The 115,343-nt window shown below is 43.8% G+C and carries 92 protein-coding genes and 2 tRNA genes (1 of these 94 cut by a window edge); 56 read left to right on the top strand and 38 right to left on the bottom strand.

Annotation, left to right across the window (positions count from 1 at the left end; genetic code table 11):
• The first annotated feature begins 449 nt into the window (after positions 1–449).
• From ACHUFI_RS06975 to luxS, 9 genes are all read left to right on the top strand, one after another.
• Positions 450–707 (top strand): oxaloacetate decarboxylase subunit gamma, encoded by a 258-nt coding sequence (locus tag ACHUFI_RS06975; RefSeq protein WP_394247621.1) that lies wholly within the window; start codon positions 450–452, stop codon positions 705–707.
• Between the two features lie 31 nt (positions 708–738).
• A complete protein-coding gene (gene oadA, locus ACHUFI_RS06980) occupies positions 739–2,517 on the top strand; it encodes a sodium-extruding oxaloacetate decarboxylase subunit alpha (protein ID WP_394247622.1) in 1,779 nt (592 codons plus the stop codon).
• A gap of 9 nt (positions 2,518–2,526) precedes the next feature.
• Positions 2,527–3,657 carry a sodium ion-translocating decarboxylase subunit beta gene (locus tag ACHUFI_RS06985; RefSeq protein WP_004741882.1) on the top strand — a complete coding sequence of 377 codons (1,131 nt, stop codon included), beginning with the start codon at positions 2,527–2,529 and terminating at the stop codon, positions 3,655–3,657.
• A gap of 152 nt (positions 3,658–3,809) precedes the next feature.
• The gene (locus tag ACHUFI_RS06990; protein ID WP_394247623.1) at positions 3,810–4,763 is read left to right on the top strand and encodes an NADP-dependent oxidoreductase; all 954 of its coding nucleotides are present in this window, start codon (positions 3,810–3,812) and stop codon (positions 4,761–4,763) included.
• 6 nt (positions 4,764–4,769) lie between these two features.
• A complete protein-coding gene (locus ACHUFI_RS06995) occupies positions 4,770–5,231 on the top strand; it encodes a YqaA family protein (RefSeq protein ID WP_394247624.1) in 462 nt (153 codons plus the stop codon).
• Positions 5,232–5,241: 10 nt separating this feature from the next.
• Positions 5,242–8,100: a M16 family metallopeptidase gene (locus ACHUFI_RS07000; RefSeq protein ID WP_394247625.1), complete on the top strand. Its 2,859-nt coding sequence runs from the start codon at positions 5,242–5,244 to the stop codon at positions 8,098–8,100.
• A gap of 103 nt (positions 8,101–8,203) precedes the next feature.
• Entirely contained in the window at positions 8,204–9,772 is a 1,569-nt protein-coding gene (gene gshA, locus ACHUFI_RS07005) for a glutamate--cysteine ligase (RefSeq protein WP_394247626.1), read from the top strand.
• A complete protein-coding gene (locus ACHUFI_RS07010) occupies positions 9,765–10,385 on the top strand; it encodes a transglycosylase SLT domain-containing protein (protein ID WP_394248082.1) in 621 nt (206 codons plus the stop codon). The genes gshA and ACHUFI_RS07010 overlap by 8 nt, the downstream gene beginning before the upstream one ends.
• Positions 10,386–10,409: 24 nt before the next feature.
• Positions 10,410–10,928, top strand: a complete 519-nt coding sequence (gene luxS, locus ACHUFI_RS07015; protein WP_394247627.1) for an S-ribosylhomocysteine lyase — start codon at positions 10,410–10,412, stop codon at positions 10,926–10,928.
• 70 nt (positions 10,929–10,998) lie between these two features.
• Here luxS and ACHUFI_RS07020 read toward each other — a convergent pair whose 3' ends face one another.
• Positions 10,999–12,267 carry an HlyC/CorC family transporter gene (locus tag ACHUFI_RS07020; RefSeq protein WP_394247628.1) on the bottom strand — a complete coding sequence of 423 codons (1,269 nt, stop codon included), beginning with the start codon at positions 12,265–12,267 and terminating at the stop codon, positions 10,999–11,001.
• A 129-nt stretch (positions 12,268–12,396) separates the two neighbouring features.
• The gene (locus ACHUFI_RS07025) at positions 12,397–13,191 is read right to left on the bottom strand and encodes a cytochrome C assembly family protein (protein ID WP_394247629.1); all 795 of its coding nucleotides are present in this window, start codon (positions 13,189–13,191) and stop codon (positions 12,397–12,399) included.
• 201 nt (positions 13,192–13,392) lie between these two features.
• On the opposite strand from ACHUFI_RS07025, the gene ffh reads away from it, so the two are divergent.
• The 5 genes from ffh (at position 13,393) to rplS (ending at position 17,007) form a co-directional block, all read left to right on the top strand.
• Positions 13,393–14,784 carry a signal recognition particle protein gene (ffh, locus tag ACHUFI_RS07030; RefSeq protein WP_394247630.1) on the top strand — a complete coding sequence of 464 codons (1,392 nt, stop codon included), beginning with the start codon at positions 13,393–13,395 and terminating at the stop codon, positions 14,782–14,784.
• Between the two features lie 208 nt (positions 14,785–14,992).
• A complete protein-coding gene (gene rpsP / locus ACHUFI_RS07035) occupies positions 14,993–15,241 on the top strand; it encodes a 30S ribosomal protein S16 (protein WP_004410028.1) in 249 nt (82 codons plus the stop codon).
• A 29-nt stretch (positions 15,242–15,270) separates the two neighbouring features.
• Positions 15,271–15,825, top strand: a complete 555-nt coding sequence (gene rimM, locus ACHUFI_RS07040) for a ribosome maturation factor RimM (RefSeq protein ID WP_394247631.1) — start codon at positions 15,271–15,273, stop codon at positions 15,823–15,825.
• Between the two features lie 27 nt (positions 15,826–15,852).
• Positions 15,853–16,611, top strand: coding sequence for a tRNA (guanosine(37)-N1)-methyltransferase TrmD (trmD, locus tag ACHUFI_RS07045; protein WP_394247632.1), 759 nt, complete (start codon positions 15,853–15,855; stop codon positions 16,609–16,611).
• Between the two features lie 42 nt (positions 16,612–16,653).
• Positions 16,654–17,007 (top strand): 50S ribosomal protein L19, encoded by a 354-nt coding sequence (gene rplS / locus ACHUFI_RS07050; RefSeq protein WP_032549758.1) that lies wholly within the window; start codon positions 16,654–16,656, stop codon positions 17,005–17,007.
• 135 nt (positions 17,008–17,142) lie between these two features.
• On the opposite strand, the gene yacG is transcribed toward rplS, so the two are convergent.
• From yacG to nadC, 8 genes are all read right to left on the bottom strand, one after another.
• Positions 17,143–17,340: a DNA gyrase inhibitor YacG gene (yacG, locus tag ACHUFI_RS07055; RefSeq protein WP_137355396.1), complete on the bottom strand. Its 198-nt coding sequence runs from the start codon at positions 17,338–17,340 to the stop codon at positions 17,143–17,145.
• A 34-nt stretch (positions 17,341–17,374) separates the two neighbouring features.
• Positions 17,375–18,115 (bottom strand): cell division protein ZapD, encoded by a 741-nt coding sequence (zapD, locus tag ACHUFI_RS07060; protein WP_394247633.1) that lies wholly within the window; start codon positions 18,113–18,115, stop codon positions 17,375–17,377.
• Positions 18,116–18,147: 32 nt separating this feature from the next.
• Complete coding sequence (coaE, locus tag ACHUFI_RS07065) at positions 18,148–18,756, bottom strand: dephospho-CoA kinase (RefSeq protein ID WP_394247634.1); 609 nt, start codon at positions 18,754–18,756, stop codon at positions 18,148–18,150.
• Position 18,757: 1 nt separating this feature from the next.
• Positions 18,758–19,627 (bottom strand): prepilin peptidase, encoded by an 870-nt coding sequence (locus ACHUFI_RS07070; protein WP_394247635.1) that lies wholly within the window; start codon positions 19,625–19,627, stop codon positions 18,758–18,760.
• Between the two features lie 59 nt (positions 19,628–19,686).
• Entirely contained in the window at positions 19,687–20,913 is a 1,227-nt protein-coding gene (locus ACHUFI_RS07075; protein ID WP_394247636.1) for a type II secretion system F family protein, read from the bottom strand.
• A 28-nt stretch (positions 20,914–20,941) separates the two neighbouring features.
• Complete coding sequence (gene pilB, locus ACHUFI_RS07080; RefSeq protein WP_394247637.1) at positions 20,942–22,627, bottom strand: type IV-A pilus assembly ATPase PilB; 1,686 nt, start codon at positions 22,625–22,627, stop codon at positions 20,942–20,944.
• Between the two features lie 4 nt (positions 22,628–22,631).
• Positions 22,632–23,078 (bottom strand): pilin, encoded by a 447-nt coding sequence (locus tag ACHUFI_RS07085; protein WP_394247638.1) that lies wholly within the window; start codon positions 23,076–23,078, stop codon positions 22,632–22,634.
• 249 nt (positions 23,079–23,327) lie between these two features.
• The gene (nadC, locus tag ACHUFI_RS07090; RefSeq protein ID WP_394247639.1) at positions 23,328–24,218 is read right to left on the bottom strand and encodes a carboxylating nicotinate-nucleotide diphosphorylase; all 891 of its coding nucleotides are present in this window, start codon (positions 24,216–24,218) and stop codon (positions 23,328–23,330) included.
• Positions 24,219–24,349: 131 nt separating this feature from the next.
• On the opposite strand from nadC, the gene ampD reads away from it, so the two are divergent.
• The 5 genes from ampD to lpdA all read left to right on the top strand — a co-directional run bounded on the left by ampD (position 24,350) and on the right by lpdA (position 32,408).
• Entirely contained in the window at positions 24,350–24,901 is a 552-nt protein-coding gene (ampD, locus tag ACHUFI_RS07095; RefSeq protein ID WP_394247640.1) for a 1,6-anhydro-N-acetylmuramyl-L-alanine amidase AmpD, read from the top strand.
• A gap of 432 nt (positions 24,902–25,333) precedes the next feature.
• A complete protein-coding gene (gene pdhR / locus ACHUFI_RS07100) occupies positions 25,334–26,101 on the top strand; it encodes a pyruvate dehydrogenase complex transcriptional repressor PdhR (RefSeq protein WP_394247641.1) in 768 nt (255 codons plus the stop codon).
• Between the two features lie 54 nt (positions 26,102–26,155).
• On the top strand, positions 26,156–28,819 hold the full coding sequence (aceE, locus tag ACHUFI_RS07105; RefSeq protein ID WP_394247642.1) for a pyruvate dehydrogenase (acetyl-transferring), homodimeric type: 2,664 nt from the start codon (positions 26,156–26,158) through the stop codon (positions 28,817–28,819).
• A gap of 26 nt (positions 28,820–28,845) precedes the next feature.
• Positions 28,846–30,738 carry a pyruvate dehydrogenase complex dihydrolipoyllysine-residue acetyltransferase gene (gene aceF, locus ACHUFI_RS07110; RefSeq protein ID WP_394247643.1) on the top strand — a complete coding sequence of 631 codons (1,893 nt, stop codon included), beginning with the start codon at positions 28,846–28,848 and terminating at the stop codon, positions 30,736–30,738.
• Between the two features lie 239 nt (positions 30,739–30,977).
• Complete coding sequence (gene lpdA / locus ACHUFI_RS07115) at positions 30,978–32,408, top strand: dihydrolipoyl dehydrogenase (protein ID WP_394247644.1); 1,431 nt, start codon at positions 30,978–30,980, stop codon at positions 32,406–32,408.
• Positions 32,409–32,491: 83 nt separating this feature from the next.
• Here lpdA and ACHUFI_RS07120 read toward each other — a convergent pair whose 3' ends face one another.
• On the bottom strand, positions 32,492–33,097 hold the full coding sequence (locus ACHUFI_RS07120; RefSeq protein ID WP_394247645.1) for a LuxR/HapR/OpaR family quorum-sensing transcriptional regulator: 606 nt from the start codon (positions 33,095–33,097) through the stop codon (positions 32,492–32,494).
• Between the two features lie 331 nt (positions 33,098–33,428).
• On the opposite strand from ACHUFI_RS07120, the gene hpt reads away from it, so the two are divergent.
• Positions 33,429–33,959, top strand: a complete 531-nt coding sequence (gene hpt, locus ACHUFI_RS07125) for a hypoxanthine phosphoribosyltransferase (protein ID WP_394247646.1) — start codon at positions 33,429–33,431, stop codon at positions 33,957–33,959.
• A 78-nt stretch (positions 33,960–34,037) separates the two neighbouring features.
• On the opposite strand, the gene can is transcribed toward hpt, so the two are convergent.
• Positions 34,038–34,706, bottom strand: coding sequence for a carbonate dehydratase (can, locus tag ACHUFI_RS07130; protein ID WP_394247647.1), 669 nt, complete (start codon positions 34,704–34,706; stop codon positions 34,038–34,040).
• Between the two features lie 413 nt (positions 34,707–35,119).
• On the opposite strand from can, the gene ACHUFI_RS07135 reads away from it, so the two are divergent.
• The 3 genes from ACHUFI_RS07135 to ACHUFI_RS07145 all read left to right on the top strand — a co-directional run bounded on the left by ACHUFI_RS07135 (position 35,120) and on the right by ACHUFI_RS07145 (position 38,710).
• On the top strand, positions 35,120–36,790 hold the full coding sequence (locus ACHUFI_RS07135) for a SulP family inorganic anion transporter (protein WP_394247648.1): 1,671 nt from the start codon (positions 35,120–35,122) through the stop codon (positions 36,788–36,790).
• 230 nt (positions 36,791–37,020) lie between these two features.
• Positions 37,021–37,938: an ABC transporter ATP-binding protein gene (locus tag ACHUFI_RS07140; RefSeq protein WP_394247649.1), complete on the top strand. Its 918-nt coding sequence runs from the start codon at positions 37,021–37,023 to the stop codon at positions 37,936–37,938.
• A gap of 1 nt (position 37,939) precedes the next feature.
• Positions 37,940–38,710 (top strand): ABC transporter permease, encoded by a 771-nt coding sequence (locus ACHUFI_RS07145; protein ID WP_394247650.1) that lies wholly within the window; start codon positions 37,940–37,942, stop codon positions 38,708–38,710.
• Positions 38,711–38,774: 64 nt separating this feature from the next.
• Here ACHUFI_RS07145 and panC read toward each other — a convergent pair whose 3' ends face one another.
• From panC to sfsA, 7 genes are all read right to left on the bottom strand, one after another.
• Positions 38,775–39,665 (bottom strand): pantoate--beta-alanine ligase, encoded by an 891-nt coding sequence (panC, locus tag ACHUFI_RS07150; RefSeq protein ID WP_394247651.1) that lies wholly within the window; start codon positions 39,663–39,665, stop codon positions 38,775–38,777.
• A gap of 8 nt (positions 39,666–39,673) precedes the next feature.
• Positions 39,674–40,468 carry a 3-methyl-2-oxobutanoate hydroxymethyltransferase gene (gene panB / locus ACHUFI_RS07155; protein WP_394247652.1) on the bottom strand — a complete coding sequence of 265 codons (795 nt, stop codon included), beginning with the start codon at positions 40,466–40,468 and terminating at the stop codon, positions 39,674–39,676.
• 22 nt (positions 40,469–40,490) lie between these two features.
• Positions 40,491–40,976 carry a 2-amino-4-hydroxy-6-hydroxymethyldihydropteridine diphosphokinase gene (gene folK / locus ACHUFI_RS07160; RefSeq protein WP_394247654.1) on the bottom strand — a complete coding sequence of 162 codons (486 nt, stop codon included), beginning with the start codon at positions 40,974–40,976 and terminating at the stop codon, positions 40,491–40,493.
• Entirely contained in the window at positions 40,973–42,328 is a 1,356-nt protein-coding gene (pcnB, locus tag ACHUFI_RS07165; RefSeq protein WP_394247656.1) for a polynucleotide adenylyltransferase PcnB, read from the bottom strand. Before pcnB ends, folK begins: the two co-directional genes overlap by 4 nt.
• Before the next feature lie 86 nt (positions 42,329–42,414).
• Positions 42,415–43,305, bottom strand: coding sequence for a tRNA glutamyl-Q(34) synthetase GluQRS (gluQRS, locus tag ACHUFI_RS07170; RefSeq protein ID WP_394247658.1), 891 nt, complete (start codon positions 43,303–43,305; stop codon positions 42,415–42,417).
• Positions 43,306–43,413: 108 nt separating this feature from the next.
• On the bottom strand, positions 43,414–43,860 hold the full coding sequence (gene dksA, locus ACHUFI_RS07175; RefSeq protein WP_137355419.1) for an RNA polymerase-binding protein DksA: 447 nt from the start codon (positions 43,858–43,860) through the stop codon (positions 43,414–43,416).
• A gap of 135 nt (positions 43,861–43,995) precedes the next feature.
• Positions 43,996–44,712 (bottom strand): DNA/RNA nuclease SfsA, encoded by a 717-nt coding sequence (gene sfsA / locus ACHUFI_RS07180; protein WP_394247660.1) that lies wholly within the window; start codon positions 44,710–44,712, stop codon positions 43,996–43,998.
• A gap of 82 nt (positions 44,713–44,794) precedes the next feature.
• Here sfsA and hrpB point away from each other — a divergent pair, with 82 nt between their 5' ends.
• The 10 genes from hrpB (at position 44,795) to ACHUFI_RS07230 (ending at position 61,126) form a co-directional block, all read left to right on the top strand.
• Positions 44,795–47,233 (top strand): ATP-dependent helicase HrpB, encoded by a 2,439-nt coding sequence (gene hrpB, locus ACHUFI_RS07185; protein ID WP_394248084.1) that lies wholly within the window; start codon positions 44,795–44,797, stop codon positions 47,231–47,233.
• The gene (mrcB, locus tag ACHUFI_RS07190) at positions 47,233–49,635 is read left to right on the top strand and encodes a penicillin-binding protein 1B (RefSeq protein WP_394247662.1); all 2,403 of its coding nucleotides are present in this window, start codon (positions 47,233–47,235) and stop codon (positions 49,633–49,635) included. Before hrpB ends, mrcB begins: the two co-directional genes overlap by 1 nt.
• 38 nt (positions 49,636–49,673) lie before the next feature.
• Complete coding sequence (locus ACHUFI_RS07195) at positions 49,674–52,013, top strand: patatin-like phospholipase family protein (protein WP_394247664.1); 2,340 nt, start codon at positions 49,674–49,676, stop codon at positions 52,011–52,013.
• 278 nt (positions 52,014–52,291) lie between these two features.
• The gene (gene acnB / locus ACHUFI_RS07200) at positions 52,292–54,880 is read left to right on the top strand and encodes a bifunctional aconitate hydratase 2/2-methylisocitrate dehydratase (RefSeq protein WP_394247666.1); all 2,589 of its coding nucleotides are present in this window, start codon (positions 52,292–52,294) and stop codon (positions 54,878–54,880) included.
• Positions 54,881–55,026: 146 nt separating this feature from the next.
• A complete protein-coding gene (locus ACHUFI_RS07205; protein ID WP_394247668.1) occupies positions 55,027–55,395 on the top strand; it encodes a YacL family protein in 369 nt (122 codons plus the stop codon).
• Positions 55,396–55,607: 212 nt separating this feature from the next.
• Positions 55,608–55,946 carry a P-II family nitrogen regulator gene (locus tag ACHUFI_RS07210; RefSeq protein ID WP_394247670.1) on the top strand — a complete coding sequence of 113 codons (339 nt, stop codon included), beginning with the start codon at positions 55,608–55,610 and terminating at the stop codon, positions 55,944–55,946.
• A 26-nt stretch (positions 55,947–55,972) separates the two neighbouring features.
• Positions 55,973–57,202 (top strand): ammonium transporter, encoded by a 1,230-nt coding sequence (locus ACHUFI_RS07215; protein WP_394247672.1) that lies wholly within the window; start codon positions 55,973–55,975, stop codon positions 57,200–57,202.
• A 152-nt stretch (positions 57,203–57,354) separates the two neighbouring features.
• Positions 57,355–58,371: a Fe(3+) ABC transporter substrate-binding protein gene (locus ACHUFI_RS07220; RefSeq protein ID WP_394247674.1), complete on the top strand. Its 1,017-nt coding sequence runs from the start codon at positions 57,355–57,357 to the stop codon at positions 58,369–58,371.
• Positions 58,372–58,472: 101 nt separating this feature from the next.
• Positions 58,473–60,098 carry an ABC transporter permease gene (locus ACHUFI_RS07225; protein WP_394247676.1) on the top strand — a complete coding sequence of 542 codons (1,626 nt, stop codon included), beginning with the start codon at positions 58,473–58,475 and terminating at the stop codon, positions 60,096–60,098.
• Positions 60,098–61,126, top strand: a complete 1,029-nt coding sequence (locus tag ACHUFI_RS07230) for an ABC transporter ATP-binding protein (RefSeq protein ID WP_394247678.1) — start codon at positions 60,098–60,100, stop codon at positions 61,124–61,126. The genes ACHUFI_RS07225 and ACHUFI_RS07230 overlap by 1 nt, the downstream gene beginning before the upstream one ends.
• 98 nt (positions 61,127–61,224) lie before the next feature.
• Here ACHUFI_RS07230 and ACHUFI_RS07235 read toward each other — a convergent pair whose 3' ends face one another.
• The 14 genes from ACHUFI_RS07235 to hemL all read right to left on the bottom strand — a co-directional run bounded on the left by ACHUFI_RS07235 (position 61,225) and on the right by hemL (position 83,770).
• Entirely contained in the window at positions 61,225–62,637 is a 1,413-nt protein-coding gene (locus tag ACHUFI_RS07235) for a phosphoglucomutase/phosphomannomutase family protein (RefSeq protein WP_394247680.1), read from the bottom strand.
• 65 nt (positions 62,638–62,702) lie between these two features.
• Positions 62,703–65,108: a glycoside hydrolase family 94 protein gene (locus ACHUFI_RS07240; RefSeq protein ID WP_394247682.1), complete on the bottom strand. Its 2,406-nt coding sequence runs from the start codon at positions 65,106–65,108 to the stop codon at positions 62,703–62,705.
• A gap of 100 nt (positions 65,109–65,208) precedes the next feature.
• Entirely contained in the window at positions 65,209–67,128 is a 1,920-nt protein-coding gene (locus ACHUFI_RS07245; protein WP_394247684.1) for a beta-N-acetylhexosaminidase, read from the bottom strand.
• Between the two features lie 20 nt (positions 67,129–67,148).
• A complete protein-coding gene (locus ACHUFI_RS07250) occupies positions 67,149–68,027 on the bottom strand; it encodes a glucosamine kinase nucleotide-binding domain-containing protein (protein ID WP_394247686.1) in 879 nt (292 codons plus the stop codon).
• Entirely contained in the window at positions 68,024–69,751 is a 1,728-nt protein-coding gene (locus tag ACHUFI_RS07255) for a glycoside hydrolase family 9 protein (RefSeq protein WP_394247688.1), read from the bottom strand. The genes ACHUFI_RS07250 and ACHUFI_RS07255 overlap by 4 nt, the downstream gene beginning before the upstream one ends.
• Before the next feature lie 95 nt (positions 69,752–69,846).
• Positions 69,847–70,842, bottom strand: coding sequence for an ABC transporter ATP-binding protein (locus ACHUFI_RS07260; RefSeq protein WP_394247689.1), 996 nt, complete (start codon positions 70,840–70,842; stop codon positions 69,847–69,849).
• A gap of 56 nt (positions 70,843–70,898) precedes the next feature.
• Positions 70,899–71,882, bottom strand: a complete 984-nt coding sequence (locus tag ACHUFI_RS07265; RefSeq protein ID WP_394247691.1) for an ABC transporter ATP-binding protein — start codon at positions 71,880–71,882, stop codon at positions 70,899–70,901.
• 2 nt (positions 71,883–71,884) lie between these two features.
• Positions 71,885–72,910: an ABC transporter permease gene (locus ACHUFI_RS07270; RefSeq protein WP_394247693.1), complete on the bottom strand. Its 1,026-nt coding sequence runs from the start codon at positions 72,908–72,910 to the stop codon at positions 71,885–71,887.
• Positions 72,911–72,912: 2 nt separating this feature from the next.
• Positions 72,913–73,899 (bottom strand): ABC transporter permease, encoded by a 987-nt coding sequence (locus ACHUFI_RS07275; protein WP_394247695.1) that lies wholly within the window; start codon positions 73,897–73,899, stop codon positions 72,913–72,915.
• A 169-nt stretch (positions 73,900–74,068) separates the two neighbouring features.
• On the bottom strand, positions 74,069–75,751 hold the full coding sequence (locus tag ACHUFI_RS07280) for an ABC transporter substrate-binding protein (protein ID WP_394247697.1): 1,683 nt from the start codon (positions 75,749–75,751) through the stop codon (positions 74,069–74,071).
• A 697-nt stretch (positions 75,752–76,448) separates the two neighbouring features.
• Positions 76,449–79,838, bottom strand: a complete 3,390-nt coding sequence (locus ACHUFI_RS07285) for an ATP-binding protein (protein ID WP_394247699.1) — start codon at positions 79,836–79,838, stop codon at positions 76,449–76,451.
• A gap of 219 nt (positions 79,839–80,057) precedes the next feature.
• The gene (gene rsmC / locus ACHUFI_RS07290) at positions 80,058–81,080 is read right to left on the bottom strand and encodes a 16S rRNA (guanine(1207)-N(2))-methyltransferase RsmC (protein WP_394247701.1); all 1,023 of its coding nucleotides are present in this window, start codon (positions 81,078–81,080) and stop codon (positions 80,058–80,060) included.
• A gap of 73 nt (positions 81,081–81,153) precedes the next feature.
• Complete coding sequence (locus tag ACHUFI_RS07295; protein ID WP_394247703.1) at positions 81,154–82,239, bottom strand: AI-2E family transporter; 1,086 nt, start codon at positions 82,237–82,239, stop codon at positions 81,154–81,156.
• A 238-nt stretch (positions 82,240–82,477) separates the two neighbouring features.
• Positions 82,478–83,770, bottom strand: a complete 1,293-nt coding sequence (hemL, locus tag ACHUFI_RS07300) for a glutamate-1-semialdehyde 2,1-aminomutase (protein ID WP_137355442.1) — start codon at positions 83,768–83,770, stop codon at positions 82,478–82,480.
• Between the two features lie 296 nt (positions 83,771–84,066).
• Between hemL and erpA the strand changes: the two genes are divergently transcribed.
• The 3 genes from erpA (at position 84,067) to ACHUFI_RS07315 (ending at position 88,847) form a co-directional block, all read left to right on the top strand.
• The gene (gene erpA, locus ACHUFI_RS07305) at positions 84,067–84,408 is read left to right on the top strand and encodes an iron-sulfur cluster insertion protein ErpA (RefSeq protein WP_394247705.1); all 342 of its coding nucleotides are present in this window, start codon (positions 84,067–84,069) and stop codon (positions 84,406–84,408) included.
• 237 nt (positions 84,409–84,645) lie between these two features.
• Positions 84,646–85,749: an efflux RND transporter periplasmic adaptor subunit gene (locus ACHUFI_RS07310; protein WP_394247707.1), complete on the top strand. Its 1,104-nt coding sequence runs from the start codon at positions 84,646–84,648 to the stop codon at positions 85,747–85,749.
• An 8-nt stretch (positions 85,750–85,757) separates the two neighbouring features.
• Positions 85,758–88,847 (top strand): efflux RND transporter permease subunit, encoded by a 3,090-nt coding sequence (locus ACHUFI_RS07315; protein ID WP_394247709.1) that lies wholly within the window; start codon positions 85,758–85,760, stop codon positions 88,845–88,847.
• Between the two features lie 52 nt (positions 88,848–88,899).
• On the opposite strand, the gene ACHUFI_RS07320 is transcribed toward ACHUFI_RS07315, so the two are convergent.
• Positions 88,900–90,189 (bottom strand): peptidoglycan DD-metalloendopeptidase family protein, encoded by a 1,290-nt coding sequence (locus ACHUFI_RS07320; protein ID WP_394247711.1) that lies wholly within the window; start codon positions 90,187–90,189, stop codon positions 88,900–88,902.
• Positions 90,190–90,318: 129 nt separating this feature from the next.
• On the opposite strand from ACHUFI_RS07320, the gene tyrS reads away from it, so the two are divergent.
• Together tyrS and ACHUFI_RS07330 are read left to right on the top strand one after the other, a co-directional pair.
• The gene (gene tyrS, locus ACHUFI_RS07325) at positions 90,319–91,506 is read left to right on the top strand and encodes a tyrosine--tRNA ligase (protein WP_394247713.1); all 1,188 of its coding nucleotides are present in this window, start codon (positions 90,319–90,321) and stop codon (positions 91,504–91,506) included.
• 416 nt (positions 91,507–91,922) lie between these two features.
• On the top strand, positions 91,923–92,768 hold the full coding sequence (locus ACHUFI_RS07330; protein ID WP_394247715.1) for a magnesium transporter: 846 nt from the start codon (positions 91,923–91,925) through the stop codon (positions 92,766–92,768).
• 21 nt (positions 92,769–92,789) lie between these two features.
• On the opposite strand, the gene dacB is transcribed toward ACHUFI_RS07330, so the two are convergent.
• Entirely contained in the window at positions 92,790–94,196 is a 1,407-nt protein-coding gene (dacB, locus tag ACHUFI_RS07335) for a serine-type D-Ala-D-Ala carboxypeptidase (RefSeq protein ID WP_394247717.1), read from the bottom strand.
• A gap of 95 nt (positions 94,197–94,291) precedes the next feature.
• The gene (locus ACHUFI_RS07340) at positions 94,292–95,314 is read right to left on the bottom strand and encodes a porin (protein ID WP_394247719.1); all 1,023 of its coding nucleotides are present in this window, start codon (positions 95,312–95,314) and stop codon (positions 94,292–94,294) included.
• A 538-nt stretch (positions 95,315–95,852) separates the two neighbouring features.
• Between ACHUFI_RS07340 and greA the strand changes: the two genes are divergently transcribed.
• A complete protein-coding gene (greA, locus tag ACHUFI_RS07345; protein WP_394247721.1) occupies positions 95,853–96,326 on the top strand; it encodes a transcription elongation factor GreA in 474 nt (157 codons plus the stop codon).
• A gap of 77 nt (positions 96,327–96,403) precedes the next feature.
• Here the strand turns inward: greA and yhbY are convergent, their stop codons facing one another.
• Positions 96,404–96,700 carry a ribosome assembly RNA-binding protein YhbY gene (gene yhbY, locus ACHUFI_RS07350; RefSeq protein ID WP_394247723.1) on the bottom strand — a complete coding sequence of 99 codons (297 nt, stop codon included), beginning with the start codon at positions 96,698–96,700 and terminating at the stop codon, positions 96,404–96,406.
• Positions 96,701–96,828: 128 nt separating this feature from the next.
• Between yhbY and rlmE the strand changes: the two genes are divergently transcribed.
• The 17 genes from rlmE (at position 96,829) to ACHUFI_RS07435 (ending at position 114,892) form a co-directional block, all read left to right on the top strand.
• The gene (gene rlmE / locus ACHUFI_RS07355) at positions 96,829–97,458 is read left to right on the top strand and encodes a 23S rRNA (uridine(2552)-2'-O)-methyltransferase RlmE (RefSeq protein WP_394247725.1); all 630 of its coding nucleotides are present in this window, start codon (positions 96,829–96,831) and stop codon (positions 97,456–97,458) included.
• 106 nt (positions 97,459–97,564) lie between these two features.
• On the top strand, positions 97,565–99,520 hold the full coding sequence (gene ftsH / locus ACHUFI_RS07360) for an ATP-dependent zinc metalloprotease FtsH (protein ID WP_394247727.1): 1,956 nt from the start codon (positions 97,565–97,567) through the stop codon (positions 99,518–99,520).
• Between the two features lie 81 nt (positions 99,521–99,601).
• Positions 99,602–100,432: a dihydropteroate synthase gene (folP, locus tag ACHUFI_RS07365; RefSeq protein ID WP_394247729.1), complete on the top strand. Its 831-nt coding sequence runs from the start codon at positions 99,602–99,604 to the stop codon at positions 100,430–100,432.
• Between the two features lie 29 nt (positions 100,433–100,461).
• Positions 100,462–101,802 (top strand): phosphoglucosamine mutase, encoded by a 1,341-nt coding sequence (glmM, locus tag ACHUFI_RS07370; protein WP_394247731.1) that lies wholly within the window; start codon positions 100,462–100,464, stop codon positions 101,800–101,802.
• Between the two features lie 251 nt (positions 101,803–102,053).
• Positions 102,054–102,386, top strand: coding sequence for a preprotein translocase subunit SecG (secG, locus tag ACHUFI_RS07375; protein ID WP_394247733.1), 333 nt, complete (start codon positions 102,054–102,056; stop codon positions 102,384–102,386).
• 19 nt (positions 102,387–102,405) lie between these two features.
• Positions 102,406–102,489: transfer RNA gene (locus tag ACHUFI_RS07380), tRNA-Leu, on the top strand.
• Between the two features lie 52 nt (positions 102,490–102,541).
• A tRNA-Met gene (locus ACHUFI_RS07385) sits at positions 102,542–102,618 on the top strand.
• Between the two features lie 224 nt (positions 102,619–102,842).
• Positions 102,843–103,298 carry a ribosome maturation factor RimP gene (gene rimP, locus ACHUFI_RS07390; protein WP_137355459.1) on the top strand — a complete coding sequence of 152 codons (456 nt, stop codon included), beginning with the start codon at positions 102,843–102,845 and terminating at the stop codon, positions 103,296–103,298.
• 35 nt (positions 103,299–103,333) lie between these two features.
• Positions 103,334–104,821, top strand: a complete 1,488-nt coding sequence (gene nusA, locus ACHUFI_RS07395; RefSeq protein ID WP_394247735.1) for a transcription termination factor NusA — start codon at positions 103,334–103,336, stop codon at positions 104,819–104,821.
• A 20-nt stretch (positions 104,822–104,841) separates the two neighbouring features.
• Positions 104,842–107,532 (top strand): translation initiation factor IF-2, encoded by a 2,691-nt coding sequence (gene infB, locus ACHUFI_RS07400; RefSeq protein ID WP_394247738.1) that lies wholly within the window; start codon positions 104,842–104,844, stop codon positions 107,530–107,532.
• A 115-nt stretch (positions 107,533–107,647) separates the two neighbouring features.
• On the top strand, positions 107,648–108,061 hold the full coding sequence (gene rbfA / locus ACHUFI_RS07405) for a 30S ribosome-binding factor RbfA (RefSeq protein ID WP_137355462.1): 414 nt from the start codon (positions 107,648–107,650) through the stop codon (positions 108,059–108,061).
• The gene (gene truB / locus ACHUFI_RS07410) at positions 108,061–109,014 is read left to right on the top strand and encodes a tRNA pseudouridine(55) synthase TruB (protein WP_137355463.1); all 954 of its coding nucleotides are present in this window, start codon (positions 108,061–108,063) and stop codon (positions 109,012–109,014) included. The genes rbfA and truB overlap by 1 nt, the downstream gene beginning before the upstream one ends.
• A gap of 187 nt (positions 109,015–109,201) precedes the next feature.
• Entirely contained in the window at positions 109,202–109,471 is a 270-nt protein-coding gene (gene rpsO / locus ACHUFI_RS07415; protein WP_004728948.1) for a 30S ribosomal protein S15, read from the top strand.
• 351 nt (positions 109,472–109,822) lie between these two features.
• A complete protein-coding gene (pnp, locus tag ACHUFI_RS07420) occupies positions 109,823–111,943 on the top strand; it encodes a polyribonucleotide nucleotidyltransferase (protein WP_394247741.1) in 2,121 nt (706 codons plus the stop codon).
• 127 nt (positions 111,944–112,070) lie between these two features.
• Positions 112,071–112,982 carry a lipoprotein NlpI gene (gene nlpI, locus ACHUFI_RS07425; RefSeq protein WP_394247743.1) on the top strand — a complete coding sequence of 304 codons (912 nt, stop codon included), beginning with the start codon at positions 112,071–112,073 and terminating at the stop codon, positions 112,980–112,982.
• Between the two features lie 110 nt (positions 112,983–113,092).
• Positions 113,093–113,500 carry a MarR family winged helix-turn-helix transcriptional regulator gene (locus tag ACHUFI_RS07430; RefSeq protein ID WP_394247745.1) on the top strand — a complete coding sequence of 136 codons (408 nt, stop codon included), beginning with the start codon at positions 113,093–113,095 and terminating at the stop codon, positions 113,498–113,500.
• A 54-nt stretch (positions 113,501–113,554) separates the two neighbouring features.
• Positions 113,555–114,892 carry an MATE family efflux transporter gene (locus ACHUFI_RS07435; RefSeq protein WP_394247747.1) on the top strand — a complete coding sequence of 446 codons (1,338 nt, stop codon included), beginning with the start codon at positions 113,555–113,557 and terminating at the stop codon, positions 114,890–114,892.
• A 33-nt stretch (positions 114,893–114,925) separates the two neighbouring features.
• On the opposite strand, the gene ACHUFI_RS07440 is transcribed toward ACHUFI_RS07435, so the two are convergent.
• Positions 114,926–115,343, bottom strand: partial view of a U32 family peptidase gene (locus ACHUFI_RS07440; RefSeq protein WP_394248086.1) — the final stretch only. The gene runs 461 nt beyond the window's last position; the window shows 418 of its 879 coding nt (coding positions 462–879); its start codon lies off the right edge, out of view; the stop codon is at positions 114,926–114,928.

Below are 115,343 nucleotides of genomic sequence, written 5' to 3' on the forward strand. Positions count from 1 at the left end.
GTCCTTAGCTCAGCTGGATAGAGTACCTGGCTACGAACCAGGCGGTCGGAGGTTCGAATCCTCCAGGACGCGCCACTTTTATTAAGAAAACCTCGTTTCGGCGAGGTTTTTTTATGTCTGTAGGTTTTTTTGTTACAAAATTGTTAAGTGTAATGTTGTGCAACTTATTGATTTTACAGCCCTCCTGACTTTCTGTGTTTGTTTATCCCATTCTCAATTTAATTCTTTTCCTAACGTCAAATTATGACTAGTTAATGTGGCTATAAAACGTATATTTAACAGAGTTATGTGATCTGAGTGGCGAAAAAGTAACCTAAAACGTGTTTTATCTATAGCTGAGCCTTAAACAAAATTGACAAAGTTTTACCAATCGAGATAATCCATGGGTCGGGATCATAATTCGCTGAAATCCTGCACACATTGTCAGGATGACAAAGAAAGGAAGCAAAATGGAAAATATTGGAAGCCTGCTAGGAGATGCGGCAACCCTGATGCTAACGGGGATGTCTGTTGTCTTTATATTCCTAACTATTCTAGTTTATCTCGTTCGGTTAATGTCAAAACTGGTACCAGAAGAAGTACCTGAGCCGATCGCAGCACCTAAAAAAAATCAAAAAATACAATCAACCCCTTCTGCTGTTAGTCCACAGGTAGTGGCAGCAATTTCGGCGGCGGTAAATCAATATCGCGCGTCTACTGCTAAGTAGCATTTGAAAGGATTAAAAGGAGTTAATGAGCATGTCTAAACCACTAGCTATCACAGACGTGGTACTTCGTGACGCACACCAGTCACTATTTGCTACTCGTATGCGTATCGAAGATATGCTGCCAATTGCGGCAGAACTGGATAAAGTCGGTTATTGGTCACTAGAGACTTGGGGCGGCGCGACGTTTGATTCGTGTATTCGTTTTCTTGGAGAAGATCCATGGGAGCGCTTGCGTGAGCTGAAAAAAGCGATGCCAAATACACCAATGCAGATGCTACTGCGTGGTCAAAACCTGTTGGGTTACCGTCACTACGCGGATGATGTAGTCGAAAAGTTTGTTGAACGTGCCCATAAAAATGGGATGGACGTATTCCGTATATTTGATGCGATGAATGACGTACGTAACTTTGAAAAAGCGGTGAAAGCAACGATTGACGTTGGCGGACACGCTCAAGGTACCTTGTCTTACACAACTAGCCCTGTTCACAACTCTGATACTTGGGTTGATTTGGCTAAGCGCCTAGAGGACCTAGGTTGTCATTCACTATGTATCAAAGATATGTCTGGCTTATTAAAGCCTTATGAAGCAGAAGAGCTGATTACACGCATTAAAGCGTCGTGTGATGTTCCTTTAGCGCTGCATAGCCACGCAACAACGGGTCTTTCTACAGCGACAGCAGTTAAAGCGGTTGAAGCAGGTATCGATATTCTAGATACGGCTATCTCTTCAATGAGCTGTACTTACGGACACACACCAACAGAAACGGTTGTGGCGATGCTAGAGGGTACAGAGCGTGATACTAATCTTAAGCTGGATCAGATTGAGCCAATCGCTTCTTACTTCCGCGAAGTACGCAAAAAGTACGCAAAATGGGAAGGTCAACTAAAAGGCGTCGATTCGCGCATCTTGATTGCTCAGGTTCCTGGCGGCATGTTGACTAACATGGAAGGTCAACTGAAAGAGCAAGGTGCAGCTGATCGTATGGATGAGGTACTTGAAGAGATCCCACGCGTACGTAAAGAGCTTGGTTACATTCCTTTGGTTACACCAACTTCTCAAATTGTCGGTACTCAAGCGGTTATTAACGTGCTTACAGGTGAGCGCTATAAGAGCATCACCAAAGAAACTGCAGGTCTATTGAAAGGCGAATACGGTCAAGCTCCAGCTGAAGTGGACGCTGAACTGCAAGCGAAGGTACTGGATGGTGCGGAAGCGATCACTTGTCGCCCAGCTGACCTACTGAAGTCTGAAATGGATGAGCTAACGACTGATTTGCTAGAAAAAGCGAAAGCAGAAGGCATCTCTCTAGCTGAAGATACGGTTGATGACGTACTGACTTACGCACTGTTCCCACAAGTAGGCCTTAAGTTCCTTAAGAACCGTCGTAACCCTGAAGCGTTTGAACCTGCTCCAACGGCTGAAGCAGCGGTTCCTGCAGCACCAGCTCCTGTATCTGGTGGCATCGAGAGCTACAGCGTGAAGGTTGACGGCCAAGTTTATGATGTTGAAGTAGGCCCACAAGGTCAATTGACATCGGTAGCGCCATCGGCAAAACCAGCTCAAGCGGTACAAGCGGCGCAGGTAGCGGCGTCTGATGCTGAAGCGGTTCCAGCTCCACTTGCGGGTAACATCTTTAAAGTGAACGTTCAGGCAGGCGCTGAAGTGGCTGAAGGTGATGTTCTACTTATCCTGGAAGCGATGAAGATGGAAACGGAAGTTCGTGCTGCACGTGGTGGTATCGTTCAAGAGCTGAATGTTAAAGAAGGCGATGCAGTTACTGTAGGCGCTCCACTACTAAGCTTAGCGTAAGGGAGTACCATGGAAGGATTGATGACCTTATGGTCTGAAACAGGGATTGCTAACTTCGAGTTCGGCCAGATTTGTATGATGCTGGTCGGTTGCTTGTTGTTGTTTTTGGCAATCCGTAAAGGATTTGAACCCTTGCTGCTTTTACCAATTGGTTTTGGTGCCGTATTAGCAAACATTCCAAATGCCGGATTTACCGATCCGGGCGGTTTGCTTTACTACGTTTACTACATTGGTATTGAAACGGGGATCTTCCCACTGCTGATCTTTATGGGTGTTGGTGCAATGACGGACTTCGGTGCGTTGATAGCTAACCCTAAAACGCTGTGGTTAGGTGCAGCTGCTCAGTTCGGTATTTTCGCAACACTATTTGGTGCGATCTTGCTGAACTATATTCCAGGTATGGAATTTACGATGGCAGATGCTTCTTCTATCGCGATCATTGGTGGTGCAGATGGCCCAACCGCGATCTTCTTAGCGAGTAAGCTTTCTCCTGATCTTTTAGGTGCGATTGCAGTTGCAGCATACAGCTACATGGCTTTGGTACCTATCATTCAGCCGCCGATCATGAAGGCATTAACGTCTCCAGAAGAGCGAAAAATTAAGATGGCTCAGCTGCGTCACGTAAGCAAAGGTGAGAAAATCCTTTTCCCACTTGCTGTGTTACTGATGACGATCTTGTTCCTACCTTCAGCAACACCACTGGTGGGTATGTTCTGTTTAGGTAACTTAATGCGTGAAGCGGGCGTGGTTGACCGTTTATCGAAAACGGCGCAAAACGAACTGATCAACGTAGTGACTATCTTCCTTGGCTTAGGTGTAGGTTCTAAGCTTCAAGCAGATACTTTCCTGAACCTTGAAACGCTAGGTATTTTGGGTCTAGGTGCGGTGGCATTCAGTATCGGTACTGCGGGTGGTGTGTTGATGGCGAAGCTGTTAAACCGTTTCTCGAAAGAGGATATCAACCCACTGATTGGTGCTGCTGGTGTATCAGCGGTTCCGATGGCAGCTCGTGTTGTGAATAAGGTTGGTCTTGAGGCAAACCCTCAGAACTTCTTGCTGATGCACGCAATGGGACCGAACGTAGCAGGTGTACTAGGCAGTGCAGTTGCGGCCGGTATTCTATTAGCGCTAGTCGGATAATTCGGTAAATCAGAGTGTTTGACCGAGATAGCACAAGGTTAATTGAGCGTTAATTTGCGATTCGCGTGTTAACTTATTCAGACAAAATGGTTTATAGTCAAAGGGATGCTTTCGCATCCCTTTCTTTTTGGGGCAATTAAGGAATTATTGAAATGGAAAATAAGCAAATAGCAATAACAGAATTTGGAGATGTCGGTGTGCTGGCAATTCAATCGAGCCAGATGCCGGAGCCTAAAGTTGGTGAAGTTCTTGTTAAAGTCGCGTTTTCCGGAGTGAATCCTATTGATGTCAAAACTCGTGCTGGTCTTGGGTGGGCTGCTGCGCAAAACAAAGATAACTTACCTTGGGTTCCTGGTTACGACATATCGGGGCAAGTCGTTCGTTGCGGAGAAGAGGCTGAACGTTTTTCTGTGGGAGAAAATGTTGCCGGGTTCGTTGGATTCCCATTGCAAGGTGGAGGCTATAGCCAATATATTTGTGTTTCTGAAGCAGCGCTCAGCTCTGTGCCTGATGCGGTCATGCTCGAAGCGGCAGCAGCTCTGCCGTTAGCGGGGCAAACTGCCGCGCAAGCTATCAATAAATCTGGCTTAAAAGAAGGGGAACGAGTACTTATTCTGGCAGGTTCCGGTGGTGTAGGGCATTTAGCCGTACAAATTGCTGTTGCTGCGAAAGCGGAAGTATTTACAACTTGTAGTGAAGACAATCTTGATTATATGGCGACGTTAGGGGCTCATGCGATTAACTACCACTTCGCTCCTGCGTCTGAACGAGTCTCGGATGTAGATGTCTTGATTGATCTAGTGGGTGGAGACACCGCACTAGATGCGCTTAAGTGCCTAAAAGATGAAGCTCGCGTAATTACTGTTCCAACATTAAGTGCTGAATTGATTTGTGAAAAAGCGAAATTGTTAGGTTTTGAAGCGAGCGGAATGCTCGTTGAGCCTAACCCTGCCCAGCTCGATACAATGCTCTATATGGTGAGTGTTGGGATTTTGAAAACTGAAATTCAACAAGTTTTTTCAATGTCTGAAGTGAAAGACGCACATACTCAAATCGAAACTGGTCACACGCGAGGCAAGGTACTACTTAAGATGCAAGAAGGTTGATATGCAGTGCTAGAGTCGTTTAACACACTATTCGAAACGATAGCGTATTGGTTTTCTGATTCAGCACTATGGGTGCTGTTTATAAGTGGTTTCCTTAGCGCTACTCTTTTACCCGGAGGCTCAGAGGCTGGCTTGATTGCCACTTTGAGCCTCAATCAGTTTTCCGTGATGTCAGTGATAGTGGTGGCTACGCTTGGGAATACCTTGGGCGGTCTCACTAACTACTGGCTAGGTTTATGGCTCCCAAATCGAACTCAATCTGAGAAACACGGTCATAAAGCCATGGCATGGCTAAATAAATACGGCTATTGGACTTTGCTGTTCAGTTGGTTGCCGGTGATCGGTGATCCTCTTTGCCTTGCTGCTGGATGGCTTCGAATGAAGTTTGTTCCTTGCCTCATTTTAATCACTATCGGTAAAGCGCTTCGCTATAGCTTATTAGCTGCACTGTATTTCGGTTTTTTTTAAAGGAGAACCTATGAAAAAGGTTGTACTAGGTACGTTTTCTCTTATCGCCTTATATGGCTGCTCTTACAACGTCCCTGTTTCTGTTCCTTTCTTTTCTTCACTTCCTGAAGGCGTCACTTTAGTTGAAGAGGTCGAAGCAACTTCAGGAAAGGTTGTTATTCCTTACTCAAAGTATCAGCTTGAAAACGGACTGACGGTAATTTTGTCTCCGGATGACTCTGACCCACTAGTTCATGTTGATGTTACCTATCATGTAGGTTCTGCTCGAGAAGAAATTGGTAAGTCAGGCTTTGCTCACTTTTTTGAACACATGATGTTCCAAGGTTCAGAAAATGTTGGAGATCAGGAACATTTTAAGATCATTACTGAAGCTGGTGGCACGTTAAACGGCACGACCAATCGTGACCGCACCAATTACTTCGAAACTGTGCCATCAAATCAGTTAGAAAAAATGTTGTGGCTAGAATCTGATCGAATGGGCTTTCTACTCGATGCTGTGTCACAGAAGAAGTTTGAAGTACAGCGTGATACGGTGAAAAACGAGCGCGCGCAAAGCTATGAAAATCGCCCTTACGGCTTAATGTGGGAGCGAATGGGTGAAGCTCTATACCCGGAAGGCCACCCTTATTCATGGCAACCGATCGGTTACGTGGAAGATCTGGACCGCGTTGATGTGAATGACTTAAAGGCCTTTTTCTTGCGCTGGTACGGCCCAAATAATGCGGTACTGACGATCGGTGGTGACATCGATGTTGATGATACGCTTGAGTGGGTCAGCAAGTATTTTGGCTCTATCCCTAGAGGACCTGAAGTTGAAAATGCGGATAAGCAACCAGCAGTGGTTACCTCTGATCGTTATGTCACGTTAGAAGATAATATTCGTCAGCCAATGGTATTGATTGGTTGGCCAACGACTTATCGCGGTGAAGAGTCTCAAGCCTCAGTCAATGCATTAACGGATGTATTAGGTTCTGGCAGCAATAGCTATCTGTATCAACGCTTAGTCAAAACTCAAAAGGCGGTAAGTGCTGGCGCATTCCAAGATTGTGCAGAGCTCGCTTGTACTATGTATGTCTACGCCATGGGAGATTCGGGGAAAAAAGGCGACTTAACTCCGCTCTATCAAGAAATGATGCAAGTGATGGACGAGTTTGAAGAGTTAGGAGTCCCACAAAGCCGTTTAGATCAAATCACCGGTATGGCCGAAGCAGATGCAGTATTTGCACTTCAAAGTGTGAAAGGCAAGGTGTCGCAGTTAGCGTCGAATGAAACCTTTTATGGCCAACCAGATCGCATTGAAACTCAGTTAGAGCAAATTCGTGCGGTGACACCGGAATCGGTGATGGACGCATATCAGCGTTTTGTGAAGAGCAAAAATAAAGTGACTCTCAGTGTGGTACCTAATGGTCAATTAGAGCTAGCGGTAAGGGAGGCAAATTTTGTAACTCCACCACGAACATTGCCTGAGTTTGAGAAAGTGACCGAAGAACAACTGGTCATGCGTAAGGCGGTCGATGATTTCGACCGAAGTCAGATGCCTCCGGTAGATGAAGCGGTTAAAGCATCGATGCCTGATTTATACCGAATTCATTATCAAAATGGCGCGGAGCTCATCGGAACCATAAGTGATGAAACCCCAACCGTTCAGCTCGAAATCCAACTTCCTGCAGGAGAGCGTTATGTTAGCAAAGGTCAAGAAGGGCTCGCTAACCTCACGGCTGCGATGATGGAAGAAGGTTCAGCAGATAGAACGGTTGAAGAGCTACAAGCAGTATTAGATAAGCTAGGTAGCCAAATTAGTGTCAATGCTGGCAGCTACACAACGGACATCGCTATTTCATCACTAGAAAAAAATCTAGCTGAGACACTGACGATAGTGGAAGAAGTATTGTTGAAGCCTAAATTCTCTGAAGAAGATTTTGCGAGAGTGAAGAATCAAATGCTTGAAGGTGTGATATACCAGCACCAACAACCAAGTTGGATGGCATCACAGGCAACCAGGCAGATTATTTTTGGAACGACGATCTTTGGACGTTCGAATGATGGTACAAAAGCCTCTCTTCAAGCTCTTACACTGGATGATGTAAAGCGCTTCTACAAACAAAACTATACTCCAGAAGGGGCGAAGGTTGTGGTTGTAGGGGATATCAGCAAGCGTGGTATTAAAAAACAGCTCGAGTTTTTTGAAAGCTGGCAAGGCGATGCAGCTCCTATCGTGCGTCCTGAGCGCATTACGGACTTAAAAGAGCAAAAAATCTACTTGGTTGATAAGCCAAACGCTCCGCAAAGTATTGTTAGACTAGTGAGAAGGGGCTTGCCGTTTGATGCCACTGGTGAGCTGTATATGAGTAAGTTGGCGAACTTTAACTTAGCGGGCAACTTTAATAGCCGTATTAATCAGAACCTAAGAGAAGATAAAGGCTATACCTACGGTGCCAGTGGCTACTTCGCGAGTAACCGTGAAGTTGGAGTGATTGTTTTTGGAGCTCAGGTTAGGGCTAACGCAACGATTCCGTCGATAAACGAGTTTGTTTCGGAACTGAATGAATTTAGCCAAGCTGGTTTGACTGACCAAGAAGTGGATTTCATGCGTTTAGCGGTTGGCCAACAGGATGCGCTGAAGTATGAAACACCTTCTCAGAAGGCCAGCTTACTGAGTAATATTGTCACATTGGATCTAGACGAAGATTATCTTCAGCAAAGAAATGAGATTACTGAGCGAATCGAAAAAGAGACATTAAATCAACTTGCAGCGAAGTGGTTTGATCCAAATGAATACCAAATAATCGTAGTGGGTGATGCCAAAACACTTCGTCCGCAATTAGAAAAATTAGATATTCCGATGGAAGAGGTTGAAATCGTCCGTTAGAGTACTTATTAATGGAGGGGGCGATTGCTACTCGTAAGCTTTCCTCCATAACCGAATTTATGATAGTTCTGATCAGAACAATATAAGAAAAGTGAACTGAATTTTGACTGATTTTGCTGCGCGACTTAAGCAAGTTGCAAACAACCCTTCGACTTTTAAAAAATTGGGTCGTGGTGTTGAGAGGGAAACGTTACGTTATACGATGGATGGCCACTTAGCCTCTAGCCCTCACCCAAAAGCGCTTGGTTCCGCGTTAACCAATGAATGGGTTACCACGGACTTTGCTGAGTCTTTGCTAGAGTTTATAACTCCAGTCTCAAACGACGTTCCTACGTTATTGAATCAACTTTCTGATATCCACCACTTTACTCAGACTAAACTTGATGGCGAAAAGTTATGGCCACTGTCCATGCCATGTTTTGTTGGTAGTGAAGATGATATTCAGCTTGCTCAATATGGCTCTTCAAACAACGGTAAAATGAAAACGTTATACCGTGAAGGTTTAAAGCGCCGCTATGGTAGCTTAATGCAGATTATATCTGGTGTGCATTTTAACTTTTCTTTTCCTGAGTCTTTCTGGGACTCTTTATATGGTGAGCAAGAAGAAGCGACACGCAGTGAGTACAAATCTGAAGCTTATTTTGGGTTGATTCGTAACTATTACCGTTTTGGTTGGCTTATCCCATATTTCTTTGGTGCGTCACCGGCACTTTGTTCGTCTTTTATTCAAGGAAGAGATACAAAGCTTCCTTTTGAGAACATTGGAAAAACATTATATTTGCCGAAAGCGACTTCGCTTCGACTAAGTGATTTGGGCTATACCAATAGCGCACAAAGTTCGTTGAAAATTGGTTTTAATAGCCTAGAGCAGTATTTAGAAGGGCTAAATACTGCAATTCGCACTCCTTCTAACGAGTTTGCTGAGATCGGTGTCAAGGTTGGTGAAGAATACCGACAGTTGAATACTAATGTATTACAAATCGAGAATGAGCTGTACGCTCCAATACGTCCGAAACGCGTCGCTAAAAATGGTGAAAAACCGTCTGAAGCTTTGGCTCGCGGCGGAGTGGAATATATTGAAGTTCGTTCTCTAGATGTTAACCCGTTTAGTGCTATAGGCATTAATGAAGAACAAGTTCGATTCCTAGACTTATTCCTGACGTGGAGCGTTCTTACTGACTCTGCTGAGATGGATAATTGCGAACTTGAATGTTGGCGCGACAACTGGAATAAGGTCATTCTTGAAGGGCGTCAAACAGGGTTAGAGTTGAAAATTGGCTGCGATGGCGAAAGGTTATCACTGCAAGACTGGGCGAAACGCGTATTCAAAGATCTACGTTTGATCGCTGAAATGATGGATGCTGAGCTAGGTGGCAATGCGTATCAGCAAACTTGCGAAACATTGGAAGCGTGGATTGATGATCCAGAGCTAACGATATCTGGTCAGCTTTTAGCAAAAACCAAAGAGTTAGGTGGATTGGGGCATGTTGGGTGTGAACTCGGAAAAACATACTCTAAACAGCATAAAGACCATCAATATCAGGTGTATTCTGAGCAATTGATGGAGGAAGAAGTAGCACGCTCCGTCAAAGCTCAAACTGAGGCCGAAAGCGCCGAATCGCAAACATTTGACCGTTTTCTTGACGAGTACTTCTCTTACCTTAATGCGTAGAATACCTGATACTTCCTTAAAATTATTTGGTGCTAGCAGTGTGTTATTACTGCTAGCCGGTTGTGCCGCAACGCCACCAAAGAAACAAGATAATATCTGCAGTATTTTCCGAGAGCATCCTTCTTGGTTTGAAGACGCTTTAGATATGGAAGAGGAGTGGGGCACTCCGATAAATGTGGCGATGGCATTTGTTAAGCAAGAGAGTAGTTTTCGACATGATGCCCGCCCACCTAAAGATTACCTGCTAGGGTTTATTCCCTGGGGGCGAGTGAGTAGTGCTTATGGCTATGCTCAAGCGCAAGACCCTGCATGGGAAGATTTTCAGAAAGCAACTAATCATGGTGGCTCTCGAACAAGTTTTGATGATTCACTAATGTTTATCGGCTGGTATACTAGTGAAACACAGCGTCAACTTGGTATCTCGAAATGGGATCCTTATAACCAATATTTGGCATATCACGAAGGACGTGGTGGCTATAAGCGTAAGAGTTATAATTCTAAGCCGTCTTTAATAAAAGTCGCACGAAGAGTTGAACAACAAGCAAAAGATTATGGTTGGCAATTAAAACAGTGCCGACAAGAACTGGAAGATAACCGAAGCTGGTTTTTTTAGATTAGCTCGTCATGGAGAGAAACAATGCCATTACTAGATAGTTTTACTGTCGATCACACTCGTATGAATGCACCAGCTGTTCGCGTTGCGAAAACAATGCAAACGCCAAAAGGTGACACTATTACTGTGTTTGATTTACGTTTTACAGCACCGAACAAAGATATTTTATCTGAAAAAGGTATTCATACTCTAGAGCATTTATATGCCGGCTTCATGCGTGCCCATTTAAATGGCTCTGAGGTTGAAATTATCGATATTTCACCAATGGGATGCCGAACTGGTTTCTATATGAGCTTAATTGGAACACCAACAGAGCAAATCGTTGCGGATTCTTGGCTGGCAGCGATGGAAGATGTACTTAAAGTTGAGTCTCAGAATAAAATTCCAGAGCTAAATGAATACCAATGTGGTACTGCAGCGATGCACTCCTTAGAAGAAGCAAAAGAGATTGCGAAAGCGATTATTGCAGCAGGTATCTCTGTGAACAAAAATGATGAGCTAGCTTTGCCAGAGTCGATGCTTCAAGAACTAAAAATCGACTAACATAATTTGTTCTTCGTGAATCAAAAAAGCCTTGTTCAATGAACAAGGCTTTTTTATTAAGAAAGGTGCGCTATTTAGCCAGCTGTGGAAAAACGCGGACTAGTTTAATTCTGTTTTCTTCTAGCTCTACAATTTCCATTGGGTGTTGTGCGACTTGGACGCTTAAATGGCTTTCTGGAATGTCTTCCAAGTGTTCTAAGATCAACCCGTTCAGAGTCCTTGGGCCGTCAGTTGGTAAATCCCATTGTAGGCCTTTATTAATGTCTCTAATATTGGCACTCCCTTCGATCAAGAAACTGCCATCACTTTGTGGAGTAATTTCCTCTGACAAGCTTGGTGCAATAGACGTCGTAAACTCACCGACAATTTCTTCTAGAATATCTTCAAGTGTGACCAACCCATTGATATCGCCATATTCATCGACAATTAGTCCAATTCGTTGCTTGTTGCGCTGAAACTTTAATAACTGAACATTCAGCGGCGTAGCTTCAGGAATGAAATAAATTTCATCGGCTGCTCGGAGTAGGGTTTCTTTATTAAACTCATTTTTCTCAAGCATCAGTCGATACGCTTCACGTAGCCTTAGCATCCCTACGACTTCGTCGATTTGATCTCGGTATAGAACAATTCGACCATGAGGAGAGTGGGTTAACTGGCGAACGATGGATTTCCAATCATCATTGATATCTATACCTGTGATCTCATTGCGCGGCACCATGATGTCATTGACCGTGACGTGCTCCAAATCAAGGATAGAAACCAACATATCTTGGTGACGTTGAGGGATCAAATTACCGGCTTCATTTACTACGGTTCTAAGCTCCTCTGAGCTAAGGTGGTCCGTCGCATTATGATCGGCTTTGACGCCAAGAATCCTGATGAAACCATTAGTGATAAAGTTAACTAATATTACTAACGGCGATAGGATTTTCATTAGGATCGTAAGCAGAATACTACTCGCGTACGAAACTCGCTCTGGAAACAATGAAGCGATGGTTTTTGGCGTAACTTCGGCAAAAACGAGGATGACAAGAGTCAAAGCTCCGGTTGCAATCGCGACACCTATGTCCCCGTAGATTCGCATCCCGAGGATTGTAGCAATTGCTGAAGCAAGAATATTAACTAAGTTGTTACCGATGAGAATAAGGCCTATTAAACGATCAGGGCGGTTGAGTAGTTTTTCTACTCGACGAGCACCCTTATGCCCAGTGTTGGCTAGATGTTTGAGTCGGTAACGATTCAGAGACATCATCCCTGTTTCTGAACCGGAGAAATAACCTGAGATAATAATGAGACACGCGAGTAGCGCAAATAAGATACCCGTTGATATGTCGTCCAAACTATTGCTTTCCTATTGAGATGTCTGCTTAATTAATGACCGAATCTGGTCTGGATGTCAATTGAATATATCGTATTCAATGTTTTATAGGCAAGGTGCAATCTTACACCCAGCCAGAAGAGGTGGAACCTAACTCAAGATGATCTCTTGAACAAAGCGGCTTCCAAAATACGCAAGTGTTAGTAAGCTTGCTCCTGCTACCGCAAACCAAGTCACTTTTTGCCCGCGCCAACCTTTTTGGTAATGTCCCCAAAGTAAGACAGAGTAGATAACCCATGCAATGAAAGATAATACGGCTTTATGCGCTTTACCTTGAGCAAACATGTCTTGCACGAAAATGAAGCCAGTCAGTAAGGTACCGGTTAATAAGCCATTACCAATCAGGATGATCTTGAAAAGTTGTCTTTCGACCATCATTAAAGGTGGAAAGTTAGGGTTTAAGGCGAGTGCTTTTTTATTTTTGAGCTTGTAATCCAGCCAAGCCAGTTGAAGCGCGTATAAGGCGCCAATCGTTAGAGTAGCGTAAGAAAACAGAGCTAATGAGATATGGAGTAATAACTTAGGGTCGTTTTCTAAATGGCGAATAAAAGTGCTAGGTAGGAATGCTGCTGCTGAGAGGTTTAATGCTGCGAAACTATAGATAACAGGCAGTAAGAACCAAAGCCTATTTTTGAGCATCGCAAAACTCATCACCAAAGAAATAATGAAGCTAATCAGAGATGCCACATTAAGGATACTTAGGTTCTGGCCGTTGTCGTAGACAATAAGATCACTAAGTAGCCATGCATGAAAAACCAAAGCAAGTGCTGCACTTATAAATACAGTTTTCACTCGAATTCCAGTTTGGTGAGCCAAGCCTGGAATGATTGTGGAGATCGCCATTATATAGAGAAAGGCTGCAACTATCGCAATGAGGCTGTCCATGGTTTCCATTTAAATGATTGTTGAATTGATGAATTATACCTTGCATCGCGTCTTGGGGCTACGGTGAACCTCACTCAATTCCAAGTGAACATTGCCTCACATCACAAGCGTGAATTATTAAGGCTCTACAACGGGTATGACTCTAATCCACGCTAATGTATACTCAACCTAATAGTCGCAGGATTGAGCGAAGAGAAAAGTATGTTTGATAATTTGACGGATCGTCTATCCAAAACGCTGAAAAATATCAGCGGTAAAGGTCGTTTGACCGAAGACAATATTAAAGAAACGCTACGTGAAGTGCGTATGGCTCTATTGGAAGCTGACGTTGCTTTACCGGTAGTTCGTGATTTCGTTAAGCGTGTTAAAGAAGGTGCTGTTGGCGTAGAGGTTTCTAAATCTCTTACTCCTGGCCAAGAGTTCATTAAAATCGTTCAAGCTGAACTTGAAGCGGTTATGGGTGAATCTAACGAAGCGTTAGATTTAGCAGCTCAACCTCCTGCTGTTATTTTGATGGCCGGCTTGCAAGGTGCGGGTAAAACCACATCGGTCGGTAAATTATCTAAATTACTCACAGAGCGAGACAAGAAGAAAGTCTTGGTTGTGTCTGCCGACGTTTACCGTCCTGCTGCGATCAAACAGCTAGAAACATTGGCTTCAGATGTGGGGGTTGATTTCTTCCCTTCTTCTGCAGACCAAAAGCCTATCGATATTGCGAATGCAGCGATTGACCACGCGAAGAAGAAATTCTACGACGTGCTGCTTGTCGATACCGCGGGTCGCTTAGCCATCGATGAAGAAATGATGGGTGAAATCCAAGAGCTTCACACAGCAATTAACCCAGTTGAGACGCTGTTTGTTGTTGATGCAATGACAGGTCAAGATGCAGCGAACACTGCAAAAGCTTTTGGTGATGCGCTACCGCTAACGGGTGTGATCCTAACTAAGGTTGATGGTGACGCTCGCGGTGGTGCTGCTCTGTCGGTTCGTCATATCACAGGCAAGCCAATCAAATTCTTAGGTGTTGGTGAGAAAACTGACGCACTAGAACCATTCCACCCAGATCGTGTTGCATCTCGTATCTTAGGTATGGGTGACGTTCTGTCTTTAATCGAAGACTTACAAAAGAACGTTGATACCGAAAAAGCAGAGAAGCTGGCTAAAAAGTTCAAAGAGAAGAAAGGTTTTGACCTTGAAGATTTCCGTGAGCAACTAGGTCAGATGCAAAACATGGGCGGTATGATGGGCATGATGGATAAACTTCCAGGCATGTCTCAGCTACCAGACAACGTAAAAGACAAAGTTGATGATAAGATGTTCAAGCAAATGGAAGCAATCATCAACTCCATGACGATGAAAGAGCGCCAACGCCCTGAGCTAATTAAAGGCTCACGTAAAAAGCGTATTGCAGCTGGTTCTGGTACTCAGGTACAGGACGTAAACCGCTTGCTCAAACAGTTCACTCAAATGCAGAAGATGATGAAGAAAATGCAGAAAGGTGGAATGAAAGGCATGATGCGTAATATGCAAGGCATGATGGGTGGTGGTGGCATGGGTGGTATGGGCGGTGGCTTTAACCCGTTCGGCCGATAATCCCAGTTGCATCGTTAATTTTCAGACTGTTATCTGCGTCACAATAAATGTACAGGTAATGTGTTGGTGAAAAAATAGCTAAACCCCTTGCATTGCCCCGGAATAAGAGTAAAATTCCGGGGCTTTAATTTGGCACGAGACCCCAGACTATTTAGCGATAAATGGTTATTGGGGTTAATTATTTTTTTAAGAAAGCAAAGAGGACGACATGGTAACCATTCGTTTGGCACGTCACGGCGCTAAGAAGCGTCCATTCTATCAAATCGTAGTTGCGGATAGCCGTAACGCTGCAACTGGCCGTTTCATCGAGAAAGTAGGTTTCTTTAACCCTACAGCTCAAGGTCAAGAAGAAGGTCTACGTCTAGACCTAGATCGCGTTAACCACTGGGTTGGTCAAGGCGCATCTCTATCTGACCGCGTAGCTAAGCTAGTTAAAGACGCTCAAAAAGCGGCTTAATTTTTACTTTAAAGTAGAAGAATTAGCTTATGTCGATGAAGGGTAAAGAAACGATGAGCAAGCAAGACGAAAAAATTGTTATGGGCAAGTTTGGTGCTACCTATGGCATTCGTGGTTGGCTCAAAGTTTTTTCCTACACAGACAATGCTGAAAGCATATTCGATTACTCCCCTTGGTATATAAACCAAAAGGGAAAGTGGGTTGAGTTTAAAGTTGAAAGCTGGAAGCGCCATAACAAAGGTATGGTGTGTAAGCTGGAAGGATTTGAGGTCCGCGAGGATGCTCATGCCCTGACTAATTTTGAAATCGCGATAGACCCTGCTTCATTACCTGAATTGTCAGAAGAAGAATTCTACTGGCGTGAATTGTTTGGTATGCAAGTAGTAACCACTAAAGGTTACGATCTAGGTGTTGTAACAGACATGCTAGAAACTGGCTCAAACGATGTTCTAGTAATCAAAGCAAATCTTAAAGATGCTTTCGGACAAAAGGAACGGTTAGTACCGTACCTTGAAGAGCAAGTGATCAAGAAAGTTGATCGCGAAGCTCAACGGATCGAAGTTGACTGGGATCCTGGATTCTAACTTTAAAATCATAGAGCGAGAGAACACATGTGGGTTGGCGTAATTAGCCTATTTCCTGAAATGTTCCGTTCAGTTACTGATTTTGGAGTAACGGGTCAAGCGGTAAAAAAAGGTCTTTTATCTATTGAGACATGGAATCCTCGCGATTTCACTCATGATAAACATCGCACTGTTGATGATAGACCTTACGGTGGTGGTCCTGGCATGTTAATGATGGTTCAGCCTTTGCGCGATGCTATCCAAACTGCCAAACAAGCATCACCGGGAAAGACGAAAGTTATCTACCTTTCACCTCAAGGTCGTAAACTCGACCAGAAAGGTGTGGAAGAGCTGGCAACAAACGAGAATTTACTTCTTATTTGTGGTCGCTACGAAGGGGTAGATGAGCGCATCATTCAATCTGAGGTCGACGAAGAATGGTCGATTGGAGATTTTGTGATGACGGGTGGTGAATTGCCAGCCATGACGCTGATTGATTCAGTCTCTCGGTTTGTACCGGGTGTACTTGGAGATTTCGCATCAGCAGAAGAAGATTCTTTTGCAAATGGTTTGCTAGATTGCCCTCACTATACGCGCCCTGAGGTGCTAGACGATAAAGAAGTACCTTCGGTACTCAAGTCTGGAAACCATAAGGACATTCGTCGCTGGCGATTAAAACAATCGTTAGGCCGAACTTGGCTAAGAAGACCAGAACTCCTGGAAAACCTAGCTCTGACTGACGAACAGGAACAATTACTGGCTGAATTCATTAGAGAGCACCGCTCTAAAATGAAAAGCAAGCAGTAACCTATTAAATTTAGTATCAGTTTATTCTAGGAATTTATACAAATGAGCAACATCATCAAGGCTCTTGAAGAAGAGCAACTAAAATCAGACCTTCCTAAATTCGCACCAGGTGACACTGTTGTAGTTCAGGTTAAGGTAAAAGAAGGTGACCGTGAGCGTCTACAGGCTTTCGAAGGCGTTGTAATCGCTATTCGTAACCGTGGTCTTCACTCTGCATTCACAGTTCGTAAGATCTCGAACGGTGAAGGTGTTGAGCGTACGTTCCAAACTCACTCTCCAATGGTTGATAGCATTGAAGTTAAACGCCGCGGTGCAGTACGTCGTGCCAAGCTGTACTACCTACGTGAGCGTTCTGGTAAGTCTGCTCGTATTAAAGAGAAGCTTGCTAAGAAGTAATTCTTTTTGCATTCTATCGATAAAAGCGGAGCCATTTGGCTCCGCTTTTTTGTGTCTGAAATTTGGGCTGATTTTTAGTTAGCTATTAAAAAAGCAGGTATAAATACCTGCTTTTCATAGTTCAATAGTAACCAATTAATATTGGTCTTCTGACCAACCATCGCTGTCAGACATATCGGGGGCACCTGCGATGCTGTTTTCTTCATCAGCCCACTCACCAAAATCAATCATTTGACATTGCTTACTGCAAAATGGTCGATGAGGGCTTTGTTCTCCCCATTCCACATCGGTGCTGCATTGTGGGCATTTTACAATCGTTAGCTTCTTAGACATATATCGTGGTTCTTTAGTAAGGTAAAAATAGGTATCAGCTGCAAATAGCTAAATCAAATTCAATGTCTTTGGTACAAGCTTGACCTGTTTCAAAGCTCATGAATTTGACTGCAAAACGGTTCTTATGCCCGGAAATCATTGGATAAGCTCCATATTGCATTGGAATGGAGAGCCTTAAAATATTGGCTTCTTCAGCATCACTTTGGAAAAAACCAGCTCGTGCCATTTGATTGGTGAAATGACCTGTCTCGCGAGTCAGCTTTAGCCATAAGCTTAAAGCATCATATAAAGCTTGGAGGCTATCTGTCCAAGATTTTGCGTCTCGAATTTTTTTCTCAATAGGCAAATGTAGCCAATAGTGTAGTGCAGGCAAATCAAAACAACAGGAGCCACCTGGCAAATTAAATCGTTGGCGAATAGCGCTTAAAAAACGGTCTTCTTTTAAGGATTGTCCGAAACGTTCGGCAAGCATTAGCTGACGGTGGACTTGATCAACATTGTTTAACAGCGATAGGAGCATTTCTTGATCGACTCCATCGACATTCAACCAACTTTTATAGGTTAAACGCTGTTTTTCTATGTCTTTAGCCAGTTCACTTTTAAGCTGAATTTGTTCAAATATTTCAAGGAGATCAAATAAAGATCGAAAGAATAATTGGTACTGTTGAGGATCTGAAAATGTTGATGACACATGCAGTTGCCTTAAAAGTGATTCCACTCTTAAGTAAATGCGGGTTTTCTCATTTAATGGATGTTCAAACTTATGGGTGGTCATCTAACTTGCCTTAATTGTACTCTTCGCTATTTTCACCGATCTCCACCACAAATAGCCAGATACTTTTGGTGTAAATCTGTGACTTGAGACAAAAGTTTTCCGTTTTTCGTATTATTTTTAATCACATCATCAGCGGCAGCTAATCGCTCCTCTCTTGTTGCTTGAGAGCGTAAGATAGCTTGCACTTGCTCATGAGAAACACCATCACGTGATGCGGTTCTCTTAATTTGTTCTTGTTCGCTGACATCGACAACAAGAACCCTGTCCGCCATAGACTGCATATTGTTTTCAATAAGTAGTGGTACGACTAATAAACCATAAGGAGAGGTCACTTGAGTGAGCTCTAAGTTAATTTTTTCCCTAATCATTGGGTGAAGTAGCTCGTTGAGCCACTTTTTTTCTAGATCATTAGAGAAAATGGTTTCTCTTAATTTTTGTCTATTCAGCGTCCCATCTTGATGGAGTACGGATGATCCAAAGCGCTTCTCAATGGCGACAAGCCCTTGGCTTCCAACTTCAACCACTTCACGTGCAACGACATCAGCATCAACGATATCAATGCCAAAATGTTCATTGAATAAGTTGGCGACCGTAGTTTTCCCGCTGGCGATGCCGCCGGTTAGTCCAATAATTAGTGCCATGTTATATACCTAGAATTGAAGTAAAGTACCAGTTCATTATTTGCTCTCCCCACATTAGGCTGATCCAACCAGCAATGGCTAAGTAAGGCCCAAAAGGAAACGCTTTTTCTATCCCCTTTTTCTGAAGGCGAAGCTGAATCACTCCAAAAACTAATCCTACTAGAGATGACAATAAAATAATGAGAGGAAGATGTTGCCAGCCAAGCCAAGCTCCAAGGGCGGCTAGTAGCTTGAAATCACCAAACCCCATACCATCTTTGCCCGTAAGAAGTTTAAATACCCAGTACACACTCCAAAGGCAGAGGTAACCAGACATGGCTCCGATGACGGAGTCTTGCAGAGAAATGGGGCTAATATTGAAAGCTGCTAGTGCTATGCCCCCCCACATAAGAGGGAGTGTGAGCTGATCCGGTAATAGCATGGTATCTAAATCAATAAATGTTGCGGCTATTAGAGTGAAGGTGAAGAACAGTAAGGCAACAGTAAATAAGCTAAAACCAAAGTGGGCGGATATGGCCAAGCAGAGTAGAGCGCTCAATACCTCTACGGCAGGGTAGCGAATACTGATTGAGTCATTGCATTTATGGCATTTACCACGCAGCACAAGCCAGCTGAACACTGGAATATTATCGATCAAACGCAATTGTGTTTTACAAGATGGGCAAGTTGATCTCGGAAAGCTAAGATTAAATTTCCCCTGTGGAACGGGAATTTTGTATTCTGGAAAACACTCAGAACACTCGGCTTGCCATTCGCGCTCCATCATAATCGGTAAACGATGAATGACAACGTTGAGAAAACTGCCGATTAATAATCCGAAAATAGTCGCAAGGCTAGGGAAGAGCCAAGGGTAATAATACAAAGCTTCCATTGAAAGTGATGCCGTTAGTTAAAAAGTGATTAGCGTTTGAGAGCTAAGAGATGTACATACTAGCCTAACACACTCATTAAGTTAAAGATTGGCAGGTACATCGCGATCACTAATCCGCCGACAACGGTTCCTAAAAATACAATAATAAGAGGTTCAAGAATTTTCCCTAGGTTATCGACGGTATTGTCTACCTCAAATTCATAAATAGTAGCGACTTTGTTTAGCATATCATCCAGCTTACCGGACTCTTCTCCAATCATAATCATTTGAAGTACCATTTCGGGGAATGCATTCGTGTTTCTCATTGCAATATACATAGGCATGCCAGCAGCTGTTTCTTTATGAACATCAATAATTGCCGCTTGGTAGTGAATGTTTCCTGCTGTTTTCGCTGTGGTTTGTAGGCTCGTTAGGATGGGAATGCCTGAGCTAAAACTTGTCGCTAATGTACGGCTAAATTTTGCTATTGAGGCTTTCGATACTACGGCCCCAAGAACCGGAAACTTGAGTCCGACTCTGCTGGTGGAAAGACGAAGAGTATAAGAACGGGCGCTGGCAAATTTAAATAGTAATACCAGAACGATTACGATCATCACCGCATAAAAGCTGTAGTTTTGTATCCAGTGGGATAGCAAAAGTACTTGTTGGGTAAACCAAGGTAAGTCTGCTCCAAAGCCAGAAAACATATTTTCAAACTCTGGGATTACGATGGTGAGCATTAAATAAGATACAGCCAGTGCCACTAACACCACCATACAAGGGTAAATGAGGGCTTTGATTACTTTAGCTTTGAGTTGCTCACTCTTTTCTCTATAAGTCGCCAGCCGTTCAAAAACTTGTGCGAGGTGGCCAGATTGTTCGCCACTTGCGACGAGGTCGGTATAAAGGTCATCAAAGTGATGGCTAGCAGTTCGCATTGCTTTGGAAAGTGGGGTGCCTGCTTCTACCCCTTTACTTATGTGCGACAGAATAGACTTCATCTCGGCTTTTCTGTGGTTATCAGAAACCAGCTTGATTGCTTGAATTATTGGAACCCCTGTTGCGAGCATTGTCGCGAGTTGCCTAGTCAATACCGTGATATCTTTCGCTTTGACGCGATGAGTGATTTTTGTCAGAACGGATACTCCGCTCTTTTTAATTTTTTTGATTTGAATATGTTGTTCTTTGAGCTTATCTCTAACTTCGATCTCTGTTAGTGCAAGTGTTTGCCCTGAAACTTTTTTTCCTGAACTATTAACCCCTTTCCACCGATAGTTTTTTAGTGGGTTCGTTCTGTTTTTTTTCATGGTTCGGGCTCCGTTAATCCTTAAGAGACTATAAATAAAGAACTCTTTGCAGCTCTTGATAACTAGTAAGACCTTCAGTCAGTTTTTCTATGCCGGAGTCCTGTAACGTTTTCATACCATTGTTTTTTGCGATGGTTTCTAATTCTATAGTGGTGACATTGTTCATCAGTGCGTTAGCCAAAGTGTCATCAAAAGGCATGACTTCGTAGATCCCTAATCGTCCTGAATATCCCCCTGTACATTCATTACAGCCTTGCGGATGAGCTTTATAGATTAGGGTAGAGATGGGGATGCGATGTTTTTCTTTTATACTGGTAGAGGTATCAATAGTTTTACAATAGGCGCACAGCTTCCTCGCTAGGCGCTGTGCAATAATGAGACTTAATGAAGAGGCTAAGTTGAAGCTTTCAATGCCCATATGAGATAAGCGAACAACGGTCTCTGCAGCGGAATTAGTATGCAAGGTAGACAGCACTAAATGTCCGGTTTGTGAGGCTTTTATTGCGATTTCTGCTGTTTCTATATCGCGGATCTCACCAACCATGACCACATCAGGATCTTGACGAAGAAAAGAGCGTAGCGCTTCTGCAAAGCCAAAGCCGATTTTTGGTTGAACTTGTACCTGGTTGATCCCAGATAAGTTGATTTCAACCGGATCTTCAGCTGTTGAGATATTTCGGTCGGGAGTGTTGAGTATTCTAAGACCTGTATAGAGTGATACTGTTTTTCCGCTACCGGTTGGCCCTGTCATTAAGATCATCCCTTGAGGGCGCTTTAATGCATTTAAATACAGCTGCTTTTGCTTTTCGTTGTAGCCAAGCTTATCTATATCCAAGTTGGCGGCGCTGCTATCAAGTAAACGAAGTACCACTTTCTCGCCCCAGAGAGTAGGGAGCGTTGAAACCCTCATATCTATCGAGATTTCGTCATTGAGCCGCAGTTTTATGCGCCCATCTTGTGGAAGGCGTCTTTCAGAGATATCTAGCTTGGCTAATATTTTTAGTCTTGCAGAAAGGCGACGACTCAGGTGGCTAGCTGGCTGCTGAGTCTCCACGAGAATGCCATCGCAGCGTAATCTTACTCGGTATATATCTTCATAAGGCTCAAAATGAATATCTGATGCTCCTTTGCGTACGGCGTCGACGAGTATTTGATTGATAAAGCGACTGACAGGAGAGTCATCTTTACTCAGGTCTTCTACTGTTTGTATTTCACTGTCTGATACATCGACTAGATTTGCGAGTTCGTCTTGGCTAATTTCTTTCTGGTTTGAAGCAGTACCCTGAATGCTTTTTCCGTACATTCGGCGTATAGCGGCTTCTAGGTCTTTGTGACTAGCTAGGACGAGCTCGACTTGTAGACCGCTAGCAAAACGAAAGTCGTCTTCTGCTTGTAAGTTGGTTGGATCTGAAACAGCTAGAGTTATCGTGGTGGCAGTTTTCTGTAGAGGAAGCGTTTGGTAGCGAGTGATGAGCTCTCTAAACCCCAATGTTGCACAAAGCGTTTCGTAATCGAAGTGGGCAAGTGTGACCTCCGTTAACCCAAATATGGTTGCGAGGTGAGAGGTTAACTCGTTAGCTTGATAGAAACCTAGTTCTAGCAAAGCCTCAGGAACTGACACTCCTGAGGCCTGGATATGTTCAACGACCGTTTGTTCTTGAGTCAGACTAAGGAGGTTAGCCTGACGGAGAACGGTGATGAGGCTAGTCTGCATCCTATTAATTACAGCCTTTAATATCTGATGCATTGATACTTACTGTCGACGGGATATCCGTAATTATACAATTCCAACCAGAGCTTGTTCTGGCATAAGTCGCTTTAGCTCCAGAGATTGCGGACTTGGATCCAAATGCGAATACTAAAGATCCCGTATCTTCAGATACTCCAGTGATTGTGATCGTACCTAACGAGCTCATCGAAGTACTGGCTCCAATATCTGGTAGGTTGGCTGTAGCGGCTGGAAATTTCCCGGTATTTTGAATATGTAAATCTGTATTTGTTAGAAGTGAGCGAATTGTAGCAACGCCAGAAGCAGCGTCAGCTTTGATTGTTTGCTGAGTATAAGCTGGAATGGCTATCGAAGCTAAAACACCAATGATTGCTACAACAATTAATAGTTCTATTAGAGTAAAACCTTTTTGTTTTCTTACATTTTTCATTTTCATCTTGAGTATTCCGTTGAGATTAATTAATCACTAATCTGTGATGAGGTAAGGATAAGAGTCTGTATGAATAAGAAAACGAAAGAGGGAATATCGCGCGAGTGGATTAGTGTTTATTGAATAGAGGTTTCATTTTAAGTGCAGATTAATGCGATCGGCTTAATGACTTACTCGATATTTATTTTATCAATAAAAATAAAAAGGCTGAGCACATAATGCTCAGCCTTTTTATTGATAAATCATGCAATTACTTTAATCACTAAAGCGCATCGATAAGTCCATCGCTTTTAGGTGTTTAGTTAAAGCACCAACTGAAATGTAATCAACACCAGTCTCCGCATATTCTGCAATTGTGTCTAGTGTGATGTTTCCTGAATTTTCTAATGCCGCGCGCCCTGCGTTAATTTTTACCGCTTCACGCATCATGTCTTTAGTGAAGTTGTCCAACATAATGATGTCTGCCCCAGCTTCAATAGCTTGGCTTAGCTCTTCCAGAGATTCTGTTTCTACTTCAACTGGCTTTCCAGGGTTGAGCTCTTTTGCCGTAGAAATCGCTTTTTCAATACCACCGCAGGCAATGATGTGGTTTTCTTTGATTAGGTACGCATCGAAAACGCCAATACGGTGATTGAAGCCACCACCACAAGCTACTGCGTATTTTAATGCGCTACGTAGTCCTGGTATGGTCTTGCGGGTATCTAATAGACGGCACTGAGTATGTTGAATCTTTTCCGCATAAATGGAAGTCGTGGTCGCGCACCCAGACAATGTTTGAATGAAATTCATGGCGTTGCGCTCGCCTGTTAATAAAGCGCGAGCAGGGCCTTCTAGTGAGCATAACACTTGGTTAGGTTCTACTTTGTCGCCATCTTGTACATGCCAAGTGATAGTCACTTCCCCACCAAGTTGCTTAAATACTTCATCGGCCCAAGCTTGACCACAAAACACGCCGTGTTCTCGAGTAATGATCGTTGCTTTGTTGTGAGCATCTTCAGGTATAAGGCTTGCTGTAATATCTGCTGCAACGTCTAACGTTCCGCCAAGGTCTTCCTTGATGGTATCGGCAACAGCTCGAGTGATTTCTGCCGGTAGTTGTTCTTTTAGGTAATTGAGGCGCTCGTCGCTGTTATGTGTGTTTTTCATTGCAATTCTATTCTTGAAAGGAAGTGAGGATGGAATGATACTCTTGCTTGATAGCAAATTAAAGAGTAGATAGGGGGCGAGTGCGGGGCTTTGTCACATCTATATCCACCATTGGTAGCAGGAGGGGTTTCATGAAGATCGATAGTTTAGGTTGGTGCACCAATGCGAAAAAAGTGCCTTCTCCCTATTTTGATAAAAGACCAGAAAACCTGCCTATCTCTTTACTTGTGGTGCACAATATTAGTTTGCCCCCTGGCCAGTTTGGTGGCCCGTATATTGAGCAATTTTTCACTGGTAAATTAAACCCGAAAGATCATCCGTTCTTTGAAGTGATTCATAAAATGGGAGTATCAGCACATTGCTTGATCCGTCGTGATGGTGAGGTGGTACAGTTCGTTTCTTTTTTAGACCGAGCTTGGCATGCCGGCCAATCGAGTTTTGCTGGAAAAGATAGATGTAATGATTACTCGATCGGAATTGAACTTGAAGGTAGTGATTTTACCAACTTTACGGAAGCCCAATATCACGCTTTGTCCTCACTGACCCAATCCATCATGCAAACCTTTCCTCAGGTTACTCTCCCACGAGTGACAGGCCATCAATTCATCGCGCCATTGCGAAAAACCGATCCCGGTCTATGCTTTGACTGGTGCCATTTTAGAAAACTCGTGAAATCAAACTGACACGTTCGCTCTATATCGTTACACAGTTGTAATCAGTAAGTATTGAAGTTGCTTTGTTTTAGCTGCTCACACGCTTTACGTGCGCCTTTTGTAACTCTCATCCATTTGTAATGAGTTATGAACAGGAACTTTGGTTGAACTGAGAACTAAGTACAACTTTCACACAGTAAACGCGTAATATTTTTTCATATATCGTTTTAAAGACTCTAAATATCTAGCACGAATACTCCCCAAAAGTATTATTACTGTAAATGGTAAGACCAATTTGATTGCTGTTTTAAATCCAACTTGTTAAGTCTTGGTTAATTCGTGCTACGTTCTATGATACAGGTCAATTTTGCGCTGGACAGGGGTGTTTTAATTATGTTAATTTCTGCACCAATTAAAATTGGTATTACCAATTGACTGCAAAGAAAAGAAGAACAATAAATTATGGCTTATCAAAGGATTCGTCAGCCTAAACTCTCTGATGTCATTGAACAGGAGTTAGAAAGGTTGATAGTGGAAGGAACACTAGCACCAGGGGAGCAACTTCCTCCGGAGCGAGAGCTGGCTAAACAGTTCGACGTGTCTCGTCCTTCAATCCGAGAAGCGATACAACGGCTAGAAGCAAAGCGTTTACTTACTCGCCGTCAAGGTGGGGGAACGTTTGTCAGTGAAAATATTTGGAAAAGTTTTTCCGACCCTTTACTGAATTTATTGTCTACACATTCAGAAACTCAGCTTGATTTGCTTGAATCGCGCCACGCGATGGAAGGTATTTCAGCTTATTTTGCAGCTTTACGTGGTACCGATGAAGACTTTGCTCGTATTCAAGCATGCCAAGACAAGATTCGTGGTGCGCAAGAAGACAAAAATATCGAAGCAGAATCTGCGGCAGTTATGGAGTTTCTAGTAGCGTTAACAGAAGCTGCCCATAATGTAGTGTTATTACACATTGTTCGCAGTTTAGCGCCGTTACTTGAGCAAAATGTCTTACAGAATCTGAAGTTGTTACATCGCCGCGATGAAGTGGTGGAAAAAGTAAGTAAACACAGAGCTAATATTGTTGATGCGATTGTTTCAGGGCAGCCAGAACAGGCACGTGAAATGTCACACTCTCATTTAGCTTATATCGAAGAAACACTGTTGGATTTGACTCGTGAGGAGTCAAGAAGAGAGCGCTCTTTGCGTCGAATTCAACGGGGTAATGAGTCGTAAATACGGCTCTTTACTAGTTTAAGTAGAATCCAACCAATAGAAGGATAGATCGCCATGTCTGACATGAAGCATGACGTAGACGCACTGGAAACTCAAGATTGGCTAGAAGCCCTTGAATCAGTTGTTCGTGAAGAAGGTGTAGAGCGTGCTCAGTTTTTACTAGAGCAAGTTTTAGACAAAGCACGTTTAGACGGTGTAGATATGCCAACAGGCATCAACACAAACTACATCAACACAATTCCAGCAGCGCAAGAGCCAGCTTACCCAGGTGATGTGACTCTTGAACGTCGTATTCGTTCGATTATTCGCTGGAATGCAATCATGATTGTATTACGCGCTTCTAAGAAAGACCTAGACCTAGGTGGTCACATGGCTTCTTACCAGTCTGCAGCGGCGTTCTACGAAGTATGTTTCAACCACTTCTTCCGCGCTCCAAACGAGACGGACGGTGGCGATCTGGTTTACTACCAAGGTCACATCTCTCCTGGTATCTACTCTCGTGCATTCGTTGAAGGTCGTCTAACTGAAGAGCAGCTAGATAACTTCCGTCAAGAAGTAGATGGCAAAGGTGTTCCATCTTACCCGCACCCTAAATTGATGCCTGAATTCTGGCAGTTCCCAACAGTATCTATGGGTCTAGGTCCGATTTCTGCGATCTACCAAGCTCGTTTCCTTAAGTACCTAGAAGGACGTGGCCTTAAAGATACTTCAGCGCAACGCGTATATGCTTTCCTAGGCGACGGTGAGATGGATGAGCCAGAATCACGTGGTGCTATCTCTTTCGCTGCGCGTGAGAAGCTAGACAACCTATGTTTCCTAATCAACTGTAACCTACAGCGTCTAGATGGCCCTGTAATGGGTAACGGTAGCATCATCCAAGAGCTTGAAGGTCTATTTAAAGGCGCAGGTTGGAACGTTGTTAAAGTTATTTGGGGTAGCAACTGGGATTCTCTACTAGCTAAAGACACTACTGGTAAGCTTCTTCAACTAATGAACGAAACTATCGATGGTGACTACCAGACATTCAAATCTAAAGATGGCGCATACGTACGTGAGCACTTCTTTGGTAAGTACCCAGAAACAGCTGCACTAGTTGCAGACATGACTGATGACCAAATCTTCGAACTGAAGCGTGGTGGTCACGATTCTTCTAAACTGTTCGCAGCATTCAACAATGCAAAAGAGACAGGTGGCAAGCCAACAGTAATCCTAGCTAAGACAGTTAAAGGTTACGGCATGGGTGAAGCTGCAGAAGGTAAGAACATCGCTCACGGTGTTAAGAAGATGGACATGACTCACGTACAATACCTACGTGACCGTCTAGGCCTACAAGACCTACTTTCTGATGAGAAAGTGTCTGAGCTTCCTTACCTGACATTGGAAGAAGGTTCTGCTGAGTACGAATACCTACATGCTCGTCGTAAAGCTCTACAGGGTTACACGCCAGCACGTTTGCCTAAATTCACTCAAGAATTCAAAGTTCCTGAGCTAGACGCATTCGCACCTCTACTAGGTGAACAGAAGCGTGATATCTCTACAACTATGGCTTATGTACGTACGCTAAACATCCTTCTTAAAGATAAGAACATTGGTAAGAACATCGTTCCTATCATCTGTGATGAAGCTCGTACATTCGGTATGGAAGGTCTATTCCGTCAGGTTGGTATCTACAACCCACACGGTCAAGAATACACACCTGAAGATAAAGGCATCGTTTCTTACTACAAAGAAGCAACGTCTGGTCAAGTACTTCAAGAAGGTATCAACGAGCTAGGTTCTATGGCTTCATGGGTTGCAGCTGCAACTTCATACAGCACGAACGACCTACCAATGATCCCGTTCTACATCTACTACTCAATGTTCGGTTTCCAACGTATTGGCGACATGGCATGGCTAGCTGGTGACCAACAAGCTCGTGGCTTCCTACTAGGTGCTACAGCTGGTCGTACAACACTGAACGGTGAAGGTCTACAGCACGAAGATGGTCACTCGCACATCCAAGCGAACACTATCCCTAACTGTATCTCTTACGACCCAACGTTCGCTTACGAGCTAGCGGTAATCATGCAAGACGGTATCCGTCGCATGTACGGTCCTGAGCAAGAGAACATTTACTACTACCTAACAGTAATGAACGAGAACTACGCAATGCCAGCAATGCCAGAAGGCGCTGAAGAAGGCATCCGTAAAGGTATCTACAAACTTGAATCTCACGCTGGTGCTAAGGGCAAAGTTCAACTAATGAGCTCTGGTACTATCATGAACGAAGCGCGTAAAGCGGCTGAAATTCTAAGCGAAGAGTACGGCGTAGCATCTGACGTATTCTCAGTAACGTCGTTCAACGAACTAACTCGTGACGGCCAAGCGGTAGAGCGTGACAACATGCTTCACCCAGAAGCTGAAGAGAAAGTACCGTACATCACAACTGTTCTTGGTAAAGAACCTGCAATCGCAGTGACTGACTACATGAAGAACTACGCTGAGCAAGTACGTGCGTACATGCCAACTGAGTCTTACAAAGTACTTGGTACAGATGGTTTCGGCCGCTCTGACAGCCGTGCAAACCTGCGTCGTCACTTCGAAGTTAACGCTGGCTACATCGTAGTTGCAGCTCTAACTGAACTGGCTAAACGTGGTGATATCGAGAAATCAGTAGTTGTTGAAGCAATTGCTAAGTTCGATATCGACACTGAAAAAACTAACCCGCAATACGCATAAGACTGGCATTAAGGTAGGTAAATACAATGACAATCGAAATTAATGTACCAGACATCGGTGCTGACGAGGTTGAAGTCACTGAAATTCTTGTAAACGTTGGCGACAAGGTTGAAGAAGAGCAGTCACTGATCACTGTTGAAGGCGACAAAGCTTCAATGGAAGTTCCAGCGTCTCAAGCGGGTATCGTTAAAGAAATCAAAGTAGCAGAAGGCGATTCTGTTTCTACTGGTTCTCTTATCATGATCTTCGAAGCGGAAGGTGCAGCAGCACCGGCTGCGCCAGAAGTTGAAGCGGCGGCACCAGTTGCTGCAGCTCCTGCAGCGGCAGCTGAGCTTAAAGAAGTTCACGTACCAGATATCGGCGGTGATGAAGTTGAAGTAACTGAAATCATGGTTGCTATCGGTGATGCAGTAGAAGAAGAGCAATCTCTTCTTACTGTCGAAGGTGATAAGGCTTCAATGGAAGTTCCTGCACCATTCGCTGGTATCGTTAAAGAAATCAAGATCGCTTCTGGTGATTCAGTTTCTACTGGTTCTCTAGTAATGGTATTCGAAGTGGCTGGTTCTGCAGCTCCTGCTCCTGCGGCAGCAGCACCAGTTGCAGTTGCACCAGCAGCGTCAGCTGAAAAAGAAGTAAACGTTCCAGATATCGGCGGTGACGAAGTAGAAGTTACTGAAGTAATGGTAGCGGTTGGCGATACAGTAGAAGAAGAGCAATCTCTAATTACTGTTGAAGGCGACAAAGCTTCAATGGAAGTTCCAGCACCATTCGCGGGTACTGTAAAAGAGATCAAGATTGCAGCGGGCGATAAAGTGTCAACTGGCTCTCTAATCATGACTTTCGTTGTGGCCGGCACTCCGGTTGAAGGCGCAGCTCCAGTTCCTGTAGCAGCACCTGCACAAGCAGCAGCTCCAGCGGCGGCACCTGCTCCTAAAGCTGAAGCTCCAGCGGCAGCAGCAGCTACAGACGACTTCCAAGAAAACGGTGAGTACGCACACGCGTCTCCAGTTGTTCGTCGTCTAGCTCGTGAGTTCGGTGTAAACCTAGCGAAAGTTAAAGGTACTGGTCGTAAGAGCCGTGTACTTAAAGAAGACGTTCAGTCTTACGTTAAAGATGCACTTAAGCGTCTAGAGTCTGGTGCTGCGGCATCTGGCAAAGGCGGTGATGGCTCTGCTCTTGGTCTACTACCATGGCCAAAAGTTGACTTCAGCAAGTTCGGCGAAACTGAAGTTCAGAAGCTTTCTAAGATCAAGAAGATCTCTGGCGCAAACCTACACCGTAACTGGGTAATGATCCCTCACGTTACACAGTGGGATAACGCAGACATAACTGAGCTAGAAGCATTCCGTAAAGAACAGAACGCAATCGAAGCGAAGAAAGACACTGGCATGAAGATCACTCCACTTGTGTTCATCATGAAAGCTGTTGCTAAAGCGCTAGAAGCGTTCCCTGCGTTTAACTCTTCTCTTTCTGAAGATGGCGAAAGCATCATTCTTAAGAAGTACGTAAACGTTGGTATCGCAGTAGATACTCCAAACGGTCTTGTTGTTCCTGTATTTAAAGACGTGAACAAGAAAGGCATTTACGAGCTTTCTGAAGAGCTAATGGCTGTGTCTAAGAAAGCACGTGCTGGTAAGCTAACTGCAGCTGACATGCAAGGTGGTTGTTTCACAATCTCTAGCCTTGGTGGCATCGGTGGTACTGCATTTACGCCAATCGTAAACGCTCCAGAAGTAGGTATCCTAGGTGTATCTAAGTCTGAAATGAAGCCGGTTTGGAACGGTAAAGAATTCCAACCACGTCTACAACTTCCACTGTCTCTATCATACGACCACCGTGTGATTGATGGTGCTGAAGGTGCACGCTTCATTACTTTCCTAAACAGCGCACTATCTGACATTCGTCGTCTAGTACTGTAATTAGAAAGTAAATATTAAGGTGGCTTTCGGGTCACCTTAATTCTATATACAAAGTATTTTTTAGAGAACAGTTCGCCCACTTTTCATAAAGTGAATAGGGAATTGTTGTCTAGCTCACAGGCTAACTTAAAGCTACTTTCACACTGTTAACATCTCTGTAAAATGTTGGCTGTTTGAAAGCCCAATAATTTAAGAACATCTACTCAGCCTGTTAGGGATAATGACTACAAGAGGTCACAATGAGCAAAGAAATTAAAGCCCAAGTTGTTGTACTTGGTTCAGGTCCTGCTGGTTACTCAGCTGCATTCCGTTGTGCGGATTTAGGTCTAGAAACAGTACTAGTTGAACGTTACAGCACTCTTGGTGGTGTATGTCTAAACGTTGGTTGTATTCCATCTAAAGCACTTCTTCACGTATCGAAAGTAATTGAAGAAGCAAAAGCGATGGCAGAGCACGGCGTTGTATTCGGTGAGCCACAAACAGACATCAGCAAAATCCGTATCTGGAAAGAGAAAGTTGTAAACCAACTGACTGGCGGTCTTGGCGGTATGGCTAAGATGCGTAACGTGACAGTGGTTAACGGCTTCGGTAAGTTTACTGGCCCTAACTCTATCCTTGTAGAAGGCGAAGGCGAATCAACAACAGTTAACTTCGACAACGCTATCATTGCTGCGGGTTCTCGCCCAATCAAGCTTCCATTCATCCCGCATGAAGACCCACGTATCTGGGATTCTACGGATGCACTTGAGCTGAAAGAAGTTCCTGAAAAACTGCTTATCATGGGCGGTGGTATCATCGGTCTTGAAATGGGTACGGTTTACCACTCTCTGGGTTCTAAAGTAGACGTAGTTGAGATGTTCGATCAAGTTATCCCTGCTGCGGATAAAGATATCGTTAAAGTCTTCACTAAGCGTATTAAGAACAAGTTCAAGCTAATGCTTGAGACTAAAGTGACAGCTGTTGAAGCGAAAGAAGATGGTATCTACGTTTCAATGGAAGGCAAGAAAGCTCCTGCTGAAGCTGAGCGTTACGATGCTGTTCTTGTTGCTATCGGTCGTGTTCCAAACGGTGCACTTATCGATGCTGAAAAAGCGGGTATCGAAGTTGACGAGCGTGGTTTCATCAACGTTGATAAGCAAATGCGTACAAACGTTCCTCACATCCATGCGATCGGTGACGTTGTTGGTCAACCAATGCTTGCTCACAAAGGTGTGCATGAAGGTCACGTAGCTGCTGAAGTTATCTCTGGTAAGAAGCACTACTTCGACCCTAAAGTAATCCCATCAATTGCGTACACTGAGCCAGAAGTTGCTTGGGTAGGTAAGACTGAGAAAGAAGCGAAGGCTGAAGGCATCAACTACGAAGTTGCTACTTTCCCTTGGGCTGCTTCTGGTCGTGCAATCGCATCTGACTGTGCAGACGGTATGACTAAGATGATCTTCGACAAAGAGACTCATCGTGTAATCGGTGGTGCTATCGTTGGTACTAACGGTGGTGAGCTTCTTGGTGAAATCGGCCTAGCAATCGAAATGGGTTGTGACGCAGAAGATATCGCTCTAACTATCCACGCTCACCCAACTCTACACGAGTCTGTGGGTCTAGCTGCGGAAGTATTCGAAGGTTCAATCACTGACCTTCCAAACAAAAAAGCAGTGAAAAAGAAGAAGTAATTCTCTTTTAACCACTGTTTGAAGTTAATAAAAAACCGCTGATTATTCAGCGGTTTTTTTTGTTATTAAGCCATTTTAAATTGTTACTTGTAGATACATAACATATCAAGGTAACTAGCGGTTAGTTGTTCTAACTCTGCTTGAGATTGAGCGCGATTTGCTTGAATAAATAACGAATAGCAAATGCCGTGGAACAAGTTAGCAAGATGCTTAGGATCGTGATCATTACACACTTCGCCTCGCTCAATCGCTTTGCTGAACATATTTTGAACAAGCATTTGATTGGTGCGGTTAGTGGTCACAAATAATGGCCATACTTCGTCACGTGTTGATGCGCTCCACTCAAACCACACTTTAAGCCAGTGGCAGTCATGAGCAACGAGAGTCACCATTTCGTTAGCGATGGTATGAAGGTTTTCTTTCGCATGAAGATCGAGATCGATGTTGTCTGAAAGAAAGTTAGAGAATTGGCGTACAACGTGATTCAGTACTTCATCGACGAGATCTTCTCGGGTAGGGAAGTAGTTAAATACCGTTGCCACTGATACCTGAGCGATCTCTGCAATGTCTGCATGTCCGCCACGGCCAATGCCTCTGCGTGCGAAAACTTCGAGTGCGATTTCCATCAGTTGAAGTTTTCGTTTTAATGGAGAAAGCCTGGTTCTCGGTCTCTTAGCTATTGAGTCCATATTATATTTTCCTTGCCAATGAGTTTTTATAATTAGTGATGTTTTTATTATTTAAGCATCATGAGTGTAATGGTGCATATGCAAATGGTCAATAATTTATGCCTATTTAGTAGACAGTTATATCAAGATTGATACTTGAAATGACTCAAAAATTTACAGGTTAGCATTCATCTAATGGATCTAAGTTAGGAAGGGCACATTTCCGTAACGAACTAGGGGCTTATTCGTGGCTGAAGGTGGTCTGGTTATTAGAGCAGTGCTAGACTTAGCCACGAAAGAAGCGGCTAGCTAGGCTACACTTGTCGCAGTCACCTAATTAAATGAGAACAGTATGAAGCATACAGTTGAAGTCATGATTTCTGAGCAAGAAGTTCAGGAACGCGTAAACGAACTAGGGAAGCAAATTACAGAGCATTACCAAGGTAGTGAAGATCTGGTCCTAGTTGGTTTGCTACGTGGATCGTTTGTCTTTATGGCGGATTTAGCTCGTGCGATTGATTTAACGCACCAAGTGGATTTCATGACCGCATCTAGCTACGGCAATGCAATGGAAAGTACTCGTGACGTTCGTATTTTGAAAGATCTAGATGATGATATTCAAGGTAAGGACGTATTACTTGTTGAAGACATCATTGATACAGGTAACACACTGACTAAAGTGAAAGAGATCTTAAGCCTACGTGGACCTAAATCAATAGAGATTTGTACTCTATTAGATAAGCCATCACGTCGTGAAGTTCATGTTGATGTTAAATGGATTGGCTTTGAAATTCCTGATGAATTTGTGGTTGGTGTGGGTATCGACTACGCTCAGAAGTACCGTCACTTACCATACATCGGTAAAGTTGTACCTCAAGAGTAATTAAGACTTTGAGCAGATAAACAAACGCCCGCTAACTTAGCGGGCGTTTTTGATTGGATAGTTTATCAATATGCTAGCTTAACGACATAGAAGCTTATGTTCAGGATTGAGAATTGACTCCATCGCAACTTGGTAAGAGGTATCAACACTTTCTCGAGAGTTAGAGCGAACACCTAAGTACTCCAACTTACCATCACCGATACCATAGACAACACCGTGGATCTCGATGTCTTGGCCTCGCTCCCATGCATTTTGCATGATGGTGGAATTAGCAAGGTTATAGACTTGCTCGGCAACGTTAATTTCACCCAGCTTGTCAGCACGATCATCCTCTGGCATCGCTTCTAAGTAATTACGGTGTTTGAAGTAGAGATCGCGGATATGCAGTAGCCAGTTGTTGATCAGACCAAGCTGCGGGTTATCAATCGCCGCTTTTACACCGCCACAGCCGTAGTGACCACATACGATGACGTGTTTAACCTTCAATACATCGACCGCGTATTGCACTACCGATAGGCAATTCAAATCGGTATGAATAACTTGGTTAGCGACATTACGGTGTACAAACAGTTCACCAGAATAAAGTCCGGTTAGGCGCTCTGCGGGGACTCGGCTGTCTGAGCAACCAATCCATAGAAAGCCAGGGCTCTGACCTTCCTCAAGCTTCGCAAAGTACTCAGGGCGTTCCGCTTTAATCGATTCAGACCACTTTGAGTTGTTTTCAAATAGCTGTTTAATTTCCGGCATCTCGTTCGCAATCCTTAAAAAATTCTTGCATCACTATACACAATGTTACAATTTCGTTCCCGCGAATATTGTCCGAAAAGGCACTCATCTGACGTGTTTGAGCGCTAAAAATCATAAACTTAGCACTCATCCTAACTAACAGTTATAACGTATGAGTTATGAGATGTGATTAACACTTATCTCTCCTAAGTAACATTTGTTAGTATGATGAAATTAGCTACATTTCGCAGCGTTTTGATTACATTTTCTGCAAAATCTAGCTACAAAGTTTAGGGTTATTCTCGCTTATCTCTAGTGTATAGCAGCCTAGCCTAAAGTAAGATGTCGTTTTTGCACCTCACTCAGTTTGAACTCTGGGTGATTGAACGTATGTTTAGCGTTTAAGGTGCTCATAGTTAGCAGGGAGTCGCACTGTGTTCGCTAGTCGTTTTGAAGACATGAATCTCAAAGGAGATCTGTTTGGTGGCGTGACCACCGCTATTATCTCTTTACCTTTAGCGCTTGCCTTTGGTGTTGCATCTGGTGCGGGCGCAGAAGCGGGCCTTTGGGGCGCCATTATGGTGGGTCTATTTGCCTCGCTGTTTGGTGGCTCAAACACTTTAATCTCGGAACCGACCGGTCCGATGACGGTGATCATGACCGCGGTATTGACCAGCATGATGGCCAAATACCCTGAAACGGGCATGGCAATGACCTTCACAGTGGTCATGATGGCCGGGGCATTCCAGATCCTTCTTGGTACATTGAAGTTAGGAAAATACGTAACTTTGATGCCATATAGCGTGATATCGGGCTTTATGTCGGGTATTGGTGTTATTCTTATCATTCTCCAGCTCTCACCATTACTTGGCCATGCTGCTCCTGCTGGTGGGGTGATGGGAACCCTTTCTGCACTGCCTGATACCGTCGCAAACATGAAGTTCAGCGAGCTATTTTTAGGTCTGCTAACCCTTGGTATCTTGTTCTTCTTCCCTAAACGTTATCGAAAGTATGTGCCGGCTCAACTGGTGGCATTGGTGGCGGTGACACTACTTTCCGTTATCGTTTTTGATACTGATGCGATACGCCGAATCGGTGAGATCCCTGCGGGATTGCCGTCTTTAGTTGTCCCGCATATTGATGCTTCGATGTTCACTGAGATGGTGATTGATGCATTAGTGCTGGGTACGCTGGGTTGTATTGATACGCTTTTGACTGCGGTAATCGGCGATTCGTTAACACGTAAAGAGCACGATTCAGATAAAGAACTGCGCGGACAAGGTCTCGCGAATATGATTTCAGGTTTGTTTGGTGCTCTACCGGGCGCGGGTGCAACAATGGGAACGGTAACCAATATTCAGGTTGGCGCTCGCTCTCCAATGTCGGGCGTGATTCGTGCATTGATGTTAGCGCTGGTCGTTCTGGTGGCGGGTGGACTGACTGAACCGATTCCAATGGCGGTACTGGCGGGTATTGCGGTCTATGTTGGTTTTAACATTCTTGACTGGAGTTTTATTCAGCGCGCTCATAAAGTCAGCTTTGCGGGTATGGCGATCATGTATGGTGTGATGCTACTGACTGTGTTTGTTGATTTGATTGTTGCGGTTGGCCTTGGTGTCTTCATCTCTAATATTATTATTATTGAACGCTTGAGCCGTGAACAAGCACGGCAGGTGAAGGCGATCAGTGATGCCGATGAAGATGACGTGCCACTCAGTGACAGTGAACGTGGTTTGCTTGATATGGCCAACGGCAAAGTGCTGTTTTTCTACCTGTCAGGCCCAATGATCTTCAGTGTCTCTAAGGCGATCTCTCGCCAGCACACTAGTATTTCAGACTATGAAGTGATGATTCTTGATTTAACTGATGTTCCCATGATCGATGTAACGGTAGGTCTTGCGCTAGAGAATGCGATTAAAGATGCCCTTGATGCGGAGTGTGAAGTTTACCTGCTGTGTCCAAATGAGAACACGCGACAACAGCTAGAAAAATTCCACGTGATTGATTTAGTTCCAGAGTCAAATGTATACCGATTCAGATACGAAGCCCTCAATGCCGCGAAATCTTATGTGGAAAGAGACGAGCATCAATTCCAATCCATTTAATTTTCCTCACTGACCTAAACCGCCGCTAACTCTCAGATTTAGCGGCGGTTTTGTATTTTGTGCGTATATAAGTAAAAAATAATTCCAACTTAGTGGAAATGAATGTTTGTCTTAATCGTTTTTCGACGATAGACTTGTTGCCAAAGTAATCATACTGATTGAGTGGTGCTTCCGACTCATTAGCGAGTAGGCTGGCACGACAATAACTATAAAAATGGCATTGTCGCTTTATGTACGCATTAGAAATAGAACAGTTAAGAAAAACCTATGCTGGTGGCTTTGAGGCGCTAAAAGGCATCAGCTTACAAGTTAAGAAAGGCGATTTTTACGCTTTACTTGGGCCAAATGGTGCAGGGAAGTCGACCACTATCGGGGTCATTTCCTCTCTTGTGAATAAGACCTCTGGTCAGGTAAAAGTATTTGGACACAATATTGATAAAGAATTAGAACTGGCGAAGCAGAACCTTGGCTTAGTTCCTCAAGAGTTCAACTTTAATCAGTTTGAAACCGTTGAACAAATCGTGTTACAGCAAGCCGGTTATTATGGGGTTCAGAAGCAATTAGCTAAAGAAAGGGCTCAAAAGTATCTAACTAAGCTCGATCTGTGGGAAAAGCGTAATGAACGTGCTCGTAACCTTTCTGGAGGGATGAAACGACGCTTAATGATCGCTCGTGCGTTAATGCACGAACCTCAGTTGTTGATCTTAGATGAACCGACGGCGGGTGTTGATATTGAACTACGCCGCTCAATGTGGGAATTCCTACAAGAAATCAACTCAGAGCAAGGTATTACTATCATTTTAACCACTCACTACCTTGAAGAAGCTGAAATGCTTTGTCGCAATATCGGCATTATCAATAAAGGTGAGTTAATTGAAAATACTACCATGAAAGACCTACTCGGTAAGTTACATGTTGAGACTTTCATTTTGGATCTAGAGGAAGGCGCATCAGAGCCTAAGTTGGATGGTGTGAATAGTCAGGTGATGGTGAATGGCTCATTGGAGATCGAAATTGATAAAACTCTCGGCTTGAACTCAATTTTTAGTCAGCTAACAGAGCAAGGCATTAAAGTGCTGTCGATGCGTAACAAAGCGAATCGACTCGAAGAGCTGTTTGTCAGCATTGTTAGAGAGGGGAGTAAATAAGATGTATAGCCTATATTGGACTGCTTTCTGTAGCCTATTGACCAAAGAGGTAAATCGTTTTACTCGAATTTGGGTACAAACTTTGGTGCCACCTGCGATTACCATGACGCTCTACTTCATTATTTTCGGCAGCTTGATTGGTTCTCGAATCGGTGAAATGAACGGCTTTAGCTATATGGAATATATCGTTCCCGGTTTGATCATGATGTCGGTGATTACCAACTCTTATTCTAATGTCGCATCATCCTTCTTTAGCGCGAAATTCCAAAAGAATATTGAAGAGCTACTTGTCGCGCCTGTACCTAATTACGTAATCATCGCAGGCTTTGTGATGGGAGGCGTTGTCCGTGGGTTATTGGTTGGTACGATAGTGACATTTGTTTCGCTGTTCTTTGTGGATCTGCAAGTTGAACATTGGGGAGTGATTATCGCGACTGTGTTCTTAACGTCAGTAGTATTTGCGTTAGGTGGGCTAATTAACGCTGTATTTGCACGCACATTCGACGATATCTCTATCATACCAACCTTCGTACTTACTCCATTAACGTACCTTGGTGGAGTATTCTATTCAATTAGTCTACTTCCAGAGTTCTGGCAGGGTGTGTCTAAACTGAATCCAATTGTCTACATGGTAAATGCGTTTCGATATGGTTTTTTAGGCGTATCAGATGTTGGGATTGTAACTTCGTTTAGCGTGCTAGGAGTCTTTATCCTTGGCTTGTATGCGATTGCTCATTACCTAGTGACTAAAGGGATTGGCTTGAGAAGCTAACTTCGATAGAAAAATAAAAGGTCGACATTGTGTCGACCTTTTTTATGTGTGAGCGTAAGAAAAACTATTCAGCAGCTTCTTCTTTCACTTCCTCTTTTGTTTCCACTGCAAGCTCTAACACTTGATTATCGATAAGACGAGTCTTACCAAGGAAGGCTGACATCAGAATCACAGCTTGGGTTGTGTCAGATGTAATAGATTGAAGAGTTCTAGCATCACAAATGAAGATTTCGTCTGGCTGCAAGTCGGCTGCACGAAGTTGATCTGTAGCGTCTTCAATAACAGAAGAGTAGTCGTCTCTACCACCGCGAATTGCACTGCTAATCCAGCGCATAGTACGAGCTAAGACAGGAGCACGCTGACGCTCGTCAATGGTTAAGTTACCATTGCGAGAGCTCATTGCTAAACCGTCCATTTCACGGACTGTCGGTACACCAACAATGTCGATATCTAGTGCTAAATCCAGCGTCATTTGGCGGATCACAGCTAGCTGTTGAAAATCTTTTTCACCAAAACAGGCAAAATCAGGCTGAACAATGTTGAATAATTTGGCCACAATTGTCGCAACACCACGGAAGTGACCCGGACGAGATGCGCCTTCAAGCATGTGTGATAAACCAGGTACTTCAACGAAAGTCTGTTTATCCAAGCCATCTGGGTACATGATTTCTGGTGTTGGGGTAAACACCAACTCAACGCCTTCACCTGTTAGCTTGCTTAAATCGGCTTCTAAGGTGCGAGGGTAATTGTTGAGATCATCCGCTCGGTCAAACTGCATCGGGTTGACGAAGATACTCACAACCACTATATCAGCAAGTTCACGAGCTTTGCGTACCAACGTAAGGTGACCTTCATGTAGGTTCCCCATGGTTGGAACAAACGCAACACTACGACCATCACGCTTGAACTGCTTTATTTGCTCACGAAGAGCGGCTATTTCAGCGAAAGTTTGCATGGAAACCCCTAAGCAATCGTATGAGCATCATCAGGGAAGACTGCGTTTTCAACGTCTTCCTTGTATTTAGCTACCGCTTTACGCATGTCACCTGTTTCCGCTAAGAAGTTCTTAGAGAATTTAGGCATGTAGTTCGCTGAGATACCGAACATATCGTGCATTACTAGAATTTGACCATCAGTCACGTTGCCAGCACCAATACCGATAACCGGTACGTGACAGGCTTCTGTGATGCGTTTAGCTAAAGAAGCAGGCACACATTCTAATAATACGATTTGAGCACCTGCGTCTTGTAGCGCTAGTGCATCAGCAACCATTTTATCTGCTTGCTCATCTTCACGCCCTTGTACTTTGTAGCCACCGAAGATATTCACTGATTGAGGTGTTAACCCTAAGTGTGCACAAACAGGTACAGCACGTTCAGTCAACATTTTTACGGTATCAACTAACCAGCTACCGCCTTCGATTTTCACCATGTTTGCGCCGGCGCGAACAAGAGTAGCTGCGTTTTCACAGGCTTGCTCAGGCGTGGCATAACTCATGAAAGGCATATCAGCCATTAACAAGCAATTAGGGCTACCTGCACGAACACTGCGCGTATGGTAAGCAATGTCGTCAACGGTTACAGGTAGAGTGTCTGTTTGACCTTGCAAAACCATACCTAGAGAATCACCAACCAGTAGTACCGGCATTTCTTGGCTTTCGAACAGCTGAGCAAAACTTGCATCATAAGCGGTTGAGGTAGCGAATTTACGGCCTTCACGTTTGCATTTGATAAGGTCGTTAATGGTTACTTTTTTCATTAGTTTTCCTTGCTAGGTTTGGCTATTGTTGCCAAACATTGAGCCCATTTTTATCTACTATGTTGAGTAGTTCAGTGAGCTCAGTCCCGTCTGGGAGTTGTAAACTTGGTGCGATTTCTGCGAGCGGGTAGAGTACAAACTCTCGTTCTTTCATTCCGTAGTGTGGAACGATTAGACGCTCGGAATCGATCACCTCATTGCCGTATAAAATGATATCAAGATCTAATGTTCTTGGACCCCAACGTTCATCTTTACGGACACGCCCTTGTTCTAATTCAATAGCTTGAGTGCAATCGAGTAGTTCAAGAGGCGTTAATTCGGTTCTGATTTCAACCACCGCGTTGATGTAATCAGGCTGGTTTTGAGGCCCCATCGGTGTGCTGCTGTATAGTTGAGATGCCGCAACAAACTCTGACTTAGGGAGCCCTTTGAGGGTTTCTATAGCGAGATTCGCTTGGCTAACAGGGTCGGCAAGATTACTGCCGACTGCTATATAGGCTGAAATCATTGTGAAGACTTCGCTTTTTTATTTCGGTAAGTCTTGCGGCGACGGTGAGATTTCGAAGAACCACCACCGACGTCTGCGGCCATTGCTTGACGCATATTACGACCCGCTGATTGGAAGGTTGCCCACCATTTTGCTAGTTCTTGCGTTTCGCCACCTTCAACTTCACCTCGCATTTCTAAGAAGTCGAAACCTGCGCGGAACTTATTGAGCTCCATTAGGCGGAATGCTCGTTTACCATTACGACGCGGTAAACGCAGTTGCAATTGCCAAATTTCACGTATGGTAGCCGTATGGCGGCGAGGGATCGCAATTGATTTTACTTGCTGATCTAAGATGACGTTACTTGCTTCCATTATCGCATCGTAATGCGCAATGCCTAGTTCATCGACTAACTTATCGGCAAGCTTGTTCAGTGGGTACCAAAGAATCGCTGCAAACATAAAGGCTGGGTTGATGCGCTTGCCATCTTCAATTCGAAGATCGGTGGAATCTAGCACCAAATCCAGCATCTTCTCTGTTTCTGATGAATAATCTTCTGTGAAGTGCTCAGCTATGGCTGGGAACATTTGTTGGAATAGGTTGTATTCACGCATCAGGTGATAGGTTTCTAAACCATGACCTGATTGCAGTAGCTTTAAAGACTCTTCAAAAAGTCGAGCAGCAGGAATGTCTTTTAGAAGGTGTGCGAGAAGCTCTATTGGATCGGCGGTATCTTCTTCGATATCAAAGTCCAATTTGGCGGCAAAGCGCATTGCTCGTAGCATACGTACCGGGTCTTCACGGTAACGAGTTTCAGGATCGCCAATCAAACGAATTAAGCGGTCTTCTAAATCTTCAACGCCACCAGCGTAATCGTGAATGCTGTAATCACCAATGTTGTAATACATTGCATTGATGGTGAAATCGCGACGTTCGGCGTCTTCATCTACGCTGCCATATACATTGTCGCGCAGTAGCATTCCTTCTTTAGATTGCGCCGATACATTTTTTGCAGGCTCTTGGTGATGCCCTCGAAATGTAGCGACTTCAATAATGTCTCGACCAAACATTATGTGCGCGAGGCGGAAACGGCGACCAATTAGACGGCAGTTTCTGAAAAGGTGTTTAATTTGCTCTGGCGTTGCATTGGTAGCGATATCAAAATCTTTAGGCTGAGAGCCCAGTAAAATATCACGTACACCACCACCAACTAAAAATGCGTCAAAACCCGCACCGTGCAGTCGGTAAAGCACTTTTAGTGCATTATCGCTGATCTGCTTGCGTGAAATATTGTGCTCTTGTCGAGTGTAAATATTCAGAGCTAAATCGAGGAAGCCACGTTGTTCGCTTGGGGTATTGTCGTTTGTATTCATTAGTTTATAGCAAAGTTGGTATCGCCAACTTTGATTTTCTCTAGTCCAAAGTGGTATTGCAGAGTTCATTTGCGGCTAATAATAGCTTAGCAAGAGCCGTTTGAGAATATAGGAGTGATCGACAACTCGCTTGGTAATTGCGAATATTGCCAATTTTCGCAACCCCACCGCAGAATATCGTCTATCGATGACGAAGTAATATCTGATGGTATATGGAATCCTAAAAACGTCATCGCCTGTAATAATGTGGGGACGGGATTCTGATTATCAATTGCTGTGGCGTGATTTTGCTTAGATAGCTTGTTTCCGGTTTCATCCGTTGCTAAGGGAAGATGCAAGTAACTCACTTCATGTTGTCCTAGCATCTTGTACAGGCTAATTTGTCGACCTGTAGGCTCAACCAAATCTGCCCCTCTGACGACTTCGGTAATGCCTTGTGCAATATCATCAATCACTACTGCTAAGTTGTATGCGAATAAGCCATCTCTGCGTTTGATGATGAAGTCTTCATCTGCAAGGGCTTTAGGAATCGTGATGTTACCATGGCGTATGTCTTCGAATTGATAGACTGGGTATTGCATGGAAAGCCTAACCGCGCTGTTTTTAGCGTCATTAATCTGTTTATGTCGGCAAGTGCCTAGGTAGAAGCCGCCGGCTTCTTTGATTTGCTTTCGGGTGCATTGGCAGTAATACGCTTGACCTTCTTCAAGCCATTGCTCGATTTGAGCTTGGTAGAGTTCATGGCGCTGGCTTTGATATACAACCGCCTCATCCCAATATAGGTGATAAGCCTCTAATGTTTCTAAAATGAGTTTGGCAGCGCCTTCCATTTCTCTTGGGGGATCGAGATCTTCCATACGAACGAGCCATTTTCCTTGGTTTGATTTCGCTTGAAAGTAGCTACCTAGTGCAGCAACTAATGAACCAAAGTGTAATGGACCGGATGGCGAAGGGGCAAAGCGACCAATGTAACTCATGATTGAAAGCCTAATACCTGATTAACGAGTGGGTTGTTTCCCTATTTTAGGGCAGGGAACAAACAAAAAAGGGAGCAAGTGCTCCCTTTCTTTCAAAATGACAAAGGATTAACCCTGCATTTGTTTCTCTTTGATTTCTGCAAGTGTTTTACAGTCAATACAAAGGTCAGCAGTTGGACGAGCTTCAAGGCGACGTATGCCAATCTCGATACCGCAAGAATCACAGAAGCCAAAATCGTCTTCTTCGATTTTATCTAGCGTCTTTTCGATTTTCTTGATCAAACGACGTTCGCGGTCACGGTTACGTAGCTCTAAGCTGAACTCTTCTTCTTGAGAAGCACGGTCAACTGGATCTGGGAAATTTGCAGCTTCGTCCTGCATGTGGTGAACAGTACGATCAACTTCTTCCCTGAGCTGGTTGCGCCAAGCTTCTAAAATTTTTGTAAAATGTTCCGTTTGCTCAGGTGACATGTACTCTTCACCCGGCTTTTCTTGATACGGTTCAACACCTGCGATGGCTAGGATGCCTAGCGCTTTTTTCTTAGATTCTGGCATACAGCATCTCCTATTTACACCTAGTCAACTGCTTAGCAGCTAATTTTAAGGCGGGTATCTATAGCAGAAAGATTTGGTGCTGGCAAATACTCAATAACAATCTTGTTGCCATTGTGAACATGTCATCATTTTTATCTAGTTACTGATAAATTCAACAGCATGAACAAGTTTGATTTCAGTATCGCTAAGCTCTGCTTTGTAACAGAGCACTTCAACTCCAGCGTCTTGTGCTTGTTTTAGTAATAATGAATATTTGGCGTCTATATGGTGTGCCGCTGAGACTTTTTCAATACCTGAATGTAAAACAGTGAATAAAAGTACTGCTCTGCTTCCAGAATTGGCCATTTCTGTGAGTTCACGCAAATGCTTTTGGCCTCGAATGGTTACTGTATCAGGGAAGTAGCCTTGTCCGGCGTCCTCTTCATCTAGTAACGTCACACTTTTCACTTCTATATAGCAATCAGGCTTATTTTCGTCTTTGAGAAAAACGTCAATGCGACTATTTTCACTGCCGTATTTTACTTCAGTTCGCAACTCTTCATACCCTAAGAGTTCTACTATAGTCCCATTTTCAATCGCTTCCACTGCTAATTGGTTTGCTCGCGCAGTATTTATGCAAATTTGGTGACCCGCCGCTGATTGTGAGATCTCCCAACTGTTTGGGTACTTTCGTTTAGGGTTGTCAGAAGTGGAGTACCACACAGTATTACCTGGGGTTGCACACCCTGTCATTGCGCCCGTATTAGCACAATGAATCGTTCGTACACTGCCATCGGCAAGTTCTATGTCGGTAAGAAACCGCTTATAACGTTTGATTAGTGTGGCTGACTCTAAAGGTGGATCGAAGTGCATTTTATTACTGTTTTTATGTACAATGGTTGCAACATTACACCATAAGGCTTTTCCATTGTCACAATTGCCGATAGAAGCTGTGATGCCAGAACTACTGACTGGCGTTGCGAATTATTCCCAGCTTATTCTTAAAGCTGCGCCGGGCGCAGGTAAGTCGACTTATTTTCCTCTTCAATTAGTAAAAGAAAATCTCTTTGAAGGGAAAATGATAATGCTCGAGCCTAGGCGTCTGGCTGCTCGGAATATTGCTCGTTATCTAGCAAGCCAATTGGGTGAATCGGTTGGTGATACCATTGGTTATCGGGTTCGTGGTGAAACCAAAGTTAGTACCAATACCAAATTGGAGGTTGTGACTGAAGGGATTATGACTCGCATGATACAGTCTGATCCTGAGCTCAATGGCGTTGACCTACTGATATTTGATGAATTTCACGAGCGGAGTATTCATGCGGATACGGCTTTGGCATTCAGTCTAGAAATTCAAGAAGCGCTGCGAGATGACCTGAAAATAGTCGTGATGTCGGCAACGTTAGAGCAAAATGCATTGCAGAGCCTGTTACCCGATGCGCTGTATGTTGAGTCGCAAGGGCGATCTTTTCCAGTTGAATTTTCCTATCAACCACTTGCTCCCAATGAATACCTAGTGTCGAAAATGACACGCCAGATAGAGTTTCTAATGCAGACTCAATCCGGTTCGTTATTGGCTTTTTTACCAGGTGTTGCAGCGATTAAACAGGTGGAGCAACAACTATCGGACTTAGGTTCTGAAGTGGATGTTTGCCCTTTGTATGGACAGCTCAACTTTTCTCAGCAACAAAAAGCAATCTCTCCTTCGCAAAAAGGCCGCCGAAAAGTAGTGCTGGCGACAAATATTGCAGAAACGTCTCTGACAATTGAAGGCATTCGGATGGTGGTAGATTCCGGATTAGAGCGTGTCGCTAAGTTTGATTTGAAGACGGGAATCACCAAATTAGAGCAAGTGAAAATTGCTCAATCGTCTGCAGAGCAACGCGCTGGTCGTGCGGGTCGATTGGAGGCGGGCTTGTGCGTTCGTCTTTATAGTGAATCTCAACTTCAGCAGCAGCCTAGTGTGCCAGAACCGGAAATTCTTCATTCTGATTTGTCTTCCTTGGCGTCTGAATTGGCTCAGTGGGGAGCGGCTTCCCCAGATGAATTGCGATGGTTAGATGTTCCTCCGCTAGTCGCAATGCAACAGGCACAACAACTTCTTGAACAACTGGATGTTTTAGATACTCACCACCGATTAACTGCGTTAGGGAAGCAGGCGCAAGCGCTTGGTTTAGAGCCTCGTATAGGCAGTATGTTATCGAAAGCTAAAACGCATAGTGATGGACTGTTATCGGCAGCTATTGTCGCTTCCGCTTTACTTGAAGAACCAGAAAGAAACGTTACCGATCTTCAACATTCGCTGCACCGTCTCAAGCAGGGGAGCCATAGTAAACAATCAGTTTTAGTCAGCCGAGTTAATCAATTAGCTAAGAAGTTGCAGAGTAAGGTTGTGCTTAGCAAGGTCGATGAATTTGACTTACCGTTGGCACTGAGCTTGGCATTTCCCGATAGAGTGGCACAGTCTCGAAACGTTGGCAGCGGTAAATTCTTGCTCGCGAATGGGCATGGCGCAGAATTACGAGAAGACGAAGCGTTAACTTCTAGTGAATATATCATCGCTATTGACCTCATGCGGACCAGCAGTAATGCGAGCCAAATATTTGTTGCTGTGTCAATCAGTATTGGTGAACTTGAGCAAGCGTTCCCCGAGCTCTTTGATGAATCTGATTATATTGATTGGGATGAAAAGCGCGGGCGTCTCATTGCTGAAAGGCGCACCCAATTAGGGGAGTTGATCGTACAAAAGGAATCTCTTCCTGAGCCTGATAAAACTCAGGTTAGCCAAGCGCTATTGAGTTATGTGCGCAGAAAGGGATTAAGCGTTCTCAATTGGAACGAACCAGCGCAACGACTCATTGAGCGAATTCGCTGCGCTATCGATTGGTTACCAGAAAAAGAATGGCCAGCGATGGATGAACAAAGCCTATGTGATGAGCTTGATGAATGGCTGCTGCCGTATATGAGTGAAGTTAAATCAGTAAAAGGGCTAACGAATGTGTCAGTTGAGCAAGCACTATTAGCCCGACTAGGTTGGCCACTTAATCAAGAAATTGATGAATGGTTACCAACTCACTACACCATGCCTACCGGGAATCGCAAAGCAATTCGATATCAACATAATGCGGAACCTGTGATATCTGTAAGAATGCAAGAGGTGTACGGAGAGCAAGATTCGCCCCTGATTGCTTTAGGCAGAAAGAAAGTGGTGCTTGAATTACTTTCTCCCGCTCAGCGCCCATTGCAAATCACTCAAGATCTTGCGTGCTTTTGGGCTGGGGCTTATAAGGAAGTTCAGAAAGAGATGAAGGGGCGTTATCCTAAGCATCCTTGGCCGGATGACCCCGCTAACCATGAAGCTACAACCAAAACCAAACGACAGTTGAACCGATAATGAGCAAGACTTTAACGGCTAAGAAAACGCCACCTAAAAAAGCACCCGTAAAAAAAACGACGACTAAATCGGCTGCTAAACCGAAAAAACCTAAAGCATCAAGAAAGCCTAAATCTTCGACTAAGAAAAAAGCCAATAAGCCGCGCGGTTGGCTGAAAACGTTATGGGGAATCGGATGGAAGTCGGCGCTGGCTGTTGCGGCAATTTTGCTTTTTATTGGTATTTATTTAGATACCGCCGTCAAGCAACGCTTTGAAGGTCAATTATTTGATCTACCAACTGTGGTTTATGCGCGAGTACTACACCTTTCCCCTGGTGATCCAGTTAGTTTGGCTCAAATTCGAAATGAACTAGATGTACTGAATTATCGAAAGGTTCGCTCACCTCGTCATCCCGGAGAATACTCCTCCTCATCGACCAAAATAGAGCTCATTCGCCGCCCATTTGAGTTTGTTGATGGCCCAGAGCCAGACAGACATATCATGCTTCACTTTAGTGATAATCAGCTGCAACGGATTCAATCTTTAGAAAGCGATGGGGACATGGGCTATCTAAGAATTGAACCTAAGATGCTTGGAATGTTGGAAAAGTCGACCGATCAGCAGCGGTTATTCTTGAAGCGAGAGCAGTTCCCTGAAGTCATGGTGGACGCGTTGCTGGTGACAGAAGATCGCGATTTCTACCAACATGATGGCGTTTCTCCATTGGCGATTGCTAGAGCGATGGTTGTTAACGTTAAAGCCGGAAGAACAGTTCAAGGGGGGAGTACACTCACCCAGCAGTTAGCGAAAAACTTATTTCTTTCTAGTGAGCGAACATTGTGGCGTAAAGTTCGAGAAGCTTATATTGCACTGATTCTTGATTATCGATACAGCAAAGACAGGATCTTAGAAGCCTACTTGAATGAAGTGTACTTAGGGCAGAGTGGTGGACAAGCGATCCATGGCTTTGGATTGGCATCGCGATTTTATTTCGGTCAACCTATCCAAGAGCTCAGAATTGATCAACTGGCACTGTTAGTTGGGATGGTAAAGGGCCCTTCATATTATAACCCTGTTCGTTTCCCTGAACGTGCGAAAAAGCGTCGTGACTTGGTGTTACGCCTGATGATGCAGCAAGATATCTTATCTGCGGACCAGTTTAATGAAGCGGCAAGTCGTGGATTGGATATTCAGGAACACCCTAAAATTGCTAGCCGTCAGCCAGCGTATTTCCAACAGGTGAGTAATGAACTGAATAAATATGTTGGAGACAGATTCCAATCTCAGAAAGGACTAAGAGTCTTCACTTCACTCGATCCTGTCTCTCAGGATAAGTTAGAGAAATCGATCGCAGCCAAAGTTCCTGTGTTTGCTAAAACATCAGGTAAACAATTGGAAGGTGCGGCGATAGCGGTTGATCGAAATACTGGTGAAATTCGTGCAATGGTTGGAGGTAAGCGGACTGGGTATGACGGGTTCAATCGTGTTCTTAATGCAAGTCGTCCGATTGGTTCCTTGGTAAAACCGGCTGTTTATTTGACAGCGTTACAGCACCCAGAAAAGTATACGCTTGCGACGACCCTTATGGATTCGCCATTAAGTATGAAGGGCAGTAAAGGGAGTGTGTGGAGCCCACGCAATTTCGATCGTAAGTTTCGAGGTGAGGTGCCTTTGTATGTGGCACTTTCCAAGTCATACAATGTACCCACTGTGCGTTTAGGGATGCAGTTAGGCATAAAAGAAGTATCCAATACGTTGGAGAGACTAGGTGTCGATAAAAATGAAATTCGTCCTGTGCCGTCTATGTTTTTAGGGGCGTTTTCTCTGACGCCTTTCCAAGTGGCGCAAATGTACCAAACCTTAACCAATTCAGGTAAAAAAGCGCCGTTATCGGCATTGCGCTCAGTGGTGGATTTGGACGGGAATGTGATCTATCAGTCGATTCCAAGAGTTTCCCAATCCGTAGATGAGCAAGCAGCTTGGCTGACCACTTACGCAATGAAAAAAGGCGTCTCTGAGGGAACCGGGCACTTCTTACAGAGCCAATTCTCTTGGGCGGCCCTAGCTGGTAAAACGGGGACAAGTAATGACAGTCGCGATAGTTGGTTTGTAGGGGTTGATGGACGTGAAGTAACCACTATCTGGTTAGGTAGAGATGACAACAAGCCTACGCATTTAACAGGCTCTAGTGGTGCATTGCGAGTGTACTCTGAATACCTGAAACAGAGGATCCCAGAACGATTGATCTTGCCGTGGCCGACAGGGATTGCGACCGCGAAATTCAACAGGCAAGCCAATGGCGAATTAGATTTTGATTGTAATGGGCAGTTCCAGCTTCCGGTTTGGGATGAACGTGGCGAGATAAAACAAGGTTGTGAAAGTCAGCCAAAACAGTGGCTTAAAAAGCTTTTTCAGTGGTAAAGTCAATTAGATTAGTAATTTACAAGGATTGAAATTCAATGGCGGTATCTCGTTGGATCAATGGTTTTGCTAGGGTTTTAAGCTTAATCGTTAGTGTAAATGTGTTTGCGAGTAATGAGGTTAAGCAAACTGTTCAGGAAGAACAGAACTCAGCCAAAATCGAGCGCCCTAAAGTTGCCGTTGTTTTAGCGGGCGGTGGCGCAAAGGGCGCAGCCCATATTGGGGTCCTGAAAGCACTTGAAGAAATGCAAATTCCCGTCGATTACATTACGGGGACCAGTATGGGATCTTATGTCGGAGGGCTTTATGCCACAGGCATGAGTGCTGATGAGATAGAGAGCTTTATCTACACCATTGATTGGAATAGTGGCTACCGTGATCGAGTGAACCGCAGTGATCGAAGGGTTCGTGATAAAGAATACGAAGATCGCTATCAACTGACTACGGATCTTGGACTACGCTGGGGAGAAGTTCGTGCTCCTAAAGGTGTGGTTCAGGGCCAAAACATGTTACGCATCCTGCGCGAAACAACAGGCAACTTATCTCCGTTAAAGTCCTTTGATCAACTTGCGATCCCTTATCGCTCAGTGGCAACAGACATTATTGAACTAGAAGAAGTAGTTATTGATAACGGTTATCTTGTGGATGCCATGATGGCGAGCATGTCGGTACCTGGCGCGCTTCCTCCTTATGAACATGACGGACAAATGCTGGTGGATGGCGGTGTGGTCAATAATATGCCGGTTGATGTCGCTCGCTCGATGGGGGCTGACATTGTTATCGCGGTCGATATTAGCACCGACTACAAAAACGAAGAAGATTTCACGACATTTTTGACCGTCGCCGATCAACTCTCCAATTACTTAGTACGCCGTAGTACACAGAAGCAAGCTCAAACCCTAACTGAGGAAGATGTTTTTCTACGCCCTGATGTAGGAACGATGGAAACAACAGAGTTCGATAAAATGCCGGAAGCATATAAGGCTGGCTACTCGGTCGCGCAACAATTCAAATCCGAACTTTCAGAGTTATCATTATCCAATGCAGACTACCAACGTTATATCGACAGCAAGCAAGATGCTCGTAAGCAGTTAAAGCATGGTGATAACACGGTTGTCGATCACATCGTGATCAACAATAACACTCATTATTCAGACACGTTGCTAGAAAATCGTTTGAATTTAGAGTCAGGGAAGGTAATAAAAACCAGCGAGATTGAATCGAAAGTTCAAGATCTTTACGCTCTTGACCGTTTTGAATTGATTACGTATGAATTTAAAGAGCATGACGGTGAAGATCATCTCGTAGTGGATGTGAACGAAAAATCTTGGGGGCCAAATTACCTGAATTTTCGTTTCTTCTTAGAGGATGATTTCGCGACTGACAGCCAGTATTCGTTAGGCCTGTCTGCCAACTTTACCGACATCAACGCACACGGTGCCGAGCTAAGAACCAATTTAGAAATGGGGACAGATAAACGTATAGAAGCTGAACTGTTTTCGCCGTTTTTCTCAAGCCAAAAATTGTTTACTTCTGCTTCTCTGATTTACACCAACCAAAAGCGCAATTTACCAGCGAGTTTTGATGAAATTGAAGAACCGTCTCTTGATGTAACCAAAGATTACTTACCTATGACTTATATCGAGTACGTCGGTGAGTGGGCCTTGGGGTATCAACCCACTTTATGGCAAGAGCTGAAATTTGGCGCGCGTTATACCGATGGGGAAGTTGAGGTTTCATCGCTACCGTCTTTAGGTAATGGCGGTTATAACCGATTAGGTGGCTTTGTAAGCTACCGGCTCGATACGTTAGATAATTTTAGTTTGCCGACGGAAGGTTATTTCGTTGACTTAGAGTATTTGGTTTCTCACGACGAATTTGATAGTGACTCAGAAATTGATAGTTCCGGAATTTCCTCTAATACCGATACTGTCTATGAGATATCTGCAAACTTAATGGCTGCTAAAAGCTATAAAAGACATACTTTAGTCGCAAAATTTGACTATGGCGTTGTAGAAAGTAAAAACTCAGCATTTCCTATTGATCCCAAAGAGCTCGGTGGATTCTTGAATCTATCAGGGGTACCAAGGAATAGCTTAATAGGTCAGAACTTAGCGTACAGCAGTTTGGTTTATCGCTACAAATGGTTCGACAATGACTTTGGACTGTTTGAATCGCCGTTTTACATAGGCGCATCACTGGAGCATGGTGGTGTATGGTCGGATAACGACCTGAAGTTTAATGAAGCGCCGATGTATACCGCCGGCTCGATCTTTGCGGGGGTAGATTCACCTATTGGTCCGATTATTCTTGCATACGGCAAGACAGAAGATAATTTCGATTCCGTGTACCTAATCATTGGTACATCTTACAAATAATCAGCAGTTTGGTAGCAAATCGAACGAATAAATAGCCAAAAATGTTAGAACTTTAGTCTTAAGTTGCTATGTTGGTCAAAATGATAAGATTTTAATTTATCGTTAAATTTGCTATTCTGCGTCCCACAGTTTGGCCTCTCTGGCGCTACTCATTCTATTAATGAATTAGCTTAAATAGCTGCATTGGCAACGGAGAGCCAAGTTTCCAAGGATGTTCACTCCATGATGTTTAATAAATAGTTATGACAATGGAGGAACCGCAATGAGAGGAAAAAGTCGTGCTTGAAGCCTACCGTAAACACGTCGAAGAGCGTGCTGCCGAAGGAGTTGTTCCAAAACCACTAGACGCCGAGCAGGTAGCTGGCCTAGTTGAACTTCTAAAGAACCCACCTCAAGGTGAAGAAGAGTTTATTCTTGACCTACTAGAAAACCGCATTCCCCCTGGTGTTGATGAAGCTGCTTACGTAAAAGCGGGCTTTTTGACTGCTATCACGAAAGGTGAAGTAGAGTCATCACTAGTTAGCCGTGCTAAAGCAGCTGAGCTATTAGGCACAATGCAAGGTGGTTACAACATCGAATCTCTAGTATCTCTACTAGAAGATACTGAGCTTGCCCCAATCGCCGTTAAAGCACTTTCTCATACTCTACTAATGTTCGACGCATTCTATGATGTAGAAGAGAAAGCTAAAGCAGGTAATGTTTCAGCACAACAAGTTCTTCAATCGTGGGCTGATGCTGATTGGTTCACATCAAAAGAAAAAGTTGCGGAAAAAATCACCGTAAAAGTATTCAAAGTTACTGGTGAAACGAACACCGATGACTTATCTCCAGCACCTGATGCATGGTCACGTCCTGATATTCCGGTACACGCGAAAGCGATGCTTAAAATGGAGCGTGATGGCATTAATCCTGATGATGCAGGTAATGTTGGTCCGATTAAACAAATCGAAGATCTACAAAAAGATGGCATTCCACTAGCGTATGTTGGAGATGTTGTTGGTACGGGTTCTTCACGTAAATCTGCGACTAACTCAGTGCTTTGGTTCATGGGTGAAGACATCCCATTCGTACCAAACAAACGTACTGGCGGCGTGTGTTTAGGCGGTAAGATCGCTCCTATCTTCTACAACACGATGGAAGATTCAGGTGCACTGCCGATTGAGCTGAACGTACAAGACATGAATATGGGCGATGTGATTGATATCTTCCCGTATGAAGGTGTTGTTCGCAAAGAAGATGCTGAAATCTCTAGCTTTGAGCTGAGCAAAGTGCTTCTTGATGAAGTACGTGCTGGTGGCCGTATTCCACTTATCATCGGCCGCGGCTTAACAAGCCGTGCTCGAGCTTCTCTTGGTCTAGAAGAAACCGATCTGTTTGCTAAGCCAATCGATCCATCTGCATCTGATAAGGGCTACACGCTAGCTCAGAAGATGGTTGGTAAAGCATGTGGTGTTGAAGGTGTTCGCGCGGGTCAATACTGCGAGCCTAAAATGACAACAGTAGGTTCTCAAGATACTACTGGCCCTATGACGCGTGATGAGCTTAAAGATCTTGCTTGTCTAGGTTTCTCTGCTGATCTTGTGATGCAGTCTTTCTGTCACACATCGGCTTACCCGAAACCAGTGGATGTAAACACGCACCACACGCTACCAGACTTCATCATGAACCGTGCCGGTGTTTCACTGCGTCCAGGTGATGGTGTTATCCACTCATGGCTAAACCGTATGCTTCTTCCTGATACTGTCGGTACGGGTGGTGACTCGCATACTCGTTTCCCTCTAGGTATCTCATTCCCTGCGGGCTCAGGCCTAGTAGCATTCGCGGCAGCAACAGGTGTTATGCCTCTTGATATGCCAGAATCTATCTTGGTTCGCTTTAAAGGTGAAATGCAGCCGGGTATCACGCTACGTGACCTAGTACATGCGATTCCTCTATACGGCATCAAGCAAGGTCTACTAACGGTTGAGAAGGCAGGTAAGATCAACGAATTCTCTGGTCGTGTACTAGAAATTGAAGGTGTTGAACACCTATCTGTTGAGCAAGCATTTGAACTTTCTGATGCTTCAGCTGAGCGTTCTGCTGCTGGCTGTACAGTGAAGCTATCTGAAGAGTCTATCTCTGAATACCTAAACTCGAACATCGTTATGCTTAAGTGGATGATCGCTGAAGGTTACGGTGATGTTCGTACGATTGAACGTCGTATCACAGCAATGGAAGAGTGGTTAGCGAGCCCAGAGTTGCTATCTGCTGATTCTGATGCTGAATACGCTCACGTTATCGAGATTGATCTAGCTGATATTGACCAGCCAATTCTATGTGCACCAAACGATCCTGATGACGCTCGTCTTCTTTCTGACGTTCAAGGCACAGAGATTCAAGAAGTGTTCATCGGTTCTTGTATGACAAATATTGGCCACTTCCGTGCTGCAGGTAAGATGCTAGAAGAGTACAACGGTTCTCTAAGCACTCGCCTATGGGTTGCGCCACCAACTAAGATGGATAAAGACCAGCTAACGGAAGAAGGTTACTACGGTATCTTTGGCCGTGCAGGGGTTCGTATTGAAACTCCGGGTTGTTCACTATGTATGGGTAACCAAGCTCGAGTAGCAGACAAAGCAACAGTAATGTCTACTTCGACACGTAACTTCCCGAACCGTTTAGGTACAGGTGCTAACGTTTATCTGGCTTCTGCTGAATTGTCAGCTGTAGGTGCAATCCTTGGTCGTATCCCAACGAAAGAAGAGTACCTAGAGTACGCTCAGAAGATTGATGCATCAGCTGCGGATACGTACCGTTATCTGAACTTCCATAAAATGGGTCAGTACACCGAGAAAGCTGATACGGTTATCTTCCAAGAGCCAGCATAAGCACTTTGGATGATTATCTAAGTTAATAGCTTTAATTGATAAAAAGCCACTGATGTTATTCAGTGGCTTTTTCTTTTTTGGACTATGCAAAACCTAGAGATAACTCTTATACTCGCGCCAGATTTGAAGAAATAGTAATTAAAGCGATGGAATTTGAATTCACTAGAAACACGTTAATGGGCGAATACTATGTTAAGTGTAGTATGGGCCATGAGATTATTGGACGTTGGCTTCAGGAAGAGATAGGCAAAGACAAAACTAAGATTGAACAAGTAAGAGCAATCATCAATCAGGCTAGAACGAATATGAGCCAAGAGCTGACTTTATTGGGAAAAGAGATCAGCCTATCCATCAACTCGGATGAAGTGACGGTCCAAGAAAACGTTCTCGGCCATGATGTGGAGATGGATGAAAGCAGTGAGTTTGATTTTTATAATTGCGAGAGTACGGCAGATTGTGGGATTGATGACTTTGATTTGCTGATCGAACAGTGGGTTGAATTTTTGGGTTACTAAACGAATTGTTTCGTTTTTGCTCTGTTATGGAGCAAGACAATGATGACGCTTTAATTTAGTGAAAAGGCTGCACCTATATGGTGCGGCCTTTTTGTTTTTTATGATGTGGAAATGGATATTTTCTTTTTAATCAATGTGTTAGTTAATTGGCATGCTACTTGATTGTAATGTAAGTGTTAACGGATTACAGCGTGCAGCTTAGAGGAAATGCTATGAAACTTATTAACGCCATTGTTAAACCATTTAAATTAGACGACGTTCGTGAAGCCCTAGCGGATGTAGGTATTGAAGGTATGACCGTATCGGAAGTGAAAGGTTTTGGCCGTCAAAAAGGTCACACAGAACTTTATCGTGGAGCGGAATACCAAGTCGATTTTCTGCCAAAAGTAAAACTAGAAATTGCAACGCAAGCAGAGAATGTTGACCGTGTAGTTGAAGCGATTACAAAAGCTGCACATACAGGAAAAATTGGTGACGGTAAGATTTTCGTATACGACATGAGCCAAGCGGTTCGTATTCGTACTGGCGAAATGGATGCTGAAGCACTTTAAGAATTAATGGATTAGGAGATATTGATATGGAACTTTCAGCAACAGTAACGGAATTACGTTACGCACTAGACACTTTTTTCTTCCTCATTTCAGGTGCGTTAGTAATGTGGATGGCAGCAGGTTTTGCCATGCTTGAGGCCGGACTAGTACGTTCAAAAAACACAACTGAAATTTTAACTAAGAACATCTGCCTTTACGCTATCGCTTGTACTATGTACCTGATTGTTGGCTATAACATCATGTATGTCGATAACGGTGAAGGTGGCTGGTTGCCTTCTATTGGGGCGTTGATTGGTACTCAGGGGGAAGGTGCAGATCACTCTTTAGAATCCGATTTCTTCTTCCAAGTGGTATTTGTAGCCACAGCGATGTCGGTCGTTTCAGGTGCGGTAGCTGAACGTATGAAGTTATGGTCATTCCTAATTTTCTCAGTCGTTCTTACGGGCTTCATTTACCCAATGGAAGGTTACTGGACATGGGGCGGTGGTTTCCTATCAGAGGCTGGATTTAGTGACTTTGCTGGTTCAGGTATTGTTCATATGGCTGGTGCAGCAGCAGCGTTGGCTGGAGTACTACTACTAGGTGCTCGTAAAGGTAAATATGGTAAAAATGGTGAGATCTACCCAATTCCAGGTTCAAACATGCCGTTGGCGACGTTAGGTACATTTATTCTGTGGTTTGGCTGGTTTGGATTTAACGGTGGTTCTCAGCTAATGGTTTCTGATTTTGAAAACGCGACAGCAGTGGGTCAAATCTTCCTAAATACCAATGCAGCGGCGGCCGCTGGCGCAATTGCAGCTCTATTCGTATGTAAAACGACTTGGGGTAAAGCTGACCTTACTATGGTGTTAAATGGTGCGTTAGCTGGCTTGGTTGCAATTACGGCAGACCCTCTATCTCCATCTCCGCTGTATGCTGTATCTATCGGCGCGGTTGCGGGTGCACTTGTCGTCTTCAGCATCATTGGATTAGACAAAATCAAGATTGATGATCCAGTGGGTGCTATCTCTGTACACGGTGTATGTGGTTTCTTTGGCTTAATGGTAGTGCCACTAAGCAACGGTGATGCAACGTTTGGCGCTCAACTACTAGGTGCTGCGATAATTTTTGCTTGGGTATTCGGTGCTAGCTTAGTGGTTTGGGCTGTATTGAAAGCAACGATGGGTATTCGTGTCAGTGAAGATGAAGAACTTGAAGGCATGGATATGCACGATTGTGGTGTTGGCGCATACCCAGAGTTTGTGACTGTAAAGTAATAGTGTGAAGTAATAAACAGTTACAAAATAATGAGTTAAAAACCTGCCTTATTAGGCAGGTTTTTTTGTCCATGATCATTGTAATTACGTTATTGATGAATATAATAACGCAACTGATAGACATTATCATTTCGATATAAAGGACTTTACCCATGAAAAAACTGCTAACTCTTTCAGCATTAGCTTGTAGCGTTATTGCACCAACAGCTGCAATCGCTGCTGAAGAAGTAAACGTATACTCTTACCGTCAGCCTTTCCTTGTTGAGCCAATGTTCAACGAATTCACTAAAGAAACTGGCATCAAAGTAAACGTTAAGTTTGCTAAAAAGGGTCTAGCAGAAAAGTTAGCTCAAGAAGGTGAATACAGCCCTGCGGATGTTATCTTAACAGTAGATATCAGCCGTCTAGCTGAGCTAACTAACAAAGGTCTAGTTCAAGCGGTTGATAGCAAAATCATTGAAGCTAACGTACCAGCTCAATACCAAGACACTGAAAACGAGTGGTTTGCTCTAACTACACGTACTCGTTCTGTTTACTCTTCACGTGACCGTGTTGGTAAGCTAGGTGAAGAATTCAACTACGCTGATTTAGCTAAGCCAGAATTCAAAGGCAAAATCTGTACTCGTAGCGGTAAGCACCCATACAACGTTTCTCTAGTTTCTTCTATGATTGCTCATAAAGGCGAAGCTGAAACTAAAGAATGGTTAGAAGGCGTTAAAGCTAACCTAGCTCGTAAGCCTCAAGGTAATGACCGTGCTCAAGTTAAAGCAATTAAAGAAGGCCTATGTGACGTTTCTCTAGGTAACAGCTACTACCTAGGTAAGATGGTTAATGACGAGAAGCAAAAAGCTTGGGCTGATGCGGTTTACATTAACTTCCCTAACCAAGCAACAACTGGTACTCACGTAAACATCTCTGGTATGGCGATGGCGAAGTACTCTCCAAACAAAGAGAATGCTGTGAAGCTTATGGAGTTCTTGACTGGTGACGTAGCACAAAGCATGTATGCAGAAGTGAACTACGAGTACCCAGTGAAAGAAGGCGTTAAGCGTTCTGACCTAGTGGCTTCTTGGGGTGACTTCAAATCAGATACTGTTTCTCTAGATGAAATTGCAGAGCATCACGCTGCTGCAATCAAACTTCTAGACGAAGTGAAATTTGACCTTTAATCGAATCTAGGGGTATAACTGTACCCCTGTTTTTTAAAGGGATATGAGATGTATTTGCAAAAGCATTTATATTTCATACAGCCTTGTTGTAAATTAGGCTAATGAAAGAAAAAAACTATCTACTAAAAACCAGTAGTTTAAGCTTTGCTTTGCTGCTGGTTTTGCCGATCTTAGCGATCTTCTATACCGCGGTTGGCGAAACAGACGAAGTATTCAGTCACTTAATGTCGACTGTGATGCCTACTTATACCTATAACACTATCGTTCTTGTCTTCGGTGTTATGGTGCTCTCTCTCATTTTTGGTATTCCAAGCGCTTGGTTTATGGCGATGTGCCGCCTTCCTAGCGAAAAATGGCTGCAGTGGGCGCTCGTACTGCCGCTCGCCATGCCTGGCTACATTATTGGTTACATTTTTACGGATTGGTTTGATTTTGCCGGGCCAATTCAAGTATGGCTGAGAAGTGTGACTGGCTGGGGACCAGGCGAATACTGGTTTCCTGATATTCGAACTTTATCTGGTGCTATCTTTGTTTTGTCATTAGTACTCTACCCATATGTTTACCTACTATGTCGTGCCGCTTTTATGGAGCAGAATGTCTCACTGCTTCAATCTGCAAGGCTGCTTAAGTGTTCTCCGTGGGAAAGTTTTCGACGCATTTCATTACCGCTTGTTCGTCCATCTATGGCTGTCGGCTTGTCGCTGGTGGCGATGGAGACTATTGGTGATTTTGGTACGGTAAGCTACTTTGCGGTGAATACGCTGACAACGGCAGTGTACGATACCTGGCTTGGCTATTCGAATTTAACCGCTGCGGCTAAGATTTCTGCGCTAATGTTAGTGATAGTCATCTTACTGCTGAGCGCAGAGCGTTATAGTCGACGTAAGCAGAAGTTATTTCAAAGTCAGTTTTCTAGCCATGAAGATTTCCGTTATGAGCTAGAAGGTTGGAAGAAGTGGTTTGCTCTGACATGGTGCTGGGGACTCGTTGCGGTCGCATTTATTTTCCCATTGTTGCAGCTATGTTTGTATTCCTATCATTACTTTGCTCAAAGTTGGACGGCAGAGTTTAGAGAGTATGCTCTGAATAGTTTGTTCGTTTCTTTGGCAGCTGCTGTAATCGGTGTATTTGTGGCTTTGACGGTGAACTTTTATCACCGAGTAAGCCCAAGTAAACACAGTGTGAGCTTTATGCGTTTATCTTCGATGGGCTACGCTGTACCAGGTACTGTGCTTGCTATTGGAGTGATGGTGCCAGTGATCACCATGGATCATGTCGTAAATGATGTGGCGAAAATGATGGATTGGGGGCGACCTGGGCTTATTTTCTCAGGTTCGATGTTTGCGCTGATTTTCGCGTTGGTTGTACGTTTCTCTGCGGTTGCGATTGGCAGTATTGAAAGTAGCCTAAGCAAGGTGTCACCATCACTGGATATGGCATCGAAAACCATGGGGTGCAATACCAATCAAATGTTGAAACGCATACATTTCCCGTTGATTAAACGTGGTGCACTAATTGCGGCATTACTTGTGTTTATAGAATCAATGAAAGAATTAAACGCGGCACTTCTACTGCGTCCATTTAATTTCGAAACCTTAGCGACTTATGTTTATAACTATGCGTCGGATGAGCATTTAGAATTAGCGGCAATGCCCGCTGTACTTTTGGTTCTAGTTGGCTTGATTCCTTTGGTTATTGTTAACCGTTCTTTGGAGCAAAAACACTGATGAGTTGTGCACTTTCCATTAAAAATTTGACCTGTAAATATGAATCTCAAACGGTTTTAGAGTCTCTCTCTCTTGAGGTTGCACACGGTGAAATTGTTTGTCTTTTAGGGGCAAGTGGCTGTGGTAAAACAACCTTGTTGAAAGCCGTAGCAGGATTGTTGCCTTTGAGTAGTGGGGTAATGAACCTAAATTGCCAAACGATTGATGACGGCCACAATTGGTTACCCCCTGAAAAACGTAATATTGGAATGATTTTCCAAGATTACGCTCTGTTTCCTCATTTGACGGTTTATGAAAATGTCGCCTTTGGACTGCGTGGGCTTTCGGATGCGGAGAAGCGTGATAAAGTCAGTGAAATGCTCGAATTGGTCCATCTAGGTGGCTTTGGTGATCGTTACCCTCACCAACTTTCTGGTGGGCAGCAACAACGAGTCGCTATCGCTCGTTCCCTTGCTTACAAACCAGATTTACTGTTACTAGATGAACCGTTTTCAAATATTGATACGCAAGTTCGTCATGAACTAATCGCTGAAATTAGAAAGATTTTTAAGAAGCAGGGCGTTACTGCCATCTTTGTGACACATAGCCGTGAAGAAGCGTTCGCGTTTTCAGATAAGATGGCGGTCATGAACCATGGTGTGATTGAGCAATATGGTTCGGCATCTGAACTTTATTATCACCCTTCGAGCAAGTTTGTTGCAGACTTTTTAGGAGGCGGTAGCTACTTAAAAGCGAAGCGCCTTTCGCCGCAAGAATTTGAGACAGATCTCGGTGTTATTGAGGCGAAACCTCAAACTGATATCGAATTGGACTCTGACTGCGAGCTATTGCTACGCCCTCAGCACATTCAAGTGAGTGCGGGGGAAGAAAGCACTATTTCAGTGCTAGAGCAGCAGTTCATGGGGGATCATTGTCGCTATGTGATCGAAGCAAATGGTCAGAAGCTGCTTGCAACTTCCTCTGAAGCTTTAGAGGTAGGTCAGCTGGTAGCGGTTAAAGTGGATACCAACGGGGTATTGGCATTTTAATGTTATAAAAAAGCCCAGTACCTATTTGATACTGGGCAAGCGTTCTTCACCTATAGGGTTCTCAAGCGAGAAAGGCAGTGATAAGTCCTTGGCATAAATTATAGAGCTAGGAAATCTTTCACTTGTTGAAGAACACGTTCAGCAGTGTCTTTGTCTTCCATTTCTGCGAAAATTCGCAGTAACGGTTCTGTTCCTGAGAAGCGGGCAATAACCCAACCGCCGTTCTTGAAGTAGACTTTAGCGCCGTCTTCATAGCTGACTTTCTCAATTTCGAATTCAAATTCAGGCAGTTGTTTCTCTACGTAAATCTTACTGTAAAGCGTTTCTTTTTCAGATGGCTTGAATGTACAGTCGCCTTCAGCTGTATAGGCATAACCGTATTTACCGTAGATTTCACCGAGTAGTTCCGATAGTTTTTTGCCTGTTACGCTGATCATTTCGACTAAAAGGCTGGAAGCGAAAACGCCATCCTTACCTTTAATGTGACCTCGAATAGTCAGTCCGCCTGAGCTTTCTCCACCAATTAGAGAGTCATCCGCTTCCATCTGAGAGGAAATATGTTTGAATCCTACTGGCACTTCAAAGCTTTTTTCTCCGTGATCTGCTGCGACCTTATCGAGTAAGTGTGTCGTCGCAATATTACGTACAACTGAGCCTTTCCAACCTTTGTATTCCAATAGGTAGTAATAAAGAAGAAGCAACACTTCGTTAGGGTGAATGAAGTTACCTTTCTCATCGATAATACCAAGTCGATCAGCATCACCATCGGTACCAATACCGATGTCGTAGCCTTCAGCAGCGACTAAGTGTTTGAGGCGATATAGAGTTGCAGCACTTGGTGAAGGCATCAAGCCGCCGAAGTCTGGGTTTTTGCCATCATTGATCACGTCGACGTCACAGCGACCATTGATCAATACGGTTTGTAGAGCATTTTTCGCCACGCCAAACATTGGATCAATAAGTACGCGTAGGTTAGCTTTTTTGATTGAGTCGATATCAATAAAGTTAATGATTGAATCAACGAACTCATTCATTGGGTTGATGACTTTAATGGTTTTATCGTTAAGTGCTTGCTCGAACTCTACCCACTTAACATCATCAAGTGAAATTGTCGCAATTTGTTGCTCAATCTTCTGAGTAATTATTTCATCGGCATCACGACCGCCTTCAATAAAGACTTTAATGCCATTGTAGTCTGCTGGGTTATGCGAAGCCGTAATACATGCAGAGTAAGTACAACCCATCTCCTTAGCTTTGAACATCACGATTGGTGTCGGAACAAACTTATCGATAAAGCTAACTGTTACTTCATTTGCTGCGAGTACTTCAGCAAACCAACATGCCGCTTTGTCGGAAAGAAAACGACGGTCGTAACCAATAACAAAGCCATTTTCTGCAGCGTTTTCATTTTTTATGATGTTTGCCAATGCTTGTGCAACCAAGCGTACGTTATCTCGGGTGAACTCTTCACCAATGAAAGCGCGCCAACCGCCTGTACCAAATTTGATCATTTTGAAATCCTTTTGAGGCCTCTGTTAGCCGAGCCTTTACAGTGTGAGGCTCGGCTTAGAAGCAATTAGCCTAAAACGACTACTACGTCATTTACGCTACCTTCCTCTAGTACAGGGATTGCGCCTTGTACCGCTTGACCGTTAATAGTGATAGATTTAACGCCTTTGCTCACTGAGTTCGGGTTTTCAACTTTAATGTTGTAAGTTGCCCCACGCCATTGACGAGTAACCTCAAAGCCAGGCCAGTCTGTCGGGATACAAGGATCAACAGTTAGACCTTCGAATCCTGTTCGTACACCCAGAATGAAATTGGTCACAGCAAAATATGCCCAGCCAGACGTACCAGTTAGCCAAGGGTGGTTTGCGCGGCCATGATCTTGATGATCTTTACCCATGATAAATTGTACGTATGAGTATGGTTCTGCATAACGCGTTTCGATCATATCGTTTTGGTTATATGGGTTTAGTGCATCATAGAACTTCATCGCACGGTCACCACGGCCTAACTTCGCTTCTGCAACCCATGCCCATGGGTTAGGGTGAGAGAAGATTGCACCGTTTTCTTTCACGCCTTGATATACGCGAGTTACAAAGCCGATATCATCGTTCGGAGTTGCAAAAGAAGGAGAGTTCAGGTGTAGACCGTATTCTGAGAATAAGTTTTCATCCACCGCATCCATCGCTTTTTCGCCACGTTCTTGAGAAACCGCACCGGATAAAACGGCGAGTGTATTTGACTCAAGGTGTACGCGGCCTTCAGCTTGTTGAGCTGTACCGATCTTGTCACCATCTTTTGTAAGACCGCGGATGTACCAGCCACCTTCGTCGTCCCAAAGGTGAGTTTCACACGCTTCACGTACGTTAGCGGCCATTTCGGTGTAAGTGCTTACATCTTGTTGATTGTCTTTGAACTTAGCTAAATCAATGAATTCCTGCAGAGCCCAGAAATGTAGGAAAGAAACCATAGACGACTCGCCACCGCCTAAATTCAAACAGTCATTCCAGTCAGCGCGTAGGCCTTTACAAATACCGGTTTGACCAACGTATTCTGCAGAGAAATTAAGCGCCGCTTTCATGTGATCATAAACCGTGGCTTCACCGCCGTCTGCGTAAGGGATAACTTCATCGAAGAAGCTATGCTCACCAGTTTCAACCACATACTTAATGATTGTTGGAACGATCCATAGATGGTCATCTGAACATGTGTCTTCGATACCATGGATTTTGTCATCGTCAGATGGAGTAGGAACAACCGTCGGAGATTTAGAAGGTTCTACATCTGCTTTCTCTGGATCGAACCAGTCAGGATCGAAGAGGTGCAAACCGTAACCGGCTTTTACTTGACCACGAAGAAGATCCACAATACGTTTGCGAGTCATTTCTGGGTTGGCGTGAGGAACTGAAATAGCATCCTGAGCAGTATCACGATAGCCAAGACCTGTACGTCCACCAACCTCAATAAACGAAGCGAAACGAGACCAAACCACACATGTTTCTGCTTGGTATAGCGTCCATGTGTTGATCATTGTGTCTAGGCCTTCGTTTGGCGATTTAACCTGGAATTTGTCACAACGCTCGTTCCAGTGGTCTTTAATTCCTTGGAATGCCGCATCGACATTTGCAACATCTTGATACTTCTCACGTAAGCGAGAACCATTACCTTTACCGATACCTAGTACGTACGCAAAGCGAACCTCTTCACCTGGCTGAATGACAAATTGTTTATGTAAAGAGCCACAATGGTTGTAACAAGTTTGAGCGCTGTTTGAACACTTACCGTTTTCTACTGCAATTGGGTTAGCTTCATCGCGGTACATGCCAAGGAAGTTGTCGCGCTGGCCGTCGTAGCTGTCTGGATCGAAAGTGGACGCTAGGTAGTAGAACCCTTCAAAGTCGTTGGTGTTGTAGTAAAGGTCGTACTCTAATACACCTTCTTTGTATTCTGTTCCAGCTGAATACAAAGACATTTGATGGTTTTGATTATCAGATTGAATATGACTGAAAGAGAATTCAACGAATGAGAATGTGCTGATAGTACGAGGCTTATCAGTCGTGTTTTTAATCACTACGTCCCATACTTCCGCGTCTTCACCTTTTGGCACGAAAAGCGTTTTCGTAGCCGTAATTCCGTTGTACTCACATTTGAATTTTGAGTATGAAAGGCCATGACGGACTTCGTAGCTAGCTTCATCTAAGCTTTTTGCGACTGGTTGCCAAGAGATAGACCAGTAATCGCCAGTTTCATCGTCACGTAGGTAAACATAGTGTCCTGGACGGTCAAAAGTGCCATTCGGGCGGAACTTAGTAACACGGTTATATTCTGGAGAGTTGTAAAACGAATAGCCGCCCGCATTGTGAGAAATTACAGTACAAAATTTCTCTGTGCCTAGATAGTTAGTCCATGGCGCAGGTACGTCAGGGCGAGTGATGACGTATTCGCGATTGTCGTTATCGAAATAGCCGTATTTCATTGTCATTTCCTTTTTAACAAACTGCAACAATTGGCAGTCAAACTTACTAAATTGATATTGCTTAGTGACGTTCGGGGGGAGCCGTCCCTAAGCTGCTAGATTATTTCCAAGGGTTTCGGTATTGGATCCCAAATCGGTCTAATAACGATAGGTGCCCTTTTAAACGTGACAGGTAGTTAAGCCAGTCTCGGTTATCTTTGTCGGTCCAACACGCTTCAGCTAGCGCGCTGATACGTGGGTAAATCATGTAATCCATACGTTCTTGGTTAGTGATAATTTCACACCAAAGAGCGCATTGGATGCCTCTGATACGCTTTCTAATTTTGTCGCTTTCTGGGACATCGGATAATGGCTCGTAGTTATAAGCCTGCTCGAGTGGAATGACGGATGCCCAATCCACTCCTGGTTCTTCCGGTGAATAATCTTGAGCCATATCTAAATAGGTATATTGTCCCGGCTGAAGCACGACATCAAAACCTTGACGAGCACAATTGACAGCGGCTTCTTCACTGAGCCACGAGTAGATAATGGTCTCTCTACTTACTTTGTTTCCGTGTTGCGCTTCTTCCCAGCCAACCATTCTTTTACCCAACTCTTTGAGTTTATTCTCAGCGTATCGGAATAGGTGTCCTTGTAGTTCTTTACTATCTGAATAGCCTTGCTCTTTCATTAAAGCTTGAGCTGCCGGGCTTTCTGCCCAGACGCCATTAGGGACTTCGTCGGCACCCATATGAATTAGTTTGCTCGGGAAAAGCTCAGAGACTTCAGTTAGCACTGCGTCTAAAAATTCGTAAGTACCAGGTAAAGCAGGGTTCAAAACATTGTCGGTATAGTGCTGAATGCTCTTAAAGCTTGTTGTGTCCTCATCTTCAACCAGAAGATGAGGTAAAGATTTGATGGCAGCTCTACAGTGACCTGGGATATCAATTTCTGGGATTACTGTGATGTCTCTTTTCTCAGCGAATTCGATTACATCTTTGATTTCTTCTTGGGTGTAATAACCCCCATAACTTTCTGATAGATGCGTATATTGCGGCTCTAATGCGTGTTCTAAGCCACGCCATGCGCCAACATCTGTCAATTCTGGAAAACGTTTGATCTCAATTCGCCAACCTTCATCGTCGGTCAGGTGCCAATGGAAAGTATTAAACTTATAGTGAGCGAGTTGGTTGATCAGTCTTTTGACCTCCTCAACACTATGGAAGTGGCGTGCACAGTCCAACATCATTCCACGATATTTAAATCTTGGAGAATCGGAAATCATACAACTTTGTAAATACAGAGTTTGTTCTGATGAGGTGGAAATGAGTTGGATTAAGCTCGCAACCGCGTGAGTGAAACCAGAACGGGAACCCGATTCAACAATGATGCTTTCTGAACCAACACTTAACTTATATTCGCCTTTGTCTAGTGTAGGGTTGCTCTTGAACTGTATTGAACCTTTTTCGCTAGTGGTGTCGAGTTGAAGAGAAAAGTTTGAGTCTAGTTCTTGTTGCAGCCACTGAGTTGCATTATTGGCTAAGGAGGATTCGACTTGAATTAACGAGCCTGGTGATAATGTAAATCGACCGTTTTTTAACTCACATGAATTAGGTTGGGGAATTAACGCCATTGGCGCCGCAGATACTTCTGGTATTGAACTTCTTTCGCGGTAAGGCGATGCAAGAACGATAGGAGAAACGTCTACTGGAATAGTTTGTGGTTCTCCATTCTTAATGTGCTTGATAAATGCATCATTGAACCCGTCGGAGTAAAAACGAAAAGGCGCGCTTTGAATGCTAAATTCACAATAAAAATGGTGGTTTGCTTTTAGTACCGATGACTCTGAATGCACTGAGCAGAAACTTCCCGTTTGATTGAGAGAACCTTGGGATAAACTATCTGGCATGATGAAACGGTCAAAAGCAAAATGTAATGACCAATTCTCTAGATCTTGATCACTCAAGTTATGGACGGTTAAACCAAACCGACACGTTTGTTTTTGTTCGGATAAAACGGCTAAATCAACTCGATAATTCATAATATCTTCCTGAATACGCCTTATGAGTACAAGTTATGTTGAGGTTTACCTGCGAACATCAGCGCACCTTCAATGGCGTCAAACTGTGCAGGAACCACCCATTGTTGTACTGGCGGTGATAGCCAATGAAGAATACGCTCCGCAATACTTCCCATTAGACAAATTTTCTGTGCGCCTTTACGATTCAGTGCCACTAGAAACATTTCAATATCCGCAGCCGTGTGCTTTAACATCTCTATTGCCAATGCATCACCTTGGTCTGCAAACTTAAATATTGCTGGTGAAAATTGACCGTAATCCTTGGGAATCGCGGTTTTAGACCAAGCAACAATTTGATCGACATCTTGATTGAAATGAGCAATGACGTGCTCGCACAGAGGCGTTTTTTCTCGGATACCATCTTCAGCAAGTAAGACTTGTTGGATGAGCCTAAGCCCCATGACTGCGCCCCCCCCTTGGTCAGAGATAGGGAACTCTCGTCCACCTACAACGTGCTGAGTGTGACCTTGTAGATAAATACCGCAGGAACCAGTACCACCAATCATAATGGCACCGTCTTCACCATTGTGAGCCCCGATGCATGCACCGTAGGCATCTGTGTTTAAAGTTACGCTAGCAAAAGGGTGAGGGAGTGCCATGAACTCATGCCAAGCTGACTTTTGCTCTGCACCGGCTAAGGCCAGCCCAATGTGCATATCTTTGAAATGATTTCGGTTCAACCCGCCCTGAGTAGCGGCGTCAGAAATAGCTGAAAGTATGGAATCCATCGCCACATTAGTGCCTAGCAAAATGTTAGCACTGCCGCTCTTTGCTTCGCCTATCAGTACACCTTGTTCGTCTCGTATTCGAGCTCGGCAAGACGTGCCGCCACCATCAATTCCCACATAATAGAGACTCATTGAGAAACCTCCTTAGAAGTGGCTAAGAAATGAAATTGGGCAGATGTTGCCAATAGGAACCATGCGCCATGGGGAATCCATTGTTCTCCCCATCGCCAGTTCTGCAGCATGTCGTCTTTCTGACCTGGTGGGTTGAAAGCAATGTCTTGTTCATCATCAAAGCCAGCTGTAATACCATTACATACCCCGCCTTTTGCATTGAAGAAACCAAGCTGCGGTAGGTAATCTGGGTTATTGTGTCCATGACCATCTAGCATGCACATGTCGTAAGGGTTTAGTCCTAGAACCCAGTTAAAGCAGTTTTGAGCAAGTTTGATTAATCTAACTTTAAGTTCTGGATTTTTAATGTGTGGCTGAGCGATGTAAGCCATGCTTGATAGAGACGCTAAACGTGCATTTTCGCCTTGCCACCAATAGCCAGTTTCATTGTCTTGTGCCACAAAAAATGCATCACGTTTAGAGCTGCCAACAGACTTGACGTATTGACGAGGGTAACCAAATGGGTTGTTGACTTTGTCAGTGATCTCAACGTCAAACTGGCAAGCTTGCTCAATAACTTGTTGAGTTTTAATGAGTAAATTGTGGTCTACTTCGATGGCTGCGTATTCACATAGGCTAATCACAGGTAAACCAGCTTCCGCTGCGTGAAAATAGGGGCGTGAGCCATCTGAGTTCGCAGACCAAAAGTGGTTGAATTGCTCATCAGAGCACTGACGCTGAATTAAGCGTTGGCTCCAATGGCGAGCTTCTAATAAGAATTCATTATCTCTAGTAGCGGAGTACAGCTCGGTAGCAGCAAGAAGCGCACAATATTCGTCGATGATATTTTCTGTACCATCGTTAAGGTATCGGGTGTTGAATTCTTTTAAATGCCAGTAACCTTTTATTGCGGTTTTTAGGTATTGCTCACTGGTAAAGTCACCGGCTTGCTCTAGCTTCGAAGCAGACGCTAATGCGGCAATCGCGACTCCAGCACCCTGACGGAAACCTGCTTGAAAGTCGTCAGATTTGTGGCCATCTTGCGTGGCATAGGCGCAAATATCGCGTTGCTCGATATCTTTGCTCCATTTGTCGAATACGGTCATATAGAAGAAGCCTTCTGGACTTTGCATTCGAACAAGGAAATCTGCACCAAACAGGGCTTCTTCAGTTAATCGAACTTTAGAAAATGCAGGGAAGCCTTCTTGATTGTCGGTGAGTTGTAGGCTTTTTAGCATATTCCAAACTACCATTGGAATTTGCTGAGGGTTTAAGTAGTTAGCGTAAGAAAGGTGGCTAAAATATTTGCTGAGGTCTCCGGAAGCATCATACCAACCACCGTGAACGTCAACTTGAATATCAGTGTTGAGCAGTGTGGCTTGGCGATCTTTTTTATCGAAAATGCCACCACATCGTTGAGATTTGAAGTAATGAAGCACATCAGAGAAAGTATGCTTCATTAATAGATTATCGCCAATTGTGAAAACTTCGGAGCGCAAGTTGTCAGAACGAAGGTAGTAACGGCCGGGTTTCTCGACAGAACTAAAATCAACGGTAAAGAACTGACCTTGGTGCCAATTGGCTACTCGACCGGTTTTCTCAATCTCAAAACTTGCGACCGTCATATGATCATCAGCGCAAACAAGAAGAGCTGTATAACTTGATAAGCGCTCTTTCCTAGTTTGTAAGATTGCTTGTTTTGGGCCGTGAGTTTCGTAACCAATGTGGTTGGTAAGTAGAAGCATCCAATTTCTCCGAGAGTCCCAGTTTTCTGTGGCTAGGTACTGTTAGGTGTTTAAAAATAGCTAGAGCCGCTATGGCTCTAGCCAGTGTTGCGAGATCAACTTTCGTGTAGGTAACAACGCACGAAGTGGTTTTCTCCAAGTTGAGTAACACCAGGAAGTTGCTCTTTACACTTGTCAGTTGCGTGAGTACAACGACCAGCGAATGGGCAACCTGCTGACTCAGGCGTCCATAGAGGAATTTCCCCTTTGTTGCCTGCTAGCTTTTCGTGGATAGACTTTTTAGGATCTGGAACTGCTGATACAAGCAATTGTGTATATGGGTGCTGAGGGTTAGCGATTACTTCATCTGTGTCACCCCATTCAACCATGTGTCCGACATACATAACTGACAAATCTTCAGCGATGTAACGAGCAGTAGCGATGTCGTGAGTGATGTAAAGTAGAGACATTTGCTTCTCAAACTTCATTTCTTCCATGAGGTTTAGTACACCTGCACGAATTGAAACGTCTAGCATCGAGGTTGGTTCATCAGCTAGTACTACTTCAGCACCTACCGCAATGTTACGTGCTAAGTTGACACGTTGACGCTGACCACCTGAAAGTTGGTGCGGGTATTTAGCGGCTGTTTCTTTTGGTGGGATCAAGCCTACTTGCTCAAGAAGATCGTAGACACGTTCCTCTAGCTCTTTCTTGTTCCCTGGTGTGACCTTTTTATGGATTAGTAAAGGACGAGCAATATGGTGGAAGATATTGTGTGTTGGGTTTAAGGAACCAAACGGGTCTTGCCACACCATCTGTACGCCTTCGCGGTAGTGCATAAGATCTTTCTTACTCGAAATTTCTTGGATATCACGACCTTTATATTCAATGGTACCGCCCGAAGGTGCATACATTTTTGCGATCATTTTGGCTGTTGTTGATTTACCAGAACCTGATTCACCAACAACGGCTAAACCGCGGCTTTTGTACATTTTGAATGATACGTCGTTGATCGCACGCATCATCGGAGTTTGTATAGTGGTACTGCTAATAGGGAAGTCTTTAACGACGTTCTTACCTTCCACTAATAATTGACCGAATTCTTTGCTCATAATTGTCTCCAGAAAATCCTTATTACTGCCAAGCTTGCTTTAGTTATTGAGAGTCTCTAGACCTTTGCTTGTGCAATTGGATCACCATAAAGGTGGCAATTAGACAAGTGGCCTTGCTCGATTTGGCGTAATGTTGTTGGTACCTTGGTACATGCTTCATGCACACGATCACAGCGCGCTTGGAAACGGCAGCCTTGAGGGATTTCTAAAAGGTTTAGAGGGTTACCTGGGATGCCTGCTAGCTTAGTTTTAGGACCAACCAGTGGTGGGAAAGAACTACCCAACCCTTTTGTATAAGGGTGGTAAGGGTTCTCTAGAATATCTTGAGAGTTAGCGACCTCGATCAATTCACCCGAATACATGATGCCGATACGGTCAGAGAATTCGACCATGAGTGACAAATCATGCGTGATGAAAAGAATAGAGAAACCAAACTCTTCTTTAAGTGCATAAATCTTCTGAAGAATCTCACGTTGAACCACAACATCCAGAGCTGTCGTTGGTTCATCCATGATGATCATTTTAGGGTTTAGCGCGAGTGCAATTGCGATAACCAAGCGCTGGCGCATACCGCCAGAGAATTGGTGTGGGTAATCACTTAAACGGCTAGGGTGAATATCTACAATTTCAAGTAGTCCTTCAGCACGTTTCTTTGCTTGCTCTCGAGTCATGTTAGTGTGACGCATAATTACGTCACAAAACTGCTCTTCCATTGGCAATACGGGGTTCAAAGCGTTCATTGCACTTTGGAAAACCATCGACATCTCACTCCAGCGGAACATCTGCATGCGCTCGTCGCTGTAGTTAAGAATGTTTTCACCATTGAAGATAACTTCACCGCTGGTGATAAATGCTGGCGGCTTGTGTAGGCGCATTAGAGAAAATGCTACCGTTGATTTACCACAGCCAGACTCGCCAGCTAGGCCAAACACTTCACCAGGGGCAATGTCGAAGCTAACGTTATTACACGCACGAACATCGCCAGCTTCAGTAATATAGTCAACGCATAGGTTGCGGACAGAAATTAGTGGTTCAGACATGATTATTTATCTCCGCTCCAAAGTGCATTTTGTGGTGGTAGTTCTGGTTCGCGTTCGTTCTTATCTTGAGCCGCTAGTTTTTTCCAACGCTTCATACCTTTGTGAGAACGAAGTTGTGGGTTAGCAATCTCATCAACAGCGAAGTTAAGTAGCGCTAGGCCAGTTACCAGTAGTGTTAAAGCGATACATGGAGCTAGTAGTTCCCACCAAGCGCCGATAAGCATTGATGAAGACGTTTGTACGTTGTAAAGCATGATGCCCCAGCTAATTGTGTTCGGGTCACCAAGTCCTAAGAAGGAGATGGTTGCTTCCATCATGATTGCGTACATAACTGAACCAATGAAGCTCGCACCTACAATAGAGATTAGGTTAGGTAAAATTTCGACAAAGATTATTCGGAAAGAAGACTCACCAAGTACTTCTGCAGCTTTAACAAACTCTTTTTCTCGTAAAGCTAAAGTTTGTGAACGCACGACACGTGCACCCCAAGCCCAGGAAGTACACCCTATAATGAGGGCAATGGTCAGTGGACCAGCTTCGCCAATAAATGCTGCAACAACAAAGAGTAGAGGATACTGAGGAATAACCAGCATGATATTCATCGCTGCTGTCAGAATGTCATCAACTCGACCGCCAAAGTAACCTGCAGATACACCAATTACAGTTGCTAAGAAACATACAGTTAGACCTGCACCGAAACCTACTGCTAGCGATACACGTGCTCCGTAAACCACTTGAGACCAGATATCACGACCCATACGTGATGTACCTAGTACGTGGTCTGCCTTTTTCGACATGATTAGAGTGCGACGGTCATCAGCTAAATTTTCTGCAATCCAACCTGTTGGGTTTGATTGTGCAGATTTCACAACAAAGCCTGGGTATTCATGCGGGTTGCCGGTACGTTTATCCGGTGCGTGTTTAGTAATTAATGGTGCAGCCAGCGCGATAAACAGAAACACGCTAAGAATAGACACACCGATTAATGCTACAGGGTTACCCCAAATTAGTTTAATAATGCCTTTCATAATTATTTGCCTCCCTTACGTAGGCGAGGGTCAAGAACAACATAGAGCATGTCAGCTAGAAGGTTAAAGAACAGCATGAATAGCGTCATGATAAGTAGCTGACCTTGAAGAACTTGGTAGTCACGAGCTGTAATTGCGTTGAAAAGTACGCTGCCTAGACCAGGATAGTTAAAGATAATTTCGATGATTAGCTGTCCACCGATAGCCATACCTAGAGACATAGAAAGAGCAGTCACACTTGGTAGCATTGCGTTACGAGCAGCGTAGTTAAATACAACGCGGTTCTCGCTTAGACCCTTACCTTTTGCCATCGTGATGTAGTCTTCAGCAAGTAAGTTAATCATGTTGTTACGCATGTTGACTAGGAAGCCACCAATTTGTACGACGGATGCACAGAAAAGAGGTAATACGGCGTGATAAGCGACGTCTTTAATGAATTCCCAGCTCGTCCAATCTGGCATTGTACCTGCAGTATAGGCATAGCCTGTTGGGAACCACTTTAATCCAATTGCAAAGGTAAACATTGCAATCATAGCTATTACAACTTGAGGAACGGCTTGAATGATGAGCATACCAGGAGTAACGAAAGTGTCGTATTTGCTACCACGCTTCCATGCTGCAAAGATTCCAAGAATCGAGCCGATTGAGAAAGAGATGATTACAGCGGTACCTGCTAAGAATAGCGACCAGCCGAATGCACTACCTAAAAGTGCGTTAACTGAAAGAGGGTAGAACTGAATCGATGTACCTAGCTCCCAGCTTAAAATATTTTTCATGTAGGCAATGTATTGAACAAAAAGGCCACCATCAACGAAGCCCAATAGTTCTTTCATTGCTGCGATACGCTCAGGTGTAACCTGAACTGACGCGTTTGCAAACATCATGGTAACTGGGTCACCAGGCATTGCTCGAGGAATAATAAAGTTTAACGTCGCTGCAACTAATAGCGCGACAAAATAAAATGACAAACGTCTTAAAAAATAACCCATAACTCACACCTTACTCACCCAGACTGTTTCCCTGTTTCTGGATTCAGGTCGTTCCTAGCGAAAATTTGGAACGAAAAACCCCCTGACGACTAGCGCCATACATTCAAAATGAGTGCGGGGGATTTTATAGGCGGCGTAAGAAATTACGCCGCGAGGATTGAACGATTACTTATTTAACTGGTTTTAGGTCCAGTACGTGAAGTAGACGCTCAGGGATACCAGCCCAGATGTTTGGACGGCCCTTAGGATTTTCTTCGTTCCACCAACCAGTGAAGCGAGTTGTGTTGTATTGGTACATGTAAGCACCAGACATCACAGGGATAGTAACTTGGTCTGCAGCGATGATTTGCTGGATACCGTGAGCGATTTCTAGCTGCTCGTTCTTATCTGCTGTTTTGTAGAAGCTATTTAGTAGACCATCTAGCTTGTTGTTTTTGTAGAAGTGCATCGCGAAACGAGGCATACCATCACCAGATTGTAGTGAAGAGTTGTACGCGCTGTTCCAGTACGTGTATGGATCCGCACCGTGGAAGTAGTTCGTGTAAGCTACGTCGTACGTACCTTCAAGCATTGCTTGGTTGTACACAGAGAAATCTGGAGTACGAGCTTTCGCTTTAATACCAACTTCGTTCAGTTGCTCTACTGCTAGTTGAACTGTGTTGTTGAAGTCAGTCCAGCCATTAGGAGATTGAATTAGAAGTTCGAAAGACTTACCTGATGGAGTGTCAACGAAACCATCTTTGTTTACATCTTTGAAACCAGCGTCAGCAAGAAGCTTTTTCGCGCCTTCAGCGTTGTAAGTGTTGAAGCTTTTGTATTTGTTGTGAGTTTTTTCATCAGACCAAGCTTCGAATGCGTAGCCAAGACCAGATGCGAAGTCATTCACAGTACCGCCGCCGTAGAAAGCGATATCGATAATTGTTTGACGGTCAAGAGCCATAGAGAATGCGCGACGGAACTCAACGTTGTTTAGTGCTTCGTTCTTCGCTGCATCAGGGTGCTTGAAGTTAACTACGAATGCTTGAGTACCTGCTGGCGGGTACCAGTAGTGGTGCTTAGGGCTAGCCGCTGCGTATGTACGGTCGATATCTGGAACGAACGAAGATGTCCAGTCCATTTCGCTGTTTACAACTTTACCTAGGAACTGGTCGTTGTTAGCAATTTGAGGTACACGTAGACAGTCAACATCTAGGTTGTCTGCATCCCAGTAGTTAGGGTTAGCACACTGGATGTAAAGTTGAGCTGTGAAAGTATCGATTTCAGTAAACGGACCTGAACCAACTGGATTTTCGTTAGTGAATGATGCTGGATCTTTCACGTCTTTCCATACGTGTTGAGGTACTACAGGTACTTTAGCAATCTCGTAAGGTACGTTAGAGTTTGCTTCAGTTAGACGGAAACGAACTTGGTAGTCATTTAGTTTCTCAACACTTGATACCCAAGAGTTGATACCACTTTGATCTAGCTCTGGCTTTTCCTTAACTAGATTGAAAGAGAACACTACGTCGTCTGCAGAGAAAGCTTCACCGTCAGACCACTTAACACCTTTACGGATGTCAAAAGTCACACTCATTAGGTCGTCAGACATTTTGAAGTTTTCAGCTAGGCGGAAAACAGGAGTGTTACCGTGCATTTCGTTGAATACAACTAGAGGCTCGTATAGGAAGTCTGTTGTTGTATGTAGGTTAGTAGCACCTAAGTACGGGTTAAAGTTACGTACAAAAGTTGTGTACTCTTTAGGGTGGATAGTCAACTCACTGCGTTCTGCAGCGTTTGCTACTGATGCAAAACCTGTAGTAGCAGTTGCAATAATTGCTGTTGCTAGTGCTGTTTTTTTAATATTGGCAAGCATAGCTGTTCCTTACTATTTGCTTTCGTTTCACTTATGGATGGAATGTTATCCAGTGATAACCATTCTTAAAGGCCTACCTCTTGAACTACTTAAATCGAAAGAAGCGATAGAGTGGCCTGTAGGCCTTAGGCAGGACTAAGAAAACACGTTACAGAGTTAATAATCAATTTAGTTTCCCGTTAAAAACGTTAAAATGCATCAAGGTTACGTCATAAACGTTAATTCTGCCTGTTTGTATGTATTTATATGCAGATTTTCCACATTGAAGTATGTCGCAAGTTTCTGTTTGTTGATGCCTTTTAGTTAGTGTTTACTTACTCTTAATTCTTTTTGAAATAAGCTCTGTGGGCTTTTTGTTATAAATGTAGATCCTGCTCACCACTTGACTAGACGTTAATTTACGATAAAAAACTGAATCTGCCGTTCTGTTGTGACCAGGTTCGCAAAGTACGATAAATAACCTTAGTCTCGGTGTTTTTATCGTTTGCTTTTGGTTGTTACGACTCGATATGAACGTTTTTTTGCGCTTATTTAGCTCCGGCAATTAAGGTCGATTCTTGGTCGCTGGAGTGGGGAATTTGACATTATCTAGTGATGACGAAGGTCTAGTATCCCTCAGAATTTTGAAGTTGATATTTGTATCTGGGAAGAAAAAAGCCTGCGATTAAGCAGGCTTTGGTGAAGAGAATGTGGAGTATTAACTGGTGAGTAATTTTTGAAGTTTATCTCTGAGTGCTTCAATGTGAGTTCGTTCTGGACTTTGTTCCTTACAGTGCTCGAGAATAAACTCAATGGAGCTCAACACTGTTCTCCAACGAGGTGTTTTTGGCAAGGTCTCTACTCGCAGGTATTTATCCAGTGTACGCGTTTGTAATGTACTTCTGTCAAGGTAGACGCGCCACAACCCACTTTTCTCTGCAAATGAAAATTTCGTTTCCCCAGTCACTGATTCCCAGTAATCAATGGAGTTAGTCATAGCATCGACAAGAACTTCACGCATGATTTCTTGCTTGTTTTTACCTTCTCCGGAAGCCTTATCTGCAATTCTGGTGAATTCACCACCTAGCTCTTTAAGCAGCTGGAGTTTGTCCTTATCACCTTCAAATGCATAGCTAGATAGCGCCTCTATGGCGGTTTCAAGGTTGTTGATACGAGTGGCGTTAACTCCTCCACCAACGTTGAATATGTACATAGAGCTCAACCCTGAGCCTTCTGGGAGCTTCAATATATCGCTCGATATGTGCTGTCGAGTATCTTCAATATAGATGTCTATCTCCCCACAATAGTGCGCTTGGTCGACGACCAGATATTTAGGGGCGATGATTTCATCCGCAGTCGAACGTTTTAACTGTTCTTGGCTGCGTCTAAACAACTTAGCAGCGGCTTCATTGGCAAAACGAATTTTATGGTCGTCTCGAACACAGATGATGGCTTCAGGCGCTGACTCTAGTTGCTCTAGTAATCGTCCTTGAGTTTCCAAAAGGCTTGCTTCGACAATTGCACGTTGCTTGAGCTCAAGCTGAAGTTTGTCATTTTCTACTCTTCGCTCTTCGGCTTTACTTGCAGAAAGGTGCGCAGTGATTCGGGCTGCTAATTCCTGTTTATTAAAAGGTTTCGACAGGTAGTCATTGGCGCCTGACTCAAAACCACGAACTCGATCTTCAGCCTGATTAAGTGCAGTCAGCATGATAATAGGAAGCTGTGCGTGGTCATATTCTTTACGTAATGCTTCACATACCTGATATCCACTCAAGCCTGGCATCATAATATCAAGCAGCAGTAACTCTGGCTTTTCATTGGCAATGAGCTCAATGGCTTCAGGTCCGTCTTTTGCTGTCCTTACTCGATACCCTTCAAGCTTTAAGAAGCTATCCAGGACTCGTAAATTCACCGGTTCATCGTCTGCAACCACAAGTAATGGACCATTTGGATCTTCTTCGATTGGATTTGAATCTGGATGAGCACCATCAGATAAGTCCGGAGCTTGGAAGTGAGATTGTGTGGTCGTCGATTGGGTTTCCGCGATTTCCTCTTCACTTGCTAGTGGCAAAGTAAAACTAAAGGTTGTACCAACCATAGGTTGACTACTTACGTACAAAGAACCACCCATCAGTTCGATCAATTGACGACTAATAGAAAGCCCTAGCCCTGCGCCTTGACGGTAGCGGCTAGCATCTTGTCCCGCTTGAATGAGAGGTTCAAAAATATGCTCTAGGTGCTCTGCTGGAATACCTTGCCCAGTATCGACAACTTGAACACGAATGTTGTCATCGATAATACTTGCAGAGATAACGATTTTACCTTCAGTCGTGTACTTGATTGCGTTACCGATTAGGTTATACATCACTTGTTCCAAGCGCTGCGGGTCGGACGAAACAAGCGCCAGATCCATTGGTACTTGGTTGATGATTCGAATAGGTTTCGTGCCAAGTAGATGGTTTGATAGTTCTAAAACAAGGCTGGTTGCGCTAGCAAGATCAACGGCTGATTTTTGAATATCTAGGCTACCGTAGCGCATCTTATGATAGTCCAGTAAGTCATCAACTAGTGTCGCCAATCGCTGGCCGCTATTAATTATGATGTCGAGTTGATACTTTTGGTTGGCCGGGATAGGGCCATTGGCACCAGAGATCAATGCCTCAGCAATACCCACCATACCGTGCAAAGGCGTTCTAAGCTCATGAGAAGTCGTTGCTAAAAATTCATCTTTGAGTTTGTTCGCAAGCTGAAGATCATCATTCTGTTTTTGAATCAGTTTTAAGTTATCTTCCAATTCTACATTTTGGCTTTTGATGAGCTGCATTTTTTCACGAATTGAACGTTGCATACGCTCAAAGCTGACGGCTAATCGACCTATTTCATCTTTACGCTCGGTGTTGATCATCGTTTCATCGAGATCGCCAGCTGAAACTTTTTCGGCGGCCCAAGTCAGTTTTAGTAGCGGCGAGGTAATGAAATTTGAAAGGTAGTGAGAAGCGATAACTACTAAGATGATCGCGGTGAGCATTGCAATCACAAACAGTTTTTCTAGCTGATGGATGCGAGCAAATGCTTCTTTCTCTGGCAGCTCGACAACCAATGCCCATGTCGCGTATTTGAGCTTAATAGGGGCGTATGCTGCAATGATCGCTTGTTCAAGGCTATTACTGAATGTGCCTACATCCGTTTGACCATTCAGCGCTTTATCGACAACCTCTAAACTCAGGTTGATAGCTTCTTGGTCATGAGCCAAGTTGCGAGGTGAGTAATCACTTCCTACTAGTAAAGTTTGCAGGTTAGACGACTTGTTGATATCGGCAATTAGCTTGGTAATTCCATTGATTGGTAATCGGAACATCGCGTAGCTGTGTAAGTAACCTTGCTGAATGATAGGAGCACCCAACCATGCCGTTTGTTTGCCGTTTTCAAAGGAGAAATCAGAAACGATAACTGGCGTGTAATCTTCATTTGATTTTCTTTTTTCGGTTACTTCGTCGGCCAGGCGCTGGAAGGTTTTGCCAAGGTTAGAGTCTTTGTAAGCCCCTGTTAGCAAATTCGTTCCGTAGTTCTCGTGTTTATAGACCGAATAGGTGACGTTGCCCGTGATATCGACAAGCAGAATATCATCAAAGTCAGAGCGTTTGAGCAACTCTAGATAGGTAGCGTGATAGCGTTTATGTAATAAACGATAACGCTCACTGCCTACGTAGCTGCTTGATTCAGGAAGAATAGAGGTCTTAATTTGATCGCCTGAACCTTTTATATAGCGCTGTTGTGCGTTCGCACGAGCTTGTTCTATGTCCAACCCAAGGCGTTGGAACGCGTTGACTAATCCATAAAAGCGCCCGCCGCTGGCATTTGCTAACTCAGAACGCACGAATCCCATTACTTGTGACTCTTGGGCTTGTAGGTAATCTAAAATTTGAGTTTGCTTGGTATCTCGAACAGAGACTAGGTGAGAGGTGCTTTGTTCTTGAAGATCTTTACTGTGCGACTGGAGGAAGAAGATCGCAATAATAGTCACAGGTGTGATACTAAGCGCAAGAAACGCCATCATTAAGGTGTTTTGCAGGCGTTTAAATCTTTGCTTTCGATAAAATCTAAACATAGGTGAGGTACTACTTTCCTTTGAGAAACTGCGTCAAAATTGACGTATACAGTCTTTAATTTACAAAATACACGAATCCTAATTTAACGAAATTAACGAGTTTTTTTACTTTGACAAGTAAGTGGTAATTAAATCGTGTGCGAATACGCATTTTTAGGGAAGAAAGCGGCGTTTTTAAGAGGGAAGAGTGCAGGAGCTAGCCTGCACTTAACAGAATAGTTACTTTTTTGAATGGTAGATAGCAAATTTTGACGTCTTATTTAGCGTCGAATATTTACCAAACGCTTGTTCAATAATTGGCTGATATTTTAAGAAACTGTTTGCGACGATAAGAAGCTCGCCATTCTTGTTTAAGTAGCTGGGTGCTTTTGCCAGTAACGTTTCAGTCGCACTATAACTTGTGTCTAGACCGGAATGGAACGGAGGGTTACTGATAATAAACTGATAGTCATTGGCAGTATCAGAATAAACATCCGATGCGAAAACTTTTCCGCTGATCCCGTTTGCTGCTAAAGTTGCTTGGCTAGAAGCGACAGCAAAAGCGCTAATATCACACATTTCCAATTCGATAGTTGGATTGCGAGACGCCATGACCGCGCCTAGAACACCAGCACCACAACCAAAATCGAGAACTTTGCCTTTAAGTGGCGGCAGCGTATCAAGTAATAGCTGACTTCCTACGTCAAATTCTCCATGGCTAAATACACCAGGCAGACTCTTTACTGTTAGAGTATCGTCCCCAATGTTGACGGAGTAAGTTTTAAACCAATCTTGCTGATTAAATGCTTGAGGTTGCTCAAAGCATTGTCCCCAGTAAAACGAGCAGCGGCGAGCTGAGTCGTATTTGTTGACTTTGCCGTAGGGAGTAAACATCTTTTCAATGCTTTTTACACCAGAACGGTTTTCACCAACAACGACGATTTCCGTGTCTTTTCCTAGCTTTGCTAAAAGCATGGCTAATAGGTATTCCGCCTCTGCTTTCGCTTTCGGCCAATACAGTAAAATAAGATCCGCTTGAGTATCTTCTGTGAACTCCGCACCATAGATGCGTTGAACCTTAGATTGTCCATCTAATTGGCGGTAATAGCTGTAATTTGACGTAAATACCGTGACCGATTCACAGTGCTTAGCCAGTTCGATAGGGAACAGATCTTCAGCTTCTCCGGCAACTAATACATGTTTACCTTCGAAGTAAGCGAGTTGGCGTTGAGCGATTTGGCTTGGGGCTATGTATGCAGACATAAAGAGCACTCGTGAATGGTTGCAAAAAAAAGAGGGCGGATTTTCGCATAATCCGCCTTAAGCTTGAAGTGTTTTAGCTGTTGTCTTGGCTATCTAGAAAGGATTTGAATTCTTCTTCATAGATATTGAACAGTACAATGGTGACTGCAAAAATCAGTGGGCCGTATATTAAACCAATTAAACCAAACAGTTGAATACCACCTAATAGTGAGAAGAAAATCATTAATGTATTCATTCCCGCACTGCCTTGCATGAGTAACGGGCGAAGTAGATTATCAATTGAACCTACGACAGCAATGCACCAAACCGTTAAGACAATAGCCCAAGTGGTGTCACCAGTTAGGAATAAGTAAGTCGCCGCAGGAATCCAGATCAGTGCGGTACCAACCACTGGAATAAAAGAAGCAAATCCCATCATTGTGCCCCAGAATAAGCCTGGGAATCCAGCAATCCACATGCCGATACCACCAGCAAAACCTTGAGCAATTGCTGTTAAGAATGATCCCATAACCGCAGATTTGGAAACTTGCTCTATTTCAGAAAGAAGTTTGTCTTCTTGGCTACGTGAAAGTGGCAGGATATGACGAATGGCGTTGATAATCTTGTCGTGATCTCTAAGTAGGAAAAAGAGCACAAACAGCATCAAGAAGAAATCCATTAAGAAATTGGTCGCATCACCAAGGATTTTGGCACTTAAAGCGACAAGTTTTGAACCAAAGCTCGTGGCAAATTCACCAACTTTTTGAGCAATGGATTGAGGCTCAATATTATCGAACGGTAAGTAGTCGTTCACAAACGCTAGCGCTTTAATCACTAATGGATGTTCAAATAAAGTTTGAATGCCACCATGTGTGACCCATTGGTAGGTATTCTGTGAAAACAATGAACCTTGCTGAACGATAGCGGCAAAAACGGCCAACAATGGAATAACAATGATGAACGTTAAAATAATACACGATAGTAACGACACGATATTGGCTTTGTTTGGCAGTTTTTTCTCTAACCAATCATGAATAGGGAACATCAATAGAGATATGATGAAAGCCATAATGATCGAGTTTACGTAAGGCTCGATTAATAGAAAACACGCGTATGCTGCGGCAAGTAGGGCGACAACGATGACCCAGTGGCTCGAAGTGATTTTGATTTTTTCTGACACAGTAGCTATCTCTCAAGTAACGTTCTGGGTTTATAATGGCGTCAAAACAGTAAGTTAGCAATGAGGAGTTTAGATAATGGGTTGTTGCAATAATGATAAGTGCGAGAAAGTAGAAGAAAAGAAGGAGATTCCTTGGTTTCGAATGCTACTTGGTACCATTATGTTGTTGGTATTTTTACTGTGGGATTAAAAAAGGGCTGTGGAAACAGCCCTTTTTAGAACAATGAGTTATTTTCAATTATGCTTCTGCAGCAATCATTGCGAAACAACGATCTGCCGCTTCTAAAGTCGCTTCAATCTCTTTGCTGCCATGCGCAAGAGAAGTGAAACTCGCTTCGAAAGCTGAAGGCGCTAAGTAAACACCGTGATCTAGCATTAGGTGGAAGAAACGCTTGAAACGTTCAACGTCACACTTAGTTACGTCTTCGTAGCAAGTCACGACTTCTTGATCGGTGAAGAAGAATCCAAACATACCACCGACTTGTGTCACTAGTAGCGGAACACCGTGCTTGTCTGCTAGCTGTTTAAAGCCATCGGCAAGTTGCTTAGTTTTTGAAGCAAGACGTTTCTCATTGCCTTCTTCTTTTAGAAGAGATAGACATGCATAGCCCGCAGCCATTGCGACAGGGTTTCCTGACAGCGTACCCGCTTGGTAAACAGGCCCCGTAGGAGCAATGTATTGCATCACATCTTTACGACCACCAAATGCGCCGACTGGCATGCCACCGCCGATGACTTTACCAAGACACGTTAGGTCTGGTTTGATGTTGTAGTAAGCTTGCGCACAACCTTGAGCAACACGGAAGCCCGTCATAACTTCATCAAAGATCAGTAACGCGCCTTCTTGGTCACAGATTTCACGAAGACCTTCATGGAAACCTTCTACTGGAGGGATACAGTTCATGTTGCCCGCAACTGGTTCAACGATGATACAAGCGATTTCGCCTTTGTTTGCAGCGAACAATTCACGAACAGAATCTAGATTGTTGAATGTAGCTGTTAGCGTGTGCTTTGCAAAATCAGCAGGAACGCCTGGAGAGCTTGGCTGACCAAGTGTTAGAGCGCCAGATCCAGCTTTTACTAACAAGCTGTCTGCGTGACCGTGGTAACAGCCTTCAAATTTAAGAATTTTGTCACGGCCTGTAAAACCACGAGCTAGGCGGATTGCACTCATGGTTGCTTCCGTTCCTGAGCTAACCATGCGCAGTTGTTCCATGGATGGCACCATCTCTGATACTAGCTCTGCCATCTTAATTTCTAATTCAGTTGGCGCACCAAAGCTTAAGCCGCGTTGAGCCGCTTCGATCACAGCATCACGAATAGCGCCGTGGTTGTGACCTAAAATCATTGGTCCCCAAGAACCTACATAATCAATGTATGCTTTACCATCAGCATCAAAAATTAACGGGCCATCTGCACGCTCAACAAAGATTGGTGAACCGCCTACGCCATTGAACGCGCGAACTGGTGAGTTAACACCACCTGGAATGGTTTTCTGCGCTTTTTGATACAGCTCTGCTGATTTGGTCATTGATATATCCTCTTTTGATTGTCGGACCAATTTGCCCGCATTGTACCGCTCCAAAATCCATCTAGGAATAATTTCGCCAATATATTCGCTTGAATGTGATGGTTTAGCGGTATTAAGAGATTAATTTGTTCGAAGATAGTGCAGAATAGTGGGAAAAAGGCGAATCCTACTGGTGAATACTTGAACGTATCAGTCAGGTATTAGATAATCACCGCTATATTAAGAAGAATTCAACAACTATGATCTCTGAATGATTTGTATCAGGTTGTTTTTGACACGAAGTGAGAGAGGTTGTCGTGAGCGAAGCAAATATCCCATTATCTTTTTCTGATGCAGCAGCTAGCCGTGTACAGACACTGATTGCTGAAGAAGAAAATCCAGAGCTGAAGCTACGTGTATACATTACGGGTGGTGGTTGTAGTGGTTTCCAATATGGCTTTACGTTTGATGAAAAAGTGAACGATGGTGACACTACAATCGTGAACAGCGGTGTCACTTTAGTCGTCGATCCAATGAGTCTCCAGTACTTAGTGGGTGGCGTGGTGGATTACACTGAGGGCCTTGAAGGCGCACGTTTTTTTGTAAATAACCCAAATGCGACAACAACTTGTGGTTGTGGTGCTTCTTTCAGCGTTTAATTAGCTGAGCGGAATATCAAATTTTATTAAAAGCGCTGAACGAAAGTTCGGCGCTTTTTTGTTCAACTCAATGAGAGGTATGTTAAGAGGCTTCTACACTTAAATATTGATTAAACTGTCTAGCTCCTCTCACATTTAATAAATAGAGTTCTGTTATGGTAAAGGCGATGTATCAGGAAGTTACGTCTCGTCAACCATTTAGCTTTGAATGAGCTAAAGACCATAGGAAGGACTCGTATGCCCAATATCTTTATTGGTACTTTTTTCTCAAAAAGACCGTGGCTTGTTTCGATTTTATTAATCGCATTGTTGTCTACTTGGTTAGGATTAGGTGTGCTTCATGCTGAAGAGCCAGTCACCAAGAAAAGCAGTGATGTCCCTTTAGCAAAGGTCTCTTTTCAAACTTTCTTAGCGCAAGACACTTCTAAGTCCATCGACCTTTATGGCCGAACTGCTCCAGATCGACATGCAAGATTAGGCGCTGAAGTCGCAGGTAAAATCTTGCGGCTTAATGTCGCTAAGGGAGATACCGTAAAATCTGGCCAGGCGGTCATTCAAATAGATAAAGGCGATCTCTCGATCCAACTGGAAAGAGCGAAGGCCTTACTGAGCCTAAAACAAAAAGAGTTCAAAGCCGCACAGTCCCTAAAAGATCGTGGCCTTCAAGGTGAAATTGCGTATTCCTCCGCTCAAGCTGCCTTAACAGAAGCAAAAGCGGCAAAGAGCAATGCGGCATTAGCGTTAAGTAATACAACGATTCGTGCTCCCTTTTCCGGCATTGTTCAAGACATACAGGTAGAAGTCGGGGATTTTGTCGGAGTAGGAGATCCTGTTGCTGGGATCATCGACTTAGACCCGTTAGTCATTGAAGCTGATGTCAGTGAAAGACATATCCAACAGTTAGTGAACAAACAAGCCGCTGAAGTACGTTTGTTAGGAGGAAATCACGTTGAAGGGACGCTAAGGTACATATCGCGTATATCGTCTCCGTCCACAAATACTTTTCCGATCGAGATAGAAATTGCTAACTCAGACAGAAAGCTTCCTGCTGGAGTCAGTGCGGAAGTTTCTTTGAACCTAGCAACGACGCCTGCCATCAAAATTACACCGGCAATGCTCGCGCTTGACGAAAGCGGTAACCTTGGTATTAAGACCATCCAGCCAAAAGAAGGTAAGCAAATCGTCCAATTTGTGCCTATTCAGTTAGTCAAAGCAGAACAAGATGGGGTTTGGCTCACTGGGTTGGGAAGCAAAGTTGACATCATTACCGTTGGCCAAGGGTTTGTACGTGATGGTGATGAAGTGATTGCAGTTAGACAGTCAGATGAATTGGCTCAATAGGAGTAAACATGTATTCACTTATTGATGCTGCGATTTCTCGAGCTCGCACTATGCTGACATTATTGTTGCTCATCTTGATTGCGGGTGTCGGCACTTATATCGCGATACCAAAAGAATCTAGCCCAGATATCACCATTCCGATCATTTATGTTTCTGTTGGGCACCAAGGGATCTCTCCCACCGATGCAGAGCGTTTATTGGTCCGCCCAATAGAGCAAGAGCTTCGTTCTATTGAAGGTGTCAAAGAGATGACCTCGACGGCAGCTGAAGGGCATGCTTCGATTATGTTGGAGTTTAACGTTGGCGCTGATCTCAGCAAAGCGATGGCAGATGTGCGAGATGCGGTCGATCTGGCTAAGCCAAAGTTACCAGCCGACAGTGATGAGCCAACAGTCAACGAAGTGACTCTAGCTTCTGAGCAGCCAGTCCTATCTGTAGTGCTATATGGCACCATGCCAGAACGAACGATTGTTCATATCGCGAGGCAGCTGCGAGATAAGCTAGAAAGTTATCGCCAAATATTGGAAGTCGATATTGCAGGCGATCGAGAAGACATTGTTGAAATCATTGTCGATCCGCTATTGATGGAAAGCTACAGCTTAGATCAAGCCGATATCTATAACCTAATCGCGCTGAATAATCGGGTGGTAGCGGCGGGGTTTGTCGATACAGGCTATGGTCGATTTTCTGTCAAAGTCCCATCGGTTTTTAATTCTCTAAAAGATGTTTTAGAGCTTCCAATTAAGGTTGATGGTAAGCAGGTAGTAACGTTTGGAGATGTCGCTACGGTAAGGCGAGCATTTAGAGATCCAGAGAGTTTTGCTCGGCTGGATGGTAAATCTGCGGTCGTATTAGACATAAAGAAGCGAGCAGGCGAGAACATCATTGAAACGGTCGAGTTGGTCAAAGCTGTCATGGCCGGAGCTCAGCAAAAAGAGGATTGGCCCAGTAATCTATTGGTGAAATACACCTGGGACGAGTCCAAGGACGTTAAGATCATGCTGAATGATCTACAAAACAATATTCTGTCGGCGATCATTCTGGTGGTCATTGTCATCATTGCGATCCTTGGCGTTCGTACTGCCTTACTGGTGGGCATCTCTATTCCTGGCTCATTCCTAACAGGTTTACTCGTGCTGTCTTTGTTTGGGTTAACGGTGAATATTGTGGTGCTGTTTTCACTCATTATGGCCGTTGGCATGCTGGTGGATGGAGCCATTGTGGTAACCGAGTTTGCTGACCGAAGAATGCAGGAAGGAATGCCAAGAAAAGAAGCTTATAGAGACGCTGCGAAAAGAATGGCTTGGCCGATTACGGCTTCAACAGCCACGACCTTAGCGGCATTCGCTCCTCTATTGTTCTGGCCTGATATCACCGGTGAGTTTATGAAGTTCTTACCACTCACTTTGATCGCGACGCTTACAGCATCATTGGTGATGGCTCTTCTGTTTGTTCCAGTATTGGGAGGATTAATAGGTAAGCCTCAATATGTCTCCGGGAGTAATCAAAAGCAGATGCTTACGCGGTATGATGGTGATTTTGGACAGGCTAAGGGATTAACTAAGGTCTATTTTCATACCCTATCATTGGCTATTCAGCATCCTTTGAAGATCTTATTAGGCGCTATTCTACTCACTGTTGCGGTTGGGTTTACTTACGCAAAAGCGGGGCTTGGCGCAGAATTTTTCCCTGAAGTGGACCCTCCTTATTTTAATGTCAAAGTTCGCTCTCATGGTGACCTTTCTATTCAAGAGAAAGACGTGATCATGCGCGATATAGAACAAATTATGTTAGGCCATGATGAGTTTGAAAGTATTTATACTCGGACCGGTGGGGACAATGAAATTGGTCAGATATCGATAACCCCCGTGGATTGGCAGTATCGCCGTTCTGTGAAAATGATTATTGAGGAACTGAAGCAAAGTACTGATCAATACGCAGGGGTCGAAATAGAATTCAAGTTTCCAGATGCTGGTCCACCGGTTGAAAATGATCTTGTCATTGAGCTGTCTGCTCGAATCCCTGATGAGCTCAATACTGCAGCCAGAGTCGTGAGAGAGTGGGCGGACAAGAATCAAGCTCTTATCAACGTTAGTGATACTGCCAGTAAGGATGGCATCGACTGGAAAATCGATATTCGTCGTGATGACGCGGCACGATTTAGCGCTGATGCGACACTGGTGGGTAATACGGTACAGTTTGTGACGAATGGTTTGAAGATTGGCGATTACTTACCTGACGATTCGGCTGAAGAAGTGGATATTTTAGTTCGTTATCCGGAAGAAAAGCGCGATATCGGTCGGTTTGATCAGCTCAGAGTAAAAACTCCGGCTGGATTAGTCCCTATTACCAATTTTGCTCAGATAGTGCCGGATCATAAACAAGATACGATCAAGCGTATTGATGGTGAACGTGTCATCAATATCCTTGCCGATATGGCAGATGGTTATAATTTGGCACTAGAACTTCCCAAGATCGAGCTAGCACTCGCTGAATTGGGACTGCACTCGAGTGTTGAATTTAAAATTCGAGGCCAAAATGAAGAGCAGGAAAATTCGTCGGCATTTTTGCAAAGTGCTTTCCTAGTCGCGTTAGCCGTCATGGCGTTAATTTTGATCACGCAGTTTAATAGTTTCTATCAGGCTTTTCTGATTTTGAGTGCTGTACTGTTTTCAACGGTTGGTGTTTTTGTAGGATTACTTATCTTTCAAAGGCCATTTGGAATCGTGATGTCGGGTATTGGGGTGATCGCACTAGCTGGGATCGTGGTGAATAATAATATTGTATTGATCGATACTTGCAACCAACTCTTGAAAAGAGGACTAGAGAAGCGAGACGCTATTTTGAGGACCGGGGTACAGCGTCTAAGACCAGTATTATTGACGACGATTACCACTATTTTAGGATTAATGCCGATGGTTCTGGAGATGAATATCGATTTGATTAATCAAAAGATAGAATTTGGCGCACCAAGTACTCAGTGGTGGTCGCAGTTAGCGACCGCTATTGCCGGTGGTCTGGCTTTCGCGACTGTTTTAACCTTAGTTTTGACGCCATGCTTACTGATGTTGGGGCGAAATAAAACGAAGGAAGGCTAATAACGGGTCTTCCCATACAAAAAAGCGACTTAAATTAAGTCGCTTTTTTATTTTAGTTAGTGGCGAGCAATTGCCCATATCTTTCCAGCTTATCCAATCGAATTTTAGAGTTCGCGACAAAGGTAGTTTTAGCTTTGCCTTTAAGTGATTTCGATTGGGGTAGTTTCACTGTCCGAGCATTTTTGTGAACGCCATTTACAAGGAATTCATAATGTAAATGAGGACCAGTAACTCGCCCGGTTCCCCCTAAGGTGCCTATCGTTTGCCCTTGTTTCACACGTTGTCCTGTTTTCACTAAACGCTTTTTCATGTGTAGATACTTAGTGATGTAAGTATTGCTATGACGAATGAAAACATAATTACCGTTGAACTGGTTGTACCCTGATTTTTGAACAATACCATCACCCGCAGCCCAAATCGGTGTGCCTACCGGTGCGGCGTAGTCGGTTCCTCTATGAGCACGAACCTTGCCCGTTACTGGGTGTTTACGGCGAGGATTAAAGTTTGATGTTACACGGCGAAAATCGATAGGGGAGCGCAAGAAAGCTTTCTTCATAGCTCGACCATTTTCATCGTAATAATTACCACTTTTATCATCTAAAATGGCAGTAAATGTGTCGCCTTGGTTTTGGAAAATAGCCGCGATAATTTTTCCGCGTCCAATTACTTCACCTTCAACAACTTTCTCTTGGTAGAGAATTTTAAAGTTGTCTTTGGCTCTAATATCTAATGCAAAATCGATATCCCAACCGAAGATTCCGGCAAGTTCCATAATTTGATTCGCAGTCAATCCTGCGTTGATTCCAGCATTCCAAAAGTTGGAGGTAATATCGGCTTGAGCGTAATTGTACTGATAGTTCACCTCTTTCTTATCGAATTCAGAGGTGAACTTATCGCCAGATTTGGTAATACGAAACGTTTCGAAAGCACTGAGCTGACGTTTAAGTTGGATAAGATCGTTATTTTCATCAAAACCGAATTGGAGCACATCCCCTGGGCGTAGGCGTGATAACTGGTCTTTAGTGTCTTTATTAGTATTCACTAAGTTATGGAGTAAACGTGGAGACAAGCCAATGCGTTTAAATAGAACAGCTGTGCTTTCGCCAGAGCGAACCGTGTATTTCTCCCAATTGAGTACTGCAGTCGGAGCGACATCTGCACCAGAAGCGAGTGCTTCAGCATTAATAGTGAGAGGGTAGTGTTTTCCGACTTTGAGGCGGTTTTCTGTATCTCGCAGGCTATTCGCGTCTGGGAGTAAGAAAAGAGCCACAAAAATTACAGCACTAAAGAATGCAATAAAAGCCCGGTGCAATAGGGGAAGGCGTGCAAAAATAGACAACATGTTCCGGTTCGTTCTGTAAATATTGTGAAAATAGACAACAGAATAGTTTAACTGGTTTCAAAATGCATCGCTATTCAAGTAAGATGTCGAACTATTATATTTTTGCCAAATCTGTGGGAGTGAACAAGAATGGCGAGTATTGAAGCTGCATTAGCCGAGATCAAACGTGGCGTAGAAGAGCTGATTCCAGAAGAAGAGCTAATCGCTAAATTAAAAGAAGGTCGTCCTCTACGTATTAAGTTAGGTGCCGATCCGACAGCGCCAGATATCCACCTTGGCCACACCGTTATTTTTAACAAACTGCGTGCATTTCAAGAGCTAGGCCATGAAGTAACCTTCCTTATCGGTGATTTCACTGCAATGGTTGGTGACCCATCAGGTAAAAACTCAACGCGTCCACCACTAAGCCGTGAAGACGTATTGAAAAATGCTGAAACATACAAAGAACAAGTATTTAAGATTCTAGACCCAGCGAAAACGCAAATCCGTTTTAACTCAGAGTGGTTATCTGAGCTTGGTGCTGAAGGCATGATTCGCCTTGCTTCTAATCAAACAGTTGCTCGTATGCTTGAGCGTGATGACTTTAAAAAGCGTTACGCTGGTGGTCAACCGATCGCTATCCACGAATTCATGTATCCACTTCTACAAGGTCACGACTCTGTTGCACTAGAGAGCGACGTTGAGCTTGGCGGTACTGACCAGAAGTTTAACCTACTAATGGGGCGTGAACTGCAAAAAGCGGCAGGTCAAAAACCACAAGCGGTACTGATGATGCCACTACTTGTTGGTTTAGACGGCGTTAAGAAGATGTCTAAGTCGGCACACAACTACATCGGTATTAGCGAAGCACCAAGCGAAATGTTTGGTAAGATCATGTCTATCTCTGATGATCTAATGTGGAGCTACTACGAGCTGCTGTCTTTCCGTCCACTTGAAGAAGTTGCTGAGCTGAAAGCTGGCGTTGAAGCGGGTAAAAATCCACGTGACGTTAAAGTTCTTCTAGCGAAAGAGATCATTGCTCGTTTCCATAGCGAAGCAGATGCTGACGCTGCAGAGCAAGAGTTCGTTAACCGCTTTGCTAAAAACCAAGTGCCTGATGACATGCCTGAGTTCGAATTTGAAGCGGGCCTACCAATTGCTAACGTTTTAAAAGAAGCGGGTCTAGTAAACTCGACTTCTGATGCGATGCGTATGATTAAGCAGGGCGCTGCTAAGCTTGAAGGTGAGAAGATCGCAGATAGCAAATTTGTACCTGAAGCGGGTACCGCAGTTTACCAAGTAGGTAAGCGTAAGTTTGCTCGTATTACTATCAAGTAATAATACACATCAATGATTAAACAAAAGGCATCTACGGATGCCTTTTTTATTGCTCTCTATTTATTGACAGGAATTTGACGAAGAATTTTTTGCAGGCTTGCTACACTATGCGCGCTGTCGAACTGACAGTAATTTTGGAGATTTTTATGAACAATACCGACCATCCTCCTAGTTTGAATGGAGAAGAATAACCTGTCTCGGTATTGATCTATTATCCTGCCGTTCAGGTAGGGTATCTTTGTTTTCCCCTCATTCTTTTCCACACTCTAGATTCTAACAAGTAGACACATCAGTGCTTTAAGCTCTTGGTGCGCTTAGTTATACGTTCTTGATGTATATAGTCATACGCTCTAGGTGTACTCGCTATAGGCTACTTGTTTTGATGGTCGTTACCTTTGCCAATCGGGAGATTCGCCATGACGGTAATGAACAACACTTTTTTATCTATTGAAGCTCTGTACTCAGAGCAAGACATCCAAGCGGTATCGAATGCATTTCAGCAATACGGGCGTGACCAGCAAGTCAGACTTCTGAACTGCATGCCGCTTGAAGATGCAGTACTTGTATTAGGGCAATGTTCTCTAAGTACGATTCAAGCTCTACTTAGTGAGCTAGAGGAGCAAGGCTTTGAAAAGCGCTCGCGACATCTAGCTCACCAACTAGGGCTAATCTATTCAGAGGCTGAGCCTCAACAGGGTTACCTTTCTACAGGTGTTCTGAGCCACGTCAGACAACGTATTGGTTGGATCATTGCGTTAGCACTGCTAGGTATCGTCTCTGGTCTTATCATCGCTCAGTATGAAGATGTCCTTAGCCAACTGGTACTGTTAGCTATCTATATGCCGGTCATCGCTGCAGCAGGGGGAAATACGGGAACCCAAGCCGCCACTTTGGTGATCAGAGCCTTAGCCACTGGTGAATTGAAGAAACGTCAGTGGGCCAATGTTCTATGGAAAGAGTTTCGAGTTGCTATTTGCTTAGCGCTAGCGATTGCGGTGGTGATGATTGGGCGTATTTTACTATTTAGCGAAAACCAATCGACAGGTGGTTATGACATCAACATGATTGCTTTCGCTATCGCGGTAGCGCTGTTTATTCAAGTGACCATATCAACAGTGCTTGGCGGTGGGTTGCCTATTGTCGCTCGCTTATTCAAGCTAGACCCAGCAGTGTTGGTTAGTCCGGTTTTAGCTTCGATTGTCGATATTTCAGGGATGTGGATCTACTTTACCGTAGTGAACACCTTTCTTGGTATAGCCTAGAAAAGTGTTCACAGGCTTAGACTAGTTGGACTGGCTAAATTTGATTATGTCGTTATAAAACGCTTTTTCGAACTGTACAATTGGGGCTACGACAGGAATGTCGTTGTCCCTTTTTTGTGGATGGTAGTCACTCACAAACTGAACGAATAAGCTACTAGGGCTTCCGTGCTTATCTAGACCATAGCCCGCCATGTTATAGCTGCCGTAAAGCGAGCCACTTTTTGCAAGGATTTGTCCTTCGATAGGTGCCTTTCTCATACTCGAACGATACTTTAATGTGCCGCTTTGCCCAGACGTGGGTAATGCATCAATCAAACCTAGTTCGTCATTATGTTTCCAAATATAGCGAAGTACCTGACTCATATCATTTGACGTCATACGGTTGTTTCTTGATAAGCCAGAGCCATCAGCCAATTGGGCATTTCGTATATCAATCGATGCTTTCGTTAATAATATTTGTTTAATCGCTTCCGTTCCATTGTTGAAGCTTCCCGCTTGAACGTAGAAATGCCCACCTAACGCTTTTGTTAGATTGTCTGCAATTAAGTTATCGGATTTTTTTAGCATGATATCGAGCAACTCGGGGAGTTTGACTGATTGATGAGTCGCAATCAGTAGTGGCTTAGCTCTATTTAAAGGCTGACCAATCAATACATCTCCGTCAAAATTTATTCTCAGTTCTTTAACTAATTGTTGGACGATTTCTTGGGCATAAAGCTCGGGGTTCTGAATCGCAAATTTAAGTGGTAAAGGCTTTTTACGTTCAACTAAACATCCTGATAAGCGATATTGATTATTTGGGGAGGTAATTAGCTCAAGATCGCACTGAGTGGCTTTTTGACCTGATTTCGAAACCGTAGATGCATGGGTGGCAACATCAATTGGGTAGTGTGCAGGTATGTAAACGCGGGTGTTTCCATCTTGCTGTGTGTAGATGGAGGCTTGTGCACAGTTTTCGTCTAGCGTAATGGCTGTTGCTGGCGCACTGTAACAGACCCCCAGAATATCCCAAGGCCACCCAACCGCTCTTTGATAGCCTGTGAATGCGCTATTATCCAACCAAATATTTCCCTTAATGGTGTTAGAGGATCGCGCAGAATACTGCTTCAATAGCTGTTTAATGTGTTCTCTGGTTAAGGTTGGATCTCCACTGAACAGAATGACAGCATCAGAACCCTGTTTGTACATCGCAGTGGAAAATTGAAACTCGTCACCCAATTCTAGTTTTGCGGCCAAAGCTGTCACGAGCTTTAAGGTACTCGCAGGTGGGTACAGTTGCTGCGTATTGAGTTTCACTTGATCGGTTGAAGTGGAAAGTGATTCTAGAACTAAACTCGAGCGGCTTCCTTCAGGAAGATAAGACAACGGTGTGTAGGCAAGGGTGCTAAATGAAACACACGCTAATGTTAGGGCAGCTATCAATCGCATAGTGACTATCAAAGTAATGAAGGTTAAATCTAGTATACAGATATAAAAAACGCCTGCTATAAAGCAGGCGTTTTAGATTCTTAGTTAAGCTTCAATTAGAAGTCGTAACGTAGACCTAGAGCTAGTTCGTCTTCAGCTTGAGCTGAAGTTGCACCCGAGTTGCCAGCACCTACTGAACCGTACGTATCACCTTTAGAAATAAGGTTGAAGTTGTACGATACGTAACCGCGGAAGTTAGGTTTGAAGTAGTATGTTGCATCTACTGCTACATTGTCAGCTGATGTAGCACCATCAGTTTCAGCATTGTTGTAAGTAGTAGAGAAAACTGTTTGGCCCATAGTGTAAGCTGCTGCTAGCTCGTAACCAGTGTAATCGCCATTGTCTTTTGCTTTTTCGCCATCAGTAAATACACCCGCGAAGTATAGGTCGCCCATAGTGTAAGAACCCGCTAGCATGTATTCGTTCATCTCTGCTTGATCTGCGTAACCAGCACCTAGTTTGATGCCTGTTTCACCAATAGCGTAGATACCAGATAGAGAGTAACCATCAGCTTCGTTATCACCAAAGTGATCTGTAGTATCGCCAGAGTCTACTGGAGTACCGTCAGCTTTTAGTTCAGTGCGGTCTGCAAAACGGTAGCTTGCTTTCACGCTTAGGTCTTGGAATTGACCTTTGTAAGACAGCATGTTGTCTGTACGGTCAGCGACAGCTAGTTTGTCTGCTGCAGAGTTACCGTGGTATGCCATGATATCAGTGAAATCTGTGATTACGCCAAGTGCACCGTCGTTTTTACCGTAAGTTACTTCACCGAACTTACCGCCAAGACCTGCGTAGGTGTAACGGTTGTCTAGGTCAGAGCCGTCAGCGTTGTCTGCTGTAGTGAATTCACCTTCGTAGAAACCAACACCGTATAGGCCGTCTTGAATTTCAACTTTACCTAGGAAGTTAAGACGAATACGAGTTCTGTCTTCTGCTTTACCATCTTGCATAGATAAGCGAGCTTCTGCACGGCCACCCATGTCTAGAGAAGTACCGTCTTGGTTGTATAGCTCGGCAGCGTTTGCGCCAGTTGCTAGAGCAGCAGCTGATACAGCTAAAGCGATCATAGTTTTGTTCATGTTATATATCCTAATTACTGTCCATAAATAGATTTTATTATTCGAGAGATTTTATTATTCGAGGATATGCATCCTCTTTGTATTGCCTGTATAAATCAAGCTTCATATTCATGGTTAGAACATATTGAGAAACTTGCCAGTGCAATCCGTGAGTTACTTTTTACCCCTAAAGTTCCTGAATAGGTTAGTAAAATGATATAAATACAAGTTATGAACACTGTGCAATTGTTTTTTGTTTTTAGTTAAGGTGTTGAAATTTTGATGTTTATTGGATCTTACTGTGCGCTGGTAAATATGTATTTTTTAGCTTTTTTTATATCGATTTTTCGACGAAAATAGCGCCGTAAACAAAATGTCACATTTGTGATCTGTATTTTTTTGCTTTCAAATTATTGTTTTGGGTGATGTAAATTGAATTATGATGATTTACCTAAAAACTTTGTTTACACTAAGCAAAACGATTTTGTTATCTACCACTTAGCTAATACGCTGAGTGGATTTATTTTGTCCAAAGCTTACTTTGGAATAGAGGTAGAAAATGGAAAAGGTTCCAATGACTGTACGTGGTGAGCAATTACTACGTGACGAATTAGAAAGACTACTTAAGCAGCGTCCTATTATCTCAGCGGCGATTGGCGAAGCTCGTGAGCTTGGTGATTTAAAAGAAAATGCTGAATACCACGCTGCTCGCGAAGAACAGGGTATTTGTGAAGCTCAGATCCGCGATATTGAATACAAGCTGTCTGTTGCTCAAGTTATCGATGTAACACAAATGGAAAATACTGGAAAAATCATTTTCGGTACTACTGTTACTTTGATTGACGTTGATACTGATGAAGAAGTGAAGTACCAAATCGTTTCTGAAGATGAAGCGGATATTAAATCTGGTCGTATCTCAGTGAAATCACCAATTGCACGTGGCTTAGTGGGTAAGCATGAAGGCGATGAAGTTGTGATTTCAACACCTGGCGGTGAAAAAGATTTTGAAATCGACAAAGTAGAATACATCTAATCTAGCTAGATGATTTCTTGCAGATATTAAAAAAGGTCGCATCATGCGACCTTTTTTCTCACTATAGTAATATTAAATTACTTACGTGGGATTTCGATTTTGCGTTCTTCAGTTTGGCGGAACAGTACCAACACTTTACCGATGGTTTGTACTTTTTCTGCGCCTGTTTCACGAACAATTGCTTCGATAATCAATTGCTTAGTTTCACGGTCTTCTGAAGCAACTTTAATTTTGATCAGCTCATGGTGATCTAAAGCGATTTCGATTTCCGCTAGAACAGCTTCAGTTAGTCCGTTAGCGCCCATTAGCACAACAGGTTTTAAACTGTGAGCTAGGCCTTTTAGATGCTGCTTTTGTTTGGTGCTTAGGTTCATTACGCGGCCAATTTTCTTTACTATTAGGGTTGAAAAAACCTATTTTAACGCCATCTAATGCTGAAGACTATAATTTATTAGTCATAGTATTTAGCATTTCCGTTTTTACCCATCGTTTTAGGTATCTAATGAGTAAACAGAAACACTCGGCCAGCTCTGGTCGTTGGTTGAAGGAACACTTCGACGATAAGTATGCAAATGAAGCAAGAAAGAAAGGTTATCGTTCGCGTGCTTACTTTAAAATGGAAGAAATTCAATCTAAAGACAAACTGTTGGCTCCAGGTATGACAGTTGTCGATTTAGGTGCGGCTCCTGGCGGGTGGTCTCAATATGCTGCTAAGATTGTTGGAGATAATGGGCAAATCATTGCATGTGATTTATTACCCATGGATCCGATTGCTGGTGTAAGCTTTTTACAAGGCGACTTTCGTGAAGATGCAGTACTTGAAGCATTATTAGAAAGAATCCAGCCTGACATGGTTGATGTGGTGATGTCTGATATGGCACCCAATATTGCGGGTAACAATTCAGTTGATCAGCCAAGAGCTATGTATTTAGTAGAATTGGCGTTGGATATGTGTCGACAAGTTCTAGCCACAAATGGTAGCTTTGTTGTTAAAGTTTTCCAAGGCGAAGGGTTTGATCAATACGTTAAAGACGTCCGCGAGATGTTCAAAACCGTAAAGGTTAGAAAACCCGATTCTTCAAGAGCTCGCTCTCGTGAAGTGTTTATCGTAGCCACTGGTTACAAAGGTTAACGATTCAGTTAAACCTGAAAAGTTAACACTATAGCTACAGGTTACAAACTGTAGTACCCTACCTTTAATTACAATTAGTTATCGAGAGGCTGACACCTTGAGTGACATGGCAAAAAATTTAATTCTGTGGCTAGTTATCGCTGTAGTTTTGATGTCGGTATTCCAGAGCTTTGGCCCTGGTGAAAGTAACGGCAGAGCAGTAGATTACACCACGTTTGTACAGGAAGTTGGCCAAGGCCAGATTCAAGACGCGCAATTCAATAACAGTGAGATCACATTTACCCGTCGTGGTGGTGGTGCTAAGTATGTAACTTACATGCCTGTTTATGACCAAAAGCTTCTTGATGATTTAATTAATCAAAACGTTCGAGTTCAAGGTACACCACCTGAAGAGCAAAGCCTGCTAGGCACTATCTTCATTTCTTGGTTCCCTATGATCTTACTTATTGGTGTATGGATTTTCTTCATGCGTCAAATGCAAGGCGGCGGCGGTAAAGGCGCGATGTCTTTTGGTAAGAGCAAAGCTCGTATGATGAGCGAAGAACAAATCAAAACGCTTTTTGCTGATGTTGCGGGTTGTGACGAAGCAAAAGAAGATGTGAAAGAGTTGGTAGATTACCTTCGTGATCCAAGCCGATTCCAGAAATTAGGTGGTAAGATCCCTACAGGTATTCTGCTTGTTGGTCCTCCGGGTACGGGTAAAACGCTCCTTGCAAAAGCGATTGCTGGTGAAGCGAAAGTACCGTTCTTTACTATCTCAGGTTCTGACTTCGTTGAAATGTTCGTTGGTGTTGGTGCATCTCGTGTACGTGACATGTTCGAGCAAGCGAAAAAAGCGGCCCCTTGTATTATCTTTATCGATGAAATCGATGCCGTAGGTCGTCAACGTGGTGCGGGTGTTGGTGGTGGTCACGATGAGCGTGAGCAAACACTGAACCAAATGCTTGTTGAAATGGACGGCTTTGAAGGCAACGAAGGTATTATTGTTATCGCTGCGACTAACCGTCCAGATGTACTTGACCCAGCGCTACTTCGTCCAGGTCGTTTTGACCGTCAAGTTGTGGTTGGTCTACCAGACGTTCGTGGTCGTGAGCAGATCCTAAAAGTACACATGCGTAAAGTACCTCTCGCAGGTGACGTAGAGCCTTCTCTGATTGCTCGTGGTACTCCAGGTTTCTCTGGTGCAGACCTTGCGAACCTTGTGAACGAAGCTGCACTATTTGCTGCTCGTGGTAACAAACGCAATGTATCTATGGTTGAGTTTGAGTTAGCAAAAGACAAGATCATGATGGGTGCAGAGCGTCGTTCTATGGTGATGTCGGAAGAGACTAAAGAGTCAACGGCATACCACGAAGCGGGTCACGCAATTGTTGGTCGTCTCGTTCCTGAACATGATCCAGTGTACAAAGTGTCTATCATTCCACGTGGTCGAGCGTTGGGTGTGACGATGTACCTACCAGAGCAAGATCGTGTAAGCATGTCTCGTCAGCACCTAGAGTCGATGATCTCTAGCTTATATGGCGGTCGTCTTGCTGAAGAGCTAATCTACGGTAAAGATAAAGTATCAACAGGTGCTTCAAACGATATCGAACGTGCGACTGATATTGCTCGTAAGATGGTTACTCAGTGGGGCTTCTCGGAGAAACTAGGTCCTCTTCTTTACGCTGAAGAAGAAGGTGAGGTTTTCCTTGGCCGTAGTGTTAGCCAAACTAAACACGTATCTGATGACACGACAAAGCTTATCGATGAAGAAATTCGTATCCTGATCGACCGAAACTACGCACGAGCGAAGCAGATCCTTGAAGATAACATGGATATCATGCACTCGATGAAAGATGCGCTAATGAAGTACGAAACGATCGATGCGGGTCAAATTGATGATTTAATGGATCGCAAAGACGATATTCGTGAGCCGGCTGGTTGGGGTGATGAAGCAAAAGCTGAACCTGCAAAGGAAGAAGCGAAAGCCAAGCCAGAAGCTAAGGAAGAAGTGAAAGCGGAACAGCAAGACGCTGAAGATACTAAATCTGATTCTGAAGATACAGCGAATAAAGACTCTTAGTCTTTAAGGCAATAATGAAAACCCTGGGTTCTTGCTCAGGGTTTTTCTGTTTTTAGGCTAATGACCTTTAGAAGGGAACTCATGAACTTAAACGCAAATAATAAGACTCTCACTCTTGACCGTCCTCATATTATGGGCATTCTCAATGTGACGCCGGACTCCTTCTCTGACGGTGGGAAGTTTAACTCACTTGATAATGCTGTAGCACAAGCTAAAAAGATGATTGATACGGGTGTATCTATTATTGATATTGGTGGTGAATCGACTCGGCCGGGGGCGCCGGAAGTTTCATTACAGGACGAATTGGATCGAGTGATTCCTGCAATTAAAGCTATTAGAGCTGAATTTGATGTCTGGATCTCTATTGATACCAGTAAAGCCGAAGTGATGCGTCAAGCTGTAGCCGCTGGTGCTGACTTAATCAATGATGTTCGTGCTTTACAAGAACCTGATGCTCTAAATGTTGCTGCTGAAGTTGGCGTACCTATTTGTTTAATGCATATGCAAGGCCAGCCACGCACTATGCAAGCAAACCCAAACTATGAAGATGTGCTTCAAGATGTATCGAACTTTCTCGAAGAGAGGGTTGCTGCATGTGAAGAGGTAGGTATTGCGCGTGAGCAGCTTATTCTAGACCCAGGTTTTGGCTTCGGTAAGACGATAGAGCATAACTATCATTTATTGGCTCATTTAGAGAAATTCCATCAACTGGGTTTTCCGATATTGGCAGGAATGTCGAGAAAGTCGATGATATTTAAGCTCTTGAATAAGAATCCAGCTGATTGTATGGTCGCCAGTGTTACTTGTGCAACAATTGCTGCTCTAAAGGGGGCTCAAATAATACGAGTCCACGATGTAGAAGATACATTGGAAGCGATGAAAATCATTCAAGCAATGAATGATAATATTTGAGACGAAAATTTATAATAAGGAAACAATTCATGACGAATAAACGTCGTTATTTCGGCACAGATGGTGTGCGTGGCAAAGTAGGCCAATATCCGATCACACCTGATTTTGTTCTGAAGCTTGGCTGGGCTGCTGGTCGTGTACTTGCTAAACAAGGTACAAAGAAAGTTATTATCGGCAAAGATACTCGTATCTCTGGCTATATGCTTGAATCAGCGTTAGAAGCAGGCCTCGCTGCTGCGGGTCTTCAAGCTACATTTACTGGCCCTATGCCAACACCTGCTGTTGCTTACCTAACACAAACATTTCGTGCAGAAGCAGGTATTGTTATTTCAGCATCGCACAACCCTTATTACGATAACGGTATCAAATTTTTCTCTTCTGAAGGTACAAAACTTCCGGATGACATCGAGTTGGCTATCGAAGCGGAGCTCGACAAAGACATCGAATGTGTGGAGTCTGCTGAATTAGGTAAAGCCGTTCGTCTAAATGACGCTGCAGGTCGTTACATTGAATTCTGCAAGAGCACATTCCCGCATAAGATGACGCTAGCTGGTATGAAAATCGTGGTGGACTGTGCCCATGGCGCTACCTACCATATTGCACCTGCTGTTTTCAAAGAACTTGGCGCAGAAGTGATTGCAATGGGTGTAGAGCCAAACGGCACTAACATCAACCACAAAGTCGGTGCGACAGATGTTAAAGCCCTACAAGAGCGTGTTCTTGAAGAAAAAGCGCATCTTGGATTAGCGTTTGACGGTGATGGCGATAGAATCATTATGGTTGATGAACTTGGTCATAAAGTTGATGGTGACCAAATCGCTTACATCATTGCTCGTGATGCTTTGCGTCGTGGTGAACTAAAGGGTGGTGTGGTTGGGACTCTAATGACTAACCTAGGTATGGAAAACGGCTTGAAACAGCTAGGAATTCCATTTGTTCGTGCTGCGGTTGGTGATCGTTACGTCATGGAGCAATTGCTTGCGAAAGGTTGGAAAATTGGTGCTGAAAACTCTGGTCATGTAATCCTACTTGATAAAGTGACGACAGGGGATGCGATTGTTGCCGCATTACAAGTGCTTGCCTCTGTGGTCGATAGCGAAATGTCTTTGAATGAATTGTCTCAAGGTATGACTCTATATCCTCAGGTACTAGAAAACGTTCGTTTTAGCGGTGATTCAAATCCATTAGAAGCGGAAGCGGTGAAAGCAGCAGTCGTGGAAGTTGAAGCCGAGCTTGGTCAAAAAGGTCGAGTGCTATTAAGAAAGTCAGGAACGGAGCCTCTTCTGCGTGTAATGGTAGAAGGTGAAGATGCTGATCTAGTACAAAGCTCTGCTCTGAAAATTGCTGAAGCCGTAAAAGCAAGCTGTTAGATAGAAGTTTGCTACCACTGATCTTTATATGGAACGTGTGAAAGGTCAGTGGTTGATTGAACTTATGTTACTAAATGCTCTTTTTTTAGACGGTTGGGTCCATAAGTCCGTGTTTTTGACAATTTTCTCTTGTCAGCCTGTGAGGGTTTCGCTAGTATTGCTCGGCCTTCAGTTAGGAGGTCGCTAGCCTTGTTCTTGAAATTTATATTTCGAACGGCGCTGGCTCAACAATTAGGAACATAGGTGGAAAAATGTTTACAGTTCTACTTGTGATTTACCTGTTGGCAGCGCTTGGTGTAATTGGCCTAGTGTTGATTCAACAAGGTAAAGGCGCAGATATGGGAGCCTCTTTCGGTGCTGGTGCTTCAAACACAGTGTTTGGTGCTAGTGGCTCAGGAAATTTCCTAACCCGAATGACTGCAGTTTTTGCAACAACATTTTTTATCCTTAGCTTAGTGCTTGGTAATATGTCTACACATAAGACTGAGTCACAATGGATTGACCCTACTCAAGGTCAAGTTATCCAGCAAGCTGAAGATGCAGCAAGTGAAATTCCAGCGCAAGGCGATGAAATTCCACAATAAGCGATAAAAAGCTTTTGATGCCGAGATGGTGAAATTGGTAGACACGCTAGCATGAGGTGCTAGTGCCTTTGGTGTGAGGGTTCGAGTCCCTCTCTCGGCACCATTTTACAAACTTGTAAAACATCTTGTTGAGCGTATAATGCTCGCAAGTCGGACGCGGGATGGAGCAGCTTGGTAGCTCGTCGGGCTCATAACCCGAAGGTCGTCGGTTCAAATCCGGCTCCCGCAACCAATTCTTTTTTAGGTTTTGGTGGCAAGTTTGCGCAGTGTGAACCTCACTGCGAGTTAAGTGTTTATCATGTGATAAAACGCTTAACACATCAGGGTCCAGCAACAAAAACCCCGACTTATTCGGGGTTTTTTGTTATCTGTGCATTTGTAAAATGCATATTTGATAATGTTTGCTTGGAATTTAAATTGGGCTCTGAGCCCTTTTTTTGTTTCTGGAGTGGTTAAATGACTGGTTTAGAAAGACAACTTACTGAAATGCTTGACGCTCCTGTAGCGGCATCGGGTTATGAGTTAGTTGGATTAGAATTTATTCGTGCAGGTGAGCACTCAACGCTACGTATTTACATCGATTCACCAAACGGTATCAATGTAGATGATTGCGCTGAAGTGAGTCATCAAGTAAGTGCAGTAATGGACGTTGAAGATCCAATTTCAGTGGCTTATAACCTTGAAGTGTCTTCTCCAGGTTTAGAAAGACCACTGTTCAAAGCAGAGCATTACCAGCAATTTATTGGTCACGAGGTAAGCATCGTTTTGAAGATGGCTGTAGCAAACCGTCGTAAATGGAAGGGTGATATCCAATCTGTTGACGGTGAGACTATTACGGTATTGGTTGAAGGAAAAGAAGAAGAGTTCGTCCTTAGCAATATTTCAAAAGCTAACCTGATCCCTAAATTTTAGTTCTCCTAGAGAGAAGAGCTTAAGAGGCTAGATTAATGAACAAAGAAATTTTAGCGGTAGTAGAAGCTGTTTCTAATGAGAAAGCAGTTCCTCGTGAGCGTATTTTTGAAGCGCTTGAAATCGCGCTAGCAACAGCAACCAAGAAAAAAAGCGAATTTGAAATTGAAGTGCGCGTTGAAATTGACCGTAAAACAGGTGATTTCGAAACGTTCCGTCGCTGGGAAGCTGTTGAAGAAGTTGAATTTCCAACAAAAGAAATCTCAATTGAAGCGGCTAAGTACGATGATGAAAGCATCGAACTAGGCGGTTTTATCGAAGACGAAATTGAATCTGTAACGTTTGACCGTATTACGACTCAAACAGCAAAGCAAGTTATCGTACAAAAAGTGCGCGAAGCTGAACGCGCTCAAATCGTTGAGCAGTTCATCGACAACGAAGGTGAGCTAGTTACAGGTGTGGTTAAGAAAGTTAACCGCGACACAATCATCCTAGATCTAGGTAACAACGCTGAAGCCGTTATCCTACGTGATGATCAACTACCTCGTGAAAACTTCCGTCCGGGCGACCGTGTACGTGGTCTTCTATATGCGGTTAAGCCTGAAGCTCGCGGTTTCCAACTGTTCATCACGCGTTCTAAGCCTGAAATGCTGGCTGAGCTATTCCGTGTTGAAGTACCTGAAATTGGTGAAGAGCTGATTGAACTAAAAGGTGCTGCTCGCGATCCTGGTTCTCGTGCTAAAATCGCTGTTAAAACAAACGATAAGCGTATTGATCCTGTTGGTGCGTGTGTTGGTATGCGTGGTGCACGTGTACAAGCGGTTTCTGGCGAACTTGGCGGTGAGCGTATCGATATTGTTCTTTGGGATGATAACCCGGCTCAATTCGTTATCAATGCAATGGCTCCTGCGGATGTTGCTTCTATCATCGTTGACGAAGATGCACACTCAATGGACATCGCTGTTGAAGCAGATAACCTAGCACAAGCTATCGGTCGTAGTGGTCAAAACGTACGTCTAGCTTCTCAACTTACTGGTTGGGAACTTAATGTTATGACTGTTGCTGACCTGCAGAAGAAACACCAAGAAGAAGCGGTTGCTTCAATTGAAAACTTCATGAAGCACCTAGATATCGAGCAAGATTTTGCAGAGCTTCTAGTTGAAGAAGGTTTCTCAACACTTGAAGAAGTTGCTTATGTTCCAGTTAACGAGCTTCTAGAAGTTGATGGCTTGGACGAAGGCATCGTAGAAGAACTACGTAGCCGTGCGAAAGACGCACTAACAACTCTTGCTTTAGCGCAAGAAGAAACATTCGATGGCGTTGAACCTGCAGAAGACCTATTAGGTCTTGAAGGTCTAGAGCGTGAAATGGCTTACAAACTAGCGTCAAAAGGTGTAGCTACACTAGAAGACCTAGCAGACCAAGGTGTTGACGAGCTAGAAGGCATTGAAGGCCTAACCGAAGAACGCGCTGGTGAGCTAATCATGGCAGCACGTAATATTTGTTGGTTTGGCGACGAAGAATAATTCAGCAAGGAGAGAGCGGTATGACACAATTAACAGTTAAAGCACTGAGTGAAGAGATTGGCACGCCAGTTGACCGCTTAATTGAACAACTTGCTGATGCAGGAATGAAGAAAGCAGGATCGGATCAAGTTTCAGATGCAGAGAAGCAAACACTTCTAACTCACCTGAAGAAAGAACACGGTGACACTACTGGTGAAGCTGAACCGACTCGCTTAACTCTTCAACGCAAGACCCGCAGCACACTAAGTGTTGCCGCTGGAGGCGGTAAGAGTAAGGATGTTCAAGTAGAAGTACGTAAGAAACGTACTTACGTGAAGCGCAGCGCAATTGAAGATGAAGCAAAACGTGAAGCTGAGGAAGCAGCTAATCGTGAAGCTGAAGAGAAAGCACAACGCGAAGCTGAAGAGCAAGCGCAACGTGCAGCTGCAGATAAAGCACAACGCGAAGCCGAAGAAAAAGCGAAACGAGAAGCGGATGCAAAACGTGACGTTGAAGAAAAGGCTAAACGCGTACAAGCTGAAAAGGCTAAGAAAGACATGAACGCAAAAAATGCAGACACTAACGCGCAAGCGAAGAAAGAAGCTGATGAACTAAAACGTCGTCAGGAAGAAGAAGCTCAGCGTAAAGCAGAGCAAGAAGCGGCTAAGCTAGTTGAAGAAGCGCGTAAACTAGCTGAAGAAAATGAAGCTCGCTGGTCTGAAGAAGAGAAGAAGAAGAAAGAACAAGAGAAATCTGCGGATTACCATGTAACCACTTCTACTTACGCTCGTGAAGCAGAAGATGCTGCGGACCAAAAAGAAGAAAAAGCGCCTCGTCGTCGTAAAAAGAAAGCGGCACCTGCTAACCAACCTGGTAACAACCGTGGCGGTCGTAACCAACGTGGTCGTGGCGGCAAAGGCAAACTGGCTAAGCCAACTTCAATGCAGCAAGGCTTCGATAAGTCTGCGACTGTAGCTAAATCTGATGTTGCTATCGGTGAAACTATCGTAGTTTCTGAACTAGCAAGCAAAATGTCAGTTAAAGCAACTGAAGTAATCAAAGTAATGATGAAGATGGGCGCTATGGCGACTATCAACCAAGTGATTGATCAAGAAACAGCGCAATTGGTTGCTGAAGAAATGGGTCACAAGGTAATCCTACGTAAAGAGAACGAACTGGAAGAAGCAGTACTAGCCGATCGCGACAGTGATGCAATTGCTGAAGGTCGTGCTCCAGTTGTTACTATCATGGGTCACGTTGACCACGGTAAAACTTCTACACTTGACTACATCCGTAAAGCACACGTTGCTTCAGGTGAAGCGGGCGGTATCACACAACACATCGGTGCATACCATGTAGAAACAGAAAACGGTATGATCACTTTCCTTGATACTCCTGGACACGCGGCGTTTACAGCTATGCGTGCACGTGGTGCTCAAGCGACAGATATCGTTGTACTTGTAGTAGCAGCAGACGATGGCGTAATGCCACAAACAATCGAAGCAATCCAGCACGCAAAAGCGGCGGGTGTACCTCTGATTGTTGCAGTGAACAAGATCGATAAAGAAGACGCGAACCCAGATAACGTTAAGAACGAACTAGCTCAATACGACGTTATTCCTGAGGAATGGGGCGGCGAAAACATGTTTGTTCATATCTCTGCTAAACAGGGTACAAACATCGACGGTCTTCTAGAAACGATTCTTCTACAGTCTGAAGTTCTTGAGCTAACAGCTGTTAAAGAAGGCATGGCTTCTGGTGTTGTTGTTGAATCTCGCCTTGATAAAGGTCGTGGTCCAGTTGCAACTGTTCTAGTTCAGTCTGGTACTCTAAACAAAGGCGATATCGTACTTTGTGGTCAAGAGTACGGCCGTGTTCGTGCAATGCGCGATGAGAACGGTAAAGAAATCCAAACTGCAGGTCCTTCTATCCCAGTAGAAATTCTAGGTCTATCTGGTGTTCCAGCATCAGGTGACGAAGCGACTGTGGTACGTGACGAGCGTAAAGCACGTGAAGTAGCGAACTACCGTCAAGGTAAATTCCGCGATGTTAAACTAGCACGTCAACAAAAAGCTAAGCTAGAGAACATGTTCTCTAACATGGCTGCTGGTGAAGTTGCTGAGCTTAACGTTGTTCTTAAAGCGGATGTTCAAGGTTCTGTTGAAGCAATCGCAGATTCTCTACGTAAACTTTCTACTGAAGAAGTGAAAGTGAACATCGTTGGTTCTGGTGTTGGTGGTATTACTGAAACTGATGCAGTACTTGCAGCGGCTTCGAACGCTATCATCCTAGGCTTCAACGTACGTGCTGATGCAACGGCTCGTCGTACAGTTGAGAACGAAAACCTAGATCTACGTTACTACTCAATCATCTACCAACTAATCGATGAAGTGAAACAGGCGATGGGCGGTATGCTTGCACCTGAATTCAAACAAGAAATCATCGGTCTTGCTCAAGTTCGTGACGTATTTAAGTCGCCTAAGCTTGGTGCAATCGCAGGTTGTATGGTTACTGAAGGTCTGATTAAGCGTAACAACCCAATCCGCGTACTTCGCGAAAACGTTGTTATCTACGAAGGTGAACTAGAGTCACTACGTCGCTTTAAAGATGACGTTCAAGAAGTTAAGAATGGCTACGAGTGTGGTATCGGCGTTAAGAACTACAATGATGTTCGCGTTGGTGACCAAATCGAAGTATTCGAGATTGTTGAAGTAAAACGTACTCTTGATTAATTGACTAAAATTACTAATGTAATCTTTTATAGATAGTTGGTAATTGGTTGTTGAATACGCCATGGGGGGCTGGTTACGACCATCCCCCCATTCTTTCTATTAGTGAGAAAAGAAAATGTCAAAAGAATTTAGCCGCACGCAACGTGTGTCTCAGCAGCTTCAAAAAGAGCTAGCTTTAATCCTTCAACGTGAGGTGCGTGATTCACGCATCGGCATGGTGACGATTTCAGACGTAGAAGTGTCTCGTGACTTAGCTTACGCAAAAGTGTTCGTGACTTTCCTATGTATTGGTGAGCAAACGCCAGAATCTTGTCTAGCAGCTCTTAAAGAGCATGAAGTGCCAATTCGTATGGCTCTTGGCAAGCGCATTCGTCACCGCCTAACGCCAGAGGTTCGTTTTACTTACGACAATACTTTGGTTGAAGGTATGCGTATGTCTAACTTAGTAAGTGAAGTACTAAGTGAAGATAAACGTAAGCAGCAAGAAGCTGGCCGTGATGAAGGTACTGAACCAAAAGGTGAAGAGTAATGGCTCGCCGTCGTAAAGGTCGCCCGATTAACGGGGTAATTCTATTAGATAAGCCAACTGGCATTTCATCTAATGATGCACTGCAAAAAGTAAAGCGTATTTACTTTGCAGAGAAAGCGGGGCACACCGGTGCTCTGGATCCTCTTGCGACTGGCATGCTGCCAATTTGTCTTGGTGAAGCAACGAAGTTTTCTCAGTTTCTTCTGGATTCTGATAAGCGTTATGTTGTGATTGCTAAGCTTGGTGAGCGTACCAATACTTCTGATTCTGATGGTGAAGTGGTTGAAACTCGCGAAGTGAACGTGACTCAAGAACAACTTGAGCGCTGCATTGAAAGCTTCAAAGGTGAAACTGACCAAGTTCCATCAATGTTCTCGGCGTTAAAATACCAAGGTAAGCCGCTGTATGAATATGCGCGTGCTGGTATCGAAGTGCCTCGTGAATCGCGTAAGATCACTGTGTACTCTATTGAACTGCTTCGCTTTGAAGGTGATGAAGTAGAGATGGAAGTTCACTGTTCGAAAGGTACTTACATCCGCACTATCACTGATGATCTGGGTGAGATGTTAGGTTGTGGCGCTCACGTGACCATGCTTCGTCGTACTGGTGTTGCGAAATACCCTTATGAACGCATGGTAACCTTAGAGCAGCTAAACGAGATCCTTGAACAAGCGCAGGAGCAAGAGATTGCACCGAAAGAGCTGCTTGATCCACTGCTGATGCCAATGGACACTGCGGTAGAAGACCTGCCGGAAGTTAACTTGAATGCAGAGCTGACTGATCTTGTTCAGCATGGTATGCCAGTTCAGGTTTCTGGTGCGCCAACTGAAGGTACGGTTCGCATGACAAGTGGTGAAGAGAAGCTGTTTGTGGGTGTGGCTCAGATTGCCGATGATGGCCGAGTAGCACCTAAGCGATTGGTGGTTTTTAGAGAAGAAGAACCGCAAGCGTAATTAAGTCGATACTTAGCCTATTTGATAAAAAGCGAATGCCGATAAATGGTATTCGCTTTTTTGTTTATTAGCTGTTCAATTGTTATTGCTCTGTAAGGGAAACTTCCCTATAATCCTCGGCTCGCGTAGCGGCTGAATCAGAGATTGGCTGCTACAAATATTAAACTACTCTTATCAGGAGAGAATTATGTCTCTGAATGCAGAAACTAAAGCAGCAATCGTTGCAGAATACGCACGCGCTGAAGGCGATACTGGTTCACCAGAAGTACAAGTAGCACTACTAACTGCTTCTATCAACCACCTTCAAGGTCACTTCAAAGCACACAAAGGCGATCACCACAGCCGTCGTGGTCTTCTACGTATGGTTTCTAGCCGTCGTAAGCTTCTTGACTACCTGAAAGGTAAAGACCTTTCTCGTTACCAAGACCTAATCAAGCGTCTAGGCCTACGTCGCTAATAGCGATGTCTGCAAAGACAGTTTGAAGAAAAAGGAGCATTTATGCTCCTTTTTTTGTGCCTGAGAAACAGATATGAAATCTATATAGCGTATAACTAGGTTTTTGGCTCTGAAAATGTCTCTTCTTAAAAAAATAGTTTATACTCTTGCACGCTCATAATTCTTTCAATTATGCGCTTTCACTTTGCTCAACAATTACAGTCACAGATGTCGGCCAATAGGTCGCGACTATTAAAAGTAGATGGCATTATTTTATAAATAACCTCCGTCTTTTTTTACTAGTCGCGATTAGTAATTGCTGAGTGCTCATTCACTAATTCTGAAGATGATTCTTCAGAAGAAGGAAATACAATGTTCGAAAAACCAGTAGTAAAAACGTTTCAGTACGGTAACCACACCGTAACTCTAGAAACAGGTGTTATTGCACGTCAAGCTACGTCTGCAGTAATGGTAACAATGGACGATACGTCAGTATTCGTTTCTGTTGTTGGTAAAAAAGAAGCGGTAGAAGGTCAAGATTTCTTCCCTCTAACAGTTAACTACCAAGAGCGTACTTACGCTGCTGGTAAAATCCCTGGTGGTTTCTTCAAGCGTGAAGGTCGTCCATCTGAAGGCGAAACACTAACGGCTCGTCTAATCGACCGTCCAATTCGTCCTCTTTTCCCGGATGCATTCAAAAACGAAGTTCAAGTTATCGCAACAGTAATGTCTGTAAACCCAGACGTTCAACCTGATATGGTAACTATGATTGGTACTTCGGCTGCTCTAGCTATTTCTGGTATCCCGTTCAACGGTCCTATCGGTGCTGCACGTGTTGGTCACATCGACGGTCAATTAGTACTTAACCCAAGCAACACTGAGCTAGAAACTTCTAAGCTTGACCTTGTTGTTTCAGGTACTGAAGGCGCTGTTCTTATGGTTGAGTCTGAAGCAGACAACCTAACAGAAGAAGAGATGCTATCAGCGGTAGTATTTGGTCACGATCAGCAGCAAGTTGTTATCAACGCGATCAATGAATTCGCAGCTGAAGTTGCTACTCCAGCTTGGGATTGGGTTGCTCCAGCAGAGAACACAGTTCTTAACACTCGCATTGCAGAGCTAGCAGAAGCTAAGCTAGTTGAAGCGTACCAAATTACTGAAAAAATGACTCGTTACGACCGCATCCACGCGATCGCAGCAGAAGTTAACGAAGTTCTAGTATCTGAAAACGAAGAAGTGAACCTAAAAGAAGTTCACTCTATCTTCCACGATCTAGAAAAAACAGTTGTACGTCGTAGCATCATCGCGGGTAACCCACGTATCGATGGCCGTGAAAAAGACATGGTTCGTGCGCTAGACGTACGTACTGGTGTTCTTCCACGTACACACGGTTCTTCTCTATTCACTCGTGGTGAAACTCAAGCTATCGTTACTGCGACTCTTGGTACGCAGCGTGATGCTCAAATCATCGACGAGCTAACTGGTGAGCGTAAAGATCACTTCCTACTACACTACAACTTCCCTCCATACTGTGTTGGCGAAACTGGTTTTGTAGGTTCTCCTAAGCGTCGTGAAATCGGCCACGGTAAACTGGCTAAGCGTGGTATTGCTGCGGTAATGCCTTCTGTTGAAGAATTCCCATACACAGTTCGTGTTGTATCGGAGATCACTGAATCTAACGGTTCTTCTTCAATGGCTTCTGTTTGTGGTACATCTCTAGCACTTATGGATGCTGGTGTTCCAATCAAGTCTTCTGTTGCGGGTATCGCAATGGGTCTTGTTAAAGAAGGCGATGATTTCGTTGTTCTTTCTGACATTCTTGGCGACGAAGATCACCTAGGCGACATGGACTTTAAAGTAGCAGGTACTAACGACGGTATCACTGCACTTCAAATGGACATCAAGATCGAAGGTATCACTAAAGAAATCATGCAAATTGCACTTAACCAAGCGCAAGGTGCACGTAAGCACATCCTTTCTGTAATGGATGAAGCGATTTCTGGTGCTCGTGAAGATATTTCTCAGTTTGCTCCTCGTATTCACACTATGAAGATCAACACTGACAAAATTCGTGACGTTATCGGTAAAGGTGGTGCTGTTATCCGTTCTCTATGTGAAGAGACTGGTACAACTATCGAAATCGAAGATGACGGTACAGTTAAAATTGCTGCAACTTCTGGTGAGCAAGCTGATGATGCAATCAACCGCATTAAAGCACTAACAGCTGAAGTTGAAGTAGGTACTATCTACACTGGTAAAGTTGCTCGTCTGGCTGACTTTGGTGCATTCGTGACTATCCTTCCAGGTAAAGACGGTCTAGTACACATTTCTCAAATCGCTGATAAGCGCATCGAGAAAGTATCTGACTACCTAACTGAAGGCCAAGAAGTTCAAGTTAAAGTACTTGAAATCGACCGCCAAGGCCGTGTACGTCTAAGCATGAAAGAAGCAGTAGAAAAGCCAGCTGAAGACGAAGCACCTGCAGCTGAATAATTCTAATGTTTATGAATCGATGAGCTAGCGCTTTTTAGCGTTTTCTAGCCCATACGATTAAAAGCATGTTATAAAGGGAGCATATCGCTCCCTTTTTTTATTGCGGTCTTAACAGGAGTATTTATTCGTGAAATGGTTTCAAACCGCGAGTTTGTGTTTGTTAATTACACTGACGGGCTGTGCTTCAACATCCGATAACACAAGCCAGCAGTGGGTATACCCTCCGATGGCTGTGCCTCTACAGGCAACGGTTCAGCAAGAAGTTCAGATAGCGCGCCTTACCCAGTTATTGCAACGTACAGATTTAAACAATGAAATACGTGCAAAGATGTTATTTGAGCGCGGTAACTATTATGACAGTGTCGGATTACGTGATTTAGCGCGTCTCGACTTTAACCAGTCACTTTCATTAAACCCAGCGCAACCTGACATTTTCAACTTATTGGGCGTTTATTTTACTCAGGTCGGAGAGTTTGATGCGGCTTATGAATCTTTCGATTCTACGTTAGAGCTGGATCCTACAAACTCATACGCTGAGCGAAACCGCTCCATCGCACTTTATTATGGTGAGCGCTACGAGCTGGCCAATGAAGAAATGATGAAACACTACGCTGACGATCCTAGCGATCCATTTAGAGCATTGTGGTCTTATATTATCCAGTTTGAATTGGATCCCGTTCAAGCGAAAGCGGACCTTGAGTCTCGCTACCTAGAGCGTGATGAGTCTTGGGGGTGGGTTCTGATTGCAATAATGCTCGAAGACATCACTGAAGAGCAGGCGTTTAAAGCCATTTTGACAGGCACGCGTGATAACACCTTACTTGCCCAGAGATTAACGGAAACGTATTTCTATTTAGCTAAGCGTTATCATATGAAAGGGGATTACGCGAACGCGATATCTTTGTATAAGTTAGCACTGTCTTTCAACGTTTATGAGTATGTCGAGCATCGCTATTCATATTTGGAGCTAGGGCGTATTTTCGATCAAGTACAAGCTGATCGTATCGCACAGGCGAAAGCGCAAGAAGCTTCTCAGTAACGCCATTAGAGTTTATTTCTAAAAGAACCGCTGCTTGTCAGCGGTTTTTTATTGCACATAATAAATGTGTTGTTAAAATAGTTAGCATCGCTAACTAAATTTAATTTCCTATGCTTACCGAAAACTTAGAAAAGATAGAGCGTTTTGCCGCGAAAATTTGGCGAGTACATAGCAAAGAAGATCCGATTGGGCAGCTAAGTTTCAATGAATACGACTATTTGAAAGTGATTCAATCAGCACCGGAACCAATTCGGCTGACTGATCTCGCACAGGAGATGGAAGTCACTAAACCATCGGCAACCAATATGGTTAAAAGGTTAGAAAGAAAAGGCCTTGTGGAGCGTAAAGTGTGTATTGAAGATGCGCGTTCTAAACGAGTGGCTTTAACGGCGCAAGCGACATTGGGGTTAAAGGAAGAAAGCAAGGTATATGGAATTATGTCTAAAGGGATCGAGAAAAAACTCTCGAAAGAAGAAGCTTTTCAATTAAACCAATTGTTAAGCAAAGCCCTAAAATAAAATTTATCGAATTAGTTAGCTTAGTTAACTAAATGTAGAAACAGAGATACTCCTATGAACAATTCAATCTATCGCCAATTTTGGCGTTATACCATTCCAACCGTTGCAGCCATGCTGGTTAATGGCTTGTACCAAGTGGTTGATGGTATTTTCATCGGCCGTTATGTAGGCGCAGATGGTTTGGCGGGGATCAATGTCGCGTGGCCAGTGATCGGCACCATCCTAGGTGTGGGCATGATGATTGGTGTTGGTACCGGTGCATTGGTTTCGATTAAACAAGGCGAGAAAAAAGCGAATGAAGCCAAGCAAACTCTCGCTACTGGCATGCTTTTACTGCTTGGGCTTGCGCCGATTGTTGCCACCATACTGTGGTTCTTTTCTGATGATTTCTTGATATTGCAGGGAGCAACAGGAAGAGCGTTAGAGTTAGGGGTTCAGTATTTAGACATTTTAATTGTGTCGAGTGTTTTCTCGTTAGGCTCAATCGCCATTCCTTTCTTATTGCGTAATGATGATAGTCCAAATCTTGCTACGGTTTTGATGATTGTTGGTGCTGTGATCAATATTGCTCTAGATTATGTGTTTATCGCAATGCTTGGTTGGGAACTGACTGGTGCGGCAATAGCGACAGGTATCGCGCAGATGACAGTGACGGTGTTAGGTGTTGGGTACTTTTTCTCATCACGTGCCAAAGTACGCCTCAGCTTGAAGTGTTTGGTACTTAGATTGGAGTATTTGCCGACTATTCTAACTATAGGTATCTCGAGCTTCTTTATGTACGCTTACGGCTCCATGATGGTGGCCGTCCATAATCTATTGTTTACAGAGTATGGCAGTTCGTTGTTGATCGGAGCTTATGCGATTATTGGCTATATCGTGACGGTTTATTACCTCACAGTAGAAGGTGTTGCTAATGGTATGCAGCCACTTGTTAGTTATCATTACGGCGCTAAGAATCACAATAATATACGCAAACTGCTCAATGTCGCGATGGTCACTTCTGTAGTAGGTGGTGTTATCTTTGTGATTTTGTTGAATGTATTTCCGTACCAAGCGGTATCTGTTTTTAACTCACAAGATACAGAGCTCATCGAAGGTGCAGTCTTGGGGATAAAACTGCACATGTTCGCTTTATTCTTAGATGGATTCTTAGTCGTGGCTGCCGCTTATTATCAGTCGGTGAATAAAGGCAGTAAGGCGATGTTCGTGACAATCGGCAATATGCTTATTCAATTGCCATTCTTATACTTGCTACCCAAATTATGGGGCATTACAGGAGTATGGATTGCTTACCCAATATCCAATATCGCGTTGAGTCTTATCGTGATAGTGATGTTGGCTAAAGACGTGAGAAAGCTCACGGAGCCTATGGGGCAGCCAGTAACCGTATAAATAAAGGTCTAGCAATGTGCTAGACCTTTTTCTTTAGATGTTTTTGACTTCTAACCCTGCTAGTTGGTGCCAGTAGCCATTGCATTGGCGATCGGCAACCGTTTGAGGGTTTTCACCTTTCTCATTTGCTCTAAACTTATCGACTTCAGAGAAGGTATCTAACCCCAGAGGACTGAGTCGTACCACATCGACTAATTGATCCATGCTTGGCAAATCATTCACAAGGTTATAGCAGTAGCCAGATTGGGTTTGAATGCCGTTAAGGTTAAAGACCGATTGACCTTCTTGGCTATCTACTTGTAAGCCTGTTGGGTAATTGATACAGCAAGTTTCGCAGTCATCTTTGGCTTTGTTTTCTGCTCTCGCCGTGAAGCAGCGAGCAGAGTAGGCGAGCGGAAGATAGCCATGGCTGAATACTTCGACTTCAAACTTATTACGTATATTTAAGTCG

The organism is Vibrio profundi, from assembly GCF_043642225.1.
Classification (GTDB): domain Bacteria; phylum Pseudomonadota; class Gammaproteobacteria; order Enterobacterales; family Vibrionaceae; genus Vibrio; species Vibrio profundi_A.

Bases quoted from the DNA above. Each gene is read 5' to 3' on its own strand.
- truB (WP_137355463.1), top strand. From the start codon at position 108,061: ATGGCTCGCCGTCGTAAAGGTCGCCCGATTAACGGGGTAATTCTATTA.
- rplS (WP_032549758.1), top strand. From the start codon at position 16,654: ATGAGCAACATCATCAAGGCTCTTGAAGAAGAGCAACTAAAATCAGAC.
- greA (WP_394247721.1), top strand. From the start codon at position 95,853: ATGGAAAAGGTTCCAATGACTGTACGTGGTGAGCAATTACTACGTGAC.
- yhbY (WP_394247723.1), bottom strand. From the start codon at position 96,700: ATGAACCTAAGCACCAAACAAAAGCAGCATCTAAAAGGCCTAGCTCAC.
- ACHUFI_RS07000 (WP_394247625.1), top strand. From the start codon at position 5,242: ATGAAAAAGGTTGTACTAGGTACGTTTTCTCTTATCGCCTTATATGGC.
- ACHUFI_RS07250 (WP_394247686.1), bottom strand. From the start codon at position 68,027: ATGAGTCTCTATTATGTGGGAATTGATGGTGGCGGCACGTCTTGCCGA.
- ACHUFI_RS07230 (WP_394247678.1), top strand. From the start codon at position 60,098: ATGAGTTGTGCACTTTCCATTAAAAATTTGACCTGTAAATATGAATCT.
- ACHUFI_RS07340 (WP_394247719.1), bottom strand. From the start codon at position 95,314: ATGAACAAAACTATGATCGCTTTAGCTGTATCAGCTGCTGCTCTAGCA.
- rimM (WP_394247631.1), top strand. From the start codon at position 15,271: ATGTCGATGAAGGGTAAAGAAACGATGAGCAAGCAAGACGAAAAAATT.
- luxS (WP_394247627.1), top strand. From the start codon at position 10,410: ATGCCATTACTAGATAGTTTTACTGTCGATCACACTCGTATGAATGCA.
- sfsA (WP_394247660.1), bottom strand. From the start codon at position 44,712: ATGCACTTCGATCCACCTTTAGAGTCAGCCACACTAATCAAACGTTAT.
- rpsP (WP_004410028.1), top strand. From the start codon at position 14,993: ATGGTAACCATTCGTTTGGCACGTCACGGCGCTAAGAAGCGTCCATTC.
- dacB (WP_394247717.1), bottom strand. From the start codon at position 94,196: ATGCGATTGATAGCTGCCCTAACATTAGCGTGTGTTTCATTTAGCACC.
- ACHUFI_RS07320 (WP_394247711.1), bottom strand. From the start codon at position 90,189: ATGTTGTCTATTTTTGCACGCCTTCCCCTATTGCACCGGGCTTTTATT.
- aceE (WP_394247642.1), top strand. From the start codon at position 26,156: ATGTCTGACATGAAGCATGACGTAGACGCACTGGAAACTCAAGATTGG.
- nadC (WP_394247639.1), bottom strand. From the start codon at position 24,218: ATGAAAAACACACATAACAGCGACGAGCGCCTCAATTACCTAAAAGAA.
- ACHUFI_RS07010 (WP_394248082.1), top strand. From the start codon at position 9,765: ATGCGTAGAATACCTGATACTTCCTTAAAATTATTTGGTGCTAGCAGT.
- ACHUFI_RS06985 (WP_004741882.1), top strand. From the start codon at position 2,527: ATGGAAGGATTGATGACCTTATGGTCTGAAACAGGGATTGCTAACTTC.
- rbfA (WP_137355462.1), top strand. From the start codon at position 107,648: ATGTCAAAAGAATTTAGCCGCACGCAACGTGTGTCTCAGCAGCTTCAA.
- yacG (WP_137355396.1), bottom strand. From the start codon at position 17,340: ATGTCTAAGAAGCTAACGATTGTAAAATGCCCACAATGCAGCACCGAT.
- ACHUFI_RS07315 (WP_394247709.1), top strand. From the start codon at position 85,758: ATGTATTCACTTATTGATGCTGCGATTTCTCGAGCTCGCACTATGCTG.
- ACHUFI_RS07210 (WP_394247670.1), top strand. From the start codon at position 55,608: ATGAAACTTATTAACGCCATTGTTAAACCATTTAAATTAGACGACGTT.
- pilB (WP_394247637.1), bottom strand. From the start codon at position 22,627: ATGCAGACTAGCCTCATCACCGTTCTCCGTCAGGCTAACCTCCTTAGT.
- hrpB (WP_394248084.1), top strand. From the start codon at position 44,795: ATGCCAGAACTACTGACTGGCGTTGCGAATTATTCCCAGCTTATTCTT.
- tyrS (WP_394247713.1), top strand. From the start codon at position 90,319: ATGGCGAGTATTGAAGCTGCATTAGCCGAGATCAAACGTGGCGTAGAA.
- rpsO (WP_004728948.1), top strand. From the start codon at position 109,202: ATGTCTCTGAATGCAGAAACTAAAGCAGCAATCGTTGCAGAATACGCA.
- pdhR (WP_394247641.1), top strand. From the start codon at position 25,334: ATGGCTTATCAAAGGATTCGTCAGCCTAAACTCTCTGATGTCATTGAA.
- ACHUFI_RS06990 (WP_394247623.1), top strand. From the start codon at position 3,810: ATGGAAAATAAGCAAATAGCAATAACAGAATTTGGAGATGTCGGTGTG.
- trmD (WP_394247632.1), top strand. From the start codon at position 15,853: ATGTGGGTTGGCGTAATTAGCCTATTTCCTGAAATGTTCCGTTCAGTT.
- folK (WP_394247654.1), bottom strand. From the start codon at position 40,976: ATGATTTCAGCCTATATAGCAGTCGGCAGTAATCTTGCCGACCCTGTT.
- ffh (WP_394247630.1), top strand. From the start codon at position 13,393: ATGTTTGATAATTTGACGGATCGTCTATCCAAAACGCTGAAAAATATC.
- ftsH (WP_394247727.1), top strand. From the start codon at position 97,565: ATGGCAAAAAATTTAATTCTGTGGCTAGTTATCGCTGTAGTTTTGATG.
- ACHUFI_RS07070 (WP_394247635.1), bottom strand. From the start codon at position 19,627: ATGGAAGCTTTGTATTATTACCCTTGGCTCTTCCCTAGCCTTGCGACT.
- hpt (WP_394247646.1), top strand. From the start codon at position 33,429: ATGAAGCATACAGTTGAAGTCATGATTTCTGAGCAAGAAGTTCAGGAA.
- ACHUFI_RS07075 (WP_394247636.1), bottom strand. From the start codon at position 20,913: ATGAAAAAAAACAGAACGAACCCACTAAAAAACTATCGGTGGAAAGGG.
- ACHUFI_RS07270 (WP_394247693.1), bottom strand. From the start codon at position 72,910: ATGAAAGGCATTATTAAACTAATTTGGGGTAACCCTGTAGCATTAATC.
- rsmC (WP_394247701.1), bottom strand. From the start codon at position 81,080: ATGTCTGCATACATAGCCCCAAGCCAAATCGCTCAACGCCAACTCGCT.
- nusA (WP_394247735.1), top strand. From the start codon at position 103,334: ATGAACAAAGAAATTTTAGCGGTAGTAGAAGCTGTTTCTAATGAGAAA.
- secG (WP_394247733.1), top strand. From the start codon at position 102,054: ATGTTTACAGTTCTACTTGTGATTTACCTGTTGGCAGCGCTTGGTGTA.
- ACHUFI_RS07330 (WP_394247715.1), top strand. From the start codon at position 91,923: ATGACGGTAATGAACAACACTTTTTTATCTATTGAAGCTCTGTACTCA.
- ACHUFI_RS07120 (WP_394247645.1), bottom strand. From the start codon at position 33,097: ATGGACTCAATAGCTAAGAGACCGAGAACCAGGCTTTCTCCATTAAAA.
- ACHUFI_RS07225 (WP_394247676.1), top strand. From the start codon at position 58,473: ATGAAAGAAAAAAACTATCTACTAAAAACCAGTAGTTTAAGCTTTGCT.
- rimP (WP_137355459.1), top strand. From the start codon at position 102,843: ATGACTGGTTTAGAAAGACAACTTACTGAAATGCTTGACGCTCCTGTA.
- ACHUFI_RS07245 (WP_394247684.1), bottom strand. From the start codon at position 67,128: ATGAATTATCGAGTTGATTTAGCCGTTTTATCCGAACAAAAACAAACG.
- ampD (WP_394247640.1), top strand. From the start codon at position 24,350: ATGAAGATCGATAGTTTAGGTTGGTGCACCAATGCGAAAAAAGTGCCT.
- ACHUFI_RS07435 (WP_394247747.1), top strand. From the start codon at position 113,555: ATGAACAATTCAATCTATCGCCAATTTTGGCGTTATACCATTCCAACC.
- lpdA (WP_394247644.1), top strand. From the start codon at position 30,978: ATGAGCAAAGAAATTAAAGCCCAAGTTGTTGTACTTGGTTCAGGTCCT.
- ACHUFI_RS07275 (WP_394247695.1), bottom strand. From the start codon at position 73,899: ATGGGTTATTTTTTAAGACGTTTGTCATTTTATTTTGTCGCGCTATTA.
- ACHUFI_RS07260 (WP_394247689.1), bottom strand. From the start codon at position 70,842: ATGAGCAAAGAATTCGGTCAATTATTAGTGGAAGGTAAGAACGTCGTT.
- ACHUFI_RS07235 (WP_394247680.1), bottom strand. From the start codon at position 62,637: ATGATCAAATTTGGTACAGGCGGTTGGCGCGCTTTCATTGGTGAAGAG.
- ACHUFI_RS07140 (WP_394247649.1), top strand. From the start codon at position 37,021: ATGTACGCATTAGAAATAGAACAGTTAAGAAAAACCTATGCTGGTGGC.
- gluQRS (WP_394247658.1), bottom strand. From the start codon at position 43,305: ATGAGTTACATTGGTCGCTTTGCCCCTTCGCCATCCGGTCCATTACAC.
- glmM (WP_394247731.1), top strand. From the start codon at position 100,462: ATGACGAATAAACGTCGTTATTTCGGCACAGATGGTGTGCGTGGCAAA.
- ACHUFI_RS07025 (WP_394247629.1), bottom strand. From the start codon at position 13,191: ATGGACAGCCTCATTGCGATAGTTGCAGCCTTTCTCTATATAATGGCG.
- ACHUFI_RS07285 (WP_394247699.1), bottom strand. From the start codon at position 79,838: ATGTTTAGATTTTATCGAAAGCAAAGATTTAAACGCCTGCAAAACACC.
- ACHUFI_RS06975 (WP_394247621.1), top strand. From the start codon at position 450: ATGGAAAATATTGGAAGCCTGCTAGGAGATGCGGCAACCCTGATGCTA.
- infB (WP_394247738.1), top strand. From the start codon at position 104,842: ATGACACAATTAACAGTTAAAGCACTGAGTGAAGAGATTGGCACGCCA.
- panC (WP_394247651.1), bottom strand. From the start codon at position 39,665: ATGCAAACTTTCGCTGAAATAGCCGCTCTTCGTGAGCAAATAAAGCAG.
- ACHUFI_RS07205 (WP_394247668.1), top strand. From the start codon at position 55,027: ATGGAATTTGAATTCACTAGAAACACGTTAATGGGCGAATACTATGTT.
- panB (WP_394247652.1), bottom strand. From the start codon at position 40,468: ATGAAAAAAGTAACCATTAACGACCTTATCAAATGCAAACGTGAAGGC.
- coaE (WP_394247634.1), bottom strand. From the start codon at position 18,756: ATGGCACTAATTATTGGACTAACCGGCGGCATCGCCAGCGGGAAAACT.
- pnp (WP_394247741.1), top strand. From the start codon at position 109,823: ATGTTCGAAAAACCAGTAGTAAAAACGTTTCAGTACGGTAACCACACC.
- ACHUFI_RS07240 (WP_394247682.1), bottom strand. From the start codon at position 65,108: ATGAAATACGGCTATTTCGATAACGACAATCGCGAATACGTCATCACT.
- ACHUFI_RS07215 (WP_394247672.1), top strand. From the start codon at position 55,973: ATGGAACTTTCAGCAACAGTAACGGAATTACGTTACGCACTAGACACT.
- folP (WP_394247729.1), top strand. From the start codon at position 99,602: ATGAACTTAAACGCAAATAATAAGACTCTCACTCTTGACCGTCCTCAT.
- can (WP_394247647.1), bottom strand. From the start codon at position 34,706: ATGCCGGAAATTAAACAGCTATTTGAAAACAACTCAAAGTGGTCTGAA.
- ACHUFI_RS07310 (WP_394247707.1), top strand. From the start codon at position 84,646: ATGCCCAATATCTTTATTGGTACTTTTTTCTCAAAAAGACCGTGGCTT.
- ACHUFI_RS07145 (WP_394247650.1), top strand. From the start codon at position 37,940: ATGTATAGCCTATATTGGACTGCTTTCTGTAGCCTATTGACCAAAGAG.
- ACHUFI_RS07430 (WP_394247745.1), top strand. From the start codon at position 113,093: ATGCTTACCGAAAACTTAGAAAAGATAGAGCGTTTTGCCGCGAAAATT.
- ACHUFI_RS07195 (WP_394247664.1), top strand. From the start codon at position 49,674: ATGGCGGTATCTCGTTGGATCAATGGTTTTGCTAGGGTTTTAAGCTTA.
- zapD (WP_394247633.1), bottom strand. From the start codon at position 18,115: ATGACCACCCATAAGTTTGAACATCCATTAAATGAGAAAACCCGCATT.
- pcnB (WP_394247656.1), bottom strand. From the start codon at position 42,328: ATGAATACAAACGACAATACCCCAAGCGAACAACGTGGCTTCCTCGAT.
- dksA (WP_137355419.1), bottom strand. From the start codon at position 43,860: ATGCCAGAATCTAAGAAAAAAGCGCTAGGCATCCTAGCCATCGCAGGT.
- mrcB (WP_394247662.1), top strand. From the start codon at position 47,233: ATGAGCAAGACTTTAACGGCTAAGAAAACGCCACCTAAAAAAGCACCC.
- oadA (WP_394247622.1), top strand. From the start codon at position 739: ATGTCTAAACCACTAGCTATCACAGACGTGGTACTTCGTGACGCACAC.
- ACHUFI_RS07255 (WP_394247688.1), bottom strand. From the start codon at position 69,751: ATGCTTCTACTTACCAACCACATTGGTTACGAAACTCACGGCCCAAAA.
- ACHUFI_RS07220 (WP_394247674.1), top strand. From the start codon at position 57,355: ATGAAAAAACTGCTAACTCTTTCAGCATTAGCTTGTAGCGTTATTGCA.
- rlmE (WP_394247725.1), top strand. From the start codon at position 96,829: ATGAGTAAACAGAAACACTCGGCCAGCTCTGGTCGTTGGTTGAAGGAA.
- ACHUFI_RS07280 (WP_394247697.1), bottom strand. From the start codon at position 75,751: ATGCTTGCCAATATTAAAAAAACAGCACTAGCAACAGCAATTATTGCA.
- ACHUFI_RS07265 (WP_394247691.1), bottom strand. From the start codon at position 71,882: ATGTCTGAACCACTAATTTCTGTCCGCAACCTATGCGTTGACTATATT.
- aceF (WP_394247643.1), top strand. From the start codon at position 28,846: ATGACAATCGAAATTAATGTACCAGACATCGGTGCTGACGAGGTTGAA.
- ACHUFI_RS07085 (WP_394247638.1), bottom strand. From the start codon at position 23,078: ATGAAAATGAAAAATGTAAGAAAACAAAAAGGTTTTACTCTAATAGAA.
- hemL (WP_137355442.1), bottom strand. From the start codon at position 83,770: ATGACCAAATCAGCAGAGCTGTATCAAAAAGCGCAGAAAACCATTCCA.